General features: G+C 35.2%; 102 protein-coding genes, 1 tRNA gene and 1 pseudogene. 33 read left to right on the top strand and 71 right to left on the bottom strand.

Translation table 11 applies throughout. From position 1 onward, the window contains the following. Positions 1–12: 12 nt before the first annotated feature. From ftsI to J3U35_RS11165, 8 genes are all read right to left on the bottom strand, one after another. Positions 13–1,767, bottom strand: coding sequence for a peptidoglycan glycosyltransferase FtsI (gene ftsI, locus J3U35_RS11200; protein ID WP_267361433.1), 1,755 nt, complete (start codon positions 1,765–1,767; stop codon positions 13–15). Further along, a complete protein-coding gene (ftsL, locus tag J3U35_RS11195) occupies positions 1,767–2,150 on the bottom strand; it encodes a cell division protein FtsL (protein WP_267352346.1) in 384 nt (127 codons plus the stop codon). The genes ftsI and ftsL overlap by 1 nt, the downstream gene beginning before the upstream one ends. Then, a complete protein-coding gene (rsmH, locus tag J3U35_RS11190) occupies positions 2,140–3,078 on the bottom strand; it encodes a 16S rRNA (cytosine(1402)-N(4))-methyltransferase RsmH (RefSeq protein ID WP_267361431.1) in 939 nt (312 codons plus the stop codon). The genes ftsL and rsmH overlap by 11 nt, the downstream gene beginning before the upstream one ends. Positions 3,079–3,093: 15 nt before the next feature. After that, positions 3,094–3,540 (bottom strand): division/cell wall cluster transcriptional repressor MraZ, encoded by a 447-nt coding sequence (mraZ, locus tag J3U35_RS11185; protein WP_065558897.1) that lies wholly within the window; start codon positions 3,538–3,540, stop codon positions 3,094–3,096. Between the two features lie 478 nt (positions 3,541–4,018). After that, a complete protein-coding gene (pgl, locus tag J3U35_RS11180) occupies positions 4,019–4,717 on the bottom strand; it encodes a 6-phosphogluconolactonase (protein WP_267352348.1) in 699 nt (232 codons plus the stop codon). Positions 4,718–4,729: 12 nt separating this feature from the next. Continuing rightward, entirely contained in the window at positions 4,730–6,190 is a 1,461-nt protein-coding gene (gene zwf, locus J3U35_RS11175) for a glucose-6-phosphate dehydrogenase (RefSeq protein ID WP_267361429.1), read from the bottom strand. A 191-nt stretch (positions 6,191–6,381) separates the two neighbouring features. After that, entirely contained in the window at positions 6,382–6,666 is a 285-nt protein-coding gene (gene rplY, locus J3U35_RS11170; RefSeq protein WP_065558900.1) for a 50S ribosomal protein L25, read from the bottom strand. A 176-nt stretch (positions 6,667–6,842) separates the two neighbouring features. Further along, the gene (locus J3U35_RS11165; protein ID WP_267361427.1) at positions 6,843–7,715 is read right to left on the bottom strand and encodes a D-hexose-6-phosphate mutarotase; all 873 of its coding nucleotides are present in this window, start codon (positions 7,713–7,715) and stop codon (positions 6,843–6,845) included. A gap of 186 nt (positions 7,716–7,901) precedes the next feature. Between J3U35_RS11165 and hemW the strand changes: the two genes are divergently transcribed. Continuing rightward, positions 7,902–9,035, top strand: coding sequence for a radical SAM family heme chaperone HemW (hemW, locus tag J3U35_RS11160; RefSeq protein ID WP_267361425.1), 1,134 nt, complete (start codon positions 7,902–7,904; stop codon positions 9,033–9,035). Positions 9,036–9,267: 232 nt separating this feature from the next. On the opposite strand, the gene J3U35_RS11155 is transcribed toward hemW, so the two are convergent. After that, the gene (locus J3U35_RS11155) at positions 9,268–10,236 is read right to left on the bottom strand and encodes a sugar kinase (RefSeq protein ID WP_267361424.1); all 969 of its coding nucleotides are present in this window, start codon (positions 10,234–10,236) and stop codon (positions 9,268–9,270) included. Between the two features lies 1 nt (position 10,237). Beyond that, a complete protein-coding gene (locus J3U35_RS11150) occupies positions 10,238–11,053 on the bottom strand; it encodes a DeoR/GlpR family DNA-binding transcription regulator (protein WP_267361485.1) in 816 nt (271 codons plus the stop codon). 332 nt (positions 11,054–11,385) lie between these two features. Here J3U35_RS11150 and J3U35_RS11145 point away from each other — a divergent pair, with 332 nt between their 5' ends. The 4 genes from J3U35_RS11145 to J3U35_RS11130 all read left to right on the top strand — a co-directional run bounded on the left by J3U35_RS11145 (position 11,386) and on the right by J3U35_RS11130 (position 15,094). Continuing rightward, a complete protein-coding gene (locus J3U35_RS11145) occupies positions 11,386–12,240 on the top strand; it encodes a tagatose bisphosphate family class II aldolase (protein ID WP_267361422.1) in 855 nt (284 codons plus the stop codon). A gap of 12 nt (positions 12,241–12,252) precedes the next feature. After that, positions 12,253–13,173, top strand: a complete 921-nt coding sequence (locus J3U35_RS11140) for a 1-phosphofructokinase family hexose kinase (RefSeq protein ID WP_267361420.1) — start codon at positions 12,253–12,255, stop codon at positions 13,171–13,173. Positions 13,174–13,183: 10 nt separating this feature from the next. Next, positions 13,184–14,596 (top strand): PTS fructose transporter subunit IIC, encoded by a 1,413-nt coding sequence (locus J3U35_RS11135; protein WP_267361418.1) that lies wholly within the window; start codon positions 13,184–13,186, stop codon positions 14,594–14,596. A 63-nt stretch (positions 14,597–14,659) separates the two neighbouring features. Continuing rightward, positions 14,660–15,094 carry a PTS sugar transporter subunit IIA gene (locus tag J3U35_RS11130; protein WP_267361416.1) on the top strand — a complete coding sequence of 145 codons (435 nt, stop codon included), beginning with the start codon at positions 14,660–14,662 and terminating at the stop codon, positions 15,092–15,094. A gap of 173 nt (positions 15,095–15,267) precedes the next feature. On the opposite strand, the gene ribD is transcribed toward J3U35_RS11130, so the two are convergent. From ribD to rpsU, 13 genes are all read right to left on the bottom strand, one after another. Then, positions 15,268–16,383: a bifunctional diaminohydroxyphosphoribosylaminopyrimidine deaminase/5-amino-6-(5-phosphoribosylamino)uracil reductase RibD gene (ribD, locus tag J3U35_RS11125; protein WP_267361414.1), complete on the bottom strand. Its 1,116-nt coding sequence runs from the start codon at positions 16,381–16,383 to the stop codon at positions 15,268–15,270. 8 nt (positions 16,384–16,391) lie between these two features. Further along, positions 16,392–16,844: a transcriptional regulator NrdR gene (gene nrdR, locus J3U35_RS11120; RefSeq protein ID WP_065558910.1), complete on the bottom strand. Its 453-nt coding sequence runs from the start codon at positions 16,842–16,844 to the stop codon at positions 16,392–16,394. Between the two features lie 158 nt (positions 16,845–17,002). Continuing rightward, positions 17,003–18,292 (bottom strand): threonine synthase, encoded by a 1,290-nt coding sequence (gene thrC, locus J3U35_RS11115; protein WP_267361412.1) that lies wholly within the window; start codon positions 18,290–18,292, stop codon positions 17,003–17,005. A 121-nt stretch (positions 18,293–18,413) separates the two neighbouring features. Then, entirely contained in the window at positions 18,414–19,352 is a 939-nt protein-coding gene (gene thrB / locus J3U35_RS11110) for a homoserine kinase (protein WP_267361410.1), read from the bottom strand. After that, complete coding sequence (gene thrA, locus J3U35_RS11105; protein WP_267361408.1) at positions 19,353–21,809, bottom strand: bifunctional aspartate kinase/homoserine dehydrogenase I; 2,457 nt, start codon at positions 21,807–21,809, stop codon at positions 19,353–19,355. Positions 21,810–22,169: 360 nt separating this feature from the next. After that, on the bottom strand, positions 22,170–22,499 hold the full coding sequence (locus J3U35_RS11100; protein WP_065558914.1) for a hypothetical protein: 330 nt from the start codon (positions 22,497–22,499) through the stop codon (positions 22,170–22,172). Positions 22,500–22,624: 125 nt separating this feature from the next. Then, positions 22,625–23,374, bottom strand: a complete 750-nt coding sequence (locus J3U35_RS11095) for an SDR family oxidoreductase (protein WP_220216568.1) — start codon at positions 23,372–23,374, stop codon at positions 22,625–22,627. Positions 23,375–23,541: 167 nt separating this feature from the next. Continuing rightward, complete coding sequence (gene uspA / locus J3U35_RS11090) at positions 23,542–24,018, bottom strand: universal stress protein UspA (protein WP_267361406.1); 477 nt, start codon at positions 24,016–24,018, stop codon at positions 23,542–23,544. Between the two features lie 66 nt (positions 24,019–24,084). After that, the gene (pitA, locus tag J3U35_RS11085) at positions 24,085–25,599 is read right to left on the bottom strand and encodes an inorganic phosphate transporter PitA (protein ID WP_267361404.1); all 1,515 of its coding nucleotides are present in this window, start codon (positions 25,597–25,599) and stop codon (positions 24,085–24,087) included. Between the two features lie 68 nt (positions 25,600–25,667). Continuing rightward, positions 25,668–26,639, bottom strand: a complete 972-nt coding sequence (locus J3U35_RS11080; protein WP_267361402.1) for a bile acid:sodium symporter family protein — start codon at positions 26,637–26,639, stop codon at positions 25,668–25,670. Positions 26,640–26,706: 67 nt separating this feature from the next. Next, a complete protein-coding gene (gene rpoD / locus J3U35_RS11075; protein ID WP_267361400.1) occupies positions 26,707–28,548 on the bottom strand; it encodes an RNA polymerase sigma factor RpoD in 1,842 nt (613 codons plus the stop codon). An 84-nt stretch (positions 28,549–28,632) separates the two neighbouring features. Then, entirely contained in the window at positions 28,633–30,414 is a 1,782-nt protein-coding gene (gene dnaG / locus J3U35_RS11070) for a DNA primase (RefSeq protein WP_267361398.1), read from the bottom strand. A 144-nt stretch (positions 30,415–30,558) separates the two neighbouring features. Then, positions 30,559–30,774: a 30S ribosomal protein S21 gene (rpsU, locus tag J3U35_RS11065; RefSeq protein ID WP_034882800.1), complete on the bottom strand. Its 216-nt coding sequence runs from the start codon at positions 30,772–30,774 to the stop codon at positions 30,559–30,561. A gap of 189 nt (positions 30,775–30,963) precedes the next feature. Here rpsU and hemB point away from each other — a divergent pair, with 189 nt between their 5' ends. Together hemB and J3U35_RS11055 are read left to right on the top strand one after the other, a co-directional pair. Then, positions 30,964–31,974, top strand: a complete 1,011-nt coding sequence (gene hemB / locus J3U35_RS11060) for a porphobilinogen synthase (protein WP_267361396.1) — start codon at positions 30,964–30,966, stop codon at positions 31,972–31,974. 312 nt (positions 31,975–32,286) lie between these two features. Then, positions 32,287–33,057, top strand: a complete 771-nt coding sequence (locus J3U35_RS11055; RefSeq protein WP_267361394.1) for a hypothetical protein — start codon at positions 32,287–32,289, stop codon at positions 33,055–33,057. A 74-nt stretch (positions 33,058–33,131) separates the two neighbouring features. On the opposite strand, the gene nudC is transcribed toward J3U35_RS11055, so the two are convergent. The 6 genes from nudC to epmB form a co-directional block, all read right to left on the bottom strand. Next, entirely contained in the window at positions 33,132–33,938 is an 807-nt protein-coding gene (gene nudC / locus J3U35_RS11050) for an NAD(+) diphosphatase (RefSeq protein WP_267352368.1), read from the bottom strand. 63 nt (positions 33,939–34,001) lie between these two features. Further along, the gene (gene yidC, locus J3U35_RS11045; protein WP_267361392.1) at positions 34,002–35,630 is read right to left on the bottom strand and encodes a membrane protein insertase YidC; all 1,629 of its coding nucleotides are present in this window, start codon (positions 35,628–35,630) and stop codon (positions 34,002–34,004) included. Continuing rightward, complete coding sequence (gene yidD, locus J3U35_RS11040; protein ID WP_267352429.1) at positions 35,630–35,887, bottom strand: membrane protein insertion efficiency factor YidD; 258 nt, start codon at positions 35,885–35,887, stop codon at positions 35,630–35,632. Before yidD ends, yidC begins: the two co-directional genes overlap by 1 nt. 32 nt (positions 35,888–35,919) lie before the next feature. Beyond that, a complete protein-coding gene (gene rnpA, locus J3U35_RS11035) occupies positions 35,920–36,276 on the bottom strand; it encodes a ribonuclease P protein component (protein ID WP_267352369.1) in 357 nt (118 codons plus the stop codon). Between the two features lie 11 nt (positions 36,277–36,287). Continuing rightward, positions 36,288–36,428, bottom strand: coding sequence for a 50S ribosomal protein L34 (rpmH, locus tag J3U35_RS11030; protein WP_039105005.1), 141 nt, complete (start codon positions 36,426–36,428; stop codon positions 36,288–36,290). A 200-nt stretch (positions 36,429–36,628) separates the two neighbouring features. Beyond that, positions 36,629–37,654, bottom strand: coding sequence for an EF-P beta-lysylation protein EpmB (gene epmB / locus J3U35_RS11025; protein ID WP_267361390.1), 1,026 nt, complete (start codon positions 37,652–37,654; stop codon positions 36,629–36,631). Between the two features lie 32 nt (positions 37,655–37,686). On the opposite strand from epmB, the gene efp reads away from it, so the two are divergent. Beyond that, entirely contained in the window at positions 37,687–38,253 is a 567-nt protein-coding gene (gene efp / locus J3U35_RS11020; RefSeq protein ID WP_034882790.1) for an elongation factor P, read from the top strand. A gap of 158 nt (positions 38,254–38,411) precedes the next feature. Here efp and trmL read toward each other — a convergent pair whose 3' ends face one another. The 4 genes from trmL to thiI form a co-directional block, all read right to left on the bottom strand. Then, positions 38,412–38,897, bottom strand: a complete 486-nt coding sequence (trmL, locus tag J3U35_RS11015) for a tRNA (uridine(34)/cytosine(34)/5-carboxymethylaminomethyluridine(34)-2'-O)-methyltransferase TrmL (RefSeq protein WP_267352371.1) — start codon at positions 38,895–38,897, stop codon at positions 38,412–38,414. A gap of 12 nt (positions 38,898–38,909) precedes the next feature. Next, positions 38,910–40,292, bottom strand: a complete 1,383-nt coding sequence (cpxA, locus tag J3U35_RS11010; protein ID WP_411589936.1) for an envelope stress sensor histidine kinase CpxA — start codon at positions 40,290–40,292, stop codon at positions 38,910–38,912. Between the two features lie 28 nt (positions 40,293–40,320). After that, entirely contained in the window at positions 40,321–41,040 is a 720-nt protein-coding gene (locus tag J3U35_RS11005) for a response regulator (RefSeq protein ID WP_065558927.1), read from the bottom strand. A 140-nt stretch (positions 41,041–41,180) separates the two neighbouring features. Beyond that, positions 41,181–42,629 (bottom strand): tRNA uracil 4-sulfurtransferase ThiI, encoded by a 1,449-nt coding sequence (gene thiI / locus J3U35_RS11000; RefSeq protein ID WP_267361388.1) that lies wholly within the window; start codon positions 42,627–42,629, stop codon positions 41,181–41,183. A gap of 179 nt (positions 42,630–42,808) precedes the next feature. Between thiI and secG the strand changes: the two genes are divergently transcribed. The 5 genes from secG to J3U35_RS10980 all read left to right on the top strand — a co-directional run bounded on the left by secG (position 42,809) and on the right by J3U35_RS10980 (position 45,920). Further along, positions 42,809–43,156, top strand: coding sequence for a preprotein translocase subunit SecG (gene secG, locus J3U35_RS10995; RefSeq protein WP_267361386.1), 348 nt, complete (start codon positions 42,809–42,811; stop codon positions 43,154–43,156). A gap of 7 nt (positions 43,157–43,163) precedes the next feature. Beyond that, positions 43,164–43,249: transfer RNA gene (locus tag J3U35_RS10990), tRNA-Leu, on the top strand. A gap of 344 nt (positions 43,250–43,593) precedes the next feature. Further along, positions 43,594–44,628, top strand: coding sequence for a hypothetical protein (locus J3U35_RS10985; RefSeq protein WP_267361384.1), 1,035 nt, complete (start codon positions 43,594–43,596; stop codon positions 44,626–44,628). Between the two features lie 104 nt (positions 44,629–44,732). Further along, complete coding sequence (locus J3U35_RS11640) at positions 44,733–44,933, top strand: helix-turn-helix transcriptional regulator (protein ID WP_416380703.1); 201 nt, start codon at positions 44,733–44,735, stop codon at positions 44,931–44,933. A 216-nt stretch (positions 44,934–45,149) separates the two neighbouring features. Continuing rightward, entirely contained in the window at positions 45,150–45,920 is a 771-nt protein-coding gene (locus J3U35_RS10980; protein WP_267361382.1) for an antA/AntB antirepressor family protein, read from the top strand. Between the two features lie 342 nt (positions 45,921–46,262). Here J3U35_RS10980 and J3U35_RS10975 read toward each other — a convergent pair whose 3' ends face one another. Continuing rightward, entirely contained in the window at positions 46,263–46,442 is a 180-nt protein-coding gene (locus tag J3U35_RS10975; protein WP_065558933.1) for a YlcI/YnfO family protein, read from the bottom strand. A 136-nt stretch (positions 46,443–46,578) separates the two neighbouring features. On the opposite strand from J3U35_RS10975, the gene J3U35_RS10970 reads away from it, so the two are divergent. From J3U35_RS10970 to J3U35_RS10955, 4 genes are all read left to right on the top strand, one after another. Continuing rightward, positions 46,579–46,920, top strand: coding sequence for a hypothetical protein (locus J3U35_RS10970; protein WP_267361379.1), 342 nt, complete (start codon positions 46,579–46,581; stop codon positions 46,918–46,920). Positions 46,921–47,086: 166 nt separating this feature from the next. After that, positions 47,087–48,421 carry a Fic family protein gene (locus J3U35_RS10965; RefSeq protein WP_267361377.1) on the top strand — a complete coding sequence of 445 codons (1,335 nt, stop codon included), beginning with the start codon at positions 47,087–47,089 and terminating at the stop codon, positions 48,419–48,421. Positions 48,422–49,396: 975 nt separating this feature from the next. Further along, positions 49,397–49,885, top strand: a complete 489-nt coding sequence (locus J3U35_RS10960) for a hypothetical protein (RefSeq protein ID WP_267352374.1) — start codon at positions 49,397–49,399, stop codon at positions 49,883–49,885. A gap of 400 nt (positions 49,886–50,285) precedes the next feature. Continuing rightward, on the top strand, positions 50,286–50,936 hold the full coding sequence (locus J3U35_RS10955; RefSeq protein ID WP_267352375.1) for a LemA family protein: 651 nt from the start codon (positions 50,286–50,288) through the stop codon (positions 50,934–50,936). A gap of 288 nt (positions 50,937–51,224) precedes the next feature. Here the strand turns inward: J3U35_RS10955 and mukB are convergent, their stop codons facing one another. The 3 genes from mukB to mukF are packed head-to-tail and all read right to left on the bottom strand — an operon-like array spanning position 51,225 to position 57,743. After that, entirely contained in the window at positions 51,225–55,643 is a 4,419-nt protein-coding gene (gene mukB, locus J3U35_RS10950) for a chromosome partition protein MukB (RefSeq protein WP_267361375.1), read from the bottom strand. Between the two features lie 2 nt (positions 55,644–55,645). Then, a complete protein-coding gene (gene mukE / locus J3U35_RS10945) occupies positions 55,646–56,377 on the bottom strand; it encodes a chromosome partition protein MukE (protein ID WP_363317426.1) in 732 nt (243 codons plus the stop codon). Positions 56,378–56,420: 43 nt separating this feature from the next. Beyond that, positions 56,421–57,743 (bottom strand): chromosome partition protein MukF, encoded by a 1,323-nt coding sequence (mukF, locus tag J3U35_RS10940; protein WP_267361372.1) that lies wholly within the window; start codon positions 57,741–57,743, stop codon positions 56,421–56,423. 379 nt (positions 57,744–58,122) lie between these two features. On the opposite strand from mukF, the gene J3U35_RS10935 reads away from it, so the two are divergent. Next, positions 58,123–58,848, top strand: a complete 726-nt coding sequence (locus J3U35_RS10935; RefSeq protein ID WP_267361370.1) for a DUF4198 domain-containing protein — start codon at positions 58,123–58,125, stop codon at positions 58,846–58,848. A gap of 47 nt (positions 58,849–58,895) precedes the next feature. On the opposite strand, the gene J3U35_RS10930 is transcribed toward J3U35_RS10935, so the two are convergent. Next, the gene (locus J3U35_RS10930) at positions 58,896–60,284 is read right to left on the bottom strand and encodes an MFS transporter (RefSeq protein ID WP_267361368.1); all 1,389 of its coding nucleotides are present in this window, start codon (positions 60,282–60,284) and stop codon (positions 58,896–58,898) included. A 575-nt stretch (positions 60,285–60,859) separates the two neighbouring features. On the opposite strand from J3U35_RS10930, the gene pntA reads away from it, so the two are divergent. Then, positions 60,860–62,392 carry a Re/Si-specific NAD(P)(+) transhydrogenase subunit alpha gene (pntA, locus tag J3U35_RS10925; RefSeq protein WP_267361366.1) on the top strand — a complete coding sequence of 511 codons (1,533 nt, stop codon included), beginning with the start codon at positions 60,860–60,862 and terminating at the stop codon, positions 62,390–62,392. A gap of 15 nt (positions 62,393–62,407) precedes the next feature. Continuing rightward, entirely contained in the window at positions 62,408–63,808 is a 1,401-nt protein-coding gene (gene pntB, locus J3U35_RS10920) for a Re/Si-specific NAD(P)(+) transhydrogenase subunit beta (protein WP_267352382.1), read from the top strand. A gap of 92 nt (positions 63,809–63,900) precedes the next feature. On the opposite strand, the gene fabR is transcribed toward pntB, so the two are convergent. Together fabR and oxyR are read right to left on the bottom strand one after the other, a co-directional pair. Continuing rightward, on the bottom strand, positions 63,901–64,545 hold the full coding sequence (gene fabR, locus J3U35_RS10915; RefSeq protein ID WP_267352383.1) for an HTH-type transcriptional repressor FabR: 645 nt from the start codon (positions 64,543–64,545) through the stop codon (positions 63,901–63,903). 45 nt (positions 64,546–64,590) lie between these two features. Further along, entirely contained in the window at positions 64,591–65,517 is a 927-nt protein-coding gene (gene oxyR, locus J3U35_RS10910) for a DNA-binding transcriptional regulator OxyR (RefSeq protein WP_267361364.1), read from the bottom strand. A 462-nt stretch (positions 65,518–65,979) separates the two neighbouring features. Between oxyR and pcnB the strand changes: the two genes are divergently transcribed. From pcnB to sppA, 6 genes are all read left to right on the top strand, one after another. Then, positions 65,980–67,314 (top strand): polynucleotide adenylyltransferase PcnB, encoded by a 1,335-nt coding sequence (pcnB, locus tag J3U35_RS10905; protein WP_411589972.1) that lies wholly within the window; start codon positions 65,980–65,982, stop codon positions 67,312–67,314. A 74-nt stretch (positions 67,315–67,388) separates the two neighbouring features. Beyond that, positions 67,389–69,746, top strand: coding sequence for an LPS assembly protein LptD (lptD, locus tag J3U35_RS10900; protein WP_267361362.1), 2,358 nt, complete (start codon positions 67,389–67,391; stop codon positions 69,744–69,746). 74 nt (positions 69,747–69,820) lie between these two features. Further along, positions 69,821–71,134: a peptidylprolyl isomerase SurA gene (gene surA, locus J3U35_RS10895; RefSeq protein ID WP_267361360.1), complete on the top strand. Its 1,314-nt coding sequence runs from the start codon at positions 69,821–69,823 to the stop codon at positions 71,132–71,134. After that, positions 71,127–71,924 (top strand): 16S rRNA (adenine(1518)-N(6)/adenine(1519)-N(6))-dimethyltransferase RsmA, encoded by a 798-nt coding sequence (rsmA, locus tag J3U35_RS10890; protein WP_267361358.1) that lies wholly within the window; start codon positions 71,127–71,129, stop codon positions 71,922–71,924. The genes surA and rsmA overlap by 8 nt, the downstream gene beginning before the upstream one ends. Positions 71,925–71,928: 4 nt before the next feature. After that, entirely contained in the window at positions 71,929–72,762 is an 834-nt protein-coding gene (apaH, locus tag J3U35_RS10885; protein WP_267361356.1) for a bis(5'-nucleosyl)-tetraphosphatase (symmetrical) ApaH, read from the top strand. Positions 72,763–72,776: 14 nt separating this feature from the next. Beyond that, positions 72,777–74,624 (top strand): signal peptide peptidase SppA, encoded by a 1,848-nt coding sequence (gene sppA / locus J3U35_RS10880; protein ID WP_267361354.1) that lies wholly within the window; start codon positions 72,777–72,779, stop codon positions 74,622–74,624. 37 nt (positions 74,625–74,661) lie between these two features. On the opposite strand, the gene J3U35_RS10875 is transcribed toward sppA, so the two are convergent. From J3U35_RS10875 to moaC, 5 genes are all read right to left on the bottom strand, one after another. Further along, positions 74,662–76,494 (bottom strand): sulfatase-like hydrolase/transferase, encoded by a 1,833-nt coding sequence (locus tag J3U35_RS10875; RefSeq protein ID WP_267361352.1) that lies wholly within the window; start codon positions 76,492–76,494, stop codon positions 74,662–74,664. Between the two features lie 162 nt (positions 76,495–76,656). Further along, on the bottom strand, positions 76,657–77,355 hold the full coding sequence (locus J3U35_RS10870) for a Bax inhibitor-1/YccA family protein (RefSeq protein WP_267361350.1): 699 nt from the start codon (positions 77,353–77,355) through the stop codon (positions 76,657–76,659). A 59-nt stretch (positions 77,356–77,414) separates the two neighbouring features. Continuing rightward, positions 77,415–77,858 (bottom strand): molybdopterin synthase catalytic subunit MoaE, encoded by a 444-nt coding sequence (moaE, locus tag J3U35_RS10865; protein ID WP_267361348.1) that lies wholly within the window; start codon positions 77,856–77,858, stop codon positions 77,415–77,417. Position 77,859: 1 nt separating this feature from the next. Continuing rightward, on the bottom strand, positions 77,860–78,105 hold the full coding sequence (gene moaD, locus J3U35_RS10860; protein WP_267361346.1) for a molybdopterin synthase sulfur carrier subunit: 246 nt from the start codon (positions 78,103–78,105) through the stop codon (positions 77,860–77,862). Positions 78,106–78,117: 12 nt separating this feature from the next. Then, positions 78,118–78,600: a cyclic pyranopterin monophosphate synthase MoaC gene (moaC, locus tag J3U35_RS10855; RefSeq protein ID WP_267361344.1), complete on the bottom strand. Its 483-nt coding sequence runs from the start codon at positions 78,598–78,600 to the stop codon at positions 78,118–78,120. 169 nt (positions 78,601–78,769) lie between these two features. Here moaC and priA point away from each other — a divergent pair, with 169 nt between their 5' ends. Next, positions 78,770–80,938, top strand: a complete 2,169-nt coding sequence (gene priA, locus J3U35_RS10850; RefSeq protein WP_267361342.1) for a primosomal protein N' — start codon at positions 78,770–78,772, stop codon at positions 80,936–80,938. Positions 80,939–80,980: 42 nt separating this feature from the next. Here priA and J3U35_RS10845 read toward each other — a convergent pair whose 3' ends face one another. The 18 genes from J3U35_RS10845 to J3U35_RS10760 form a co-directional block, all read right to left on the bottom strand. Then, on the bottom strand, positions 80,981–81,286 hold the full coding sequence (locus tag J3U35_RS10845) for a ComEA family DNA-binding protein (protein ID WP_267361340.1): 306 nt from the start codon (positions 81,284–81,286) through the stop codon (positions 80,981–80,983). Positions 81,287–81,438: 152 nt separating this feature from the next. Then, entirely contained in the window at positions 81,439–83,283 is a 1,845-nt protein-coding gene (locus J3U35_RS10840; protein ID WP_267361338.1) for a SurA N-terminal domain-containing protein, read from the bottom strand. Between the two features lie 128 nt (positions 83,284–83,411). After that, positions 83,412–85,847, bottom strand: coding sequence for an endopeptidase La (gene lon / locus J3U35_RS10835; RefSeq protein WP_267361336.1), 2,436 nt, complete (start codon positions 85,845–85,847; stop codon positions 83,412–83,414). A 196-nt stretch (positions 85,848–86,043) separates the two neighbouring features. Next, positions 86,044–87,309, bottom strand: coding sequence for an ATP-dependent protease ATP-binding subunit ClpX (clpX, locus tag J3U35_RS10830; protein WP_267361334.1), 1,266 nt, complete (start codon positions 87,307–87,309; stop codon positions 86,044–86,046). 24 nt (positions 87,310–87,333) lie between these two features. Further along, the gene (gene clpP / locus J3U35_RS10825; protein ID WP_065558960.1) at positions 87,334–87,936 is read right to left on the bottom strand and encodes an ATP-dependent Clp endopeptidase proteolytic subunit ClpP; all 603 of its coding nucleotides are present in this window, start codon (positions 87,934–87,936) and stop codon (positions 87,334–87,336) included. An 89-nt stretch (positions 87,937–88,025) separates the two neighbouring features. After that, positions 88,026–89,327, bottom strand: coding sequence for a trigger factor (gene tig, locus J3U35_RS10820; RefSeq protein WP_267352401.1), 1,302 nt, complete (start codon positions 89,325–89,327; stop codon positions 88,026–88,028). Positions 89,328–89,436: 109 nt separating this feature from the next. Continuing rightward, positions 89,437–90,465 carry a UDP-3-O-(3-hydroxymyristoyl)glucosamine N-acyltransferase gene (gene lpxD, locus J3U35_RS10815; protein ID WP_267361332.1) on the bottom strand — a complete coding sequence of 343 codons (1,029 nt, stop codon included), beginning with the start codon at positions 90,463–90,465 and terminating at the stop codon, positions 89,437–89,439. Then, complete coding sequence (locus J3U35_RS10810; RefSeq protein ID WP_267352403.1) at positions 90,465–90,953, bottom strand: OmpH family outer membrane protein; 489 nt, start codon at positions 90,951–90,953, stop codon at positions 90,465–90,467. The genes lpxD and J3U35_RS10810 overlap by 1 nt, the downstream gene beginning before the upstream one ends. A 41-nt stretch (positions 90,954–90,994) precedes the next feature. Beyond that, positions 90,995–93,418, bottom strand: a complete 2,424-nt coding sequence (bamA, locus tag J3U35_RS10805) for an outer membrane protein assembly factor BamA (RefSeq protein ID WP_267361331.1) — start codon at positions 93,416–93,418, stop codon at positions 90,995–90,997. Between the two features lie 25 nt (positions 93,419–93,443). Further along, on the bottom strand, positions 93,444–94,763 hold the full coding sequence (rseP, locus tag J3U35_RS10800) for an RIP metalloprotease RseP (protein ID WP_267361329.1): 1,320 nt from the start codon (positions 94,761–94,763) through the stop codon (positions 93,444–93,446). 15 nt (positions 94,764–94,778) lie between these two features. Continuing rightward, the gene (locus J3U35_RS10795; RefSeq protein ID WP_267361327.1) at positions 94,779–95,621 is read right to left on the bottom strand and encodes a phosphatidate cytidylyltransferase; all 843 of its coding nucleotides are present in this window, start codon (positions 95,619–95,621) and stop codon (positions 94,779–94,781) included. Next, positions 95,615–96,346 carry an isoprenyl transferase gene (locus J3U35_RS10790; RefSeq protein ID WP_267352407.1) on the bottom strand — a complete coding sequence of 244 codons (732 nt, stop codon included), beginning with the start codon at positions 96,344–96,346 and terminating at the stop codon, positions 95,615–95,617. The genes J3U35_RS10795 and J3U35_RS10790 overlap by 7 nt, the downstream gene beginning before the upstream one ends. Positions 96,347–96,402: 56 nt before the next feature. Beyond that, the gene (gene crp / locus J3U35_RS10785) at positions 96,403–97,035 is read right to left on the bottom strand and encodes a cAMP-activated global transcriptional regulator CRP (protein WP_267352408.1); all 633 of its coding nucleotides are present in this window, start codon (positions 97,033–97,035) and stop codon (positions 96,403–96,405) included. 357 nt (positions 97,036–97,392) lie between these two features. Continuing rightward, positions 97,393–98,355, bottom strand: a complete 963-nt coding sequence (gene dusC, locus J3U35_RS10780; protein ID WP_267361325.1) for a tRNA dihydrouridine(16) synthase DusC — start codon at positions 98,353–98,355, stop codon at positions 97,393–97,395. A gap of 8 nt (positions 98,356–98,363) precedes the next feature. Then, positions 98,364–99,125 carry a molybdopterin-synthase adenylyltransferase MoeB gene (locus tag J3U35_RS10775; RefSeq protein WP_267361323.1) on the bottom strand — a complete coding sequence of 254 codons (762 nt, stop codon included), beginning with the start codon at positions 99,123–99,125 and terminating at the stop codon, positions 98,364–98,366. Positions 99,126–99,204: 79 nt separating this feature from the next. Beyond that, positions 99,205–100,524: an amidohydrolase gene (locus tag J3U35_RS10770; RefSeq protein WP_267361322.1), complete on the bottom strand. Its 1,320-nt coding sequence runs from the start codon at positions 100,522–100,524 to the stop codon at positions 99,205–99,207. Between the two features lie 20 nt (positions 100,525–100,544). After that, positions 100,545–100,994, bottom strand: a complete 450-nt coding sequence (locus tag J3U35_RS10765) for a hypothetical protein (protein ID WP_267352412.1) — start codon at positions 100,992–100,994, stop codon at positions 100,545–100,547. Further along, positions 100,991–101,782 carry a DUF3100 domain-containing protein gene (locus tag J3U35_RS10760; protein WP_267361320.1) on the bottom strand — a complete coding sequence of 264 codons (792 nt, stop codon included), beginning with the start codon at positions 101,780–101,782 and terminating at the stop codon, positions 100,991–100,993. The genes J3U35_RS10765 and J3U35_RS10760 overlap by 4 nt, the downstream gene beginning before the upstream one ends. Positions 101,783–102,054: 272 nt before the next feature. Here J3U35_RS10760 and aspS point away from each other — a divergent pair, with 272 nt between their 5' ends. The 5 genes from aspS to tmaR all read left to right on the top strand — a co-directional run bounded on the left by aspS (position 102,055) and on the right by tmaR (position 106,851). Then, positions 102,055–103,812, top strand: a complete 1,758-nt coding sequence (aspS, locus tag J3U35_RS10755) for an aspartate--tRNA ligase (RefSeq protein ID WP_267361318.1) — start codon at positions 102,055–102,057, stop codon at positions 103,810–103,812. 10 nt (positions 103,813–103,822) lie between these two features. Then, the gene (gene nudB / locus J3U35_RS10750) at positions 103,823–104,275 is read left to right on the top strand and encodes a dihydroneopterin triphosphate diphosphatase (RefSeq protein WP_267352415.1); all 453 of its coding nucleotides are present in this window, start codon (positions 103,823–103,825) and stop codon (positions 104,273–104,275) included. Positions 104,276–104,285: 10 nt separating this feature from the next. Next, positions 104,286–104,702 (top strand): hypothetical protein, encoded by a 417-nt coding sequence (locus J3U35_RS10745; RefSeq protein ID WP_267352416.1) that lies wholly within the window; start codon positions 104,286–104,288, stop codon positions 104,700–104,702. Between the two features lie 89 nt (positions 104,703–104,791). After that, positions 104,792–106,258: a 4-hydroxy-3-polyprenylbenzoate decarboxylase gene (gene ubiD, locus J3U35_RS10740; RefSeq protein WP_267352417.1), complete on the top strand. Its 1,467-nt coding sequence runs from the start codon at positions 104,792–104,794 to the stop codon at positions 106,256–106,258. A 272-nt stretch (positions 106,259–106,530) separates the two neighbouring features. Continuing rightward, positions 106,531–106,851 (top strand): PTS system regulator TmaR, encoded by a 321-nt coding sequence (gene tmaR, locus J3U35_RS10735; RefSeq protein WP_065558977.1) that lies wholly within the window; start codon positions 106,531–106,533, stop codon positions 106,849–106,851. Positions 106,852–106,905: 54 nt separating this feature from the next. Here the strand turns inward: tmaR and yciH are convergent, their stop codons facing one another. The 7 genes from yciH to tmk form a co-directional block, all read right to left on the bottom strand. Beyond that, positions 106,906–107,229, bottom strand: coding sequence for a stress response translation initiation inhibitor YciH (gene yciH, locus J3U35_RS10730; RefSeq protein ID WP_065558978.1), 324 nt, complete (start codon positions 107,227–107,229; stop codon positions 106,906–106,908). A gap of 4 nt (positions 107,230–107,233) precedes the next feature. After that, positions 107,234–107,938: an orotidine-5'-phosphate decarboxylase gene (gene pyrF / locus J3U35_RS10725; protein ID WP_267361316.1), complete on the bottom strand. Its 705-nt coding sequence runs from the start codon at positions 107,936–107,938 to the stop codon at positions 107,234–107,236. A 26-nt stretch (positions 107,939–107,964) separates the two neighbouring features. Next, a complete protein-coding gene (locus tag J3U35_RS10720) occupies positions 107,965–109,143 on the bottom strand; it encodes a GDSL-type esterase/lipase family protein (protein ID WP_267361314.1) in 1,179 nt (392 codons plus the stop codon). Further along, positions 109,127–110,350 carry a DUF459 domain-containing protein gene (locus tag J3U35_RS10715; RefSeq protein WP_267361312.1) on the bottom strand — a complete coding sequence of 408 codons (1,224 nt, stop codon included), beginning with the start codon at positions 110,348–110,350 and terminating at the stop codon, positions 109,127–109,129. Before J3U35_RS10715 ends, J3U35_RS10720 begins: the two co-directional genes overlap by 17 nt. Before the next feature lie 59 nt (positions 110,351–110,409). Continuing rightward, positions 110,410–111,810, bottom strand: a complete 1,401-nt coding sequence (locus J3U35_RS10710) for an MBOAT family O-acyltransferase (protein ID WP_267361310.1) — start codon at positions 111,808–111,810, stop codon at positions 110,410–110,412. A gap of 63 nt (positions 111,811–111,873) precedes the next feature. Then, on the bottom strand, positions 111,874–112,860 hold the full coding sequence (locus tag J3U35_RS10705; protein ID WP_267361308.1) for a DNA polymerase III subunit delta' C-terminal domain-containing protein: 987 nt from the start codon (positions 112,858–112,860) through the stop codon (positions 111,874–111,876). Then, on the bottom strand, positions 112,857–113,501 hold the full coding sequence (tmk, locus tag J3U35_RS10700; RefSeq protein ID WP_267352423.1) for a dTMP kinase: 645 nt from the start codon (positions 113,499–113,501) through the stop codon (positions 112,857–112,859). The genes J3U35_RS10705 and tmk overlap by 4 nt, the downstream gene beginning before the upstream one ends. Positions 113,502–113,962: 461 nt before the next feature. Between tmk and J3U35_RS10695 the strand changes: the two genes are divergently transcribed. Continuing rightward, positions 113,963–114,478, top strand: a complete 516-nt coding sequence (locus J3U35_RS10695) for a hypothetical protein (protein WP_267361306.1) — start codon at positions 113,963–113,965, stop codon at positions 114,476–114,478. Positions 114,479–114,999: 521 nt separating this feature from the next. On the opposite strand, the pseudogene J3U35_RS10690 reads toward J3U35_RS10695, so the two are convergent. After that, positions 115,000–115,343: pseudogene (locus J3U35_RS10690) on the bottom strand (hypothetical protein); the annotation flags it as partial.

Below are 115,343 nucleotides of genomic sequence, written 5' to 3'. Positions count from 1 at the left end.
TAATACCACCTATCAATAAATAATCATTTGGCCATCAACTTGGCGATCTGGTTTGACATTCATCGTTCTTAAAACTCCCCCCATAATTCGGCTGAAAACAGGTGCTGATACAGAGCCACCGTAATACTGACCCGCTTTAGGATTATCAATCACAACAACCAGAGAATATTTTGGTGCTGTTGCTGGCGCAATGCCTGCTGTATAGGCTAAATATTGATTAACATAGCGCCCACCAGATAATTTTTTTGCCGTACCAGTTTTAACAGCAACACTATAGCCTGGTACAGAAGCTTTTGTACCACCACCAGTGACAGCAACAGCTTCCATTAATTGGACAACCGTTTTAGCAATTTTTTCGGGTACAACTCGTTCACCTTGCACTGGTTCAGTGACTTTTAATATCGAAACAGGTCGATAAATCCCATAATTCCCGATAGTTGCATACGCTCTTGCTAATTGTAATGGCGTGACACTTAAACCATAACCAAAAGAAAAGGTAGCTCGTTCAATATCCGCCCATTTTCGTGCTCTATCTGCTGCAATTGAACCACTGACTTCACCGCCTAAACCCAGTGATGTGGGTTGTCCCAACCCGAAACGACTATAATATTCAACTAGTTCGGCGGGTTGCATTTGTAATGCGAGTTTACTGACACCAACATTACTTGATTTTTCTAAAATTCCTGCCAAATTCAGGGATTTTTGATATGACACATCTTTGATTTCATAGCGATTGACATAAAAAGGTCTGGTATCAACTATCGTATTAAGATCTGCAATCTTTTTTTCTAAAGCGGCCATTACAACCAGCGGTTTTACGGTCGAACCCGGTTCAAATGCATCAGTAACCGCACGATTTCGCAATGAATTATAATTAATTGATGATCGATTATTTGGGTTATACGATGGACTTGTTGCCATCGCTAAAATCTCCCCTGTATGAACATCAACTAAGACCGCAGTACCACTGTCAGCTTTGTTAAACTCAACAGCCTGACTAAGCTCGCTGTAAACCAAAGACTGTAAGCGTTCATCAATACTCAATACTAAATCCGATGCCTTTTCACTCTCAGTGCGCTCTAATTCCTCAATGACGCGTCCAAATCTATCTCGTCTTATTATTCGTTGACCCGATTCACCGGTTAACCATTTGTTATAACTTTTTTCAATCCCTTCTGAGCCTTTCTCATTACGGTTTTCATCGGTATCCGTTAAACCGATTAATTGGGCAATACTTTCAGCTGCCGGGTAAAAACGCTTCGAGGTCTTAGCAAATGCAACTCCCGGTAACTTTAACTTTTTCAAATAATCCGATATTGTTGGCGTAACTTGTCTGGATAAATAAACAAATCGCATCGATGGATTACTTAATTTTTGCTCCAGTATGGCTATTGGTATATTTAATGCTTTTGCTAATCCTTGCCATCTTGCATCATTCGTATTCACGCCACCTTTTTGAATAACTAATTTTGGATCAGCCCAAACATCATACATCGGTACACTCACGGCCAATGCTCGCCCGTTACGATCAGTTATCATAGCCCTTGGCGCATCCATATCCTGACGACGTAAAGAACGTTTATTACCTTCAGCAATCAGTTTATCAGGATGAATGATTTGTAAAATTGCCATTTGAATAATAAGCGCAATAATGGCAGCAATAATTAAACTGTAGACAACATAAAATCGCCCGGGTGCAAAAAACTGCTTTTTACTATTCAATTTATTAGTTTTAACCGCTTTCTTGTTTTTAGTGAGAATTTTCATTATTTACTCTTTATCACTATCACGGTTTCATTTTCAGGAGTCACGTAAGACATCCCTAGTTGATTTTTAGCTTTAGCTTCTACGCGTTTTGGATCGGCAAGTACATTTTCTTCGATAACTAAATTACGCCATTCACTTTCTAATACATCTTGCTCTAACAAAAGTTGCTCACGTTCAAATAACTGCTTGCGAACTTGTTGCGTTGTAATTAGTACTGCACCAGCTGATACGACAATCAGTAACAATAGAAATAAGGACATTTTTTGATGACCAAATAAATCACCAATAATTAAGCCAAACAAGCTTTTATTCGGTTTTCTTTGACTATCTACTTCAACGTAGATATTGTCTTGATAACTTTCACTGTTTGGGTTAGTGTTCATTTTTCTTTTCTGCTATCCTCAGTATTGCGCTTCGAGCACGTGGATTATGATCAATTTCATTAGGACTTGGTTTAACTTTTCCAAGTGACTTTAATTTAGCGCTGCCATATTGTTTTATTTGTTGCTCTGTTAGTGGCAATCCCGCTGGTAAAACAGGACCTTTACTTTGTTTATTTATAAACTGTTTCACAATTCTATCTTCTAAAGAATGAAAGCTAATCACAGCAAGTCTTCCTTCATTAGCAAGAATTGACAGACTATTATTTAACGCATGTTCTACTTCTTCTAATTCGCTATTAATATAGATACGAATTGCCTGAAAGCTACGTGTTGCAGGATGTTTATTTTTATCTTTTCTTGGTGTCGCTTTTTCAATGATATTCGCCAATTCCAATGTTCGGGTTATAGGCGAAACTTTATTCTGTTCAACAATTGCTTTTGCGATTCGTTTCGCAAATTTTTCTTCGCCAAAAGTTTTTAACACCCAAGCTATATCATCTTCATCACTTTTAAGTAACCATTCACTTGCGGTCAAACCCTGATGAATATTCATACGCATATCGAGAGGGCCATCACGCATAAAAGAAAAACCCCGTTCAGGGTCATCCAGTTGTGGCGAAGATACCCCCAAATCTAATAAAAAACCATCTATCTGACCTAATAGACCTAAATTATCAATGTATTGATATACATTGGAAAATTCTCCTCGAATAAAAGTAAATCTAGGGTCAACAATTTTTTTTGCTGCTAATTCAGCTCGTTCATCACGGTCAATAGCGATTAATCTACCTTGTTCGCCAAGTTGTTCAAGTATGAGACGTGAATGTCCACCTCGTCCAAAGGTTCCATCAACATAGATGCCATCTTTTTTAATATTTAATGCGTCTATCGCTTCGTTCAATAAAACTGTAGTATGTTGATAATCCATCAATTTTTACTCATGTTAAATTGTTAAACTTTTCAAATTACTGGATAAGTTTTCCATATCGGTTGGCAAAGCGGCAATGTCCTCACCAATTTGTTGATACCATATTCCTTCATCCCAGATTTCAAATTTATTGGATTGTCCAACAAACATTGTCAGTTTTTCTAGCTTAGCGTAGGTACGTAACGTTTGTGGTAATAATATTCGACCGGAATTATCCATTGAACACTCGGTTGCATAACCTAATAATAGGCGTTTGATCCTTCGTTCCGCTTCGACAATAGAGGATAAAGTCGAAAGTTGTTGTTCAATCATTTTCCACTCAGTCATCGAATAAAGGGCAAGACAAGGATGATATAAACCAATTGTGCATACCATGCCTTCAGACAATAATTCCCGATAGCGAGTGGGGATAGCCATTCGCCCTTTACTATCGATATTGACTGAAATTGCACCACTAAACATTCAAGCGACCTTATTCATGAAAATTTTGCTAATTTTTATTTGTTATAAATCAAAATATTAAATAATTTGTACTTTATTACCACTTTATCCCACTTTTTACCACAAAAATTTACAAAATAATAGATATTTAATTAATTAATTTTTTAATAATTGCAGTTGGATTTTTTCATTAGCGTGTTGCAAATTAACTATCAGTTTTATATGAAGTTAAATAAAAAAAGGACATCACTCTGTAAAATTTAAGATTATTTCAATGTTCAACTAAACTTATCTTTGCTAACCAAGATTATTAACATGTATAAAATGTAAACATTGCAGATATTAAGAAAGGTAAAACAGTATTGATGACAATAAACAGATAACAACTTTGATTAAAAAATTAAATTCACAGCAACTAGTTGTGTATTAATTTCATTAAAATCAAAGTAATATTAAAGATAGATATTTGCCAACCTGTTGGTTGGCAAACAAAAATTAATTAGCGAGGAGCCCAAAATCCTATCACATTAACGTTGTCTTGCTGTATAACTGCCCTTATTGGCATCTGGTTAAAATCGGTACCTTGTTCAGCTTGTTCTAACACATTAATTTTACTTTCACCGACTAAATGTAAATAAATATTTTTACTACTTAATATGATAGGCAGTGTTAGAGTGATACGGTCAAGTGGTGCCGTTAAGGGTGTCATACCAATCACTTTTCGATTTGAGTGCATATCCAAGCCCAATTTTAAATTATCAGCTCCCGGAAACAGCGAGGCAGTATGACCATCTTCACCCATTCCCAAAATCAAAACATCAAAAGGCATCGGTACTTTATCTAAAAGCTGTTCTGTAACTTCAGCACCATCAAACGGATTATCACAACTATTTTTTAAACCAACAAAATTTGCAAGTTTTGCTTTATTTTGTAATAAATAAGTCATGACTAATTTTTCATTACTGGCATCATCCGTATCATCGACCCATCTATCATCAACCAAAGTGATATAAACGCGATTCCATGCTAAGTCTTGTTGACTGAGCAAAGTAAATAAAGGAATTGGCGTTTTACCACCCGAAACCGCAATAGATGCATGGCCTTTTTGTTCAATAGCCTGCTTAAGATTATTCACTATACGAGCAGTAAGTTCTTCATTTAAAACCTGACTATTTGCATATCTATTAAGTGTAAACATATTGATGTTCCTTTATTCAAATTCGTGCCAAGAATGCCCATCTTTTGTAATTAAAGCAACAGAAGCAACCGGTCCCCAAGTACCAGCTTGGTAAGTTTTCGGCGGCTCTTTTTCCGAATTCCAAGCATTAATAATAGAGTCTACCCATTTCCAAGCCGCTTCTACTTCATCACGATGAACAAACAATGCTTGGCGACCTCGCATTACTTCAAGCAATAGTCGTTCATAAGCATCGGCACTATGCTGTTGAAAAGCCTCATTAAAGCTTAAATCAAGTTTAGTCGTTTGTAAATTATGTGTGCTATCTAAACCCGGTACTTTGTTCAGAATTTCAATGTCCAAGCCTTCATCAGGTTGCAAGCGAATGGTTAATTTATTTTGTGGTAATGCAGGATAGGATTCACTAAATATATTCAAAGGCAATGATTTAAAATAAACCACGACTTCCGCACATTTGCTCGCTAAGCGTTTTCCTGTACGTAAATAGAAAGGCACACCAGCCCAACGCCAATTGTCAATATCAACTCGAATAGCAACAAATGTTTCTGTGCTGCTTTCTTTATTAGCGCCATCTTCTTCTAGATAACCTGGTACGTTTATTCCATTAACAAATCCTGATGTATATTGACCACGAACAACTTTATCATGAAGGTTTGTCTTATCAATAGGTCTTAGCGCATTGAGCACCGCTATTTTTTCATTACGCAAACTTTCATCTTTCAAATTAGCCGGTGGAGACATCGCAATCATTGTCAAAATTTGTAACAAATGATTTTGAACCATATCACGCATTTGACCAGCTTTATCAAAGTAACCCCATCGACCTTCAATGCCAACTTGTTCAGCAACGGTAATTTCGACATGATCGATAGAATTACGGTTCCATAAAGAGGCAAAAACCGGATTAGCAAAACGTAAAGCTAAAAGGTTTAAAACCGATTCTTTTCCTAAATAATGGTCGATACGATAAACCTGCGATTCATCGAAAAATTGTGCAACAGAATCATTAATATCACGAGATGATTGCAAATCCGTACCAAGGGGTTTTTCCATTACAATTCGATTGTGTTTTTGGTTTAATCCAGCGTGCGCTAAACCTTTACAAATTGTACCGAAAGTCCCCGGATGCATTGCAAAATAAAAAATTGCTGTACGATTCTGCTCGAGTTTATTTTTTAAATCGTTGAAACCAGCGATATCATTAACATCTAACTTATGAAAATTAAGACGTTGGCTAAATCGTTGCCAAATATCTTCATCTAATGGTTCTGACATAAATGTTGTAAGTGCTTCTTTAGCCACTTCACTGTAAGCAGATTTATCCCAATCTGCACGACCAACCCCTAATATTTTGGTTTCTTCAGGCAGTTTTCCATACTTTTCTAATTGATATAAAGATGGTAATAATTTACGCCTTGTCAAATCCCCTTTAGCGCCAAAAATGACTAAATTGCAAACTGGGACATCAGACATGGTTTTCTCCTAACTAAAATGATATCAATATGTTTTATTCTATTATGTTGAGTTGTCAGTGTCACCCAGTTAATGCTATAAATCATAACAATAGGCATTTGCCTAATTTAATCTAACACAAAAACAAAAAGGTCACCGTCTGGGTGACCTTTTGTTAGAAGCATTATTGGATGATACACCAATGCGTGAATCTAAACGCGCACAAAGTCCATATGAACTAATTTAGGCTTGAATGGATGACGTTGTACAGCTTGTACTTTTGCTTTAACCGCTTTACCGTCAACTTCAATAGTGAGCACTTCAGAATAAAATTCTGGTTTTTCTTGCATATTGAAAATATGGTTGTGATCAAGCACAACAGATATTGCAGGTTCAGTTCCACCATAAATAATAGCTGGGAATTGACCAGCGTGACGCAGGCGGCGGCTCGCACCCTTACCATGCTCTTTTCTAACTTCTGCTTTTAATGTAAACATGTTTATTTCTCTATGTTATTTAAATAAAAAACCAATTACAGGCGACCCAGTAGTTGGTTATGAAATTGGCGCTTTAAAAAGCTTGAGGATTATAAAGCGTTATGCTTGTAAACGCAAACAATTAATCAATTGGTCAATAGAATTGATTGCGTTTAAACATAACTCGCTATGCAATATTAGACCAATTTAATTTTAAAGCCATATGACGTTTTTTGTGTTGGTGATAATTTAAGTGTTTGATTAATACACGCACTTTCAACACACACCATCTTTTTATATTCTTGGTCATCAAAATCAGCCATCGCTTTAGCTTTATCTGTCCATGGATTCCATGTAACAACATCACTAGCATTAATGTTTGTGAGCTCAATTGTTCGACTAGTATCATTTATGGTTAGGGTGTTTTCAGCATGGGTATAAATACGATCGACTTCTTGATTAAAGGTTAATTGTCCATTAATTGTTGGTTTATTTTCAACAGACAAACGATCTTGATAAGTATTACCTAACCCTTTAACAGTCACATCATCGATATCACTAATACCAAAATAAGTATGTAATGCACTTGTTGCCTCAAAATCACCTTGACAACTTAATGTAACTTCACAGCTCTTGCCGACATGAATCGTTAACCAAATTTTAAAAGGTTTGGCAAAATAGGATTCAGTTTGGGGATTATTCGTTAATGACAAGATGATATCGACACCATTAGCATCTTCCTTGCATGAGTCTAACGTCCATTCAATAATACGTGCAAAACCGTGTGAAGGATTACCTAATTGCCCAAACCAAGGCCAACAAATGGGTACACCGCCACGAATAGCCGTTCCTTTTTTAAAAAAGGTTTTTTCACTTAACCAAATAACTGGGGACGTTTCGGTTGAAGGTTGCCAAAATAATAAATGCGCACCTTGTAGTGATATCGCTGCCGTGCATGTTTTATGGTTAACCGTTAAAATGGGTAATTCACCAAAATGCGATTGTTTTACTGAAGGGCTTATTGACGCTGCTGACAAACCATTATCCAAGATATCGTTAACAATACTCATACTTTCTCCTACAAAAAATAGTCTAATCGATAATTAATATCGAAAATTAATCGTGATTGTACGCTCTTTACACGAAATTTAAAAATACCAAAATAGTAAAAAAAGCTTTTTTTCATGAATTGAAGTAAAATAGTGCAACATTTATATAACCATTCATCAACCGCTATTAAGTTTCAGGATAGGCAGATGTTTTCATATAAAATTCCACTTAGCTTATATATACATATGCCTTGGTGTGTACAAAAATGTCCTTATTGTGATTTCAATTCTCATACCATCAAAAAAACACCTGATTATCGTGCTTATATTGATCATTTGATTAAAGATTTACAGCAGGATATAGCACTTTGTCCTGAACACTCGATCCATTCGATTTTTATCGGCGGTGGTACGCCAAGTTTATTTTCAGCCGAATTGATTGATCATCTGTTAACCAAAATTAATGAACTGATTCCAATTGAAAAACAGGCCGAAATCACCATCGAAGCTAATCCAAATTCTGTTGATGCAGAAAGATTTACAGGCTATCAACAAGCAGGAATAAATCGTATTTCAATTGGAGTTCAAAGTTTTCAAACTGATAAACTCATCAGATTAGGACGCGTTCACAATCCCCAAGAAGCAATCAATGCCGGGAAATTAGCACATAAACTAAAATTGGACAGTTTTAATTTAGATCTAATGCATGGACTTCCCAATCAAAGTTTAGATGATGCCTTGTTTGATCTTAAACAAGCCATAGCCATTAATCCTCCCCATTTATCTTGGTATCAATTAACCATTGAGCCTAATACACTTTTTGGGTCTAAACCACCTGTCCTTCCTGATGATGATAAACTTTGGGAAATTTATCAAATTGGACACCAATTGTTAACTCAACATGGTTATCAGCAATATGAAACGTCGGCTTATGCAAAACCGGAATTGAAATGCCAGCATAATTTAAATTATTGGCGATTTGGTGACTATTTAGGGATTGGGTGTGGTGCACATGGTAAAATAACCCAACCTAATGGGGACATTATTCGTACCGTAAAAACACGTCATCCCAAAGGGTATCTTGAAGGGCGTTATATCGAAAAATCTTATACCGTACCAAAGGAAGATCTTGCATTCGAATTTTTTATGAATCGTTTTAGATTATTTGAAGCAACACCTAAAATTGAATTTGAGCAACGGACTTTTTTACCTTTACAAACAATTGACAGGCAAATTAATTTAGCAATTGAAAAAAATTACCTTACTGAGGATAAAGAATATTGGAAAATAACTGAACAAGGAAAATTATTTTTAAATTCTTTACTTGAGATTTTTTTATAATTATTTAGTTGATTTATAATAACTATTTTGAATTTTACGCAAATTTAACATTATAAATACAAACATTTTAGAAAAAAATTTACATCGAGTTACATACATTTACTAAAAAATAGTGCATAATATATCCGACAATGTATTTATTTCATTGTTTTCCTATTCCTTATGTTTTCCCAATAACCTAGTTATTGGGACTTTTTTTATCTGCCACCCACATTAAAAAAGTTTACGATATTTAATTAACTTTGGAATTGAAAATAAATCTTTCTAATTCTGTTAAGGTAGAGGTGCCTTCCATTGGACCTTTTTGTGAAACGGCTAATGCACCACTTGCATTTGCATATTGCAAAGCTTTTTCAACACTAAATCCCGCAAGCATTAAACTGACAAATGTTGCTGCAAAACAATCTCCTGCGCCTGTTGGATCGATTGATTGCGTTGTAAAACTATCGACATGAATCTTTTTAATCGTATTTTGTTCATCATAACCATAATAAGTTGACCCCTTCGCTCCACATTTTACAACAATATGTTTGATCCCTTTTTGAAGCAATTTTATTATGGTTTCTTGTTCGTTTTCATTATTATGGTCGGCAAAATAATTCACTTCACTTTCACTAGGTAAAAAGATATCAGTATATTCCATGATATAACCAAAAGATTGCTCCATCTCTTGAATATTAAACATTTCTTTGCGTAAATTTGGGTCGAAAGAGATAGTCCCTCCTTTTCGTTTGATGATATCTAATGCTTTGCGCACTGCATCAATTGCTCGAAACGAATACAACGATGAGCCCATAACATGTAAATGAGTACAATCTTTCAACAAGTTTTCGTTGATATGGTTGAATGAAAGAAGACCGCAGGCACTATTAGGAATATTGAAAATAAAATCTCTTTCATTAGAATTGCGGTACGATACGAAGGCGCTACCCGTATTAGCTTTATTATGAAAAGTGATGCCATCCGTAATGACACCATCTTGTTTAAGCCGATTAACACACATTTTGCCAAAGGTATCTTTACCAACACAGCTAAAAAACACGACCGGAAACCCTAACTTTGCCACTTGGTCAGCAAATATAGCTGGCGCACCACTCGGAAAAGGGCCTATAAATTCGCCTGTTTGATCGAAACGCTGATTTTGTTCCTTTGCTAAAAATTCAACTAGTAGCTCCCCGATAGAACAAATCTTAAAATTCACATTATGCTCCTAATTCATTTTGGTAAATGACACTAAATTTATTTGCGGCAAATTGTTTGAAACTAGAATCTAATAATTGCTGATGATATTCGGTTACAGCCGGTCGGGATAAGATCATCACATCCATATTTTTTAGCTTTCCAATGCTATGATCATCATTATAAATAACACGTTGAGGTAAAATACCAATGATGTGATGAGCTTTTTTGATTAATTGTTGGTATATACTGATTTGCTCAGTATCTTCAATTATTATTTGGTTATCATGATTAATGGCGGTTAATTCAACAATAAAATGTGAAATCGAATAATCATCTAAAATTGAATCGCAGATATCATTATGCAAAATATTATTTTTTAATAATACACCGCCAGTAAGCACAACATTAGCATCGGTGAACTCTTTCGCTAATTGTGCATTATTAATATCATTCATGATTAATTTTAATGATTTTTTAACATGCAAATAGGGAATAAGCTTTCTTGTAAGTCTGCCATGACTTAAAAAAATGGTATCGCCATCATTAATATAATTTAAGCAATTCTTCACTAAATCAATATCATAAATATCATCAACAAGTAATGAATTATTCGCCGCTACAATATGCGTTTTATTATTTGTACCTTCTGGTGACAAATAAATTGCCCCACCAAAAGAACGCTTTAAATATCCTTGTTGTTCTAAATAGGTTAAATCTTGACGAATAGTAACAGTTGAAACTTGAAGCATGTATGATAACTCTTCAACTTTGATTTCACCTTTTTTTCTTACTATTTCCGCAATATCCAATCTACGTTTCAAAAGGGCTGAAGACACTTTAGCCAATTTTAATGTCCTGTATTACATAAAACGAATTAAGATTAATGATAATAGAATTTATCATACAAGTGGTCAACAATAATTAATAAGTTATGTTTTATCGAAGATACCACATCTTAACATTATCAAAATCACAGGGTTACATGTTAACCATTTAAATTTATCTTTATCAATTTAAATTACTTTTACTGTTGAATAAATGTTCAGTTTTGTGATCCAACTCACGGTAATGACACTGGCATAACTTTCGTTTTGCAATCATAATTTAATAAAAATACTTTCATTTTAAAATTTAGTTCTGGTTGCAAATCAATTTAAGGGGTTGTCATATGTCGATCATTTCAAGTCATAATATGTTAAAAAAAGCACAGCATGAACATTATGCCGTTCCAGCTTTTAACATACATAATTTAGAAACCATGCAAGTTATTGTTGAAACGGTTGCCGAATTACAGTCTCCTGTAATATTAGCCGGTACGCCTGGGACATACTGTTATGCCGGTACTGAAAATATTATTGCCATTGCCGAAGCGCTATCTAAAAAACACAAAGTACCGTTAGCCGTCCATCTCGATCATCATGAAGAATATGATGATATCGTTGAAAAAATTAATTCAGGGATACGCTCAGTCATGATTGATGGCTCTCATTTCTCTTTTGAAGAAAATATTGCGTTAGTAAAACGCGTTGTTGATTATGCTCACCGCTATGATGTGAGTGTTGAAGCTGAATTAGGTAGGCTTGGTGGCGTTGAAGATGATCTTGTGGTGGATGCTAAAGATGCTTTATATACCAATCCTAAACAAGCAGTTGAATTTATTGAACGAACAGGAATTGATTCACTTGCCATTGCAATTGGGACTGCTCACGGTCTATATAAATCAGAACCTAAATTAGATTTTGATCGACTTTCTGAAATTCGTTCTATGGTTGATATCCCACTGGTATTACATGGCGCTTCAGGTGTTCCGGACAAAGATGTTCGTGAATGCATTCAACGTGGTATTTGCAAAGTCAATGTTGCAACGGAACTCAAAATCGCCTTTTCTGATGCGCTAAAAAACTATTTTATCGAAAATCCAAATGCCAATGATCCTCGACATTACATGAAACCAGCAAAAGCAGCAATGAAAGAAGTGGTTAAAAAAATCATTACAACATGTGGATGTGCCGGTAAACTCTAAGAGGTCAATCCTATGATCTATACTTTAACACTTAATACGGCAATTGATATGAATATCCGTTGCCAAGGTCTTAATCCCAATTCAGTGAATCGTACTTCACATACAGAATATAGTCCCAATGGTAAAGCTGTTAACGTTTCAATTGTTTTGAAAAAATTTAATAAATCGACATGTGCATTGGGCTTTTTTGGTGGATTTTCAGGAAAATATATTATTGATGAACTCACCAAAATGCAGATTGAAATCAAACCTTGTTTTATCGATGATATCACTCGCATTAACGTTTTTATTAATGATGGACAAAATGAATATAAGTTAGTGGGGAAAGGGCCTTTTGTGCCAGATAAAAAGAAAGCTGAAATGCTAAACATCATTGATTCTCTTGATCACAATAGCTATTTAGTCATTAGTGGTAGCCTACCTAAAAACATCGAGCCTGAATATTATCAATCTGTTTTAGATATATGCCAAACCAAAAATATTCAAGTTATTTTAGATATTAGTCATCCTAAACTCGCTCAATTACTTACTTATAAACCGCTATTAATCAAACCCAATAATGATGAACTGAAAGACATTTTTGGATTAGAAACCCAAACAACGGAACAAGTCATTGCATCGTTATCAACGGTACATTCACTTGGTGCTCAAAATATTTTATTAACTATGGGGGAAAAAGGTCTTTACTTTTCAGATGGTCAGCATGTTTGGTTTTGTAATGCCGTACCAATCAATTTGATCAGTTCTGCTTGTGCAGGCGATGCGTCACTTGCTGCATTTCTTAGTGAATGGCTACCAACACAAGAACACGTTGAAAAAGCAATGAAAAAAGCCTCTGCAACAGGGGCTAATGTTGCAGAATCAGATGGATTAGGTCTACTCGATAAAATCAGTACCTATATGGAGAAACTTGTAGTTACCCAAATTAAATAAAGGGGGCGTTATGAAGAAAATACTCGCTGTAACAGGCTGCCCAACCGGTATCGCACATACCTATATGGCAGAAGAAGCGCTAAAATCAGCTGCGCAAAAAGCAGGGATTGAAATTAAAGTAGAAACCAATGGTGCAAGTGGTGTTGATAATGCAATTACCGAAGCTGATATGGCAAATGCCATTGGGGTGATTATTGCGGCAGATAAAGATGTTAATCCTGATCGCTTTAATGGTTTACCTGTTATTGAAGTTCCCGTTAAAGAGGGTATACACAAAGCTGTAGCATTAATAGAGCAGATTACTTCAGGGACAGTTCCTATTCGTAAAGGCGTACAGAATAGTGTTAATAATGCGATCTTAAAGCAAGTGGAAGTCAAAGAATCGATTGGACGCCAGCTCTATAAACACTTAATGAGTGGTGTGTCAAACATGCTGCCTTTCGTTGTCGCTGGTGGTGTACTCATAGCTTTATCATTTTTATGGGGTATTTATTCCGCAGATCCTAATAATGAACAATATAATGAATTTGCAGCAATGCTTAAACAAATCGGTGGAAAAGCATTTGACATTATGGTGCCTATTTTCACCGCTTTTATAGCCAATTCCATTGCAGGTAAGCAAGGGATGGTTGCTGGTTTTGTAGGTGGATTAATGGCTACGGCTACTGGAGCAGGTTTTTTAGGCGGTATTCTCGCTGGATTTGCTGCTGGTTATCTGATGCTGTATCTCAAAAAATGGTTAGATCATCTACCTCGCTCTTTCGAAGGACTGAAATCAATTTTTATTATGCCATTAATCGGTGTATTTGTTATTGGTGCAGGGATGTATTATCTCGGTAAACCCATCGCCATAGCGAATAACACAATGGCTGTATGGCTTGGTTCATTACAACATACTAATCCAATTTTACTCGGTATTGTCATTGGCGCTATGTGTTCCTTTGATTTTGGTGGCCCTATTAATAAAGCAGCTTATGTAACAGGTACTATGTTATTGGGTGAAGGAAATTACTATTTTATGGCTGGGGTTTCAGCTGCTTGCATTGCACCGCCTTTTGTTATCGCCTTTTCGACGACCATTTTCCGTCAAAAAGCCTTTACAGAAGAAGAACGTGCTGCGGGTATTGTCAATTATGTTCTCGGTTCCACACATATTACCGAAGGCGCAATTCCATTTGCGGCAAAAGATCCTTTGCGCGTCATTCCAATCATGATGTTATCGTCTGCCATTGCATCCGTATTGACATTTCTATGCCAGATTCAAGTGCCTGCTCCACATGGCGGCTTTTTAGTACTGCCACTGGTAAATAAACCATTTTTATGGGTAGCTTGCATTTTTATTGGTGCGCTGGTTGGCGCTGTGTTACTGGGTTTACTGCGTATGCATGAGAAAAGAAAATCAAAATCGATAACAATGCGTTAATTAATTAACAATTAGTTAGACATTAAACAATTATTCAGGATAAATTTTAAACAGGAACACCATATGAATAATTTAACCTTATCAATCAATGATATCTCGATTTTAAATGGTAACTATTCCAAACAAGAAGCCATTAAGTTAGTCGCTGAAAGTATGATAGCATCCAATTTAGTCACCAATGACTATACTCAAGCAATGTATGATAGAGATGCGCAAATATCGACTTTTTTAGGTAATGGTATTGCCATTCCTCATGGTACCACCGATAAACGTGATAGCGTATTAAAAACAGGTTTGAAGATTATCTATTTTCCGAAAGGCATTCACTGGGATGAAGATGATAATATTGCTTATGTTGTCGTAGGCATTGCAGCAAAAGCTAATGAGCATCTAAATATACTGCGTCAACTTACTCGAGCGGTGATTGCTGAAAATACCTTAGCACGCATACATGCCGTTCAAACTCCCGAAGAGTTATTGGCTATTTTACAAGGGTAATTAATATTTATCCTCCTATGAGTGTGGATCACCTTAGCTCATAGGAGATAATCACAATCTAGTGGAATTGTGATAACTATTGAGTTCCATAAATTTGCATTTATCAGACTTGCAAATAGTCACTATAACTTGCATCTTTGTAAACATATTTAAATGAATATTGGAAATGAAGACTATTTTCGTTTAAGAATAACTCTCAAATCTTCGTCAATCATTTCAACTGACTCAAAGTGAAATTGTGGTGCGAATGCAAGTTTTTGCAGATTGGGCAATATACACATATTTAACGCATTATGTCCCAATAATTTAGGGGCATAATAGATAACAAGTTCATCCACTAAATCTTGTTCAATTAATGCACCTGCCAGATGAGCGCCAGCTTCAACCCAAACCGTATTCATCTGTTTTTCAGCCAATAGCGAAAATAATTTAGATAAATCTATTTGCTTGCAATGCGTTGGTTCAATAATTATTTTGATATTTGGCTTTTCTATGGGAGTATCGTTTTTTCGTATCACCCATGTTTCACCAGATTGATTAAAAATATTTTCAGTTCCTGTTAACTCATCTTGACTGTCGATAATGACTCGAATTGGTTGTCTAACATCTTCTAATGAATATATTTTTTGTACGTCATCCGGCAATTCATTATATCTAACCGTTAAACTTGCATTATCTGCTTGTACCGTCGCCCGAGTACTTAATATACAACTGGCTTGAGCACGAAACTGTTGTACATCTTCTCTGGCTTTATTTGAGGTTATCCACTTGCTTTCACCCGATGCCATGGCAATTTTTCCGTCTAACGAAGCCGCCAGTTTCAGTTGGACAAAAGGTAAGCCTGTGCGCATGCATTTTAAAAAACCTTTATTAATCGCTTCCGCTTGGTCAGCTAAAATCCCTAGGGTTACCTCAATACCTGCATCTTGTAAACGTTTAATGCCCTTACCTGCAACATTAGGGTTGGGATCTTGCATGGCGATAACGACACGTTTAACCCCTGATTGAATTAATGCATCTGCACAAGGTGGCGTTCGACCAAAATGACTACAAGGCTCTAAGGTAACATAAGCGGTTGCATCTTTTGCTTGTTGTCCCGCCATTTGTAAGGCATAAACTTCTGCATGGGGTTGACCCGCTTTTTGATGATAACCAGTACCAATAACTTGATTATCTTTAACGATGACACACCCAACATTAGGATTGGGCGTTGTCGTGAAACGACCAAGCTTAGCAAGCTCAATCGCTTGATGCATGTAAACGTGATCTTGATCAGAAATTGTTGTCATATTATTGATTATTTTTGTTGTAATTTAGCAATCTCATTACTAAATTGTTCAATATCATCAAAACTAAAATAGACAGAAGCAAAACGAATATAAGCGATTTTGTCTAAATTTTTAAGCTCCTCAATGACATAGTCACCAATTAATTTTGCAGGAACTTCTCGCTCACCCGTTGCTCTCAGTTTAGACTTAATACGTGTAATGGCATCTTCAATAGCATCAAAACTAACAGGACGCTTTTCAAGTGCACGCTTAATGCCATTACGGAGCTTTTCTTCGTTAAATGGTTCACGAACTTTATTGCTTTTGATGACATTAGGCATGATTAATTCAGCAACTTCAAATGTGGTGAAACGTTCATTACACTCCACACATTGACGACGGCGACGGACTTGGTAGCCTTCTCCAACCAAACGAGAATCAATGACTTTAGTATCTTCAGCATTACAAAACGGACAGTACATAAAACATCTCTATAATGACATAATGTACATTACAATATCTGAAAATGTTAATTTAAACAAGGTTTACCTTAATAAAGTCAATTTGTTTTTGAAAATTAGCCTGAACATTTAAATACCCAGCCAAACAGACCGTCGCCAATTCAGCGACGGAAAGCGAATTACCAATCTAACTGAATCAAAAAATCACGTAATTTGACAAAATCATCAGGCATATTATGTGAAAGTAACGGCATATCTGCACGCTCAGATAATGCTTTAGGTAATGGAATGGTTCGCCCCAAAATATCTTCAACCACTTCTTTGAATTTTGCAGGGTGTGCAGTACCTAAAAATAATCCATATTCACCGGTTTGCAGTTGGTCACGAAGCGCACGATAAGCAATAGCGCCATGCGGTTCAGATAAATAACCTTTTTTATCCAGTTCACGAACGGCTTGTTTAGAAACTTCATCGGAAATAGCGGCATGTCCAAGTGTTTTTAAAACCCAACCTTCACGGTGATAAATTTCTTCTATACGTGGCCAGTTATTAGGTTGGCTCACATCCATTGCATTAGATAGCGTGGCAATAGTAGGATGAGGCTCCCATTTACCCGTCTCTAAATAACGAGGAACGGTATCATTAGCATTAGTCGCGGCTATAAAGCGTTTGATCGGTAATCCCATCGTCTTAGCTAATAATCCGGCAGTTAAGTCACCAAAATTACCACTTGGCACCGAAATGACCAACTGTTCTCGTTGCTTTGGCGTGAGCTGGGCATAAGCTTCAAAATAGTAACAAATTTGGGCGAGTAACCGGCTAATATTAATTGAATTTGCTGAATTTAAACCAATTGCTGTCTTTAACTCTTCATCATCAAAGGCTTTTTTAACTAGAGCTTGGCAGGCATCAAAATCACTTTGAATAGCAATAGTATGAATATTATCGCCCAATGTACAAAAGAGTTTTTCTTGTAGCGGGCTGATTTTTCCTTGTGGATATAAAATTACCACCCGAATATTAGGTAGATGATAGAAAGCATGGGCAACCGCAGCACCAGTATCACCCGACGTCGCCGTTAAAATAGTGATTTTATCATCGGCAGCAACTTGAACTAATGCTTGCGCCATAAAGCGCCCACCAAAATCTTTAAAGGCAAGTGTTGGGCCGTGATATAACTCTAAAGTACCAATATCATTTTCAACTGCTTTGACAGGCGCAGGAAATTGAAAGGCATTATTAACTAAACGTTGCATATCTTGATGACTGATTTCATCGCCAATAAATGCGGATAAGATTTTGGCACTTCGCGTGACAAAATCGAGTTTTAATAGCGATTCAATTTCGTTTGCAGAAAATTTTGGCAATTTTTCTGGAAAAAAAAGCCCTTGGTTTCGTCCTAATCCTTGCTTAACAGCCTGAGCAAAGCTAACTTGCTGAGCGTGATCTTTTAAATTATACAATTTCATGATATTTTCCGATAATCTTTATGCTTTAATTGGTTACACTTTTTGACAACCTTTTTAGCGGTTAGTCAGTCATAATTTAGAATAGGTTTAAGTTTAACTCACGTTTCAAAAATGGATAAACTTAAATTACTCTTGCCCCTTGATGATCAATTTTACAAATATGCGTAAACCCATCACTATTTTGTAAATAGCGACTTTTAAGAAGTATTTCGATTTGCTGCGCAGTCTCTAATTTATCCGCAATAACAAACATGGTTGGTCCAGAACCTGAAATGCCTGAAGCTAACGCACCAAGTTGTTTTACACGTTGCTGTGTTTCATCAAAGTTTGGTAACAACTGTTTGCGATAAGGTTCAGCAATATTATCGATCAGCATGGCAGCGGCTAATTTAGATTGCTTGGTATAACAGGCATGCACAAAGCCGCCTACATAACGACCATGAGCGACACAATCTGATTTTTGATATTGTGCAGGTAAAATAGCCCGTGCTTCAGCCGTTGAGACTTTGATTCCCGGATAAGCCATAACCCAATACCAATCTTCAAAATGAGGAATAGATTCACTGATTATGCCCATTTCATCCAGAATCAGTTGCATGCCACCTAAATAACAAGGCGCAACGTTATCATAATGCACACTACCCGAAATTCGTCCTTCCAGTTCACCCATCATTTTAAGCATTTCAATTTGATTAAAAGGTTGACCAAAATACTCATTTAAGGCTACAAACGCCCCCACGACTGAACACGCACTTGACCCTAAACCAGAACCAATAGGCATATTTTTTTCAAGTGTGATACTCACCGGTAACGTTTTACCCATTGCTTTACAAAAACGCTGCCAACATTGATAAACAATGTTGTATTTAGGGTCTCGTGGCAATTTTTTAACAAACTGCCCTTTACTAACCAGTTTAAATTCAGTTGATGATTCAACAGTGATACAATCACCCAGCATCGTTCCACTTATTGGGCTAATTGCTGCACCTAAAATATCAAATCCCACGCTGATATTCGCCATTGATGCAGGAGCATATACTGTTATGGATTGATGTGTCATTTAACCTCCGATTTTTCCTGATGTTGTACGCAAAATATCGGCAAACACACCCGCTGCAGTGACATCATTACCTGCACCATAACCTCGTAAGACTAATGGGATTGGCTGATAGTAGCGAGTATAAAATGCTAAAGCATTTTCACCATTTTTAACTTTATAAAGTGGGTCTTCACTATCGACGGCTTCAATTTTAACACTACATTGTCCGCCCTCAATGCTGCCTACATAACGCAATACTTTCCCCTCTTGTATCGCTTTTTCGGATTTCGCTTTAAATTCAGCATCCAGTTGCGGTAATTTTGTCATAAACTCTTCGATACTTCCTTGCGCATATTCTTTAGGTAACACCGATTCCACTTTTATCTGATCTAACTCAAGTTGTAATCCTGCTTCACGAGCTAAGATTAATAGTTTGCGTGCAACATCTGTCCCTGATAAATCATCTCTTGGATCAGGTTCAGTAAAGCCTTTCTCTTTAGCTAGTTTTGTCGCCTCTGATAACGACATTCCTTCATCGAGTTTACCGAAAATAAAAGAAAGCGAACCCGACAAAATACCCGAAAATTTAATGAGTTCATCACCAGCATTGAGTAAATTTTGTAGATTTTCAATAACGGGTAACCCTGCACCCACATTGGTATCATATTGGAACTTACGTTTACTTTTTTCAGCCTCTTGTCGTAAACGTAAATAATAAGCCATTGAACTAGTATTCGCTTTCTTATTAGGGGTAACCACATGGAAACCATTGGCTAAAAAGTCTGCATATTTATCAGCCACTTCACTACTAGATGTACAATCAACCAAAATTGGATTGAGAAGACGATTATTTTTAGCAAATTCAATTATGCCTTCTAGAGTATAAGGGATGTCAGATTGTTTAATCTGTTCTCGCCAATTTTTTAGATCAATGCCATCACGATTTAATAAACTGTGTTTAGAATTAAACAGACCGCAGACCCGCAGATCAATCTGTTTATTTTTAAGCCATTTTTGTTGGCGTCCTATCTGATCAACCAGTGCTCCCCCTACACCACCTACACCAACGACAAAGACATCTAACATTTTGTCGGTGCCAAATAGCATTTGATGAGTAACACGCACACCCATTACGGCGACATCATTATCCACAACGACCGAAATTGAGCGTTCAGATGAACCTTGAGCAATAGCCACAATATTAATATTGGCTCGCGCCAAAGCAGTAAAGAAATTAGCTGATAGACCTCGTAGCGTGCGCATACCATCACCAACCACCGAGATAATAGCAAGCTTATCAATTACTTCAATCGGCTCCAGTAATCCATCTTTTAATTCTAAATAAAATTCATCATTTAATGCTTCTTGAGCTCGATATAATTCTGTTTGAGGAATGCAAAAGCTAATACTATATTCTGATGAAGATTGCGTAATGAGTACTACCGAAATACCGGCATAAGACATGGCAGCAAAGACCCGTGCCGACATGCCAACCATCCCTTTCAAACCAGGGCCAGATACATTAATCATAGCCATGTTATTGAGATTAGTTATGCCTTTTACTGGTGTCGTTGAGTCAACGACATTGGCACCGATCAATGTTCCCGGCGCATCAGGATTATTGGTATTTTTGATAAGACAAGGTATTTGGAACTGAGCAATAGGTAAAATAGTTCTTGGATGAAGCACTTTGGCACCAAAATAAGATAGCTCCATGGCTTCTTGATAAGACATAGTCTTGAGTAATTTCGCATCCGGTACAATACGAGGATCACAAGTATAAACGCCATCGACATCCGTCCAAATCTCGCAACAACTAGCTTGCAAACAAGCCGCTAATACGGAAGCGGAATAGTCAGAGCCATTACGCCCAAGCACAACGAGTTCCCCTTTATCATTTCCGGCGGTAAAACCAGGCATCAATATTATATGGTCTTCAGGGATTTGCATATCACTAATTCGATGTGTGGATTGAGCAATATCAACCGTTGATTCCAAGTAGTCACCTTCTGCAATTAACATTGCCACTGGATCAATAACCGTGACTAAATGCCCTTTTGCTTTAAGCAGTGCTTGCATAATGGCAATAGAGAGTTTTTCACCTCGACAAATGATAGAAGCATTGATGCTATCGGGGCATTGTCCTAATAAACGAATACCTTCAAGTAGCTGTTTGATATGATTTAACTCATTTAATGCAAAATGTTTCATGGCTTCGTAAGCAAAATTTGGTTGTGCTTTTGAAAGACCTTCTAACAAATCCGCAAAGATTTTTTCCGCTTCATAAAGGTTATTTTTAATATCTTTCCCATCAACCGTTTTCTCAACCATCGCTACTAAATGGTTAGTGATTTTTGCCGGCGCCGATAATACTGTCGCTGTTTGCTCTTGTTTAGCATTATTCTCAATAATTTCTGCTACTCGTAAAAAACGTTCTGCATTAGCGACAGATGTTCCTCCAAATTTTAATACTTTCATATCACACCCACCCTTACTATCCTAAGTTATGTCATTGACCATCCAAAATACCATTGAGCCAAAACGTCTGATAAAAACTCATTGCAGTTAAATAAGATTTTTTTCTTATCTTGCCTGAAGTCGTTTCATCTTATAAGAAATTTTGAACCTCATATCTTCAATACAAAATAAAAACCCGCCTTTTTTGGCGGGTTTTCTTATATTTTTTAGAAAAATATCAACCCGCCCTAGATCGCATAATGGTGCCTAAGGTGATAATAATGCCTGTGATTGTCATTATTATGTTCATGATATTCCCTACTCTGTTTTTATTGCTATTCAAAATAAAACAGCCCGACATTTTCATGTCGGGCTGCTATATCAAAATACTTTTTTGCTATTTTCGTATTCATTGACCACTTTGTTCAATGCTTGATATATGCTTTGTGCATCTTGTTTTTTCAATGCTTCATCAAGTATATTTAAATACGATAACATCAATTTTTGATTATCTTCGGCAAACTGGGGTGATACTTCCTGATCTTCATACAACATGACATAAGTTCGCGCAAACCCAAAAATCAAAAAATACACAGCAGCATTTTTTGGATCATCTTGAATTAATGAGCGCATAGCTTTACGCAGTTTGACATAACTATCTGTGCCCGGCAAACTTGTCGCAAATGTTTTTGTTACTTCAGAGAAAGTCATTGCCATAAACCTTAATCAAAATTATAGGATAAAAGAATAGCAATCCATTAGCTTAAGTGCAAGTCTATTTTGTTTACTAAACTTAATTTTTTACTATTCTAAAAAACAATTAATTTATTTTGTTTTTACTCTTTAAATACTGATAATCCTGCTTGAGCTTGAGCCACAGGCATAATTTCAATCGAAGTCACATTAAAATGTGGTGGTGTATTGACTAACCATGAAATGGTATTGGCAATATCGTCAGGTGTAATATAATCCACACCTTTATAAACAGCAGCGGCTTGTTCATTGTTACCATGAAATCGCACATTCGAAAATTCAGTTCCACCACATAATCCCGGTTCAATATTGGTCACTCTAATTTTTTTACCCAGTAGATCTGTTCGTAAATTGGCACTAAATTGTTTTACAAAGGCTTTAGATGCACCATACACATTGCCACCTTTATAGGCATAACTCCCCGCAACGGATCCAAGATTAATAATATAACCAAAATTACGCTCAACCATTCCCGGTAAGATTTGATGAGTTAAATGCACTAAGCCAATAATATTTGTTTCAATCATGGTTTCCCAATCGTCATAATTAGCTTGATAGGCAGGTTCGAGCCCTAACGCCAAGCCGGCATTATTAATGAGGATATCAATGGGTTGAAATTCTTTAGGAAGTTGTAACAATAGGGATTCTACCGCATCTTTTTTGGTCACATCTAAAACCAATGGTAAAAAATTGCACCCCAGTTCGCTGGCAAGACTTTTTAATTTATCTTCTCGCCTAGCAGTTCCGATAACTTTGTAACCATCAGCAATTAACTTACGACACGTTGCTTGACCAAAACCTGAAGATGCCCCTGTCACTAATGCAATATTCATCGTAAATCTCCTTATTGATTAATTTAGACCTTTGAGTATAGCCCTGAAAACGCCAACATGCCTTATCAAAAAATGGCAAAGTAGCCATCTTACACTCATCTAACTTATGAAATAAGAATCGGTAGCATTGTTTTACAGTAACGTGTAAAGAATAAAAAACCCGCTATTTAAGCGGGTTGATCGTTAAGTTTTTCTTTCGCGACTTGTTCAGCGGGCTCTTCATCTTTTAATGGAACAATCAAAGTATCAATATGTGTATTATTAATAAGTTGACGAGCGGAAGACATTAATTTACTCCAGAAATCTTGATGATGACCACATACAACAAGATCGACGTTGAATTCATGAATAGCTTCAATCAATACCTGACCAAACTCCCCATTGCCTGATAATGTATGAGCAATAGGATAACCGGCATCATCAGCTAATTTATTTAAAGCAATATGGGCATCCTCGGTAATTTTATCCTTCATATCATTCATATTAATATCAACTAAACCTGTGTAAAGATCAGAATAATTAATACCAACATGAATCAATGAGACTTGAGCATTATAAGGTCTTGCCATTGATACCGCTTTTTCAACAAGCACTTCACTTTCAGGTGATAAATCCACTGCGACTAATATATGTTTATAAGCCATTGTTCTTTACTCCTTTCTTTTTTGGCGCTCAGATTAAAAGTAAAATTAATATCTTCTTTTTTACTACTAAATTAATTTTTGAGCAAGCCAAAAAAGTGATCCAGATAGCAAAATTGAAATTGGCAATGTTAAAATCCAAGTTAATGCAATATTTTTTATCGTTTTGCTTTGTACCCCACCACCATCAACGATCATGGTACCGGCAACCGATGAAGAAAGAACTTGTGTTGTTGATACAGGCATTCCTGTATAACTGGCGATACCAATTGATAATGCGGTTGTAATTTGCGCTGACACACCTTGTGCATAAGTCATCCCTTTTTTACCAATCTTTTCACCAATGGTGATTGCAACACGTCGCCAACCAATCATGGTGCCTAATGCCAGTGCTGAAGCAACAGCAATAATAATCCAAACAGGTGCATACTCAACGGTTTTGAGTAAATCATTATTTAAAGATTTTAGATATTGTTTATCTTCAGTAGAAACATTAGGTTGTTTTGCAACATGCGATACAGTATCGGATAAACAAAGTAAAATACGTCTCGCTTGTGAACGTTGATCGACCGTTAATGCTTCATAATCATTAAGTTTATTAAATAATGAATTAGCAATACTTATCGTCATAAACGAACGAGAGTAGTCGCAGTGATATTGATTAATATCAGTTGTAGGAATTGTCGAATCGATAACGGGTTGATGACCAATTACGCTGGTTAAATCTTTTTGATGTGAAACAAAATACTCTTCAATATTGTGAATTGCATTACGCGTATTGGTAATGTCATAAGTAGATGCACTCATATTCACAATAAAGCCTGCTGGTGCAATTCCCATTAGAACTAACATTAACAAACCAATGCCTTTTTGCCCATCATTCGCACCATGTGAAAAGCTAACACCTGCTGCTGATATAATTAACATGATACGGATCCAAAAAGGGGGTTTCTTCTTACCATAGAGCTTTTCACGCTGTTCTGGCGTCATAAAAATACGTTCTCTTTTTTTACTGCTTTTTTTACTTTGACCTTTACGAGTCCAGTATTTACGCAATAAAAATATCATTAAACCGGCAATGATTAGCCCTACAAGTGGGGAAACAATCAATGACAGGAAGATTTGAATCATTTTAGGAATATTGAGTGCTTCAATAATTGAAGTATCCATGATAAATGCGTTAGCAAGTGCAACCCCAATAATGGAACCAATTAAGGTGTGCGAACTTGATGCAGGAATACCGACATACCATGTTCCTAAATTCCAAATAATGGCAGCAAATAAAATTGAAAAGACCATTGCCAGTCCATGCGCTGAACTAACATTGAGTAATAAATCGGTTGGTAAAAGGTGAACGATTGCGTAAGCAACACTTAACCCACCCAGAAGCACACCAAAAAAATTAAACACGCCAGCCATAAAAACAGCGAGTTGTTCTTTCAATGCTCTTGTATAAATGACAGTTGCCACAGCATTAGCGGTGTCATGAAATCCATTAATTGCTTCGTAAAAAAGAACAAAAAGCAATGCAAAGACTAATAATATAATTGTTGAAAATTCTAAATCAGCAAATAGATGAAACATAATATATCTTTCTGTAGTTAATGGCGGCTCTATTATCCTTGAGAATAAGGCAATGAGCAAAATAATTTTTATATTTTTCGCTTCGCATAACGAGCGGCTAAAAAGGCACAAATCATCAATTGAATTTGGTGAAAAATCATTAAAGGTAAAATCATCATTCCCATAATCGAGATAGGAAAAATCACACTTGCCATGGGAATACCACTTGCAAGACTCTTTTTTGACCCACAAAATACAATCGTGATTTCATCTTCTTTATTAAACCCTAATAATCTTGCACTATAGGTAGTAAACAATAATACAAGAATTAATAATAAAATAGAAAAAAAGATAACACTCAATAGTGATAACACGCCAACTTGTGACCAAATTCCATTTACAACCGCATCACTAAATGCCACATAAACCACTAAAAGAATAGATAAACGATCGGTTTTAGAAATAATATTTTTATATTTGTCGACCCATTTGCCAATATAGCGTCTGGATAAATGACCAATAATAAAAGGTAACATTAACTTGAGCATAATTGAGCTAATGGCATCCATGATATTCATTGATGCAACAGCCTGTGTATGCATCAATAAGCCAACTAATACAGGTGTGATAAAGACACCTAATAACGTCGAGGCTGAAGCACTACAAATAGCCGCTGCAACATTACCTTTTGCAATTGAAGTAAAAGCTATGGCGGACTGAACGGTGGCAGGTAGAACGCAAAGATAGACAAACCCTAAATATAGATTTTCAGAGAGAAACGTTGGCACCAATAATTGCATCATGACGCCCAAAATCGGAAAAACCACAAAAGTGGTGATAAAAATCAGCAAATGTAACCGCCAATTTTTAATGCCAATAACGATTGCTTGAAAAGAGAGCTTTGCGCCATGCATAAAAAACAGTAGACCAATAGCAAAGGTGGTGAGGTATTCGAAAGCAGTTTTAGTTTCACCTTTACAAGGAAACACGCTAGCAGTAAGTACAACGCAAATCAGAATTAATAAAAACGGATCTATTTTAAGACGTTGTAATATATTCATAGTTATCAAGTTAAAAAGTTAAAAAAAATCGCCACAATTGTGGCGATATAGTTACAAATAAAAAAGACTATTCTAAAAAGCTACGTAATACGTCTGAACGGCTAGGATGACGCAATTTACGCAGTGCTTTCGCTTCAATTTGACGAATACGTTCACGTGTTACATCAAACTGTTTACCAACTTCTTCAAGCGTATGATCGGTATTCATATCAATACCAAACCGCATACGTAATACTTTTGCTTCACGAGGGGTTAACCCAGAAAGAATATCACGTGTTGCGCTACGTAAACTTTCTGATGTTGCCGCATCTAATGGTTGCTCGAGAGCCGTATCCTCGATAAAGTCCCCTAAATGTGAATCTTCATCATCACCGACAGGGGTTTCCATTGAGATTGGTTCTTTGGCAATCTTCAGTACTTTACGTATTTTGTCTTCAGGCATTTGCATACGCTCTGACAACTCTTCTGGCGTTGGTTCACGACCGATTTCTTGTAACATTTGACGTGAAATACGATTCAATTTATTAATCGTTTCAATCATATGTACTGGAATACGGATAGTTCTTGCCTGATCCGCAATCGAACGAGTAATCGCTTGTCTGATCCACCAAGTTGCATAGGTTGAAAATTTATAACCACGACGATATTCAAACTTATCAACTGCTTTCATCAAACCAATATTACCTTCTTGGATAAGATCTAAGAACTGCAAACCACGGTTTGTATATTTTTTAGCAATCGAGATTACTAAACGTAAGTTTGCTTCAACCATCTCTTTCTTGGCACGACGAGCTTTCGCCTCACCGATAGACATACGACGGTTAATATCTTTAATCTGCTCGATAGAAAGATTGGTTTCAGCTTCGATTTTTTTCAATGCTTCAATTTGCTCTGCAACTTGATCCTCAAACGCATTTAAGTTGGCAGCAAAAGCACCTTTCGCATTTGACGCTTTCGTATACCAGCTCATATTGTTTTCATTACCAGTAAAATACGTCATAAATTGTTTTTTCGGCATTTTACATTGTTCAACGCAGATCTTCATAATGACACGTTCATGTGCTCTTACGCGATCCATCATGCTTCGCATATTGTTGACAAGAATATCAAACTGCTTACCAACTAAACGGAATTGTTTGAAAATTTCAGATAAATTTTCGATCTCTTTTTGCGCTTTTTTATGAGCTCGTCCGTATTTTTTGATCGCTTCTGATGTTTTATCGTGTTGCTCTTTTAATTCAGCAAATTTAGCACGTGCAACTTCAGGATCGATAGAGACATCATCATCTGCTGAAGAATCGCCATCTTCGTCTTCACTTTCTTCATCACTGTCATCAAGATCGATGTCTGTTTCAGTTTCTTCTAAATCTTCAGGAAGTGCATCACCTGATCCTTCAGCATTAGGATCAACAAAACCAGTGATTAGGTCGGATAATCGTACCTCACCACTTTCGGTTAAATTATATTGTTCTAAAAGATATGTAATTGCTTCTGGATATTCTGATACCGACGTTTGAACTTGGTTAATCCCATCTTCAATACGTTTGGCTATATCAATTTCGCCTTCACGAGTTAGTAGTTCAACTGCCCCCATTTCACGCATATACATACGGACGGGATCGGTTGTTCTACCAATTTCTGACTCAACATTTGATAATACCAATGCCGTTGCTGCTTCAACGGCTTCTTCATCAGGGACATTGTCTGAAAGTAATAAGTCATCAGAATCTGGGGCTTCTTCAAGCACTTGAATCCCCATGTCATTAATCATTTGGATTATATCTTCAATCTGATCTGAATCAATAATCTCTTCAGGCAAGTGATCGTTGACATCAGCATAGGTTAAATATCCTAACTCCTTACCTCGAATGATTAGGAGTTTAAGCTGTGATTGAGAATTTTGCTCCATAAAGGTATCCACATTAAAGTTGTTCGGTCATGTATATTATATATGTAAAACGCGGTAAAATTTGGTTCTACATATACCCAATATTTAGTCTTTTTTCGATAAAACAAGTATAAGTGTCGCTAATTCTTTTTTCTCTGCGGTACTTAAGCCGGAGACTCTCTCTTTTGCGATCAGTTCATCTTGCCGTTGGGCGAGTATATTATCATATAACTCTTTTAACGTATGCGAAAAAATTGACTCTATTTGATTGTCTTGATAATGGTGCTCCCATATTGCTAACCGATTTAGTTGCTTATAAAACGGTTTATCAATATATTCAGTTAAGATCTGTGCAGTAGTTATATTTGGGTAATGTTGGCATAATTCAAGTAGTTCAATAAAAATTTCAATCCCCGCCATTTTCACTTGACTGATAGCTTTAATATCGGTGACTAGCTTAGCAAGATAAGGGTACTGAATTAATAAGCCGATTAAAATACGCATAGTAGTAAGTTTTACCTGAGACACAGGCGTATTAACCACCGTGTTTGTATCGTTTTTAGTGCGACTTGCACGCAATAATTGCTCAAGCTGAGACACATCAAGTAAACCCAAATATTTACCTAATTGTTGCAACAAGTTTAAACGGAATGCTTTTGCTTTTACTTGATCAATTAAAGGTAAAGCGAGTGAACTTAATTTAGATTTTCCTTCAGGCGTTTTTAAATCAACTTGTTTCAAAAGTTCATCAAATAAAAACTTAGATAAATTTGGTGCCGTTTGTAAATAGGACTCAAATCCATCTTTACCTATTTTTCGAACCAGACTATCCGGATCTTCATCTTGTGGTAAAAAAGCAAAAGTTATCTCTTTACCGTCAATTAAGCAAGGTAATAAAACATTGAGTGCTCGCCATGCTGCACTACGCCCAGCATTATCGCCGTCATAACAAAATAGGACAGAATCTGTTGCTCTAAATAACAGCTTAATATGCTCTTCAGATGTCGCTGTACCAAGTGCCGCAACTGCATAATCTATCCCAAATTGGGCAAGCGAGACAACATCCATATATCCTTCAACCACCATCAGTTGTTTAGGATTACGATTCACTTCTTGTGCTTCATAAAGACCATACAACTGAAACCCCTTATGAAAAATAGGCGTTTCGGGTGAATTGATATATTTCGCATTATCATTGATAATCGTTCGCCCACCAAAGGCAATCACATTACCTTGTCTGTCACGAATCGGGAACATAATTCGACCACGAAAGCGGTCATATTGGTTACCATTATCATTCGTGACTAACATACCAGCTTGATTATAAAGCTCGGCTTCTGCTTTGCTTTTAACCACGTTTTGTAAGGTTAATCGCCACTCATTTGGCGCAAAACCAATTTTATACCGATTGATAATTTCGGCATTCAATCCGCGTTGTTCAAGATATTGATTGGCATCTGTTGATGTTGGTTGGGCTAATTGTTGCTGATAAAAATGGGTAATTTTAGCCATTAATGTATATAAATCTCGGCGAATATTTCGAGATTCAATATGTTTGGATTGGTCGATTTGCTTGTTTTCACTATCGACATAAGGGACACGAATCCCTTGCATATTGGCTAGCTCTTCAATAGCTTCTGGAAATGATAAACGTTCATATTGCATCAAGAAAGTGACGACAGAACCCGTCGCGCCACAGCCAAAGCAATAATAGATCTGTTTTTTTTCGTTAAGCGAAAAAGAAGCCGTTTTTTCATCATGAAAAGGACAACAACCAAAATAGTTATTTCCCTGTTTTTTCATTTTAACACGTTTACTGATCACATCTAGAATGCTAGATCGAGCTATCAGTTCTAAAATAAAATCGCGAGGAATTTGACCTTTCATAATGAACGTTCAACCAATATTGGCATTTTAGAAAGACAACAAGCCGTACCTTGTGTACGGCTTGTAAGAATTCTTTATATTAAAAATATAACAAATTGATTTTTATATCAATTTAAATTTTAAGTATAAATAATCGCAAAAATATTAATATAAACGAGTGCGACGAGCGTTTTCTCTTTCTAATTTCTTAGCATGACGTTTAACAGCCGCTGCTTTAGCGCGTTTACGAATTGTCGTTGGTTTTTCGTAAAATTCACGGTTACGAACTTCAGCTAAAACTCCTGCTTTTTCGCAAGAACGTTTAAAACGACGTAATGCTACATCGAAAGGTTCATTTTCACGTACTTTAATTACTGGCATGTGCCTCTCACCTCAAAATTGGTTAATATCACAAAGGACTAAAAATTAGTGCGCAATTTTACCTCTAATCAACGTATGTTGTAAAGTAAAAATTTGATTTATTCTAATACAGCAAATTAATTTGCTAAACATCTTTTGGCATCAGATAATTACTCTAATTTTAATAAGAAAAAATAAGCAGGAGCTTTTATGTCACCATTTATTACAGGTCAATATCCTAAGCGCCGACTCAGACGTAATCGGGCACAAGATTTTAGCCGACGTCTAATTGCAGAAAATAATTTAAGTGTTAATGACCTGATTTATCCGGTTTTTATTGTTGAAGGAAATCAGATTACTCAACCGGTTGCATCTATGCCAGGTGTAAACAGAATGAGCATTGATGTGTTATTGAAAGAAGCCGAACAAATTGTTCGATTAGGCATTCCGGTTTTATCTTTATTTCCCGCTATTGAACCTGAAAAAAAATCGCTTCTTGCAGAAGAAGCTTATAATGAAAATGGTTTAGTCCCAAAAGCCGTACGTGCATTAAAAAGAGAATTTCCTGAGCTTGGCATATTAACCGATGTAGCACTTGATCCTTATACTACTCATGGACAAGACGGTATAATTAATGAACATGGTTATGTTCTAAATGATGTTTCTGTCGAAACACTTGTTAAACAAGCCTTGATGCAAGCTCATGCTGGTGTTGATATTATCGCACCAAGCGATATGATGGATGGACGCATTGGCGCAATTCGTGACGAACTCGAAGCCCAAGGTTTTCATAATACGCAAATAATGGCTTATTCCGCCAAATATGCCTCGAGTTTTTATGGCCCTTTCCGAGATGCAGTCGGCTCAGCTAAAAATATAAAAGGTGGAAATAAAAAAACTTATCAACTTGACCCATCGAATAGCAATGAAGCCTTGCAAGAAATTTATCAAGATTTAAGTGAAGGTGCTGATATGGTCATGGTAAAACCCGGCATGCCTTATCTTGATATTATTCGCCGAGTGAAAGACACCTTTGCCGTTCCGACTTTTGCCTATCAAGTATCTGGGGAATATGCGATGTTAAAAGCAGCAATTGAAAATAATTGGTTAGAAGAAAAATCAGCAATTATGGAATCATTACTCTGCTTTAAACGCGCTGGTGCAGATGGCATATTAAGCTATTTCTCTAAACAAGTCGCCGAATGGTTAAATAACACTTAACAAAATTAATTTTAGCCATTTATAAAATTGACATGCATAGATTTGCATGTCGATTTTTACCCGCCTCTTTATTTAAGATTTTGATAAACATAAAATTAGTTAACCTATTATAAAATATCTAGATTTTAAAATCATCTTAATTGTTAATCGTCCATTAATTTAGTTTTCTTAAAATTTCAATATCGAGAAAAAATTTCTTAAAAAAACTTCAAAATTTACAAATCAGAATAATGTAAAAAAGTGTTAGCTCACCTACTTGTTAAGCTAAATATCTGATAATATTTGTGATAGCAAGTGATTAGGGAGTAATAAATGATTTATGAATTAGTTCCATCTGAATTACACAATGATCTTAATAATTTTCTTCATAACTTAAGAAGAATAACTCTGCAACGTTTTGAAGCATGTCCATTTTGTGGTAAAAGCGATTTTTATTTGATTCGGACAAACCCGACCAACACTTATCGTTGTAAAGCATGCAATAAGTATTCTACCGCGGCGACGAATACTCCTTTCAATCGTTTGACACCATTTAATTGGTTAGAAATAATATTCACTTACCGTATAAAAAATAAAAGCTATCAATATATTGCCAAAAAATTAGCATGTTCACTTGAAAAAGTTATACGACGCGATCATGCAATCATTCAATATTTAAAAATAAATTATACTTGTTTATACAGGTGGTATACCGATAATAAACAAGCCAAAATCACCACAACCTTAGAAGAACAACATCAAGTCATGAACTCCAAAATAATGGCATTACTCAATGAAAAAACGCCTACTTGTCTCCATTGTGGATCATCAGAAACAACCAAAGTCGGAACACGAACATGCTATAGATGTAAACGTTGCCGACAAAGTTTTAATATTTTAGGTGATACCCAATTAAATAAATTACCTAGAGCAGACTTATGGTTACAATTTATCGATTTATTAGTATCAGGTGAAAATAATTTACAAATCGAAAAAAAGATGAATTTTAGCAGTAACACTGTCAGACGTTGGCGTTCTGCATGGTGTGACATGATGAAAAACTGGGATTGTAATGCATTAGCGGTATGGTGTAGCCGTCACTAAAATATGAATATTTTTAAGAAAACAAAATGAAAACGTTTAAACTTAAAAATATTCATTAAACCGATAAAACAACTTTAATCTTCACCAAATTTATCGTAATCACGACATAGCGCAATAGTATCTTCGATTAACCGTCTTGCTATTGTGCCATATTCTGGGATTTTAGGAAGATTGGAATAATGATACCAACCAGCATCAACTAATTCGTTTTTATCTATTTGTATCTCTCCGCTGTCATAATCAGCTAAATACGCCATCATTAGCGAATTAGGGAATGGCCACGGTTGTGATGCCACATAACGGATATTTTTTATTTGTATCTTGGATTCTTCGAAAACTTCTCGCTTAACGGCCATTTCCATTGTTTCGCCAATTTCAGTAAATCCCGCCAAGACAGTATATAAATCATCCTGATTATGACGAACATGCTTTGCAAGTAAAATTTTATTTTTGTCTCGAATAGCAACAATGATAGAAGGTGAGATTTGTGGATAATAACGCTCTTTACAGTTATCACACATACAACACCATTCCGTCTTACTGATATACATCTTGCTTCCACAATAGCCACAATACTTGTGAGAACGATAAAATTCAGATAATTGAACTGCTCGCCCTGCCATATGGAATAATGATTGATCGGCTTCATAGGTAAGCAAAGATCGAATAGAACTCATAGAGTTTTTCATTTGCTTGCAAATAAGCCAAGCCGTTTGTCCATTCCATTCCCCGATTGGTTGTGCAAGCTCTTGAGTAAAACCCAGTTCGTTTGCTTGTCCAAACGGCACTTTACCATTCGGTAACCATAGACGCCCATTTTGACTAACAAACCAATATCCCTTTTCATCTCCGGTTAAATGTAATTGTTGCTGTATATTCATAATTAATTAATACTCAAAAACAGATACGAAAAAGGAGGATTTTACTCCTCCTTCAAATTCTCATTATTTCTTTTTCTTTTCGTGAAGACCTTTTTTCTCTAATTCCCAATAGATAATACGTTGCTGCGCAATCGTAAATAAATTACTGACAATATAGTATAAAACTAAGCCAGATGGGAACCATAAGAAGAATACTGTAAAGATTAATGGCATATAGGTCATCAATTTTTGTTGTAATGGGTCTGTGACAGGTGTTGGTGACATCTTCTGAATTAAGAACATTGTCCCACCCATTAATAACGGTAAAATATAATATGGATCTTGTGCTGATAAGTCATGAATCCAAAGGGCAAATGGCGCATGACGGAGTTCGACACTATTACCTAACATATAGAATAATGACAAGAAAATTGGCATTTGAATCAATAGTGGTAAACAACCCCCTAACGGATTCACTTTTTCTTGCTTATAAAGCGCCATGGTTTCCATGCCCATTTTTTGTCGGTCATCACCATAACGCTCTTTTAACGCTTGTAAACGAGGTTGTAATAACTTCATTCTAGCCATTGAGCGATATTGCGCGCGTGTTAATGGGAATAAAATACCACGAACGATAAACGTGATAGCAATAATTGCAATTCCCCAATTACCAACAAAACTTTGGATAAATTTCAATAAATAAAATAGAGGTTGAGATAAGAACCATAACCAACCATAATCCACAATCAAATCAAGATGTTTTGCTGTTTGCTTTAATTCACTTTGAATTTCAGGCCCTAACCACAATTTTGCACTAATCGTTTGCGTACTGCCTGCTTGCACTGTCGTGGATTCACCTTTAAAACCAATGGTTGCTTGCGAATTCTTCGCCGCAGCTCGAGAATAGAATAAATTCTTCTGTTCCTGTGTTGGAACCCAAGCCGATGCAAAATAGTGTTGCAACATCGCAACCCAGCCTGTTGTTGTTTCGATAGATAATGCTTTATTTTTAATATCGTCAAAACTGTATTTGCTATAATTTGTATCAGCGCTAGAGTAAGCCGTACCACGGAAAGCACTTAGCCCTAATCCACCACCACCTTCAGTCACGGCATCATGTGGTAACTCAATAGTCTGTTTTAACTGCCCATACATCGCAACTTCAACAGGCGTTGAACTTTGGTTATCAATTGCGTACTCAACATCAATTGCATAACTGCCACGATGTAACACATAATATTTAGTGTATTTCACGCCATTGATTTGATAACTGAGCGGTACGCGCAGTTCATCTTGCCCGTCAGCTAACGTATATTCGGTCTGCGCTGTTTGATAAACAGGACGTTGAGAGTTTTGCGTCGCGTTATCAGGGCCATCTTTACCGGTTAAACCACTTTCAGCAATATAAACATAATCAGGACGTGAGGTTAACAATTGGAAAGGTGTACCTGAATGGAGAGTCTGCTCATATTTTAATAATTGAGCCGCTTGCACATCACCGCCGTAAGTATTAATGGTAAGTGAAAGAACATCAGATTTAACAATAATGCTCTTACCAAGCAGTGAAGCATCATTCGAATCATTATCACTAACATGTTGTGTCATTTGATTGGTAATAGGTGGTTTAGGGGCATGATCCTCTTCCCAAGCCTTCCAAATAAAAAACGATACAAAAAGTAAAGCAATAACTAAAATATTACGTTGAGATCCCATTAGTGTTTTTCTCTATTGTTTTTAATATTAGGAGGAACAAGATCTTCTCCTCCCTCATGTAAAGGGTGACATTTTAATACACGTTTTACTGTTAGCCAACCTCCTTTTAATAATCCAAAGCGTCTTAGCGCAATTATTGCATACTGAGAACACGTTGGGGTAAAGCGACATTTTGGACCAAATAAAGGGCTAATGACTTTTTGATAAACACGAATCATTAAAACAAAAATATTTATTATCAATAATTTACAAGCCATTACATGCTGTTTGATAATCAATAAAATTTTGTTCACATCTGGTGTTTGCCGACAATTTTTTGGCATAGTTTATCTAATGTAGCGAAAAGTTGTTGATTATCTAATTCTATAACAGGTTGCTTCGCCATTAAAATAAAATCAATGTTAGGTAATTGATGTTGATGATGACGGAAATACTCTTTAGCAAGTCGTTTGATCCGATTACGCTCATGTGCTCGCTTAACCTGCTTTTTAGCTATAGCAAATCCCAAACGTGGATGCGATAACTGGTTTTTACGAGTAATTAGCGTAAGAAAAGGCGATCCCGCTCGTGTGGATTCTTGAAAAACATAATTGAAATCAAAGGGAGTTAACAAGCGCAACTCCCGAGGAAAAGTGAGTTTAGTCACTCAACTTTAAATTAGCTAGAAACAGTTAAACGAGCACGGCCTTTAGCACGACGGCGAGCAAGAACTTGACGACCGTTTTTAGTAGCCATACGTGCACGGAAACCGTGAGTTCTGTTGCGTTTTAATACTGATGGTTGAAATGTGCGTTTCATGACGATTTATATCCAAATCTAATTTATCAACAAGTTGTAGAGTAAAAACTCCACAGCATTAATTAAAGAGGTCGGAATTATAGAGGCTATTTTATTTTTCGTCAATGAGATTTTAAAAGATAAATGATATAAAAATAACCTAAAATAGCCATCACTGCCGTAAGTATCAGATATCATGTCACCCTTTAATATCGAATAAATTATTCATTAAAAGTTAGAACTCGCTTACTTTTTTCACCGCCGACTTCACGTGCTAATTTAGGAACTAAATAGCCCGATACCTGTTCAGATAACTGCTTCATTAATTGTTTAGCGTGCTTGTCTTCTACTAAAAAATGAGCAGCTCCTTGTACTTTATCTAATAAATGTATGTAATAAGGCAAAATACCATTATCAAACAGCTTATTACTCAATTGTGCTAACGTCGTCACATTATCATTAATATTTTTCAATAACACACTTTGATTAAGAACGGTCACATTATGTTGCTTTAATTGATTAACCGCTTGTGACACATCATCATCAATTTCATTAGAGTGATTAATATGCGTGACAACAACAATTTGTAAACGACTTTTAGCAAAAAGTCGACAAAGTGTAGCGGTAATACGAGAAGGAATCACTACCGCTAAACGGGTATGAATGCGTAGCCGCTTAACATGCTTAATTTTTTCTAATTCACTGATTAAATAATCCAACTCATGATCTTTAGCCATTAATGGATCACCACCAGATAATATGATTTCATCAAGTTCTGGATGATTCGCAATATAATCTAATGCAACAGTAAGATTTTTTTTATTACCCTGATTTTCATGATACGGAAAATGTCGCCTAAAACAGTAACGACAATTAATTGCACACGCCGTTTTAGTCATCAACAAGGCTCGATTGTGATATTTATGCAATAATCCCGGAATGGCGTTATCTTGTTCTAGCAACGGATCGGCACTAAAACCACTAACTTCAATCATTTCATTATCATTACAAAGCACTTGTAACAATAGCGGATCCGCATAGTCACCCTTCTTCATTCGATGAATAAAAGCCATAGGAACTCGAAGCGGAAACTGTTTTTTCGCTTGTTTCATTGACATAGAAATCGTATCTGGATCCAAATCTAAATAACAATAAAGTTGCTTGATATCGGTCACAACATTAGCAAGATCAAAAATCCAGTCATCTTTATTTGGTAGTTCAACTTTTTGCTGTATAATATGGCTCATTTTTGTAATTCAGAATGATAGTTGGAGCTTTTATGGCATCTTATAGTACTAATGAGTTTAAAGCCGGTCTTAAAATAATGCAAGATGGTGAGCCGTGCGTAATTGTTGAAAACGAATTTTATAAACCTGGAAAAGGGCAAGCAATTAACCGCGTTAAAATTAAAAAATTACTTTCTGGTAAAACCGTTGATAAAACGTTTAAATCTGGTGAATCTGTTGAAGCAGCCGATGTTGTCGATATGAACTTAACCTATTTATATACCGACGGTGAATTTTGGCACTTCATGAATAACGACACATTTGAACAATTATCTGCTGATGCGAAAGCGGTTGGAGACAACGCTAAATGGTTAGTTGATCAAGCAGAATGTATCTTAACATTATGGAACGGACAACCTATCGCCGTTACCCCACCTAATTTTGTTGAACTTGAAGTTATCGAAACAGATCCAGGTTTAAAAGGTGATACAGCAGGAACTGGCGGTAAACCGGCAACATTATCAACTGGTGCTGTTGTCCGTGTACCACTGTTTGTACAAATTGGTGAAGTACTTAAAGTTGATACACGTTCAGGCGAATACGTTTCACGTGTTAAATAAAATCGGTTAAGTACCTTAACGATTGAAAGAATATAGCGAGGCTTAAACAGTCTGGCTATATTCAAAACAACGCTCACAAAGTTACTTGTCAACATTGATAAAATAACTAAACTCTTTTTTATCCTTCATTTCCAGTTTTTCAAACAGCGACTAAATAGTTATTTAGCACCGATATAACCTAATTGTCGCCATGATTCATAAACTACCACCGCAACGGAGTTAGATAAATTCATGCTACGGCTATTGGCTAACATAGGAATGCGAATTTTATGATCTTGTGGAAGCACATCAAGTATAGAAGCTGGTAATCCCCGTGTTTCTGGGCCAAACATTAAAAAGTCATTGTGTTTATAACTAACTTCACTATGTGACTTTTGCCCTTTTGTGGTTAATGCATAAACTTGGGTGGCTAAATCAAGTTGGTTTGATTCTAAAAAATGATGAATATTTTTATAACGTTTTACATCGACAAACTCTTGATAATCCAATCCTGCACGCCTAAGTTTTTTATCATCCCAAAAGAATCCCATTGGTTCAATAATATGTAAATTAAAGCCCGTATTTGCACAAAGACGGATAATATTACCTGTATTAGCAGGAATTTCGGGTTCGAACAAAACAATATTTAATGGCGCTTTAGACACAACAATTCTCTTCTATTTTTTATTTTGGATAGGCAATACTATCACAACTCTTAGTCCCCCTAACGGACTTTTCTCTGCTTTAACAGTTCCGTGGTCTCGTGTAATCGCATTACAAACAATAGCTAAACCTAAACCTGTCCCACCTGATTCACGATCTCGTGCTTCGCTGGTACGATAAAAGGGTCTAAAGATCTGTTCTAATTCATTATCTGCCACCCCTAACCCATCATCGTCAATAGTAATAGTTAGGTGTTTATGATGCGCGACAAAATCCACCACAATTTTATGATTTGAATAACGAAAAGCATTGCGTATTACATTTTCAAGCGCACTACATAACGCCGCAGGATAACACAAAATAGTCTGATTGCTGGGTGGATTCATAATTAAGAAATCTTTTCCAATTTGTTCTGCTTCAAATGTGGCATTATCAAGCACTTGCTTAAATAACACATTAATACTATTTAATTCCCGAATCTCATTATTATCATATTGATGTCTGGCTAATGATAATAGATCACCAATCATGGCATCGAGTTTTAAGGCTTCATTATTAATACGAGTGACTTCTGTACCTTCGCCTTGCTTACGACGCAATAATGATGCGGCAAGCTGTAAACGTGTTAATGGTGTTCGTAATTCATGAGAGATATCGGAAAACAAACGTTGCTGAGATTCTTGCATTCGTTTCAGTTCCCGTAACATATGGTTAAAACTTGCACCTGTTGCTTTATACTCAGAAGAACCAATTGTTTCGAGATCTGGCCACTCTTGTAAATTACCTTTAGCAACCTGATCAGCTGCACTTTTTAAACGTCTTGCTGGTTTTGCGATACTCCAAGATAACCAAAGTAAAAATGGCGAGCTAATTAACATTGTTAATGCTAACAACAAAAAGGGATGATCGAAGATAAGGCTAACAAACTGTGATTGAATATCCGATGCTGGTTGTAAAACATACAATTTATATTGCTCTTTAGCGTAATTAACCAGAAATGGACCGATGATTTCTTGCGAACCATAAATCTTTTTAGCAGGATCATCAACATTATGAGATTTTTCACTAAAGTTTTTTACTAAATCTATGTTTTTAGTATCTGCGGTTATGATTTGCTCATTGGGTGTTAAGATAAATAAGAATTGTTCGGATTTTTGATGATTATCCATAACAACAATAAAACGCATCCACCAACGAAAACTATTTTTAGGAACATTGATTAGCTCTTTTTCGAGCTGATTAGCGAGTATATTGCCAGTTTCTTTTTCTTTATTCGCCAAATAAGTTAAATTTCGGGAATCCAGAGTCGGCAAAACGATAATCAGCATCAAAAAAAAAGCTATTGTCAGTAAGAATATAGTGAATATTCGGATAGTCAGACGATCAAAAATCCACATATCTTCTTACCTTTTTAATAAACAACATCTAACTTTGTAACAGATCATCATTCTGATCTACGACAAATAGATAGCCCTTAGATCGCAATGTTTTAATCCACGGTAAGCCATCACTACGGGGTGGAAGCTTCTTACGTAAATTAGAAACATGAACATCAATTGAACGCGCAAGAGGAATAAACTCTTTACCAAGCACTGTTTCACTCAAGGTATCACGAGAAATTATTTTTCCTGCATTTTCAAGAAGTTTTAATAATATTTGAAATTCGGTGCCTGTTAATTCAATATATTTGTCATCAAAAGAAACAGATTGTTGCTTTCGATTAACGGTTAATTTATCAATCGTATATTGAAGAGACTTCTCACCAAAGCCACCAACTAAATTATCCCAACGTTTACGACGTAATAGTGCGTTAATCCGCGCAACTAACTCCCTATCATTAAATGGTTTCAAGATATAATCATCTGCACCAAGTTCAAGTCCAATAATTTTGTCAAACTCGTTGTCTTTAGCTGTTAAAAAAATAACTGGAACCGTGTATTTATTTCTAAGTTGAGATAAAACACTTAATCCATTCATTTCAGGCATCATAATATCAAGTAATATAAGATCAATGGTATTATCAAACTTATCTAAAGCCTGTACTCCATTATTAGCTGTTACAACTTCAAATCCTTCTAATTCTAATAATTCACACAACAACGAGGCTATCTCTGGATCATCATCAACTACAAGTAATTTGTTCATTACAACCCTCTTAATCCTATTGATTCATAATATTTATATTTTAATTAAAATTAATCCTATTATTGATATAGCTTTTATTTTTTCCTTACCGTTATTATATATGCAAAAAGTGCTAACAATATACAAAATTCTTAGCAATTTTATTCTTTAAATATTTTAACGTTACAAAAACCCTGTTCAATAAGGTATAAAGCCTGTAATTTACTCATTACACCTCGAGCACAATAAAGTAAATATTGCTTAGATTGATCTAAATCGCCGAATTGAGTGGCCAACTTATAAAATGGAATAAGCTTAACTTCAACATCGCTTAATTCAAGAGGCTGATCTTCTTGTTCATCTGGGGAACGAATATCAATAACCACATGTTCATCATTAAGTTTACTAACAGTTTCTACTTGCGTGATAGTTGTATCGGCTTGTTTAGCAATTTCGCGGATATCGATATTTTCAGCTTCGTCAACCGCCTTATCTAAAATAGAAAAATCAAAATTCAACTCTTCGGCTTCAATTTTTTCTTTTACTGCTTTCACGGTTGGACTTTTCGAAATCACACCACAAAATTCTGGCATCGTTTTAGCAATATCTTCCGTTCCAATCTGACGAGCAAGATTAATAATAGTTTCTTTATCATGCGTAATAAGAGGACGTAACACTAAAGTATCACTGACATTATCGATTAAGCGTAAATTGGTTAAAGTTTGACTTGAGACTTGCCCTAAAGCCTCACCAGTCACTAACGCTTCGACCTTATAGCGCTGAGCAATTTTTGAGGCAGCTCGAATCATCATTCGTTTAAGAATAACGCCCATTTGACCGTCATCCACCTTTTCAAGAATCTCACCTACCACGTCGGCAAAATCGATAGCAATAAAACGGACTTTATGCGAACTCCCAAAACGCTCCCATAAATAATGCGCCATCTGTTTAACACCAATTTCATGTGTCTTACCGCCAAGATTAAAAAAGCAATAATGAACACGACAGCCACGTCTAATAAGCATATAGCTTGACACACCAGAATCAAAACCGCCTGAAATTAACGAAATCACATCTTCTTGTGTGCCTGTTGGAAACCCACCAATACCATCATATCGACCTTTAACAAGCAACAACTTATCTTTATCAATTTCTAAATTAACGGTAATGTCAGGGCGAGTTAATTTCACTTTAGATGAAGCAACATATTGATTAAGCCCCCCACCGACATAACGCTCAACATCAATCGAGGTAAAATCATGTTTTCCTCGACGTTTAACCCGTACACAAAATGATTTGTTTTCGATTAACGGCGCATAGTAATTCAATGCTTTTTCGAATATGTCGTGAATATCCACATAAGGCAGCTCATCGACCGCTAAAATATGATGAATACCGGGAATCCGGATTAATAAATTAAGAATTTGCGCTTCACTGTTGGCAACTTTTGGACGGACTTCAATAAAATCCCAATGACGAATAACCGCAACGTCTTCAATATGACGTTTCAAAATGTTACGAATATTACTGGTCAATATTTTTATAAAACGTAAACGAACAGATTCACTTTTAATGGTAATTTCAGGAAACAGCTTAACAATAAATTTCATAAAACAACGATACTATAATAAAAATGGCGACATTATACTGATTTTTACCCCGGAAACATACAATTGATTACGATAAATACAGAAAATAAGAAAATATACTTGCTTGTTTGTCACACTTTCGCTAATATTCCGCATCTATAAATTTTTGTTGTATAACACTTAAAAAGTGACAGGTTAAAATGTACGGAATTTTAATAGCAGGTTATTTGGTTATTGCTTTAGCAATAATTGTACTAGTATTAATACAGCGTGGTAAAGGTGCTGAAATGGGCTCTTCATTTGGGGCAGGTGCATCTGCAACCTTATTTGGTTCATCAGGCAGTGGTAACTTTTTAACACGTACAACTACCGTTTTAGGTGTGCTATTCTTTGCATTAAGCATTGTGTTATCTAACATGGTCGGTACCAGTAAATTCAGTCACATTGATGTGAATGAAAGTACGCCTGTGACAACACAACAAAATACAAGCGAACAAGCAACACAACAAACAACAAATGATAATCCGACATCGGATATTCCAAATTAATTACGGCGCCGTGGTGGTGAAATTGGTAGACACGCTATCTTGAGGGGGTAGTGCTCTAAGGGCATGCGGGTTCAAGTCCCGCCCACGGCACCAATTCAATAATCAGCAACATTCTTCAAAATTCTTTAAAGCACATCAAAATCAGCATAAATAAGGGCTTAAAACCTATTTTTACTTTTAAATATAATCTTAATCTTTTTGTTATAAAATTGATTTATTTGTCATTTATAAAGTAAAACAATTTTATTTAAAACACTGCAAATAAAATCCCCTCTTTTCATTAGTATTCACTACCTCAAATTTGACTTTATGAATATAAACACAGTGCTATAATGTAGCTAACTGAATATTATAATATTATTTGCATCTAGGCTGATCCCCGAACATTCGCAACTATAGCGAACTGGCGCAAATTTCTATTAGGGGCATGAGGGCGTATGGCATTACCAGAAAGGTTATTTTATCCATTAGATAAAGCTGTTATTAAAATAAATCAAAAGTTATCACTTGAAAATCATATAGATATTGAAGATTTATTATATTTTTGCTTCTGTAAAAAAGTAGAATTATGCGTATTTTATACCGAAAAAATGACTAGCAAATATATTCTCCCAACAAATTACCGAAGTGACTGGTACCATAATGAAAAAATGCTTACTTTAGGACAAATATCAATAAATACTGTTCAAGATAGTGGTTTTAAATTTTTGGAAGAATTATTCGTTCATGATGATTTTTATGGAAGGAGTATAAAAACAAAATATGGATTTATAGCTGCTGATTTATTTGCTCGTGATGAGGTTTTCAAATTAGAAAACGATAAAGATTCATTCAATTATAAATACCCATTTATCAATCATTTTATTGATATTAATAATATAAATACATTGCTCGCAATACAATTCTCTATATGTCAAATGTATCCTGTACAAGAAATAGTTATTTCACAGTTTAAGCTCCCAAGGAATAGTTTTTTTATTGCTGATCGTATTTATAATCAAATTTCAGAGAAAAACCCAAATTCTTTTTTGGATTCCCTATTTAAGGATTTAGATAATATTATTGAAGTGGATATAAACTCGTCCTACCCAGTAAAACTAGATATAAAAGATTTACTTATTACTCAAGAGGAGATAAACCTATTCTTAGAAGGAGGAAATACTAATAATAAAATTGCTCTTAATACAGAATATGAATCTGCTGGACGACCAGAAAACTACTATAAAAGATTTTGTATTGATGTAGGTATCGCTACACGTGAAAAATATCCTTTCAGTAAAGTATCAACTATTTCTGAGAAGCTAATAAACTACATTAAATTATTAAGTAAGGAACAATCAAATAATATTATCCCAACAAAAGCAACAATAGATAATTATTTAAGGCAAGTAGGATTAAAATTGCCTTCAATTAAAAGTAGTGAAACATTTGAATTAGTCATTCCAGAAAGATATAAATTATTTTTTAAATAATCAATTAAATTGTTTAATTGTACATTTTAATATTTAATGTAATGCATGTCTGTTTATACAGTTATATTCTATATTTATCTTTTAGATACAGGAGAATATAACTAATGCACATCCAAATCCTACCCAAAAAAGAAGTAAAAACCTTACTTCACTTCATAAGTGACACTAGCCTTTATAAGCTAGAACAGAAAGACGAAACATTTCCCCAAAGAATCAGAATAGGCTTGCGCCGTGTTGGCTATCGAGCAGATGAAATTTATTCTTGGCTTGAATCTCGCAAAGTAGAATATCGCGAGGTGGCATAATGAAGATAAAGCAAAACCCTTTATATGACGAAATAGTAAAGGGCTTCGATTGGAACTTAGACGCCTCCAATCATAGCCAATCTTGCTATAAGTGTCTACATAAAAAGATAACCATTTAGTTAATTATTTAAAAACAAAGCGCATTTTTGCGCTGACGGTATCCCCTTGCCTAAATTTAGCTAAATGGGGAATAAACAGATAGAATTGGAGAAAAAAATGGCAAATATAACTAATTTAGTACCAGTAACCGAAACGCAATTAAACGGCAAATTACAGCAAACATTTAGCGCAAAGGATTTGCATAATTACTTAAACGTAGGAAATGATTTTTTAACCTGGATAAAGGGAAGAATAAAAGAATATGGGCTTATTAACAATGATGATTTTCTAATCATTGATTCATCAGAATTTAGGAATCAAAGCACAAATAACGAGCAACAAATAAAATGGACAAGTGAGCGAGGTGGAGATCGTAAAAGTACAGATTACATCCTGACAATCGGAACCGCTAAAGTATTAGCAATGATTGAAAACAACGAAAAAAGTAGAGCAATAAGAAAGTACTTTATTCGTTGTGAACAACATTTTAAGGAAATTGAGCCTGTAATCCAAAAGAAAGAGCTTAAGCGGTTAAAAGCACGCATTGAGGTGGCAAATTATACCCGTCCTATGCGTGATGCATTAACTTTACAAAGGTTATCACAGGGTAAAAAGACTAAAACATATCACTACACTAATGAATTTAATATGATTAATGGTATTGTGCTTGGTATGTCTGCGAAGGATTTTAGAAAAGCACATAATATCACTGGTGATATTCGCGACTATCTTAATGAACAGCAGCTTAATCACCTAGCCTACCTAGAAAAATCAAATATTACATTAATTGATATGGGGTGGGATTACGAAAAACGAAAACCAGAGCTTATCAAGCTATCAAAAAGCTATATGATTCGGTTATTGGGCGATGAAGCATTATGTCCTTAAATGCTAATTTAAACTATTTAAAAGCCCTAGCAATAGGGCAATCTATCCACTCCCTAAATAATCACTTAGTAGATCGCAACGGCACGATTAACGCTATCCAAAAGGTGAAATCTTTCTTCTTGGTTAGCAATGAAGATTTTCTACTAGCAATAGCCAATCAAATAGCTACTTTTTAGGAATAATTTAATTTTTCGACATACTGGCAAGATTTAATATTGAATTTAAAAAGTAGGTTTTGCACGTCCATAAAAAAAGAAAATAAGGAATTTAAGGGAATAATAATAAAGAACCCATAGCGAGAATAAAACCAATACCACTAATCAGTGGTATTAAGTTAAAAGACTATTTCTTTTTTGATTTAGCTAGCTTTTCACGACAAGCATCCTTGACCCATGCGCTAAAGTTACTATTTTCTTGTAATATTTGTCTTTCGATTAGTTCAAGTAAATCGTCTTCGAAACGGATTATTTTAGATGTACTTTTGGAACGATCAAAACTTCTTTTTTTATTTTCTTCTTGCATTGGTTTATACCATTATGTTAGATTATTAGTTAATGGTTTATACCACACTAAAGGTAAGACCATTAAAAAGCAATGCCTCGAAGTGCTACCAACACTATCGAAGCATCTAACCACAAACATTATACGGAGTAATGCTATGGCTAATAGTAATGATACCCTATACCCTGAAAACGGGCAACTTGACCTGTCTAATTTACTTTCTGTCTTAAATCTTTATAGGGCGGATTTTCCTGTCGAACATTTATCACGAGTAGAGAGCCATTTTGAAGAACTGCAACAATCGATTTTAGGTGGAATCGGTGCGATTGGTAATTTAATGTTCTGGGCTTGTGAAAATGAAGATTATACCGAGCAAAGCCTTAAAAATGATATGCGTGATATGGGTTATTTGTTCATACAATTAAGGGATTTGGCTTGTTTCGCTACCAATCAAAGAAATCTACTCATTACCAAACTTAGCAATAAGGAAAGTAAATAATATGTTGAACTCAAATCATAAAATATCAATCATAATATTAAATGGTTTAAATTTTATAAAATAACCTTCATTTTTTGATAAAGATAAATTCTTTATTAAATGTAACCTTTACTTTATGATGATTAAATAATATCATTTAACTCAATTTTTTTAAATTGAGTTAAATATGAGAATATCACACGCCAAATCATTAAATAAAATCATGGAAACTATTGATCCTATTAGTTTAATTAATGCTATGGGTAAATTTAAAGAAACTGATGCAAAAGGTCGGTATCTTCATTGGAGTGACTTTAAATATAAAAAAAACGATGAAAATATTGATATTGATTTAGCATGGGCTGCAACTAAAATGTCTAGATTACAGTCAAATAAACTAATTAATATAGGAGAATATCAATTTAGATTTTGTGTTCCTGATTCTTTACAAAGAGATCTCCATACAATAGATAAAAAATCCAGTGGTTATATAGGGATGAATAATCCTGAATCGATGGATGGAATTAATAATAAATATTTAGTTCATTCTTTAATTATGGAAGAAGCTATTTCATCGGCTCAGCTTGAAGGAGCTTCAACAACAAGAAGAATAGCCAAAAAAATGCTTGAATTAGATAGGAAACCAAAAAATAAATCTGAAATTATGATTTTAAATAATTATTTATTGATGAAGAAAGCATTAGAAATGAAAAATGAAAGTTTATCTATTGAGCTAATTCTCAGTTTTCATGAAATAGCAACAACTGGTGCAATAGAAAATAATGCTGTCTGTGGCGAGTTTAGACAAACAGATGATATTTATGTCAGAAACCATCTACAAGAAGTCATTTACACGCCACCTAAAGCAGAAGAACTTTATGATTTGATGAGTGATTTATGTAATTTTGTTAATACTCGTCATGATTGTGAAGAAGGAGAGTTTTTTATACATCCAGTAATTAAAGCAATATTGTTACATTTTTTTATTGGCTTTATTCATCCTTTCGGAGATGGAAATGGAAGAACTGCAAGAGCCTTATTTTATTGGTTTATGATGAAGTCTGGTTATTGGTTATTTGAATATACATCAATAAGTAAATTAATTAAAAACGCACCAATACAGTATGCAAAAGCTTATTTATATGTAGAAGATGATGAATTAGATACTACTTATTTTCTATACCACCAAATTGATATTATCATGCGTTCTATTGACGAATTAAATTGTTATCTACAGAGAAAGCAACGAGAATTAGCGGATTTCTTAACTAGAATTAAAAATTCTAAAATAGCATCAAAGTTAAATTTTAGACAAATTGATATTCTTAAAAAAGCAGCTAAAGAACCAGGTAGGCAATTTATTGCAAAATCGATAAGTATTGAATATAGTGTATCTGAAAATACAGCAAGATCTGATTTAAAAGGACTGGAAGATAAAGAACTATTATTACTTATTGGAAACAGCAAAGTTAGAACATATATTTCACCATCTGACTTGTTGGATAACTTATCAGATAATTAATATCATTATTATAATAATGAGCCGCTATTATTTAGCGGTTTTTTTATTTAGTGAATACCTAAAGTGAACACCAATAAATAGTTAATCCTAAAGTATTTACCGTCTAAATCCTTTTATAATAAGGCTTAAAAGAAATAGTGAACACCGTGAACACTTTTTTTACAAAATTTAATTTTTATGGGGGATAAGGTAATAGTCTGCAACTTTTAAAATGGACACCGCTCACCAATCAAATCTTTAAGCCGTCAAAATTTCAAAATTAATTTTTTAACCTTTCAATTTAGCAAGATAAAAATGCTTAATTTATAGGGTCATTTTTTATTTTGGGGGTACATTAAACTAACAAAACAAAAAATAATCTTTATAAAAAGGATTTATAAGGCATATTTCAAGTCCCTCCCACGGCACCAATTCAATAATCAACAACATTCTTCAAGATCCTTTAAAGTACATCAAAACTAGTAAAAAAAGCCTTAAAGCCTAGTTTTCTATTCTTCAAGCGTCCATAAGATATATTTAGAACCACATTATTTAGGTATACGTATCTCATAAAACTAAAAATCGTATAACGATGGCTTGTATAACTGTCCTATTAACAGTTACTCAAATCAAAACAATTAAATTATAAGATAAAGATTATTCGTTATCAGACAGCAACAATTTAGTTTTGAGTTTAATTTGGTTTGATTATTTTTATTCTTTTGCTTTTGAATAAGGTTAAGGTATTGGTTGATATAAGGCTTAATCACTTAAATTATTCTCTTTTTTTAAATTGCGATTAATATTTATTAATACTGGTTAATTTTTCTTATGTTATCACTACACTAACAAGAAATGACTACATATTATTTTCTTTTTAAGCTATTCTATTAAGTACGCTATAACTAATTTTTTTGTTATAGCTTTTCTATTAGCCTTTAATCATTTGGCTATATTACTTAATCCAATTTACTAAACCAAACAATGGAATATATCATGAAAAAATTCATTCCTATATTATTCTTATGTAGTTTGTATGGTAGTAATAGTTATGCAGATGAAAGTCAAAATAGTTTCCAAAAACAACCTCAATCACAAACAAATACCGATTATACTGAATATAAAGCTCATTTAGCCGATAATCTTTCTTTGTCATTTTTTGTTGATAGCCAAGAACAAAAAGCCATACCCGTGTTATTGAAAGATGGCAAAAAATATCAGCCAATTAGTATCAAATACTGTATTAAAAATTCTGATGCTTGCTGGCGACAAATTATTTATCATAATTCACTTTCTCATATTAGTTACAACCTTGATAAACCCGAAAGCAGAAAGAATTTATTGATATGGAAAATAGAGTATCTCGATAATGGTCAATTAGCTGAAACCGATTTTACACAGGCACCAAAAACAGGAGCTTTACCTGATGGGGATGATGATTATGATCCGTATATCCTTTGGCAATCAGACTTGAGCAATTATTAGTTCAAAATAATGTCAGCCAATAAGTTAATATAATAAGAATTAGCAAATCGATAATTTGCTTTTTGATTATATTAACTTATGTTTTCTCTAAAAAATGAAATTTAATCGGTCACCACAAATTAGAATTTTATTCTTCTAACTCAATTTGTATTGAAAACTCACGTTAATTTACTAAAAAAGTATTTCTAAAATTATCTTTTCAAATCAATAAAAATGGCGATAACTAAAATAAGAAATATCCTATGCGAATATCTAAATTTTCCTTAAAACTTAATCAGTTTTAAAAATTTTATAATTAACAACTAGTTGTTAAAATTGTATTTTTATGTTAATTTGCATCATCAATTTAACAATCTTATAGTTAGACATAAGAGTTATTGGATATTTAATAAGGATATGTATGCTATCAACTATTATTATTATTCTAATTTTTATCACCGGTTGGTTATTCTTTGCCTATAATAAACTACGTGGTTTAGCCGAAAATGTTAAGCAGACACAGGCTAATATTTATGCTACGGTCAAAAAGAGACAAGATATAGCACAACGACTTTCTGATATTGCTTCGAGCTATGGGAATCACGAAAAGCTTACACACTTTACCATTACTGAAAGTGACAGCATTAGCAACGCAGCTACCCGCACGTCACAAACTTCTCAGATATTAGGTAATGTTCAAATGTTAGCTAATCGATATCCTGATTTAAAAGCCAATACAACTTACCAACAATTAATGGTTCAATTAGATGAAATTGAAAACTCCGTTCTGATACGAAGAGAAGCTTATAATGCCGCAGTACAAGTATATAATTCCACTCGCGGTAGTGTTCCTCATCTATTCTATGCTAGTAAACTAGGATTTGGTGAAGCGGCCTATTTTGAAATGGATCAAAATGGTACTGAACAACAAGCATCGTTTAAAACCGACGATGGTAAAATATTAAGAGACACAATTGGTAGAATGGCCTCAGTAGCTTCAGGAAGGGTAAAAAAAATTAAAGAAAAAACAAATAATAACTCAGAAGATAATCAGTCCAATCAACAAAATTAGTTAATCCTATTTTTACACCTACAGCCTTGTTGTTTTATCAGAATAACAAGGTAATCTTCATTTATAATAATTTTTTGTTTTTCATCACAATTAATTAAATTTTCAGCATTCTATAGTTGTAGGTTTCAAAAATGAAGGTAAAGCACTCTTCTGGATATTGTTAACCCGTACCTAGTCAATTTAGATATTCTTTTTATTAAAAGCTAATTGATGAATTTAATATCAGACAATAACCTCTTTATCGACTTTCATCAATAAAGAGGTGGTATAAATCAATCCAGTATTCCGTTATGCAAAGCCTTTTAATCCAACCACATGAACATGTTCTTGATTGTTGATTACTTTACGTACCAGTTTGTAAGTTGTACCTTTTTCTGGACTAATGTTTTCAGGTGCAGCAATAATAAGCTGCATTTCTAACCGTTCACAAAGTTCAAAGAGTGTAGCAATAGATTTGGCATCAAGTCGAGCGGCTTCATCCAAGAATAATAAACGACATGGCGAGATATCTTTATTACGTAAGCGTTTGGATTCTTCTTCCCAACTTTGAATAACCATTAATAGTATTGACATACCGGTACCGATTGCTTCACCGGTTGATAATGCACCACTTTCAGCACGTAACCAACCATCTGCCCCCCGATTAACTTCAACATCCATTTCTAGATAGTTGCGGTAATCAAGTAATTCTTCACCAATATTTTGTGCGGTTCGTTGTCCCATATCGATATGAGGATTTAAACGTTGATAAAGTTTTGCTAACGCTTCAGAGAAGGTTATGCGGTTATTGCTGAAGAGATCTTGATGCTCGTTCTGGTCATCTGCTAATGCCGCTAACAGTGATGAGTGAGCTTCACGAATCGTGACATTTAATCGTACGCCATTCACCTGTCCAAATGCCACCGCTTGTAAACCTTGGTTAAGCATACGAATACGGTTTTGTTCACGCTGAATAGTTTTACGGATAATATTTGCTACACTTTTTGAGCTGATCGCTAACTGTTGCTCACGTGAAGTTAATTCTTCGGTCAAGCGTGATAATTCAATTTCCATTTGTTCAATGGCTTCAATTGGGTCATCCGTTTTGACGATATCTTGGCGAATTCGCTCGCGAAGATGTTTATAAACGGCAATATAAAATTGAATTTTGCGTTCTGGTCGTTTTGGATCTTCGGATAGTCTTAATACATCACGTAAGTGCTCGTTGTCATTGACCGCTAAACGTAATGAACCTAACGCTTTATCCGACATTGAACGTAGTTCATCTGCACTTAAATAAGCCAGCTCACGTCGATGTAATCGTCGTTCAACACTGTTTTCTTTAACTAAACGTAATACTAAGCACCACCCTGCTTTGGCTTCAACAACTTGTTCTCTAAGCTGTTTATAATCCCGCAGTGTTTGTGCTAGTCGTTTTTGCATTTGCGTCATTTCGCTTTCACACATAATGAGCTGCTTTTCAAGCGAAGTACAATGTTGACGATTACTATTTAGTTTTTGATGAATTTCATCACGACGAGCTCGAGCACGCTCTTCAGTGATCGCATCCGCTTTCACACCAATTTGATCTATTTCTTTATGCAGTTCATTAAGCATATCTCGTTTAGTTTCAAAGGCGCTTTTTAGTGAAGCTAACGTTTGATTATATTGATTATACTTATCTTGATATTGCTGCATTTGACTGCGTGCTTCAGTTCTTTGTGCTTCAACAATTTCTAATCGAGCTCGCAATTTTTCGTTCAAATCAGTATTTTCATTCAACATTCCAGCTGAATCTTCATAACTAAAGTGAGCCCGGCGTTGCATTACTTCCGTTAGTGCAAAGACTTGCTGGCGAATAGTGTGTTGCTGTGCTTTAACGATGTTGTATTGTTCACGCAATGCTTCGTTTTGTTCAGGATCACTTTGTAATACAGCAACTAACGGTTCAAGCTCAGAAACGGTATGGCGATGACGGCTGACGTATTGCGCCGCATCTTGTGCTTCAGCAACCTGTTCACGCAATTCATCTACTCTATCCGCTAAATCATCATCAGCCAGTAAATGCATTTGAGCAACTAATCGGTTTACTGTCACTAATTGCTCTTTACAATTGGCAACTTGCTGTTGATTTTGTTTATCAATCGATTCTTGTGATGTTAATTGACGTTCAATTTCATTGCGTCTTGTCGCTAATTTTTGCGCCTCAGCTTCGGGATCGATATCAAAGGCAACCGATAAATATTCACCAATAAATTGACCAACATTTTGCTCAATACGTTGTAATTTTTGTAAATCAAATGAGAGATTAGCATAACGTTCATGCAGCTCATCTCGCTCTAATGATAGTTTTTCAAGATGAATTTCACGTGCTGCTCGCCCAAATAACGGAACTTTTGGAAAACTGGAGAAGCGCCATTGGCGTTCACCTGTTTTAACCAATACGGCCTTATTCATCTCTTCACAATCAAAAACACTATCATCAAATGAGGATGGATCACCTTCAATAAAATAGATATCTTCTGGATAATCTTCTTCACTGGTGGTCAGATTTTCAAGTTGTGCTTTAACTTGCGACAAATCCGGTACCACAATTGCTTGACGTGATGGGCCATATAACGCTGAGAAATAAGGTGCATCATCAATGGTGACATCTTCGTAAATTTCAGAAAGTAATACACCATTAAATCGCTCAGCTAATGCCGATAAACGACCATCATCAACCCCACTTGGTTGATTAAGTTGTTCAATTTGAGTATCTAATTGATTTCGTTTGAACGTTATCTGATCGCGTTCTGTAACTAATGCGCGTTCTTGTTCAAGTAGCTGTTGCATATGTTGCGTAACAGCTTGACTGTGGGTAAAGCTTTGTCCAGTTTGCTCTTGTAGGGCAATTAAGGCATCTTGTGCTTTTATCCACATTGGTGCTTTTTGTCGATAATCCGCTATTTTGGATTGAATTTGTTCAAGTTCTTGTCTGAATTCGATTCGTTTTTCACTTGATTCATTGGCCAATATTGCGTTTTCATCAAGTTGTATTTCAAGTTCTTGTTTTAAGTCATCAAGTTGATCGTATTCAATTTGGCGACCAATGCGTTTACAGAATTGGGTTAATAGTGATTCGGCTTCTTTTTGTTCAAAAAAGCGTTGTTCTAATTCATCAAGTTGGAGTTGTAAATGTTCAGCTTGTTCAGCTTGATAACATTGTGACGGCCATTGTCTTAATGCTTCTTTCGCTGCACGCCAAGCATCACTACGAACAACATCGCCAACTAATTTCACCACTAATTGATATGCTCGATCAAATTGATTTATCGCCGCATCAGAAACACTGAGTCTTTGCTCCATTTCAAGCACTTGATCAGTTATTTCTTTTTGTTTTTCTTCAAAAACTTCAAAATGATTTTCGATATTACTTATGCCTAATTTGGGTAATTGACATAAAGATTGAGCATTTTTTAGTACTTGCAGCGCTTGTTGATATTGAATTGCACGAGTTTGTTGTACATCAAGTGCTTGTTGATAATCCGCTAATTGCGTTTTGATTTCATCCACTTCGTGTTCGGTGTGTTCCACTTGATCTCGATAGGTTTGATACTGTTCATTCGCTTCAAGTACAACTTCATTTTGCTCTTCAAGTTTTAAATTGAGATCATCTAAATCAGCTTGATAACGGTCAATTTTTTCTTGTTGGCGTAGCGCTGTTTGCGCTAAATTAAGGTGATCATTGGCTGCTTGTAAGTCGGTTTCTAAGTCACTTTGTGCATCTTGGAACTCTTTAAGTTCTTTTGCCATTTCAACTTGGCGGAACTGGTTACTAATGAGCAAATCTTGTGTTTTGAACATATCACGACGTAAACCCAGCACCGATTCAATATGTACACGACGCTCGTTAGCATGACGCATATAATCCGCAGCCACGTAATCGGTTGATTCAGTGATAAGATGTTTAAATAGGTCTCGGTCAGATTGAGTCACCCGAATAGCTTCTAGTGTCATTCGGTTTTCACGAAGTGCCGCTTCCATATCCTGAAACGCTTTACGTACACCACTATTTTCAGGAAGTAAGTAATCACGAAGTGAGCGAGTAATCGCACTTGAAATACCACCATATAGTGACGCTTCAATCAACCGGTAATATTTACTACGATCGGATGAGGAACGTAAGCGCTTAGGTAATACACCAAAGTCAAACATAACCGAATGATAATCGGTAATTGAATTAAATTGCTTAAAGATAACGCCTTCTATTGTTTCGACTTTATCTTTTAATTCGGGCAAGGATAAAATTCTAGCTTGTTTATCATTTAAACGTTCGGTTACCAGTTCAGTTGGGCTAATGCCAACAGGCAAACCTTGTAATAGAAAAGGTTTGATGTCGACTTTTTTATCACGCCCAGCCACCTGCTGTAATCGAACACCACATATAATTCGCTGATTACGTGAATTAATGACATCAAGCATGGAATAACAAACGCCAGGTTTTAATTTACCATGTAAACCTTTATCACGTGATCCTGATGTTGCACCGGCTTCAGTAGTATTTCGAAAGTGTAATAGTGTTAAATCAGGAATTAATGCGGTCACAAATGCCGCCATGGTTGTGGATTTACCTGCCCCATTCCCCCCTGAAAGCGTAGTGACAAGTTGATCTAATTCAAATGTTCTGGCAAAAAAACCATTCCAGTTTATTAGGGTTAATGAGTGAAACTTACCGTGTCCAATCATAATTATTCAATCTCCTCATTAACATCTTCTTCTTGTTCTTCGTTATTATCATCGTCTAGGATAAGCGATGATTCGATTTTGATTGCTTCACCGTCTCGAATTAAACGTAATTGCGCTTCTTGTGCATCATCACTACTGCGTACATCTGCACCAAAACGGAAGATAGATTCGTTGATACGAAAACGGCTACTGTCATTTCCTACAATAAAAAATATCATGCCTAAACGACGTAATCGATTAAGTGCCGTTTTGACTTTATCAAATAGCTTTTGCCGATCCAAATCTGATCCAGTCGACCGTTGATTAACTAATTTAAGTAATTTACTTTCATCCGCTAACGAAACAAGTTCATCAAAGAGTTCTTGTAAGGTAAAAATACCTTCATGCGCTAGCCGTTCAGGACTTAGATATAAGTAACAAAGGACTTTACCGACTAACATATCAAGTTCGGATAATACCGAACGGGGGATTAATGTTGTTGAACGAGGACGAAGGTAGAAAAAGCCTTCTGGTGCACGAATTAATTCGACATTATAACGTTGATAAAATTGTTCTAGTTCGAGTTGAAAATCCATTAAAAAGGCGTGATTATCCAGTTCATCTATACCGATATGACGTCCGGAACGCAATAAACTATCAAGCTCAGGAAAAAGAGGATTGGCAATTGCCTGTGCTAATTTAACGGGCATATATTTATCGATAGATGCTTGGGAACTTGCCGCAATGCGCCCCATGACTTCATCAAGATGATGAGCTGTTTGTTCTAATTCTAAATCTTTAGTATCTGTTGATGACATGTGCTTGTACCTTAGCTCCATAATCGTTAATAGGTTTCCATTCGGCTGGGATACCGAGTAAATCATTTTCGGCAATCCCTAAACGAATAGCCTGATCGATAAATAATCTTGCAATATCAAAATGTTGTTCTCGAGGGAACTGTGCTAGATAACTATGAATAGCAATACTCATATCCAGTGGTTTATTTTCCTGTTTGAAGATCAATAAATTTTGTTCGATATGGGCAATAATGTGTTCTTGAATCTCTTCAATCATCTCAAATTCAAGTTCTGAAGGTAATTCACCTGTTACTTCTGCTTCATGTAGTGCAAGTTCTTCATCACGCATATCAAGTAGGCGATCAGCATTGGCAAAAATAAGTGACCATGGTAAATCGAAATAGCCTTGTATTGATTTACGTAATCGCTGTGAAAAGACTCTATTTTTATCTAAATCAATAGCAGTACGGATAAATTTATGAACATGGCGATCATAACCAATCCAAAGATCAATCGCCTTTTGTCCCCAGCCAATAATACGATCAAGTTTGCCTTGTAAATCCATAACCACATTATTGATTTTATCAAGTTCAGGATTATCCATGGTTGCATCTTGAATCAAGAGCAGACTTGCTTGGAGTTTATCGCCCGCAGCGGCTAGCGTATCTTGCAATTCTCTTAATGTTTGTGACGTTTCAGTGAGTAGACCTTCACAACTACTAATTGCTGCTTGCCAATCTTGGCTTAATAATGCCGAAATATTTTGTTTTACATCCGCTTGTTGCTCATCCATTACCCGTTGGGTAATATCAATACTATCAAAAATCTCTGCAACGGAGTATTTCAAGGGTGCAAAAACGTTACGATGCCAGTGAAGATCATCACCACCTTCTAGTGCTGCATCAGCCGCACGTTTTAGCTCTTGAGCAACAATAGAAAGCTGAATTGATAAACGTAACGTAGAAAATTCTCGTTGACGAATATAGTAATCCGAAATGCCAATTCCCAAAGGCGTCAAACGATAAATTGAATAACCATCAGTCATTTCGCTAGCAAAACGCGTAATTAATCGCTGGCGTACTAAATCATTAATGGCATTATTTGCTCGAACAGCAATGGTATCTTCACTCTGTTCAAAAATTTGTGATACATGCCTGAAAGCATCAATTAATTCAGATTCAGTCATTTCACCATCAAAGCGTTCGCTATTTAAGACGGCTATCGCCAATAAAAAAGCAAGCCGTTCAACTGGCAAATTAATTGAAAAATCATTTTTTTTTGCCCAAGAGACCAGTTCTGGCACTGATTGGGAAAAATCCATCATAGTGGTTCCTTAATAATAGATGCTCAATTGTTGAATGCGCCCTAAATATAAATGAGTAAGACAATATATTGCGTTAAGGACAAAATACTTTTGATTATATAACAAATTGTAATAGTTAAAAATAGCAAGTTTAAGATTTGTTATTCATAATATGTTTTTATATATCAAAAAAATAAAAACACAATTTGGTTATTTATATTCAAGAATTGTAATGCAATTATTTTATTACTAAAGCGATCAAAAACGAACAAAACATATTTTATATTTAATTATCATATTAAACATTTTTTGATGATCAATAATTACACAAATAGCATTGACTTTTTTTATATCGATATGATAATGATTATCATTTTCATAAAATATAAGGATTTTTATCGTGCGTAAATTATTTGTACTCATCTTATCAGGAAGTGTTACTTGTATGATATCACAATCGCTTTCTGCTCATGGTATTTGGATCGCTAATCGGGTTGATCAAAAGCAAATCGTTTTAGGTGAAGGCCCGTTAGATAATGGTTATCAAACGGAATATGTAAAAAAGATTCATGCTTATAATGGTAATTGGACTTCTTTACCGATTAATCAAAAAAAACATCAAAATTATGTGACCGTTGAACCGACAGAAAATACCGCTGTTGTAACGGTTAGTTTTGATTATGGTTATTGGACTAAAAATGCACAGGGTAAATATGTTAATCTTCCGATGAATAAAGTAGAAGGAGCGAGTAAAGGAACCCATGCCATTAAATACAGTGTCAATTATTTATCATCCGTCAACGCACCTAAACGGGTTGAAGATATTCCGTTACAAATAGTACCAGCAGTTGATCCAACCCAATTAAAACGCGGTGATAATTTACTTGTAACTGTCTATAAAGATAATCAGCCATTAACAAATACTGCTGTTATTATCGATGTCGTTAATAATTTAGATAAAACGATTACAACTGATGATAAAGGTCAAGCGACCATTACTATTCCTAATCAAGGCTTAAACGTAGTAGGTGTCGAAATAGGTTTTCCCCTAAAAGATAGCCAACTTGCGACTCAAGAAAAATTTTTTACAACATTAGTTTTTACACTCATGCCAGAAGAAGATTAATTTAAACAATAAAAACGGGATTAAAAAATCCCGTTTTTATCTTGATTTTATACTTCAGCTTCGACAGGTCGAGGAATAAAGAAACTACAAACTAAGGCTAAAATTGTAATGATTAATCCTAATAACATTCCATTAAAATAACCCTTAACGGTATAACCACTTATCATTTGTACAGCAGGCAATAAAGCAAAACTTAATCCTGCACCTAAATTAAAAGCCCCTGCATTCATGCCTGGCAGAAAACCTAAGTTTTCTTTAGGCGATAAGACTATACCAAGACCATTTAAAATGATATTCGCCATTCCTGCATAAAAAATACCTAATGCAATAACACCAATAATTAATATCGGTAGTGAATCAATCCCGTAGAACATGATCATTAATTGACTAATGACACATCCTATTAAACCTAATTTAAGTACCTTATTGTAACCTAAACTTGGCGCCAAACGTCCAGAAAATGGCCCTATCAACCACCCAATTAAGGCATAAGGTGTTAATAAAATAAGTGAAGCCCAATCAGCTTCTAAACCAAATCCGATTTCAGTATTTTGCGCTAATGACATCACTAACCCATTAACGACGGCAAAAATCCCTGTCATAGTTAATAGTGTGGTTAACAATATTGCCCAAGTTGCTCTGGTTTTTAAATGTACTATCGTTACTAATGGTTGTTTACTGGTTTTTTCTGTTTTCCAAAATAGAATAAAACAGATACCAGCAAAAATAGTTAATCCTATGACTTTAAACCAGTTGGCAAGGGCTAAATTCCCTGCTTCATTTAGCGCTAGTAACAATGCAGCAACAGTAAGCACAATGAACAGCACACCTAACCAATCCATTTTGGTTCCTTCAGAAGGTTTAGACTCAGGTGCATGACGATGAACAAAATAGGTGGATAGCGCTGCGGCAATCGCAATGACCCAAAACACCGAACGAAAACCGCAATAAGTTGCAAGCAGACCGCCGGCAATTGCATCTATGCCAGCAATACCGCCATTTACAGCGGTCACTATGCCCATTAACATGCCATATTTTTTGACATCTTTAACTTCATGACTGAGCATCAGTAAACAAAGTGGAACGACTGGCCCTGATACACCTTGAATAATTCGCGCAATATATAATACAACGATATTCGGTGCAACCGCTGCAAGCACCGTACCTAATGTCATAATAAACAACATAATCGTTAAGACTTTTTTACGACCTTTTATATCACTTAAACGGGGTAAAAATAATGAAAACAGTGCAGCAGAGGTAAAAAAAGCGGTTTGGGATAATCCGACTTGAGCGTCGTTAGAACCTAATTCTTTAGCAATAGTGACTAATACTGGGCTTAACATACTCGCATTGAGTTGAAATGCTACACAAGCAGCAAGCAATGCAAACATTAATGTTAGCATACTATTTTTTTTCTGGCTTAATTCGGCCATATTTTACCTCGTTAATACTTATTATTGGACAATACTTGGTTTTACCATAACCTCAACAGCAAATTACAGGGCTATTAATTGTTACGTATAAATCAAAACAACACTGTTTTGTGTTTATAAGACTGACACTAAAAATCCCAACGATTTAATATCAATTGGGATAGGTTAACGTTTTATCTCGCCAGCATTATTTACTGATTTTTCCATAAATCTTTTTAATTGAACTATTTTGATTGAATGTTCTGATAAATTCCAAGTTTTATACGATGAATCACAAGCCAACTAAACCTGTTTTCTTTCTAATAAATGCAAAGCTATCAGTAGAAGGAATGATCAATTTTAGGTAAACTAACACATCTATTTCTTCCTTAATTAGTTCACTATCAAAAAGATTTAATCACATTGGTTGCAGGGTAAATATTTTAATTTTAATTCACAGATTTAAAATCCAATTATTATTAAATTTAATATTAATATTTCGATAATAAAAAATAAATTCCCTACTCGCACCGTCGCTAATTTATGCTAAAATCGAGAAACATTTACAAGCTCACTTAACATAAGGACGTAACGCAATGCATATCGGTATACCTAAAGAACGGTTAGCCAATGAAGCAAGAGTTGCTGCTACACCACAAACTGTTGGACAACTGTTAAAACTTGGTTTTACAGTTTCAGTTGAACAAGGTGCTGGACATGCTGCTCATTTCGAAGACCAAGCTTTCATTGATGCTGGAGCCACCATTCAAAATACTCAAGATATTTGGCAAAATGACTTAATTCTTAAATTTCACGCACCAACTGATGAAGAAATCGCGTTGATGAAAGAAGGATCAACTCTCATTAGCTATATTTATCCTGCTCAGCATAAAGAGTTATTGGAAAAACTTGCTGCCAAAAACATAACAGTCATGGCAATGGATTGTGTGCCACGTATTTCACGAGCACAATCACTTGATGCATTAAGTTCAATGTCTAACATCGCTGGTTATCGTTCAGTTATTGAAGCGGCAAATCAATTTGGTCGTTTTTTTACTGGTCAAGTTACCGCTGCAGGTAAAGTCCCACCAGCAAAAGTTTTAGTCATTGGTGCCGGTGTTGCCGGTCTTGCTGCAATCGGTGCAGCGGTGAGTTTAGGTGCAATTGTTCGGGCATTTGATACTCGCCCTGAAGTTGCCGAACAAATTAATAGTATGGGCGCTGATTTTTTAGAATTAGATTTTGAAGAAGAAGCCGGTTCAGGCGACGGCTATGCAAAACAAATGTCAGCAGCTTTTATTGAAGCTGAAATGGCTTTATTTGCTGAACAAGCCAAAGAGGTGGATATCATCATCACAACCGCTCTTATCCCCGGTAAACCTGCGCCGAAGTTGATTTCTAAAGAAATGGTAGAATCAATGAAACCAGGTAGTGTGATTGTAGATTTAGCGGCACTAACAGGTGGTAACTGCGAATTAACCAAACCAGGTAAAGTTTTTGAAACCAATAATAACGTTAAAATCGTTGGTTATACTGATTTAGCTAATCGTATGCCTGCACAAGCCTCACAGCTTTATGGTACGAATATTGTTAATTTACTAAAACTGCTTGCTAAAGAGAAAGACGGCAATATTGATATCAACTTTGATGATGTTGTTATTCGTGGTGTGACAGTGGTTAAAGATAAAGAAATCACTTGGCCTGCACCACCAATACAAGTGTCGGCTCAACCGCAGCAAAAAGCGACAACGCCTGTTGTAAAACCCGAACCGAAACAAATAACACCACAAAAGAAATTTGGAATTCTGGCTCTGTTAATCATCGCCTATTTTTGGATTGCTAATTCAGTTCCGGAAAGCTTTTTAGGGCATTTTACTGTTTTTGCCTTATCCTGTGTTGTGGGTTATTACGTTGTTTGGAATGTCACCCACTCTTTACATACACCGCTTATGTCTGTAACAAATGCGATTTCAGGCATTATTTTAGTCGGTGCCATATTGCAAATTGGTGATGATAATGGTTTAACGACTGCCATTGCCTTTGTAGCTATTTTGATTGCTAGTATCAATATTTTTGGTGGATTCTTTGTTACTCAAAGAATGCTAAAAATGTTCCAACGTGGCAAATAGAGGGGAGTATCAATAATGTTCAGTAATGGAATTATTCAAGCAGCCTATGTGATTGCTGCATTACTTTTTATATTTAGTCTACGTGGACTTTCAAATCAAGAGACAGCTAAATCTGGTAATATTTACGGTATGATCGGCATGGCTATTGCACTTATTGCTGCCGTTGCAAGTATTAAAGGTGGATTGCATTGGATCATTATTGCCATGATTCTGGGTGCTGCTATTGGTTTATACCTAGCCAAAAAAGTCGAAATGACGCAAATGCCTGAACTGGTGGCATTACTTCATAGCTTTGTTGGGATGGCAGCAGTACTTGTTGGTTTAAATAGCTTTTTAGATTTAAATAGTGCAATACTGATATACCATAGTAGTGAAATGACCGTCCATTTAGTCGAGATTTTTGTCGGTGTCTTTATTGGTGCAGTAACATTCTCAGGTTCTATTGTCGCATTTGGCAAACTTAATGGACGCATTAGCTCAAAACCGTTATCTATTCCAAATAAACATTATTGGAATTTAGCTGCAATTGTTGTCTCAATCATTTTAATGTTTACGTTCATTGAGCTAAAAACAGGCGCTGGCGCACTGGTCTGCTTACTTGCCATGACCATTATTGCATTCGTATTTGGCTTCCACCTTGTTGCATCTATCGGTGGTGCAGATATGCCTGTGGTTATTTCGATGTTAAACTCCTATTCAGGTTGGGCTGCCGCCGCTGCCGGATTTATGCTAAGTAATGATTTATTAATTGTTACCGGCGCATTAGTTGGTTCTTCAGGCGCCATTCTTTCTTATATTATGTGTAAAGCAATGAATCGCTCTTTCATTAGCGTTATTGCAGGCGGTTTTGGTACTGACGGTAGCTCAGCTAACACTACTGATGAAGAACAAGGTGAATATCGTGAAATGCAACCTGCTGAAGTTGCACAAACGTTAAAAGAAGCGCGTTCTGTCATTATTGTACCAGGTTATGGTATGGCGGTTGCGCAAGCACAAGGCGCTGTCAGCAATATTACAGAAAAACTACGTGGTATGGGAATTGAAGTAAGATTCGGGATTCACCCCGTTGCAGGACGTTTACCAGGTCACATGAATGTATTATTAGCAGAAGCTAAAGTCCCTTATGATATCGTACTAGAAATGGACGAAATCAATGATGATTTTCCTGATACAGATGTTGTTTGGGTCATTGGTGCAAATGATACGGTTAACCCTGCGGCAGAAGAAGATCCAAATAGCCCTATCGCAGGCATGCCTGTACTTGAAGTTTGGAAAGCGAAAACGGTGATTATTTCTAAACGTTCAATGAATACGGGTTATGCAGGCGTACAAAACCCACTATTTTTTAAAGAAAATAGCTATATGTTATTTGGCGATGCGAAAGATAGTGTTGAAAAAGTATTACAGAATCTGTAATGATTATTGATTAAATCATTTTATTTAACTGCGGTTTAAACCGCAGTTTTTTTATAACCAAATTATAGGTTTTATTAAATAAAAAAATTAAATTAGCGATTTTCGAGTTTAATTTGTTCTTTATGATAAAGATAATAGGCGCCACGTGAAACCATACGAAGTTGAAATATCAGATCTTCGATGAGTTCCTGACGTTGAACGATATCAAAATCAATTGCTTCCGCACCCGCATTAAATGCAATGGTTACCATTGCCTCTGCTTGAGCTTCATTATAGTAATGGGGCATGTTATTGGCATTATCAAGATAATCAACCAGTTCAACAATAAAATGTTGTATTTCGCGAGCGATAGCGGAGCGAAAAGCTGATGAGGTTCCGGCTTTTTCACGTAGTAATAATAAAAAAACTTTCGGATTTTTATCAATAAACTCAATAAAAGTTGTGACAGAGGTGCGTAAGACACTGCCTCCTTTCTCAATACGTTTTCGAGCTTGACGTAATAATTGACGAAGCGTTAGACCACTTTCGTCAACCATTGCTAAACCTAACTCATCCATATCTCGAAAATGACGGTAAAAAGAGGTCGCTGCAATACCTGCTTCACGTGCAACTTCACGCAAACTTAAACTTGCAAAACCTTGCTCTGCGTTAAGTTGATTAAATGCTGCATCGATTAAGCTACGGCGTGTTTTTTCTTTTTGTTTTGCACGCACGCCACCAGATTTGCTATTTTTCATTTTTATTTTTAATAACTTTAAATAAATTGATTTGTTCTAAAATAATTATTTCGCCACGTTAAGTAATTTTTCTTTTTCAGCAAATACTTTTGGCATATGATCACGAATTGTTTTAGCAATGGTTTCATAACGAGACCGTAATGGTGAACCTGGTCGATAAATCAGCTCAATACTTCGTGAAGGAACAGGATCAGTACAAGGGATATAACAAATATTATCACGAGTTCGCTCGTTTGGCGCGGCTAACTCAGGAAATAAAGTAATTCCACGACCGGCTGAAATCATACTGCGTAAAGTCTCAAGACTTGTTGCTTTAAATTGCTTGTCTTCGTCGATTCCAACTTGGAAACAATAACCCATAGCGTGTTCACGTAGACAGTGTCCGTCTTCTAACATGAGGAATTTTTGCCCTTTCAAATCTGAAAGTTTGATGGTTTTTTGATTAGCTAAATCGCTATTTGTAGGTACAGCTAAGAACATTGGTTCATCAAATAAAGGTAACTCAATAAATTGCGCTGTCTCTTTAACTTGAGCAACAATCGCACAATCAAGTTTACCACTTTCAAGTTGTGCAACAATATTGGCCGTTTGAGCTTCGTGCAAATAAAGTTCTAATTGAGGAAAAGATTCATGTAAAACCGTGATGACATGAGGCAATAAATAAGGTGCAATGGTGGGAATTAATCCAATATGCATTGGCCCTGACATCTCTTCACCTTGGCGGCTTGCCATCTCTTTCAAAATTTGGATATTACGTAATATCTCTTTGGCTTGTTCTACAAGCATCATGCCAGTTTGAGTAAATAAAACCTTGCGACTAGTGCGTTCTAACAACATTACGCCAAGTTCATCTTCCAATTTTCTGATCTGTCCACTTAAGGTTGGTTGACTTACATTACAAGCATCAGCTGCTTTACGAAAATGCCGGAATTCAGCTAAAGAAACAAAATATTCTAAATCACGAATATTCATAATGCCCCCGATAAGTTATCAGTTAATAGTATATACTCAAGTGATTTTGGGAACTTAATTGCAGTATAAAAATTAACGGTAAAAATGTCTTGTAATCATGTTTTAACGTTGTGTCTGTTGCTGGAAATTATTGTTTCCCTACAATTAACTCAAAAAAATTCAAGTATAAGTTTAAATAATTATAATCAGTTCCATGATATTACATAGATACAAACGAAATTAAATAAGTCGTTTTGATTGAACGATATTACTATATTGTACTATATAAATAAATGTTATTTTTGATAATTGTATTTAAAAAAATCAGATAGAAAAATCATTGACTGTTTTACGACGACTTATTCAAGGAGTTTAATGATTACTTAATAGTTATTGGTTTGAGCCGTGGAAAGTTAAATTCAATTAGGCTATAATTCGGCATTATATTTGGTTTACAATTTATAACAAATTTTGAGGTGCGCTATTTTTAAACAAGTTTCCCGCTTTTATCGTAAAATGTTTTGCCATGATAAACACCCTGAATCACATTATGTGTCCATTCCTCGTAATGAACATAATATCTCTCGCAAAGAGATAAGTGAAAATGCGCTTAAAGTACTTCATCGATTAAATAAACAAGGGTATGAGGCTTATTTAGTTGGAGGGTGTATTCGGGATCTTCTTTTAGGCAAAAAGCCAAAAGACTTTGATATTACAACCAATGCGACACCAGAACAAATACAAAAGATTTTCCGTAATTGCCGTTTAGTTGGCAGACGTTTTAGACTTGCCCATATTATGTTTGGTAAAGAAATTATTGAAGTGGCAACTTTCCGTGGTGAACATGATAATCAATTGGATCAAACCAATATGTCTAGACGTTCGCAATCCGGAATGTTATTACGCGATAATGTGTACGGAACCATAGAGCAAGATGCTATCCGTCGGGATTTCACCATAAATGCACTGTATTACAGTTTAAAAGACTTTAGCTTACGTGATTATTGTGGCGGTATTGCAGATTTACAAAAAGGTCTAATTCGCTTAATCGGCGATCCTCAAGTACGCTACCGAGAAGATCCGGTCAGGATGTTAAGAACGGTACGCTTTGCCGCTAAATTGGATATGGAAATTGAAGCACAAACAGCAAAACCCATTAAGCACCTAGCACCATTATTGAAAAATATTCCAGCTGCTCGACTTTTTGATGAGTCGCTCAAACTTTTACAAACGGGAAATGGTTACGCAACTTATAAATTATTAAAAGAATATCATCTTTTTGAACAACTTTTTCCAGCTATTAACCGATTGTTCACAAATAATCAAAATAGCTTTTTAGAAAAAATCATTGAGCAAGTTCTTAAAAATACCGATTATCGCATTGCTAATAATAAAAGGGTTAATCCGGCATTTTTGTTTGCTGCATTTTTTTGGTACCCAATTATTGAGCAAACACAATTAACTTGTATTGAAGGTGGTTTGCAATTTCACGACGCTTTTTCTGTTGCTATCAACGATGTTCTTGCTGAACAATGTAAAGTGCTTGCCATCCCTCGACGGTTAACCTCTATTATGGGCGATATATGGCGTTTACAGCTACGCATGAAGAAAAGAGAAGGCAAACGAGCATTTGCAATTTTAGAAAATCCTAAGTTTCGTGCTGCTTATGATCTTCTTGAAATGCGAGCATCAATTGAAAAAGGCGAATTACTTGAACTGGCTAAATGGTGGGATGAATTTCAATTTACATCGCCTGAAAAACGAGTAATCATGGTCAAACAACTCAATAAAACATTTAAACGCAAAGGAAAACGTTAATTTTTCATTCGCACTTTTATAAATAACCGTTATAATGTGTTAATTATAAAAAACATAATTAATTTTAATCATTGATGAAAAAATTAACGCCATCACTAATCACATTAACCATAGTTTTTTCCTTATATAACAATGTTTGTTATGCTATTGCTTTGCCAAAATCTGATAGCAATAACGCTCAATGTCTAAATAATGTGCCTAGATTTGATCGACCATTAGTCAATGGTAATATCAATACATTACCGGTTAATGCTGAATCAAACGAATTTGAAGCTAATTACCCAAATACAGCCACTTATAAGGGTAATGTATCAATTGAACAAGGCAATCGGGTTATAAAAGCCGATAAAGTGACAATAAACTCACAAAATAATACCCAAACAGTCACCCTCGATGGCAGTATCAATTATCAAGATAATTTAATTCAAATGAAAGGCGATCATGCATCGATGAATCTTAATAATAACGATACTGCAATAACATCAAGTAAATACCATTTGGTAAATCGCCTTGGTCGTGGTCAAGCCGATGAAATCAAACTTGAGAATAATCGTTATGTGATCTTGAAAAATGGTAGTTTTACGTCTTGTCCTATTGATAACAATACTTGGAGTATCAAGGGTACAACCGTAATTCATGACAACAAAGAAGAATTGCTTGAAGTTTGGAATGCGGTTTTTCGAGTGGGAAAAGTACCTGTTTTATATTCACCTTATTTACAATTACCTACCGGAAATAAACGACGTTCAGGGTTATTAATGCCGAATCTTAGCTTTAATAACAAAGATGGCGTTGATTTTTCGCTACCTATTTATTGGAATATTGCACCTAACTATGATGCAACTTTTCAACCAAGAATCCTAGTAAAAAGAGGATTTCAATTAAAAACTGAGTTCCGTTATCTTAACGAACTTGGTGCGGGTACGCTTGCCTTTGATTGGCTACAACATGACAGTCAATATAATAAAGACCGTGATAATAAAGCCAATGGTATTAATTATGATGATAATCGTCAACGCTGGTTATTTTATTGGAAAAACGATGAACTGATTAATTACAATTGGCGACTAAAAATTAATGCTACACGTGTCAGTGATAACCAATATCTTTCGGATTTAGATTCCGATTATGTTTCATCAACTGCGGGTTACCTTTCTCAGCTTTATCAGTTGGGTTATAACGACGAAAATTGGGACATTACATTAAGCCAATTAAACTTTCAGACTTTCCGTACTAATTTAAAAGATAATCTTTATCAAACTCAACCTCAGTTAGATATTACCTATTACAATTATGATTTCGGGCCATTTAAATTTAAAAACTATGCGCAAATCAGTCATTTTGTAAGTAAAGGAAAAAATGAACCTAAAACTTGGCGTACTCACATCGAACCAACATTAAACTATACGTTAACTAATTCTTGGTCTTCGATATCAACTGAAGCTGGTTTTATGGCCACTTATTACAATCAAGATTTACCAAGTAATAGTAACCGTTTCAAAAATCTTGATAAAAATGTCAGTCGATTTATACCCAAAATATCGGTTGATGGTAAAATTATTTTTGAACGAGATACAACCCTTATTGAGGGTTATACCCAAACATTAGAGCCACGTGTAAAATACATTTATATACCTTATAAGAAACAATCAAATATATTAAATTATGATTCGACCTTACTCCAATCAGACTATATTGGATTATTTAGGGATCAACCTTATAGCGGTCTAGACCGAATTCCATCTACTAATAAAATTTCAACCGGTATAACAACACGTTTCTATGATATAAATAAAGTTGAACGATTCAATTTTTCGATTGGGCAAACCACGTATTTTACTAAATCAAGAACCAGTGAAAACAATACCAAATTGGATAGAAACTCTGATACGGGTAGTATAACTTGGGCAGCAGACAACTTTTGGCAAATTTCAGATGAAATTGTATTTAGAGGTGGGGTGCAATATGATACTCGCCTTGATGCAATATCATTAGCCAACAGTATTTTTGAATATCGTCCTTCGAGTAATAAATTAATTCAATTATCATACCGTTATGCAAATCATAAATACATCGATACGGTTGATTTAAACTCGATTTATAATAACTATAAGCAAAATATTTCTCAAACTGGTATTATGACTACTTGGCCACTCTCTGAAACAGTTTCAGCAGTTGGATCGTATTATCATGATGTCAAAAAAGGACAAATGGTCGATGGGTTTGTTGGATTACATTACAGCGACTGTTGTTGGGGGATGACAGTGCAATATGGACGAAAACTAACTGATTGGAATATCGATACGCATAAAAGTAAATATGAAAATAAATTGTCTTTAAACTTTGAATTACAAGGATTTGGACGCCGAAGTGACGCAAAAGCAAAAATGTTAAATTACGGCAAACTTCCTTATGTCTCAGCGTTTGAATAAATTGTTCAAAAAAACATAATCAATTAATTTATTACTATAGCAATGACACTATAGCAAAAAAATGAGTTAAAAATATGAAATTATTAAAACTAATTATTGCGTTAAATTTAAGTTTAAGTATTGGTTTGCTTAATCCTTTAACAGCAAATGCTGCGCCACGCGTTATTGAGCAGGTTGCTGCTGTTGTCAATAATAACGTCATTTTAGAAAGTGATGTTCAAGAAATGCTTAAAACCATTAAAGCAAGCACAAATCCTAACAATTTACCGAATGATAAAATACTTCGTCAACAAATCATTGATCGTTTAATTGTTGAAAACTTAATATTACAAAAAGCAGCTAAAGCTAAAATTACAGTCAATGATGATGAAGTAACTAAAGCAATAGCTCAGATTGCAAGTGAAAATGGCATGACCGTCAATCAATTACGCAGTAAGTTATCAACGATGGGAATTAGTTATTCAGCTTATCGTGAACGTATTCATAACGATATGCTAATTGATCAAACCCGTATGAATGAAGTTAGACATCGTATCAATATTTCTGACAAAGAAGTGGAAAATCTATCAAAAAGTTTGACCAAACAACTCACGAATAATTTAAGCGTAAAGATTAGTCACATTTTAATTGCTATTCCTGAGAAAGCGTCTAAACAACAAGTTGATGTTGCAACCGAAAAAGCACGGGATGTAATCAATCGAGCTAAAAAAGGCGAAAATTTTGCTAAACTGGCTGCCTCATATTCAAACGATGATCTTGCCTTAAAAGGCGGTAACATGGGGTGGCGTAAACTCAACGAGCTACCAACGATATTTGAAGAACGTTTAGTTCGTGCACCTAAGGATAGCATCATAGGACCAATTCGTTCTGGGGTAGGATTACATATTTTAAAAGTTGATGATACTCGCACTGAAAAACCAAAAGCAATTACTGTTCAAGAAGTGGATGCTCGTCATATTTTGATTAAAACAAATGTCCTTGTTACAGACCAAATAGCTAAACAGAAATTAACAGACATTCGAAAAGCAATCGTGAGTGGTGCTACCACTTTTGAAGCAGCAGCGAAAGCGTATTCTGAAGATCCCGGTTCAGCCGATAACGGCGGTAATTTAGGTTGGAGTATGCCAGAACGTTATGATACCGGCTTTAAAAATGGATTACTTAAACTTAAAAAAGGTGAAATCAGTCAGCCTGTTCAATCTGCTTATGGTTGGCATTTAATTCAGCTACTCGATACCAGAAAGGCAGACAAAACCGAATCAGCAAAACAAGATCATGCTTATCGACTTATATTTAATCGTAAATTTGCTGAAGAATCTCAAATCTGGATTCAAGAGTTAAAAGGTGACGCATATATCAAAATCAAAGGTGTAGATGATAATGAATAATCGAGTTCACCAAGGACATTTTGCCCGTAAACGTTTTGGGCAAAACTTTTTACATGATGATTATATTATTGAAAGTATTGTTGCCGCAATTCAACCTAATAAAGATCAGGCACTTGTTGAAATTGGGCCTGGTCTTGCAGCACTAACTATACCCGTGAGTAAACTTGTCGATCACCTTACTGTCATAGAAATTGACCGTGATTTGGCGGAAAGACTAAAACAAAATCCTTTATTAACTGACAAGTTGACCGTAATCGAACAAGATGCACTTAATTATGACTTTAATATACTTGCAACTGAATTAGGTAAACCATTACGCGTGTTTGGTAATTTACCTTATAATATTTCCACACCTTTAATGTTTCACCTTTTTGAATTTGCAAATATCATCACTGATATGCATTTTATGCTACAAAAAGAGGTGGTTACACGCTTGGTCGCAGCGCCGAATAGCAAAGATTATGGTAGATTGAGTGTTATGGCACAATACTATTGCCAAATCATTCCCGTTTTAGAAGTTCCTCCGAGTGCTTTTAAACCTGCGCCTAAAGTTGATTCGGCGGTAGTTAAATTAATCCCTTATAAGCAAAAACCTTACTTAGTTAATGATGTTAAGATACTTTCTCGATTAACTACTGAAGCCTTTAACCAAAGGCGTAAAACGATTCGTAATAGCTTATCCAATATGTTCTCTGTAGAACAACTCATTGAATTAGATATTGATCCAACGCTACGAGCTGAAAATTTAACTGTGCAGCAATATTGCCAGCTTGCCAACGCATGGAAATGATGTCATGGCAAACTTACTTATCGGTGATATTCATGGTTGTTATGATGAGTTTATGCGATTGCTTGAAAAAGCTGGATTTTCCTCAACCGATACGTTATGGCTAACAGGTGATCTTGTAGCACGAGGCCCTAAATCATTAGAAGTTTTAAGATTTGTCAAAACGAATACCAGCCAAATTCGGCTGGTATTAGGTAATCATGATCTTCATTTGTTATCAGTTTATGCTAATGTTACGCCGCCTAAAAAGAAAGATAATCTTGAAGAGGTGATCAATGCACCAGACTATGATGAATTGATGAATTGGTTACGTAAACAGCCTTTAGTTCAAATTGATGAAAAGTTAAAAATCATTATGACCCATGCAGGTGTCTCACCGCAGTGGGATATGGAAACATTAAAAAAATGTGCTGATGATCTCAATAAAATATTATCTAGCGATTCTTATCCCCTCTTTCTTGACAAAATGTATGGAAACTTTCCGGATGAATGGTCATCGGATTTACAAGGTTTTGATCGTCTACGTTATGCCACCAATGCGTTAACACGTATGCGATTTTGTTATGATGATGGTCGACTTGATTTTTATTATAAAAAACCACCTGAGCAAGCGCCAACAAAACTTAAACCTTGGTTTTTAATTCCTAGTCAAATACCGCCTGAATATAGTATCGTTTTTGGACATTGGGCGGCACTGAATGGTAAAGGTACGCCAGAAAATATTTTTGCACTTGATACGGGATGTTGTTGGGGTGGAAAATTAACTTGTTTAAGATTTGAAGATAAGAAGTATTTTAAAAAAAGAAATATTGAAGCTAAAAAATTAGATAAATCATTATGAAAGGGTCATTTACTATGTCTGTTTTATCCGTCATTAAATCCATATGGAAAGTTATCAATTTCCTAAGAGAGCTTTTTTTTAACATTATATTCTTGATTGCCATATTACTCATTTCAAGTTTTATTGCATTATTTAAAGAATCACAAAGTTTAGACGACGTTCCACAAAATGGCACATTAGTTTTAGATCTTGAAGGTGTTATTGTTGATAGCACACTTTATAATGATGATATTTATCATTTACAAAACAAGATATATGGAAAACGAGTAAATCTTGCTCGAGAAAACAGTTTATTTGAATTAACACAAAAGATAGATCAAGCTGCCGCAGATCCAAATATTGAAAATATGGTATTAAGATTAGATAATTTTGTTGGGGCAGATTTGAGTTCACTACAATATATAGGTAAATATCTCACTAAATTTAAAAAGGCGAATAAACCCATTTATGCCTCAGGCACAAACTTTAATCAAAGCCAATATTATTTAGCAAGTTATGCTGATAAAATTTCTCTTACCCCGCAAGGTGCCATTAATGTCTATGGGCTTGCTGCTAATAACCTATACTACAAGACTTTACTGGATAATTTAAAAGTGAACACGCATGTTTTCCGTGTTGGTACTTACAAATCAGCTATCGAGCCTTTTATCCGTAATGATATGTCTGCTGAAGCAAAAGCGAATACCACAAGATGGTTAACATTGATGTGGAATAATTATTTAAATGATATTGCTTCCCAACGAAAACAAGCACCATCACAACTGGTTCCTAGTCCGGAAACCATGCTAACTAGATTGCACGAGGCTAATGGCAGCATGAGTCAGTATGCGTTATCAAATGGTTTAGTGGATTTCGTAAAATCGGATTACCTTTTTGAACAAGATTTTTATGAATTTGTTCTAAAAGGTAAAGATTTACCTGAAGTCAGTATTTATGACTACAAATTAAAAGATGATAAAAAACAGGATACTAATTCAGTTTCTAAACCGCTTATTTCTATAGTTTTTGTGAATGGTACGATTTCAGATGGTGAAAATGATAGCAATATCGCCGGCAGTCAAGAAATTGTTGATCAACTCAGAACAATTCGTGAAAATTTAACCGACAATAACATTCAAGCTGTTGTGTTAAGAGTCAATAGTCCTGGTGGCGGTGTAGAAGCATCAGAAGCCATTCGTAGCGAACTTGAAGCATTACATGAATATCAAATTCCTATTGTGGTTTCAATGGGTGGTATGGCTGCGTCAGGAGGATACTGGATTTCAACGGCATCGGATTATATTGTTGCTAGCCCTAATACGATAACTGGATCTATTGGTATTTTTGGTATGATTCCAACTTTTGAAAACTCGCTTTCTCATATAGGGGTTTATAGTGATGGCGTGTCAACTTCTCCATTGGCAAATAATAACTTTGCTAAAAACTTGCCTGAAGAGATGAATCAACTCATACAGATGAATATTGATAATGGTTATAGTACATTCATTTCTTTAGTGGCAAAATCACGTAAAATGACCACAGAAGCAGTGGATAAAATTGGTCAAGGCCAAGTTTGGCTAGGTGAAGAAGCCTTTAAAAATGGGTTAGTAGATAAACTAGGTGATTTTGATGATGCCATTGAAATCGCCGCAACGTTAGCTAATTTAACTGACTATCGAATTGATTGGCAAAAACCGGAAGTCAACTGGTTTAGCGCCTTTTATTCAGATATGATTGCTATGTTACCAAAATCAACGGCGGAAGTTTTATTTGAAAAACTTCCTGAAGTAAAACAAATTCGTGAACAAGTCTCTTTATGGGATAAATTTACCGATAAACAAAATCGCTATATTTATTGTCTGAATTGTGCTGATGTTAAATAACATCATCTTATGCCACCAAAATTTTGGTGGCATAATTTTATTTATTACCTTCCTGATAAAAGTATCGCATTTTATTCATCGCATCTTGAATGTATTGATAGTTTGGCGTTTGATCAACTTCATGATTTCGTGAATCCATATAATGGCTAATACCCATTCGATTAACAAAATAGATATTATCCAACGTTCGTACCGCATAAGAACTGTAATTTGACATTAACAACCAATTTCTATCTGTGATTGGACTAAATAGATCATACCCTGTTGAATAATCAGATATGTCATTTTGAACATGTAAATAATGTTTCATTAACGAAGGTACAACATCTTCATGACTTGTCAAACGTTGACTATTTTCCTGAAGAATTTTTAGATCTTTCGCTCCAATGATAATAAAAGGCACCTTAGTTTGTGCATCGGTATAATTCCCATTATGCCCCCAGAACCCTAGTCCATTATCATTAATTTCTTGAGAATGATCACCCGTAATAATTATTAATGTATTATTGAGTGTTCCCGATTTTTTTAGTTCATCATAAATATTTTGCATCAAATAATCATCATAATAGACACTCTGTTTATAACGATTAAGAATTGGCAGTGGGTTAGTATTATTATTCAAGGTGATATAATTTATATCGCCTACGGGTTTATACTTTACTTCAAAGTCATTCGGAAAATCATAACCATGAGGAGCATCATAAAATAAAAACGAAAAAGTCGGTTTAGAGGTATCCCGATTTTGATACCAAGCTAGCCAATCATTGGTCATCTGTTTATCACGATATGAAGGCGTACCATTTGGACTGCTAATTCTCAAATTTTTAATGGTTACAAATGCTGTGCGGTCAAATTCAGGAGACGAAACTTTAGCAGAGGTAAAAATACCAATATTATAATTTTGTTGCTGTAAAGTAGTAATAAAAAGTGAAGGAATACTATTACGCAAAAATGCATCCCAATAAGTACCAGGGATACCATAAAATAATCCGAAAATTCCAGTACGGGTTGCATTACCTGTTGAATAATGATTATCAAAAATGACACCATTATTTTGTTTAACAAATCGATAGGTATTGGGTGAATTATCTTCATTGAAAGTATCGTAACGCCATGAATCTAAGACAATAAACATAATATTCATTTTTTCTTTATTTTCAGGATCAATCACTAAACTATTTTTAGGATAATAGATATTTGCACTTGATTTGGTGTACTGATTAATCACTTTACGCTCCCCTGCTTTATCAAAAAAACCCATGATTTTTTTTGAAGTAAAGGGACGATAAAGAGGAAGATACTCTTTAACTACCATAATGGGTGAATAAGCATAATAGAAAGCCACCATATGGATTACATGACTAATTAACGCAGAACCCAATAACATGATTGTGGCTATAACAATCATTCGTGTCTTCTTTCGATGATCTTTTGATTTAGTCATCTTTTTATCTAAAAAACACAGAATAAGTAATTCGATACAAAATACTAAAGTGGCAAGTGCTAACATTACAATATAAGTAATAGTTGAAAAGTCTACCACTTGTCCAGAAAAGACTAATGAAAGAACCGATTGATTAATATGAAAGCGATATTGTTGAAAAACAATCGTATCACAAAATAATACTATCTGCGCTAAACTAACCAACAAAGCAGCAATAGTATTAAAATAACATTTTTTTAACCAAATTAAAGAAACGAGAATCAAAAAAATCAGAAGATATAATGAAAAAAAATGCCCTAGCACGGCAAAAAATGAAAAAAAACCACTTTGCCATGAAAACGTGATTCCTGGTATCAAAAAGTATCTGATTGCAATTATGGATGAGATAAAGGTATTGATTAAAATAAATGTATATAATTTTTTCATAATAATTGATTACTTTTAAAAATATTCAGCCATATATCAATTAGATAATACAGTAAGATATAATTAAAATTCCATTTACAGAAAAGTTGATGCTTAAAAGTTGGATTACAACGAGAGCAATAAGGGCTCAAAAGAGCCCTTACTATATGAATAAATTTGAAACTATCGACGATCAGCAAAAATTCTTAACAACAAAATAAACAAGTTGATAAAATCAAGATAAAGCGTTAATGCTCCAAGAATAACATAACGTCTAAACATATTTGGGTCATCTTGTGATATGTTTTCGCCTAATTCTTTTAATTTTTGAGTGTCATACGCTGTTAACCCTGCAAAAACAAAAACACCAATATAGGTTACTGCCCACATTAATGGTTCACTTTGTAAAAATATATTTACGATCGAAGCGATAATAATACCAACTAATCCCATAAATAGGAAACGCCCAAAACCGGATAAATCACGTTTTGTCGTATACCCATAAAATGCAAGTGCACCAAACATACCCGCAGTGATAAAGAAGACGCTTGCTATTGAAGATGAGGTATAAACAAGGAAATAAATAGAAAAAGTACAACCATTTAAGACTGAATATAACATAAATAATGTTGTCGCCGCTGCACCTGATAATCGGTTAATTAAACCAGAGATAACAAATACTAATCCAAGCTCAGCAATCAATAGAATCCACATTATGTTATATAATACTCGCATAAGTTGCACATTCGTTGATGCAAACCACGCGATCATTGCCGTTAAAAGCAAACCTACCGTCATCCAACCATAAACATGACTCATATATGTTTGCACACGGCTACCGGATTGTTCAATAATTGAACCATTAGGAGTATATCCTGCCATTCCTTACCTCTCATTAAAAATAAATTGACATAACATAGCTATTATATAGTAAATAGTAATTAATACCATTTTTTCAATGCATCAACATCAGATTTTTTTGCTTCAACCCAATTATTACCATCAATAGTATTTTCTTTTTTCCAAAATGGCGCTTCATTTTTTAATATATCCATAATAAACTCAGCTGCCGCAAATGCATCTGAACGATGTGCACTACTCACGCCCACAAATACAATTTTTTCATTGGTTTTAATATTACCCACTCGATGAATGACAGCGATTCGACTCAATTGCCAACGTTGTCGAGCTTGTACAATAATATTGCTCAATACCTTTTCTGTCATTCCCGCATAATGCTCCAAATAAAGTCCAATGGTTTTTTTTTCTGTACAACGAACTTTACCAATAAATGTTACCACCGCACCATCTTGTGGTAATTCAGAAAGCCAGCTAATAATGTCATTAGTATTAATCGATTCATCGTCAATTTTAATTATATCCATTTTATCCTCCCGTTACGGGCGGGAAAAATGCAATTTCATCGCCTGATTGAATAATATAGTTAACATCCGCAAATGTTTGATTCACTGCACATAATACTGTTTGTTCTTTTAATGCCAATGCCCACTTATCACCGCGTTGACTAAGATGCTCAATAAGTTCGGAAATAGACCAGTGTTCGGCATTCAATTCAATAGTATCTATTCCAACTAACTCTCTGGTTTGAGCAAAAAAAATAATTTTATTCATGATGTTCTTTTTCTATGTTTGTGCAACAAAATCACCAGATTTTCCACCTGTTTTTGATAGCAACCTTACTTGTGTTATTACCATATCTTTTTGTACTGCTTTACACATATCATAAATAGTTAATGCGGCAACCGAGGCAGCAACCAGCGCTTCCATTTCAACGCCGGTTTGCCCATTTAATCGGCAAAAAGATTCAATTCTTATACAACTTCTATCAATATCTGCTTGAATATTGATTTCAATTTTAGTTAATAATAATGGATGACATAAAGGAATCAGTTCCCAAGTTTTTTTTGCTGCTTGAATTCCAGCAATTCGTGCTGTTGCAAACACATCCCCTTTTTGATGCTTTTCTTCTAGAATCATATTTAATGTTTTTTCACTCATTAAAATTATTGACTCTGCTTTCGCTTCTCGCGTTGTTATTTTTTTTTCTGAGACATCAACCATGTGCGCATCACCACGCTGATTAATATGTGAAAATAACTCTGACATCTTTTATCCCTTTCATAGTCATCAAAAATCCGATAAGATCAAGATAGCAAATTTTACAACTTGAAACCACTTTTCACATCTTAAAATTAGATTTCATGGTGTAGCTTTTGCGAGTTCATTTAATTTTACGTACAATACGAGTTTAATTTAACCATTGATGTGATTTTTCATGCTTATCGCTCATGTAGCTTTACCTGTACCATTACACCAACTTTATGATTATCAATTAACTATGCCTGCTCAAATTGGTATGCGGGTGAAGGTTCCTTTTGGTCATCGTGATGCAATAGGCATAATTGTTAATATCGATAAACATACCGATGTTGATATTAGTCATTTGAAATCCATAAAATCAATTGTTGATGAATCACCCATATTTAATGATTCAATATGGCAATTATTAAATTGGGCAGCAAGTTATTATCATTATCCAATAGGTGAGGTGTTATTTCATGCTTTACCCATTTTATTAAGACAAGGACGAGCAGCAAGTAAGGATGAAATTAAAAAATGGCAATTAACTGAGCTTGGTAAGCAGTTCAATATAGACTCAATGCCTCGTGCGACCAAACAAAAACAACTATTATTAGCATTAAAAAATGATACGCTACAAGAAACCGACTTTAATTCAGCTGTCTATCTTGCATTACAGAAAAAACAGTTAATAGAACAAGTCCGTTGTTTACCAGACAGTACTGAATGGCAAACTTGCTATTCAACAAATACAACTGCAATTGAACTCAATGCACAACAATCAAATGCCATTCAAAGCGTCAATAAACAGATTGATAATTTTAATGTGTTTCTTTTAGAGGGAGTGACCGGTTCAGGCAAAACTGAAGTCTATTTAAATATTTTATCTCACGTGTTATCAATGGGAAAACAAGCATTGGTATTAGTACCTGAAATCAGTCTTACACCACAAACCATTACCCGATTTAGACAACGTTTTAATGCACCGATTGACATTTTACACTCAGGATTAACGGTCAAAGAAAGACTGGGGGTATGGTTAAGAAGTCGTAATGGCGAAACAGCTATTGTCGTTGGAACACGCTCTTCACTTTTTACACCATTTAAAGAGTTAGGTATCATTATTATCGATGAAGAACATGATAGCTCTTATAAACAACAAGAAGGTTGGCGCTATCATGCTCGAGATTTAGCAATAATCCGAGCCAAAATTGAAAATGTTCCGATTTTGTTGGGTTCTGCAACGCCTTCACTTGAAACACTCAAAAATGCTATCTATCATAAATATCAGTTGCTCCAGCTTACTGAAAGAGCGGGTAATGCAACGCTGGCTAAACAGTCTATTTTAGATATTCGAGGTTTAACCCTCGATGCAGGATTATCACAGCCATTAATTGAGCAAATCCAGAAACACTTATCTGATAATAATCAAGTCATGCTCTTTTTAAACCGACGGGGTTTTTCACCATTACTGATCTGCCATGACTGTGGTTGGATTGCAGAATGTCCTCGTTGTGACAGACCCTATACTTATCATCACAAACAGCACAAATTGAGTTGTCACCATTGTGATACACCACGAGCTGTTCCTCAACAATGCCCTAAATGTGGATCGACTCACCTCGTGCCAATTGGATTTGGAACTGAACAGCTTGAAAAAAGACTCGAAGTTTTATTCCCCGATATTAAAATTAGTCGCATTGATCGCGATACAGTCAGTAAAAAAGGCGCATTGAATAATTATTTACATGATATTCAACAAGGCGGAGCTCATATCTTAGTTGGCACTCAAATTTTAGCGAAAGGCCATCATTTTCCAGATGTTACTTTAGTTGGAATTATCGATGTAGACGGAGCGCTATTTTCAAGTGATTTTAGAGCAACAGAACGATTTGCACAAATTTATACTCAAGTTTCTGGTCGGGCAGGTCGGGCAACTAAAGCTGGCGAAGTTATTTTGCAAACCTATCATCCAGATCACCCACTTCTTAATATTTTATTAAATGAGGGATATCAAAAATTTGCAAGCGTAACACTACACGAACGTCAATTAACACAGTTACCCCCTTTTAGCTATCAAGTATTGATCCGTGCAGCAGATCGTAATAATCATTATGCTCCCATTTTTTTACAAAAAATTCATGACTGGTTAAGAGCAAACTGTGATTTAGGTTTATGGCAACTTGGCCCGATGCCAGCAAATCAAGCCAAAAAAGCGGACTACCATCGGTGGCAATTACTTTTACAACATACTAATCGCAAATTGTTACAAGAAATATTGGATAAACTTATCCTTAACATTGAAAAGTGGGGAGAAAGTTCACGAGTACGTTGGAATATAGATGTCGATCCGGTAGATTATTAGGGTTAGGCATTTTCCACCAATATGAATTGGTGGAAAATAATATCACAATGCTATTTTCCCGATGTTTTTATCAAGAGTGGCTTGCCCGATACCAGAGACTTCTTTAAGTTGTTCAACCGATACAAATGGTCCAAATTTTTCACGATATTCAATAATTTTTTGAGCTTTACTTAATCCAATTCCTGTTAATATTTTTGTCAGTTCTTGCGCTGACGCAGTATTAATATTAACTTGAATGGTCTGCTTTTGTTCTTGCTTAACGGGTGATATTGGCGTTGGTTCCGCTAAACTGATTGATGAAAAGATAAAAGACGATAGTAAAATACCAAATAATGAAATTCGTTTCATATAATTAACCTCTAAAATAGTTACGCAATTAAATTTGCGTTAGCACTATCTCATTTAATTTAATGAAACGATTTAACTTGTTATAAAAATGAGAAAAGCCACACAAGTGGCTTTTAGTTTTAACAGTGTCTATATCAAATTTTCGATGTATATCACAAATTTGAGTTTGGCATAATTTCAATTTTTGCTTTAGAACGCATATCCGTAGCTAAAGAATTATAGGTATTTTGCAAATAATAACGCAGTAAATAAGATGAAACATCTTGCCACTCACCATCTTTAACTTGTGTTAATACCGTGATATAAGCATCATGTTTATTGATGTGTTCAACCCCATAGACACGTTTATCGGTTGCAGAAGGAACTAAATTAAACACCATATCAACCACTTTCCTATCAGGTTCATTAGAATCTCTTTTCAAGGTATAATTGGTAGAAAATTGTACTTGTTTTGATGTGCCTTTTACATTTAACTCTTTCACAATATCATCCACTGTTGATTTAAAACGACTATCAACAATATCATCATAAAGTTTTTGATGTATTTCGTTTTTTACCTCTTCAAATGAAGCAATTCCTTCAGGTTTATAATCGACAACTTGAATGATAAAATCTGACATGTCTAAATCTCGTCCTACAGGTATTATTTCTGAAATTTTACCCGTCACTTTATCATCAGCAATCATGTCGCTACTAAATATGACATCTCGTACTTCTGGATAACGAGCAATTGAACTTGCATCATTATAATAAGTCCAATCTGTTTCTTTAACGTCTAAACCAGCCTCTTTAGCTATCGCATCGAAATCGTTAGAATGGTTAACTAGCGCTGACTTCATTTTATCTTCAGCATTTTCAAAATGTTGTTGAATTTTATTTTCTTGAAGCTTGGTCTTAATTTGGTATTTTGCATAATCATAATCCATAGATTTAGCTTTTTGTAAATCATCTAGTTTGACAATGACATAACCACCTTCGACTTGTATTGGTTTAGAAACTTCACCAATATTATGTAAATTTGCCTCTTTAAAAGGTTGTGGTAAGTCATCATTATCAGCAAACCAACCTAGTGAACCATTTTTGCCATAAGGAGAAACATCTTCATTCTGATTAATATTCTTCAATACTGTTGAAAATTCGGTTCCCGATGATAGGTCTTTGACGATATCTTCAGCTTGATTATAGTCTTTTACAAAAATCACACTAAACGATTTTTTGGCAGGATAGGTATATTCCTTTAGGTTATCATTAAATTCTTTTTTAATGTCTTTATCATCAATACTGATAGTGTTTAGATAATCTTGCTTAGAATTTGCTATGTATTTAAATTTAACTCTTTCCTTTCTAAAAAAAGAATTTTTATGCTCATCATAGTATTTTTGCTCATCTTCAGTCGTAATATTGACATCATCCATTTTGACAATAGAAGAACTGATTGGCGCGGCATAAATAGTTCTTGTTTGATCAAGTAATTGTGAAAAATCAGAATCATTTGGTACAACAAAATCACTATAGATTAATGAACTGATAAGCTGTTGTCGCTGTGCAGCTGCTCTAATAGACTCCGCATAAGCCTCTGGTGTAAAGTTATTTGCCGCAAGAAGATTTAAATATTTTTGATTACTAAACTTTCCGTTTTCAAAAAATTCCTTTTGCTTGCTAATCATTTCTTTTAAACGATCGTCACTAATATTAAGGTTGAGCTCTTTAGATAATTGGTAAGCGAGATAGTTATTAATTTGATCAGCAAGAACATCTCGACGAATTTGTTTAATAAAAGTGCTATCACCCATCGCTCTTGATGATTCTGCACTAGCCTGAGCCTCAAATTGCGCTCGACTAATCCCTTCACCATCCACTTTCGCTATATATATTTGTTCATCACGTGCACTATTACCGCCACTGAACACGCCGGTAAAAATAAAACTTATAATAATTATAGCGAATATAATTTTAACAGCTACATGGTTTGCAGCTGCTCGGATTGTTTCCATCATTTCTAAAGATTCTCCATAAAACCAATAATTAATTTGGCAAGTATAGCATATTTACTAAAATAGGCTATTGTCAGAATGTTAAGCAAAAAAAAGATCAACATGCGTTGATCTTTTTAAAATTTAGATAATTAATTTAATCGAGCTGGCACTTCAACATTCCCTTTTACTTTTTTAATGGCCTTTTTAGTCGGTTGTTTTAAAGTAACTTTATTGGTAACAGGTTCCATTCCAAATGGGTTATTTTGAAGTGCAACGGTTATAACATCATCAATCCATTTTACAGGTATAATTTCAACTTCAGATTTAACATTGTCTGGGATGTCTTCCAGATCTTTGACATTATCCATTGGAATTAACACAGTTTTAATGCCACCACGATGTGCTGCAAGAAGCTTTTCTTTCAAACCACCAATTGGTAACACTTCTCCACGCAATGTGATCTCGCCTGTCATTGCAACATCAGAACGAACAGGATTACCCGTTAATGTTGATATTAATGAAGTACACATAGCAATGCCTGCACTTGGACCATCTTTTGGTGTCGCACCATCTGGCACGTGCACATGAATATCACGTTTTTCATAAAAATCACTATTGATACCCAATTTCTCCGCTCGAGAACGAACAACTGTTAATGCAGTTTGAATGGACTCTTGCATAACATCACCTAATGATCCAGTATAGGTAAGTTTTCCTTTACCTGGAACACTGACAGATTCAATAGTTAACAAATCACCACCGACCTCTGTCCAGGCAAGTCCAATAACTTGTCCTATTCGGTTTTCATTATCCGTTTTTCCATAATCGAAACGTTGCACGCCTAAGAACTCTGCTAAATTAGCTTGCGTGACTTTCACTTTTTTCAATTTACTATCTAGCGCTAATTGTTTAACAACTTTGCGACAAATTTTGGCTATTTCACGCTCTAAACTTCGCACACCTGCTTCACGAGTATAATAACGAATAATACCGATAATGGCAGAATCTTCAATGTCAATTTCTTTTGATTTTAAGCCATTATTTTCAATCTGTTTAGCAATTAGATGTTGTTTAGCAATATTCAATTTTTCGTCTTCTGTGTAACCAGAAAGTCGAATCACTTCCATTCTATCAAGTAATGGAGCAGGAATATTCATTGAATTTGCCGTTGCAACAAACATCACATCGGATAAATCATAGTCAACTTCCAAATAGTGATCACTAAATGCATTATTTTGCTCTGGGTCAAGAACTTCTAATAAGGCAGAAGCAGGATCTCCACGCATATCAGATGCCATTTTATCAATCTCATCTAATAAGAATAATGGATTTTTCACCCCAACTTTAACCATACGTTGAATTAATTTACCCGGCATAGAACCGATATAAGTACGTCGATGTCCACGTATTTCTGCTTCATCACGTACACCACCTAAAGCCATTCGGACATACTCTCGCCCTGTTGCTTTAGCTATTGACTGACCAAGCGAAGTTTTACCAACACCTGGTGGTCCAACTAAACATAAAATAGGACCTTTTACTTTATTGACTCGTCCTTGCACAGCTAAATACTCTAAAATTCGGTCTTTGACTCTCTCAAGTCCATAATGATCCTTATCTAGAATCTTTTGAGCGGCTTCAATATCTTTTTTCACTTTACTTCGTTTATGCCAAGGAACTTGTAACATCCAATCAATATAACCACGTACCACGGTCGCCTCCGCTGACATTGCTGGCATCATCTTAAGTTTATTAAGTTCAGCAATAGCTTTTTCTGTGGCTTCTTTTGGCATTTTTGCTTTAGTGATTTTGGTTTTTAACTCTTCAAACTCATCAGGTTTATTATCAATATCACCTAATTCTTTATGAATAGCTTTGATTTGTTCATTTAAGTAATATTCTTTCTGCGCTTTTTCCATTTGTTGTTTAACACGCTGACGAATATTTTTTTCAACTTGCAACAAATCGATTTCAGCTTCCATCATTGCAATAAGCAATTCGAAACGTTTTTCTAAATCAGCTGTGACTAGAATTTGTTGTTTCTGATCCACTTTCAAAAATAGCGTTGCCGCAATAGAATCTGATAATTGTGAAGGTTCTTTTATTAAACGAATTGAATCAACCACTTCTTGTGTGATTTTTTTGTTGAGTTTTGAATATTCTTCAAAATTAGATAATACAACGCGGACAAGCGCTTCATTGAGATCTTGAGCGCGTTTTTTCTCACTAAGTGGTTTAATATTAGCAATTAAAAAGTCATCATCATTTTGATCAACAATATCAACTATTTTAGCTCGCTCTACGCCTTCGACTAAAACTTTCACTGTGCCATCTGGCAATTGGAGTAATTGTAGAATATTTGCTATCGTGCCAATTTCATATAAATCTTCAATATCTGGATCATCTTGCGATGGATTTTTTTGGGTAACAAGAAAAACTTGCTTATCCATTTCCATTGCACTTTCAAGGCAACGTATAGATTTATTTCGTCCTACAAAGAGAGGGATCACCATGTGTGGGAACACAACAACATCACGTAATGGTAAAATAGGCATAATCATTGATTTAGTTTGTTTTGTTTTCATATTGTTCTCTCTGGTAATACAAACTTATTAGGTAGATATTGGGATTGTTTTGAGATATTCAAGCCTATTTTATTATTGTTTAAAACATATTATTCCTTAAAAGCCTTGACGAATTCAATCACTCATAATGTTTAGTTTTACTTATACAATTTTTTCATCAGTATACTGCCACTTTCATGGCAGTTTATTTCTATCATTAAGCTAAAAGTTTCGTGTTATCTCGATACACTAGCTTAGGTGGTTGAGATTTTTCAACCGTGTCTTGTTCAACAATCACTTGTTTAATATTTTTTTCTGATGGTAAATCATACATCGTATCTAATAAAATATTTTCAACAATCGAGCGTAAACCACGCGCCCCTGTTTTACGTTGCATCGCTTTGACGGCTATGGCGTCTAAAGCTTCTTTAGAAAACTCAAGATCTACACCATCTAAATCAAACAATGCTTGATATTGTTTAGTTAATGCATTTTTAGGTTCAGTCAATATACTGATTAGCGCATCTTTATCCAGTTCAGATAGTGTACCAATCACAGGTAACCGTCCAATAAATTCTGGAATTAAGCCAAATTTCACTAAATCTTCAGCTTCGATTTGGGCTAACAGTTCAGATTCAGAAGCTTTTTGCTTGGTACTTTTAACATCAGCGCCAAAACCGATTCCTGTATTAGTTGAAACACGATTTTCAATGACTTTATCCAAGCCACTAAATGCGCCACCACAAATAAATAGGATTTTTGATGTATCAACTTGTAAAAATTCTTGTTGAGGATGTTTACGTCCCCCTTTAGGTGGAACGGATGCAACCGTACCTTCAATAATTTTTAACAATGCTTGTTGAACACCTTCGCCCGACACATCCCGTGTGATTGATGGATTATCTGATTTTCGTGAAATTTTATCAATTTCATCTACATAAATAATACCACGTTGCGCTTTTTCAACGTCGTAATCGCAATTTTGTAGTAATTTTTGAATAATATTCTCAACATCTTCGCCCACATAACCCGCTTCCGTTAGCGTTGTGGCATCGGTCATTGCAAAAGGAACATCCAGATATCGAGCCAATGTTTCAGCTAATAATGTCTTTCCACTACCTGTTGGTCCAATTAATAAAATATTACTTTTACCTAATTCAACATCTCTCGGATTAGAATAGTTGCGTAACCTTTTATAATGATTGTAAACCGCTACAGATAATACTTTTTTGGCGCGATCTTGACCAATAACGTACTCATCAAGATGTGCACGAATTTCATGAGGAGTTGGTAAAGGTTTACTGATAAACTCTTCATGGGAAAGAAAGTTTTTAGTTTCCTCTTTCAAGATATCATTACACAAACCAATACATTCGTTGCAAATATAAATAGATGATGGCCCTGCAATGAGTTTACGAACTTCATGCTGACTCTTACCACAAAAAGTACAATAAAGTAATTTTTCGGAATTTGTTTTATTCACTTTAACCACCTACCTAGTCTGTTATTAAGATCGTTTACTGTATATGGCATCCACTAAACCATATTCAACCGCTTTTTCAGCAGACATAAAGTTATCACGATCTGTATCTCTTTCAATCACGCTAATATCTTGACCTGTATGCATCGCCATAATTTTATTTAATCGACTTTTAACCTGTAAAATTTCTTGAGCATGAATTTGTATATCAGAAGCTTGACCTTGAAAACCACCTAATGGTTGATGGATCATCACTCGAGCATTAGGCAAGCAGTAACGTTTTCCTTTTGTACCGGCAGTTAGAAGTAAAGACCCCATTGAACAAGCTTGGCCTAAACAAATAGTGCTAACATCAGGTTTGATAAATTGCATCGTATCATAGATTGCCATTCCTGCTGTTACTACACCACCAGGTGAATTGATATAGAGATGAATATCTTTTTCAGGATTTTCGGCTTCTAAAAATAGCATTTGAGCAATAATTAAATTAGCCATGTTATCTTCAACTTGACCTGTTAAAAATATAATCCGCTCTTTCAATAAACGTGAATATATATCATAAGCCCTCTCTCCACGAGAACTTTGCTCAACCACCATTGGTATAACACTCATAAATGGTTCTAACGGCATTTTTATCTCCTAATTAAACAAAATAGCCCAAACAGATAATCCTTATTTGGGCTTTAAAGTAATTTTTTTAAACTGAATAAAACTGCTAATTAAGCCATTTGCTGATTCATTAATTCAGAAAATGAAGAATTTTTATCAGTTACTTTTGCACTAGCTAATAACAGATCAACAACTTGATCTTCTAGCGCTACAGAACGGATATTGTCCATCGCTTTTTTATCTTTGCGGTAATATTCTATCACTTCTTTAGGATCTTCATAAGCCGTTGCTATTTCATCAATCAATGTTTGCACACGAGCCTCATCAGCTTTGAGTTTATTACTTTCAATAATTTCACTGAATAATAATCCAATACTGACACGTCGTTTTGCTTCAGCTTCAAATAACTCTTTTGGTAGTTCCATTGGTTGTTTCATGTTGCCACCAAAACGTGATAAAGCCTGTTGGCGTAATACATCAACTTCACGATCGATTAACGCAGTTGGAACGTCAATTTCATTATTTTTAACCAATCCATCGATAACTTGTGATTTGATTTTGTTACGAATTGTCGCATTAAGTTCACGTGTCATATTTTTACGAACTTCAGCGCGTAAACTTTCGATTGTTCCATCAGCAATACCAAAACGTTTAATAACATCTTCAGTCAGCTCAGGAAGTTCAAGCTCTTCAACTTTTGTCAATGTTGCAGCAAATACAGCTGGTTTACCTTTCAAGTTTTCAGCGTGATAATCTTCCGGGAAGGTTACATTAATATCAAACGAATCACCTGCTTTATGCCCAATAATCGCATCTTCAAAACCTGGGATCATTCGACCTTGTCCTAAAACTAATGCAAAATCATTAGCTTTTCCACCTTCAAACTCTTCTCCATCTACTTTACCCACAAAATCTAAAGTCACTCGATTTTGTTCGCCTGCAGCTTGTTCTGTTACTTTCCAAGTACCTTGTTGTTTACGTAGTGTTTCAATCATAGTTTCAACATCTGCATCGACAACTTCTGCAACAGGTTTTTCAACTTCAATTTTATCTAAATCTTTAACTTTAACGTCAGGATAAACTTCGAATTCAACGTTAAATGTGTAATCTTCTCCATTTTTATATTCTTTAGGAGTATAAGTTGGAGCACCAGCTGGATTTAATTTTTCTTGAATAATCGCATCAATAAAACTTTTTTGCATTAAATCACTTAATGCTTCTTGTAAAATTGAAGCACCGTAACGCTGTTCAACAAGTTTTAAAGGCACTTTTCCTTTACGGAAACCATCAATACGAACTTTTTTAGCCGTATTAACTAATTCTTTATCAATAGCTTTTTTAATATTTTCAGCTTTAATAGTAATTGACAAACGTCGACCTAAACCTTGTGTTGTTTCTACCGAAACTTGCATCTTTATACCTCGGAATTATTGAATATATTCAGCCCATAAATAAATCATCAATGATATTTGGGCTTAAAAAAATTATAAAATAGGTTGGCATTATACCGACCGAAACTGGCTACGTCGAGCTATTTAATAGTTTCTTCTCAAGTGATTTCAAGCGTTTATTCATTTCATCAATATGTAAAACTAATGAAGCGGTTTTTCGCCATATTTTATTCTCTTGCAATGGAATACCTGATGAATAAACGCCTGGCTTAGTGATCGGGCGCATAACCATGCCCATTCCAGTCACTGTGACTTGATCACAAATTTCCATATGTCCATTGATTACACTTGCGCCACCAATTAAACAATGACGTCCTATAGTCAGACTTCCTGCCATTATTACACCACCAGCAACGGCAGTATGGTCACCTATAATATCATTATGGGCAATTTGGCATTGATTATCAATAATCACCCCATTACCAATCACGGTATCATCAAGTGCACCACGATCTATCGTAGTTGATGCCCCAATTTCGACATTATCACCGATAATAACACGTCCAAGTTGAGGGATTTTAATCCATTTACCTTTGTCGTTCGCATAACCAAATCCATCAGAGCCAATAACGGTTCCAGATTGAATCAGGCAGTTTTTACCAATAACACAATTATGATAAACAGTTACATTAGCCCACAATTTAGTGTCGGCACCAATAGTCGTATTTTTTCCTACAAAACAACCCACTCCGATAATACAGCCATCCCCTAAATGTACACCGCTTTCGATAACGGCATTAGCACCGACCGAAACATTAGCGCCTAATTGAGCGGTAGGGTCGATCACAGCAGAAGGCGCGATATCTTTGGCAGGATCGGGGGTTGTATCAAGATATTGTGCTAATTTTGCATAGGCAAGATAAGGATTTTTAACAATCAATGCAGCACCGTGCCAATACTTAAGGCTATCTTCAGTCATCACAATAGCAGAAGCTTTACATTCTGCTAATTTGCTTTGCAATTTTTGATCCGCCAAAAAAGTGATTTGCCCAGATACAGCGCTTTTCATTGAAGCTATACCGGTAATGAGTATATCTGCATTACCGTGTAATTGTGCGTCAAGATAGTTTGCTAGTTGCTCTAAACGACAAGCCAACATTATTTTTTGACCTTTTCCAATACTTTTTCAGTGATATCAACGGCATCAGAGGCAGAAAGTGCTGCTTCGGCTTTCAAAATAAGATCATATTTTTCAGTAGCAACAATCTCTTTAACTGCACTTTGAATTTGTTTCAATAATTTTTCTGCTTCTTCATTTTCACGTTTACGATATTTTATTGAAAAATCTTTTGCTTTACTTTCAAAATCAGCAATTGTTTTATTTAATTTGCTTTTTTCCGATGCAGATAGTGTTGGACCATCTTTTTTCAAACGAGCACTTGCATTCTTCGCTTTTTCTTCTTGATCTTGTAACGATTTGATTTGTGATTCAAATTCCTTATCTAATGCTTTACCAACGGCTTCCCGTTGAGGCATTTGTTGTAATACAGACATCACATCTATAACACCAATTTTTATTTCTGCATTAGCTATACCTGTATAAAGAAGCGCTGCACTAAGACTAATAATAGATATAATTTTTTTCACTTTTTTCACCTATGTGTATTTCATTTAATTACAACATGGTTTTACCATGTTGAACCTATGTTAAACTGGAATTGTTGAGACGAATCGCCGTCATATTTCTTAAGCGGTATTGCGTAAGAAAATACTAATGGTCCAAGTGGTGACATCCACTGTACTGCAACACCTAGCGAAACTCGTATATTTGAAGGAGAACTGTAATCATGCAAATGATTACCTTTTAAGTTCCATTCGGTATCCCAAACCGTACCTGCATCAACAAAGAATGATGTTCGAATACTATCGGAATACTTTTCACTAATAAAAGGCGTTGGAACAATTAATTCAGCACTTGCAAACGCTAATGCATTACCACCTACCGCATCTTTAGACTCTACACATCCTGAAGTATTATTTAAATTACTACAGTTTGCTCTATTAAAATAGACTGCTTTAGGCCCAACAGTATTGGATTTAAATCCTCGAAGCACGGTCGAACCACCTGCATAAAAGTTTTCATAAAATGGTAGCTGTTTTCCACCAAAACCATTTCCATAACCTAATCGACCACGCGTTAAGAATACCCAATTATGATCGTTATCAAGAGGATAATAATAAGATGCATCTGCAACCACTTTATAGAAGCGGTTATCAAATATTGGAGCCGTAATTTTTGCGTTAGCCGATACTTTTAAACCTTCTGTCGGGAAATAACCACGATTTAATGAATTATATGTCCAATTCGCATTTAATAATAAATCATTAGTATCATAGGTCATGGAGTGTTTATTTTTAGTGTTTTCACCCATTGAATGGAAGTAACGCCACATACCATATTGTGGTTTCATATCGGATAATTTCCGATTAGCATACTCGCTACCAAAACGGATAAAATTATTTTCACTAATTGGGAAACCTAAATTAGCTGATGCACCCCATAACTTACTTGAATAAACAGATTCATCATCATCATCATCTGCTTTATAAGTATTGTAATAAATGCTTCCGCCTAAGCTCACCCCATCAATAGTAAAGTAAGGGTTTACAACTGATATCGATGCAGTTTTATCGGTATTTGTCGTATTTACATCGAATGAAACACTATTACCCGTACCTAACCAGTTATCTTGCGAAATACCAGCATTAAAACTAATACCACTATCAGAACCAATACCGACACCAAGTTTGATGCTACCTGTGTTACGCTCCGCGACTTTGTAAGTAATATCAACTTGATCTTCGGCCCCCGGAACACGCTCAGTTTCAACATCTACTGATTCAAAAAATCCTAGTCGACTTAAGCGATCTTTACCTAATTCTACAAGTCCATTACTCAGCCAAGAACCTTCCATTTGACGAAGTTCACGACGGATAACACCTTCACTTGTTATGGTATTACCTTCAATGTTGATATTACGAACATAATAACGCGGCCCTACATCAACAAACATAATTAATTTTACGGTATGCGTTGAATCATCCATTTCAGGTTGAATACTGACTTTTGGATAAGCATAACCAAAATTTGCAAGTAGCTGTTTTACATTATCTTCAATATCAGTAATTTTTTTACCATTATACAGATCACCCGTTGAAACACGCTCTTTTGCTATTTTAGTAATCGCATCCTTATGTCCGGCAAAATCCCCTTTGAAGTCAAAATCAGATAATTTATATTGTTCACCTTCATGAATATTGATAGTGACATAAATACCTTTCTTATCTGGCGTTAAACTGACTTGCGTGGATTCAATATTAAAACGTGCATAACCTCGATTTAAGTAGAAGCTTTGTAATTCATCTAAATCAGAAGCTAATTTTTGTTTTTGATATTTGCGATCGCCAAGCATGTTCCACCACGGCACTTCATCACGCAGTGAAAAGCGTGAAATTAGCTCTTCGGACGAAAATGCCTTAGCCCCAACAATGTTGATTTGATCGATTAACGCTGATTTACCTTCCGCTACAACTAGCTTTAAATCAACGCGGTTACGAGATAATGGTGTGACAACAGCTTTAATTCGAGCATTATATTTACCGACGCTATAATAAAAATCTTCTAGCCCTTTTTCCATGGCAGAAAGCATGGTTCTATCAAGTGCGTCGCCTTCCCGAATACCTGAGCTATCTAAATTCTTTTTCAGCATATCATCTTTAATTGATTTATTACCTGAAAAAGTAATACTCGCAATGGTTGGACGCTCTTCAACATGAATGATTAAGCTATTACCATCTCTAGAAATAGTAATATTATCGAAGTTTCCACTCGAGTAAAGTGATTTAACAATATGCCCCAAATCAGACTCACTAACATAATCACCAACTTGGATTGGCATATCAAGCAATGCTGCCCCTTGAGTTACCCGTTGTAATCCTTCAAATTTGATTTCTTTTACTACAAAATCATCAACACAAAATGCATTGGAACTATATACTGCTGTTGTGCTAAACAGCAAAGATGCTATAAGTAATTTATTTATTTTTTTCATTGTAAATGTTTATAACCTCATTCCATCACAATCGTAAAACATCATTAAATAGTGCAATCCCCATTATTACCAGTAAAAAAGCAAATCCGAAACGATAAAAACGTTCTTTTGCTTTAATTGATAAGCTTTTACCTTTTATTTTTTCAAATAATAAAAAAATTAGGTGCCCACCATCTAGCATTGGTAATGGAACAAGATTGATTACCCCCAAACTTATACTAATAAATGCCAGAAAATATAAGTAAGGTGTGAAACCATAACTTGCTGTTTGCCCTGCGCTTTTTGCTATTGTTATTGGTCCTGATAAATGATTAAGTCCAATAACACCTGTTACTAACTGATAAAAAGAACGAATTGTTAACTGAGTAGTTAACACTGTTTGTTCTAATCCTTTGCCAAACCCTTCTAAACATCCATACTGCTTAATGACTGCTTCCGAGGTAGGATATAGCCCCGCAATACCTTCACCATTTGCCTGTATTGACGGCGTTAAATCAAGGTAAAGATTTTTATTTTCACGCTCAATTTTTAATCTTATTTGATTGCCTTTCTTTATTATAGCTGAAAAATCATTCCAATCTACATAAGGGTGTTCATCATAACTTAGAATCTTATCACCAATTTGTAAACCCGCTTTTTCGGCAGCTGAATTTGGTATAATTTTACTCACAATTGGATAAATTTCCAATGTTTTAGGTACCAACCCAAAGGTCTTTATTGCTGATTCTTTTTCAATATCAAAATGCCAATGACGAATATCAACACGTTGACTAACTTCTTTTTGATGATTATTACCAGCATTAATCAAATAGGTAATCGTCACATCATCTTGTCCTAAAATAGACATTAATGCAAAATTTACATCATTCCAACTTTCAATCTGTATATTATTAATCTTTTTTAACTCTGCCCCTGAAGGGATATTCACAGTAGCAACAGGTGTATCGGGTATTGTACTGCCTATTTTAACCGGATAGGTAACAACACCAAGCATAAAAATTATCCAATAAAGAATGAAAGCTAAAATAAAGTTAGCAAATGGACCTGCAAATATAATTGCTGCTCGTTGCCATATCTTTTTTTTATCAAAAACCAGTTTTTCTTCGTCGGTTGATAAGTTTTTCGCATTTCCGTCCAGCATTCTAACATAACCACCTAGTGGAATCATAGCAATGACAAATTCTGTTCCACCTGAAAACTTATGTGACCATATTTTTTTCCCAAATCCTATGGAAAAACACTCAACCCGAACGCCACATAGCCTTGCCACGAAAAAATGCCCAAATTCGTGTACTGTAACTAATATACTAATGGTAATAATAAATAACAACAGAGACCAAAGCAAAGTTAATTACCTTATTTAAAATAAATTGAAAGATAATGCTGCAAAAATCGGCACTGCAGCAGTCAAACTATCAATACGATCTAAAATACCGCCATGTCCAGGGATTAAATTTCCACTATCTTTGATGCCTGCTTCACGTTTGAACATGCTTTCAGTTAAATCACCTAATGCTGATGCAAAAATAGCGAATAAAGAACTCATAATATAACTAGTCAAATTAATTGAAATAAATCCGGTAAAGTAGGCAATAAAACTAATAACAACGGCAACAATCACACCGCCAATAAAGCCCTCTAAAGTTTTACCGGGTGAAACTTTTGGTGCTAATTTACGTTTCCCCATACTGCGCCCAACAAAATAAGCGCCAGTATCTGTTGCCCAGACTAAAATAAAGACATATAACAGACAATAAGCGCCGGTATAAGTATTCGCACTATAATTAATCATTCTAAGTTCGATCATCCCGATAAAAAAAGGAACGAGAGTAAAAAAAGCAAATATTAATTTAGCAGTGATAGAACCACGCCAATATTTAGCCGTATTTGGATAGGTAAGAACTAAAAATAGTGCAACCAACCACCAACATAACGAAAGTAACAATAACCCTGAATATAGCTTCAATTTTACCACAACCGGAATGGGTAATAGACAGAGTAAACTTAATAAAATAATAACGACTAAAGCAAATATAACTCTTTGCGGTTTTTGGGTTATTGCTAAAAACTGCGACCACTCAAACGCTGCAAGACCACAAATAAAAATCATAATACAGGTGAAGAGTGATAATGGCGCGAAAAAAAGCGTTAGTATAACAACAGGTATTAGAATAATAGCAGCTAAAATACGGTGAATTAACATGATTGCTCCTCCACTAGAATACCGCCAAAACGACGATCCCGGGTATTAAAATCACTGATTGCTTGATCAAATAACGCCTGATCGAAATCTGGCCATAAGGTATCAGTAAAATAAAGTTCAGCATAAGCAATTTGCCATAATAAAAAATTACTTATTCTGTATTCACCACCAGTACGAATAACTAAATCAACATCTGGAAAATCACCCATTGACATTTCTAACCCTAAACGTTCCTCAGTAATATCATCTATCATCAACTCACCATGTTTTACTTGTATTGCTATATTGCGGGCTGATTGTAATATATCCCAGCGTCCGCCATAGTTAGCGGCAATATTTAACACCAGTCCCGAATTATTTTTAGTTAATGCCTCTGCATTAACTATCATAGTTTGAAGTTGCTCATTAAAACGCGAAATATCCCCAATGATATTCAAACGAATATTATTTTTATGTAAACTTTTTGTTTCTCGGTTTAATGCATAAATAAATAGCGAAAGTAAAGATGACACTTCATTGGATGAGCGTTTCCAATTTTCACTACTAAACGCATATAAAGTTAGTACTTTGATACCAATGGTTGCAGCATAACTCACAATTTTACGCACAGCTTTCAAACCGGCACGATGACCAAATGCTCGTAATTGATTTTGTTTTTTTGCCCAGCGACCATTTCCATCCATAATTATAGCCACATGACTTGGAATACATCTTTCTTGTGTCATGTAATATCTCGCGTTATATCAATCATGTTATGACTAAATTTCGTAATATTTTTCAATTATCGTGTACCATAAACGACAATCGTTTTACCGTGTGCAGAGATGAGATGCTGATCTTCAAGCATTTTTAAAATTCGCCCTACTGTTTCTCGTGAACAACCAACTATCTGACCTATTTCTTGACGAGTAATTTTGATTTGCATGCCATCCGGATGCGTCATCGCATCGGGCTGTTTTGCTAAATTTAACAAAGTTTGTGCAATACGACCGGCAACATCAAGAAAAGCTAAATTACTGACTTTTTCTGAAGTCACTTGTAAACGACTTGCCATTTGGCTTGCCAATCGCATCAAAATATCAGGATTAACTTGTACAAGTTGTTTAAATTTTTTGTACGATATTTCAGCCACTTCGCAACTTGTTTTCGCTTTAACCCAAGCACTTCGTTCTGTGCCTTCTTCAAAAAGTCCTAATTCGCCCAAAAACTGACCTTGATTTAAGTAAGACAAAATCATTTCATTGCCTTCATCATCCTTGATTAAAACAGCAACAGAACCTTTAACGATGTAATAGAGAGTTTCGGCTTTTTCTCCTTGGTGAATCAGGGTACTTTTAGCTGGATATTTATGAATATGGCAATGAGACAAAAACCATTCCAACGTTGTATCCGATTGTTGCTTACCGATAATCATTCAGTCCTCTCTATACTATTTTACAATTTACAACTTATACACTATAACAAAATTACATAATAAATTATATACTCACAATTAAGATAATCCGTTTTTTATTATAGATAAATCGTTGTTATATCACTTATTATAGCTATAATATCAGGACTAAATATTTAAGTTTGATTTTTACACAATTTCTGGAAGATAACGATGAAAAATGAATTCGTTAATCTAATTTATATAACAATTAAATATTTATAAAGAATTCAATTAGGCAAAAAGTATATTGATTTAATTCTAATTATACTTTAACAAACGTGATGACCAAGTACGTCATCGTAAGCAATATCAATGACCAATGGAACAACTTCACCGTCAAAAATGCTGTGATTGATCTGTGATTCGCTTTAAATGTTCTGAAATCTCTTTTTGGGTTTTTAGTGTCCTAATCTGACTAAGTAAGTCTGATGCAGGTGCATAGTATTGCCGAAAATAAGCAAGCCACTGTTTAATGCGAGCTGAGTGATATAACGGTTTTACATCTTCTATCGTTGTGGTTGCGTAACGCATTAATATATTTAATACGTTTTGCCAGCTTAAAGGCGCTTCATTAAAACGTATTATATTCGCTAAATTTGGTACAGTTAATATTCCGCGTCCTAGCATAATATCGCTTGTTTGGCTTTGCCTTACACAATCTTGCGCATTTTGTGTAGAAAAAATTTCGCCATTGGCTATGATCGGAATATCGACCCGTTGCTTTATATTTCCAATTGTTTGCCAATCAATTTTATCGGCTTGATAACCATCCGCTTTTGTTCGACCATGAATAACCAACTCATTTGCACCAGCAAGTGCAATGGCGTCAGCAATTTCATAACAATAAGATTTATCTGCCCAACCTAAACGAATCTTAACGGATAATATTTCGGATGTTCCCATTGCCTGTCTGACTTGCTTAACAATATTGAAGATTTGATCTGGATATTGCAATAGATATGCGCCACCATGACTACCAACGACGGTTTTAGCAGGACAGCCAAAATTAATATCTACCCCATGCGAGCCTAATTCAATTGCTTTAACGGCATTTTCAGCCATCCATTCGGGTGATTGTCCAAGAATCTGCACACGGACTGGAGTACCGGATGCCGTATTGCCGCCATGATGCAGCTCGGGACAAAGTCGATAAAAAGTTCGATTGGATAATTTATGATGAGTAATGCGCACAAACTCGGTCACACAGTAATCCAATGCGTTTATTTCAGTCAAAATTTGCCGGACATGATAATCAAGTACCCCTTCCATTGGCGCTAAAATAATACGATCGATGTTCATTGTGTTACCTATATTTTATGACTGTTACCACAAACCTGACAATCTGGCTGTTTCGACAAAGATACGTGGTTAAAATGCATACTTTTTGCATCAATCAGCAGTACACGACCAACCAAAGGTTGACCATAATCAGTCAAAACTTTAATTGCCTCTAATGCCTGCATGGAACCAAACATACCTACTAAAGGCGCCATTACCCCCGCTTCAACACAAGTCAGTTGATCTTGCCCAAACAATCGACTTAAACAGTGATAACAAGGCTCATTTGCTTGATAAGTAAAAGTCGTTAATATGCCTTCCATTCGAATTGCAGCACCAGACACTAACGGTTTTTTTACTTGGAAACAGCAGCGGTTAATCTGCTCTCTGGAGGATAAATTATCGGTACAATCAATGACAAGACTATGTTGTTTTATAAGAGAAGTTAACGAAACATCATCAAGTTTCTGATTAATAGTATCGATTTCAATATCAGAATTCATTTTAATTAATGTTTGTTTCGCCACATCTACTTTCAGTTGGTTAATCTCTTGATTAGTATATAAAATTTGACGATTTAAATTGGATTCTGATACGGTATCAAAATCAACTAGCGTCAATTTACCTATACCTGCACGACTCAAATAAAGCGAAGCTGCGCACCCTAAACCGCCTAGCCCGATGATCAATACCGCACTATTTTTTAACATTTGCTGTTTATCGATATCAAAGCCTAGTAAGGAAATTTGCCTGTCATAACGAAGTAATTCTTGATCGGTTAGTGCTAGCATAGGGAATCATCATCGTGATTAATCATAAAGAATCTATTATAGCAGAAACTTGGCACAGCATTGTGCCAAGTCATAAACATTATTTATCAAAACTCGCTAAGAAGCTTAAATACTCGTCTTTGGTCATCAGTGGTTTATAGTTTGATAATAATGTTTGAGCTGGTTTTGCGTCATCATACAGCAAATCGATAATGGTACATGCCATCATTTGAGCAGGACGAATATAAGCCATCTCTTCATCGAATACCGTATAATCTTTCCCATGTAACACACCTCTAACGGATCCTATCCACGGATGACTAACAGGCATGATATGCGATAAATCGCCCGTATCTGTGCTACCAGTCATATGCGGTGCAACCGACACATTTTCCTCGCCAATTAACGCTTCAGCATTTGACTTCAAAAAAGCATTTAAGGTTGGATTATTTTGCAATGGAAGATAACCCGGTAAATCTTTAATTTCACAAGTTGCCCCTACAGCCATTGCCCCAGCTTTTAATGCCTGATTAATTCGTTCATTAGCATCAATCATTGCCGGAACATTACCCGCTCGAACATAGCTTTCCATTCTGACATCACTTGGCACAACATTTACCAAATCCCCTCCTTGGGTAATGATTGGATGAAAACGAATATAATCTTTTTCCTGAAACGTTTCACGTATAGCATGAACGCCCATCATCCCCATCATTGCTGCATTTAACGCATTAACACCAGCATGAGGAGCCGCCGCCGCATGTGCAGCTTCACCTTTATACTTGATTAATTTACCGATAAATCCATTACTTGTGGTTGAAATCTCAATAAATCCGTCTTGGCGATCGTTTGGTATGCTGGTTAAATGAATTTGAAGTGCCATATCCACATCATCAAATTCACCCCGTGAAATAAGTTCGGGTTTACCGCCAATATACTTAATTTTACCTTCTTCAATCAGACGATTACGATAAGTAATTTCAACGTATTCTTCGGCCGGTACTGCAAAAGGAACGACATCACCGGCTAAAAATTGCATCGCTCCAGAATCGATTAATCCCATGGTGACAGCCATCATATTCGCTATTTGAGCATTATGACCACAGCAATGGGCAGCGCCAGAGGTTTCATCGGCTGCAGGATGGTCAGCACAGATAATGGCATCAAGCTCACCAATAATTGCGACACTGCATTGGCTTCCTTTTCCACCTTTTAAGCGCCCTTTGACCCCTGTTAACGCCAATTTATTTTTATAGGGTACACCAAGTTTTTCAAAAGCTTCTTCAACTTTTTTTGCGGTTTTGTGTTCTTTATAGCCCAGTTCAGGTTCAGCCCAAATTGCCTCAGCAATCGCTTTTATATCTGCTTTACGATTAGCAATGGCACTGCAAACTTGTCGTTTTAGTTCTTCTTTTGTCATACATTAAATCCTACCTAATATTAAATCACACCTTCCCACTTTAAGGTAATTTGGGCAATGATGGCGGCAAAAAGGAAAGTACCGGAAAACACCGCTAATGAAACGGGGATAATTCGCCAAGAGATACTTTTGAATAAAGCAAGATCTTTACCAATGGCTAATCCAGCGTAAGCAAGCACTGGTGTACAAACAGCAAGTAAAGAGACATGTTCAGTTATCGCAACAACTTGCTCATGAAATGGAAATATCGGTGAAGAAGCCACAGCCGCCACAACTGACACCCACAAAATAACAGGAAGTTTATTGAATAATGGCACTTTGCTTATAAAAAAACCAACAACCGATATTGCGACAAGCACAGCTAAAGCTTGTAATGACAGCATAAAATCAACATGATAACCGACTGTATTGCCAGCAGCCATGATAATTGCGACTAAAATCAATAAAAAAACTGTTTCGAAAATCTTCATGATAGTGAGCTCCTTTTACTGCTTTGGAAACGAGCAAAAACATTATAGAGAAAAGAAGCAAACGGTAGTGAGAATAATGTATAAATATAAATACCAACTATACTAGACATTAAATTAGCCGTTGTTGCATAAGCTTTGATGTCACTCGCCATATTCGGATAAAGGTCACTTATCGGCGCAAGTGATGCCGCCATCATACTACCACTACCAACCCCTGCCCCCATGGCTAATGCATAAGGATGAAGAACGTCTAATTTTGCCATTACACTAGCAAGGATACTCATCCAAATCGCCCCATAGAGCGTACCACAAACATACATTGCCATGACACCACGACCTTCGGGCGAATCCAATCCATATTTATCTGCCACAATGGCAATATTGGGTTCACGTGCAACAGAATAGGTTGCCCCGACCGCTTCACGCTTCATACCTAACATCATTGCCAACGGTAAACCGAGTAAAATAGTACCCGCAAAATGCCCTAATTCTTGGAAAATCAAAGCCAACTTGGCATCATGCAAAATCATATCAATTTTAGGCCCTACCGCAACGCCTAATTTGGCAATCAGTAACATTAACGTCACAATCATCACCGAACTAGCATGAAGCATATTTTTATGTTTTAAGATTTTTAATTTAGGAAGACTGATAAGACCACCAATAATCATGGCAAATAGCATAGGATACAACATGATAATCCAGATAGACTGCCTACCAACAAACTCACATACTAAAACAACTATCAGCGCAAGCAAGTGCACTCTATAGTCTTTTAAAATTTCCATCCTTTCACGCCTCTTTACATAAATTTCCGGTCAATAAAACTATCCATGACAGCTATTATCATAATAATTATTATTTTGCACAGCTAATATACATAACCCAGATTACTTGCGTCAACACGCATCTACCATTAAATACACATAACCAAACAATATATTTCAATGACGCAAAAATAATTAAAGAATAAATCTCAACAAATGCCTTTATAAGGACACTATTTGATTTATAATACCTCATATTTTTTTATAAGATTGGTATTTAAACAGGATATTTTATGCGTTCAATTTATTGTGGTCATTTAACAGCATCTCATATTAATCAAGAAATCACATTATGCGGTTGGGTCAATAAGCGTCGAGATTTTGGCGGTATGATATTTATTGATATGCGTGATCGCGAAGGGATTGTACAAGTGTTTTTTGATCCTGAATATCAACAAGCTTATCAACTTGCCAGTGAACTACGTAATGAATTTTGCATTCAAATTAAAGGAAAAGTAAGAGCAAGACCAGAAGGACAAGCAAATAAAGACATGGCTACGGGTGAAGTTGAAATCTTAGCCACTGAGCTAACAATTTTCAATCGCAGTGATGTGCTGCCACTTGATTTTAACCAAAACAACAGTGAAGAACAGCGTTTAAAATATCGCTATATTGATTTACGTCGTCCTGAAATGACAAACATCTTCAAAACTCGTGCTCAAATTACTGCATTTGTACGTAACTTTATGAATGAGCATGGTTTTCTTGATATTGAAACCCCTATGTTAACCAAAGCAACGCCAGAAGGTGCGCGTGATTACCTTGTACCAAGTCGAATTCACAATGGTGAGTTTTATGCACTGCCACAATCACCGCAATTATTTAAACAACTATTAATGATGTCTGGCTTTGACCGCTATTATCAAATTGTAAAATGTTTTCGTGATGAAGATTTACGTGCAGATCGCCAACCAGAATTTACTCAAATTGATGTTGAAACTTCGTTTATGACCGCAGAGCAAGTCCGTGAAGTTATGGAGCAAATGATCCGTGAACTTTGGTTACATGTTAAAAATGTGGATTTAGGTCAATTCCCTATCATGACCTTTGCCGAAGCGATGCGCCGTTATGGTAGCGATAAACCTGATTTACGAAATCCGTTAGAAATAATAGATGTTGCCGATTTAGTAAAAGATGTCAATTTTAACGTATTCTCAACCCCAGCAAATGATCCAAAAGGTCGAGTTGCATTACTTTGCGTACCAAACGGAGCCCAGTTAACCCGTAAACAGTTAGATGATTACACACAATTTATTTCGGTCTATGGCGCTAAAGGTATGGCATGGATTAAAGTCAACGACCGTAATAAAGGTCTTGAAGGGGTACAAAGTCCGGTTGCTAAATTCTTTAATGAAACGCAAATGGAAGCACTGTTGAATCGTGCTAATGCCAAAGATGGTGATATTTTATTATTTGGGGCAGATAGTTATAAAGTTGTCAGTGATGCATTAGGTGCACTACGATTAAAAGTAGGTAAAGATTTAAATCTGACTGATGAAAATAGGTGGGCTGTGCTTTGGGTAGTAGATTTCCCAATGTTTGAAGAAACGGATGAAGGACTTAGTGCGATGCACCATCCATTTACATCACCAAAAGACTTGACGCCAGAACAGCTTAAACAAAATCCTGAAAACGCGATAGCTAACGCTTATGACATGGTTATCAATGGATATGAAGTAGGTGGAGGATCAGTACGTATTCACCGTAGTGAAATGCAACAAGCTGTGTTTTCTATTTTAGGTATAAATGAACACGATCAACGCGAAAAATTTGGCTTTTTACTTGATGCGCTAAAATATGGTACACCGCCACATGCAGGACTTGCATTTGGTTTAGATAGATTAAGTATGCTATTAACAGGTACCGATAATATCCGGGATGTTATCGCATTTCCTAAAACAACAGCGGCAACTTGTTTAATGACAGATGCACCAAGCCCGGCAAATCCTAATGCATTAGCTGAACTTGGTATTGAAGTTAGCAAAAAATAGTGATGTCTTAATGCAAAAGTTCAAAAAGCCTGAATCTGTTTTAGTTGTTATTTACTGTCAAAAAACTTTGCGTTGTCTTATGCTACAACGCAAAGATGATCCCAATTTTTGGCAGTCAGTAACAGGTAGCATGGAAGATAACGAATTGCCGGTTGAAACTGCCATTCGTGAGGTTTTTGAAGAAACAGGCATTGATATTCTGGGTAAAAATCTTAATTTAATCGATACTAACCATACGGTTGAATTCAAGATTTTTCCACAATTTAGGCATCGATATGCACCTGAAGTTGAAATAAATAAAGAACATTGGTTTTATTTACCGCTCGAAAATGAAATAACACCAACGCTTACTGAACATTTAGCCTATCAATGGTTGACAATTAGCGATGCAGCTAAAATAACAGCATCGCCAAATAATCAAGAAGCAATTAATGAAATTATTCAATTAAACGAGATTAACTAAGGAGTAGGAAATGAAATTAAGTCAGTATGCCATTGTGTTATCAAGCTTATTGTATTTTATACCTAATAGTTATGCTGAAATTAACATTAAAACATGCCAAACCAACAAAACTGATTATATCATTTTTGATGAAATCGATTCGCAAATCGCTGAAAATATTATCGAACACAAATTACATAATCAACCTGAAATACGAGAAAATACCATCATCAAAGTGTTTGCTAATGAAAACAATGATGATAGAAACTATTGGATTGCTTCTTTTGAGTTTGAAGATCAAACGACCCAATATCTTTTTTATCAAGTAGATGAAAATAAATTTATTGATATCGACCAACAGCAATTTAAAACATTATTACCTAAAATTGTGAAGTGCAATCTAAATCAACAAGTGCCTATTTATAGTGAAAATTTTGACGCTGACTAGTTGATGACAAAATAACGTTAACATTTAGGATGTTAGACTACCTTAAATTAGTGTAAACAAAGGCAGATTAATAGGGAGTAATTATTTTTATGAACTTGACCAATTTTCGTGATTTTTTAAATTATCTTGAAGAACAAGGTGAATTAAAACGAATTCCCTATCCTGTTAATCCTTATTTGGAAATGACCGAAATTGCAGATCGTGTTTTACGTTCTAAAGGCCCAGCCTTATTGTTCGAAAATCCTATTGGTTATGACATGCCCGTACTTTGTAACCTATTTGGAACACCCAAACGTGTTGCGATGGGAATGGGGTTAGAAGATACATCACAATTACGTGAAATTGGTGAATTATTAGCTTTTTTACGTGAGCCTGAACCACCAAAAGGCATTAAACAATTTTTTAATGTGTTACCCAAATATAAGCAAATATTAAATATGCCTGTTAAGCGACGATCGTCTGCGCCGTGTCAGGAATTGATTTTTAAAAATGAAGAAGTTGATTTAACTCGTCTGCCAATCATGCATTGTTGGCCCGATGATGTAGCACCACTTTTAACTTGGGGACTAACGATAACGAAAGGACCTTATAAAGAAAGGCAAAATGTCGGCGTTTATCGCTTACAATTATTGGGTAAAAATAAGTTAATCATGCGCTGGCTATCTCATCGAGGAGGAGCGCTTGATTTTGCAGAATGGCAACAAGCCCATCCTAATGAAAAGTTTCCTGTTAGCGTTGCCATTGGTGCCGATCCTGCAACCATTTTAAGTGCAGTCACTCCCGTACCCGATACCTTACCAGAATACGCCTTTGCAGGTCTGTTACGCAATAGTCGAACTGAAGTAGTAAAATCGCTATCCAATGATTTAGATGTCCCCGCTACCGCCGAAATTATCTTAGAAGGCTATATTGATCCGAATGAATTAGCGCCTGAAGGCCCATATGGTGATCATACTGGTTACTACAACGAAGTTGAAAAATTTGCTGTTTTTACGGTAACGCATCTAACTCGTCGAAAAGATGCGATTTATCACTCTACCTATACGGGTCGTCCACCCGATGAACCAGCCGTAATGGGACTCGCTTTAAATGAAGTCTTTATCCCTATTTTACAAAAACAATTTCCTGAAATTGTCGATTTTTATTTACCACCCGAAGGATGTTCCTACCGGATTGCAATTGTGACCATCAAAAAACAGTATCCAGGCCATGCTAAACGTGTCATGATGGGCGTTTGGTCTTACTTACGCCAATTTATGTATACCAAATTTGTTATTGTATGTGATGATGATATCAATGCCCGAGATTGGAAAGATGTCATGTGGGCTATTTCAACGCGCATGGATCCTCATCGTGATACCACATTTATTGACAATACGCCGATTGATTATTTAGATTTTGCTTCGCCTGTTTCTGGGTTAGGCTCAAAAATGGGATTAGATGCGACCAATAAATGGCAAGGCGAAACTCAGCGAGAATGGGGAAAAATCATCAAAAAAGATCCAAAAGTTGTGGCTTATATCGATGAAATTTGGGATAAACTTGGCTTAGAGTAAACAGACTTAATAAGTTCAATTAAACACTCTAAATTGGGTCAATAGCATCGATATTTATCGTTGATGACAAATAGGAATAAATAAATAGCCTTTAAAATCATAAGCAAGCTCACATTGAACGGTAGTAACTTATTGTAATATCAATGATTTTGCATTGAACATAACTTAAAATTGATAAACACTCAAAACAGATTTAATTATCATCTATAAATTTATTAGTATATAATTAGTCATAATTTATTTTTTCCAATTTTAGAAATAAGGGGTTATAGATGGACAAGGAAAAAAACGCCGCACCATCATTTCAAGATGTATTAGAATATATTCGTTTATCACGTCGTTTAAACAAATTAAAACGTGAAATATCCGATAATGAGAAAAAAATCCGAGATAACCAAAAACGAGTATTATTACTTGAAAATTTGAGTGATTATATAAAACCAGATATGACTTATGACGAACTTCAAGCGATTATTGCTAACATGAAAAGTGATTATGATGATCGTGTAGATGATTATATTATCAAAAATGCTGAAATTTCAAAAGAACGCCGTGAAATCAGCAACAAAATGCGTAGCTATCGTTCTCACTAACATATAGCAGATTTACTCCCATTCAATAATGGGAGTAAAGACAATTACCACAACTCAACCACCGGCTAGCTTTACTTTAAAGCCTTTTTCTTCCAGCAAAGATTTGAGTAAATCACGTTTATCGCCTTGAATTTCAATGCTACCATTTTTAACTGCGCCACCACAACCACAACGTTTTTTGAGTTCCGCAGCTATTTTTTGAAGTTGGGCATCATCAAAATCAAATCCTGAAATGACGCACACACCTTTACCTTTACGTCCGGATGTTTGGCGTTGAATTCGAATAATCCCATCCCCTTTAGGTCGAGATTCTTTTACTTCAACCGATTTAATACGACCTTGATCGGTAGAATAAACAAGTGGATTATCAGACATCATGAAATTAACTCTTGCTCAAATCAAGGGTTGATAAAATAGTTTGTAATGCTAATGAAGGATCTTCTGCTTGCGTAATCGGACGACCAATAACCAGATAATCCGATCCTGCAGCTTGCGCACGTTGTGGCGTCATAATTCGACGCTGATCATCAGCATTGGAACCGGCGGGTCTGATACCTGGCGTCACTAACTTAAAATCACTCCCTAAGCGAGTTCTAAAACTTTGCACTTCTTTAGCGGAGCATACAACGCCATCAAGCCCACAATTTTTGGCTAACAAAGCTAATATAGTGGCTTGTTCCAAAGGCGAAACAGGGATACCGATTTCTTGAAGATCTACCGACTCCATGCTGGTTAAAACAGTTACCGCAATTAAAAGAGGCGCATCTTTACCATATGGATAGAGTGCGTCTTTCGCCGCCTGCATCATCCGAGCCCCACCACTAGCATGAACATTTGTCATCCAAACACCTAAATCAGCTGCAGCAATTATCGCTTTCGCAACAGTATTTGGAATATCATGAAATTTCAGATCCAAAAAAACATCAAAACCTTTATTCATAATCTGTTTAATAAAATCGGGCCCCGCATGCGTAAAAAGCTCTTTGCCAATTTTTAAACGACAATCTTTTGGCTCAACACGATCAATAAAATTCCAAGCTGATTTAACATCAGCAAAATCAACAGCAACGATAATAGGTGAAGACATAACAGATTTATTCCTTTTATTAATAACTAATCGCTATTTTTTTTAACAAATTCATTTAAATCATTATAAAAGATTTTGGCACTTTCTTTATAGCCTTGCAAGGTTTGATGTACTAAATCTGATCGAGCCAATCCATACTTAGACCAAAGCTTAACCGAATGACTTCCCCCCATAGCGGCCTGCCAATCCCAAAACAGTGTTTTTTCTGATTTAGCCACTTGTTTTTGAATCCTTTTTACTAAATTATAAGACTTTGGAATTTCAGTTTGATTAATCATTGTATCAGGAGGTGAAATCAATAAAATTGCAGCATTCGGCAATAATTTTCGAATTTTACGAATGTTGTAGACTAAATTTTTCCGATATTCATCTGCATCTAAAGTCTCATCGAAACTCTCGTTTGTTCCATACTCCAAAATAACCAAATCGCTTTTGGATAATAATAATTCCTGAAACCATTGAGGACGCCATTTTTGCCAAATTGTTTGCTTAGCCCCATTCGAACCAATCGCAGATACAATAACACCCGACTTGTTGGCTCGAGTTAACCAAAATCCACCAATTTCAGTGCTATCTTTACTTTTAATGGTAATAGGAAGCGTTGAAGTAAACGTTGTCGTTTGCCAACCGCCAAATTTATTCTTGAAACTAAAGGTAATTTTATCTTTATTATAGATACCTAATGGATTTTTAGTTATTTTCTTAGTTTTAAAAATAAGGCTAACTTTCCATATATCTCTATCGTCTGCTTTAAGTGCCAACTCAACAGAAGCTTGAGAATTAATAGGTTTAGCGATAAAACCGCCCATAGGAAAATCGAGATTACTTAATACTCGGCTACTTAACAATTCCCAATTAGAATCTTTCAAACTAACTCGAGTATGGTTTTGCCCTTTAACCCAAATAGGAGGAACCCAACCTATACCTGCATCACCATATTTATCTTGCATTAACGCTCTAAATTCGCCTGTAAAAAAATCTGCAGCGGTATGAGAATCACCAAATTGGGTGATATTGACAACTTTTTGGGTATGGTCTTGATTATTGACTAATGAATTTAAGCGTGAAACGAATTGTTTAGCATTTGGATCGCCAAAATTAACAATCACAGACTTAGACGTTGGAATACTTTCAGCCATAGTACTAAAACTGACAGTAAACACCACCGAAAAAACAGCAACTAAGGTTTTAATGCATTGATTCAATGTGGGAATCCTCTGATAAAGTGGATGTGATTTGGTTCAAAATTGCTTGAGCTAAAAGCTTTTGTCCAGTTATTGTAAAATGAATACCATCGTCTATTCTCACTTTAATTTTTTGCTTATTAGTCTCAATATAGCTGTTAAATTGATCGTAAGAACAACCTAATAATGTATTGGTTTCCATAAAATGTTGATGCGCTTTTTCAACTTCGGATTCATATAAATGGCTTAAATAATTCATTCCGTCATTCAACTTTGGTTTACGCATACAAGGTGGTGAAAGCCAAAGTACTTTTACATTATGTTGATTCGCGATATCTAATATTGATGCAACACGTAAACGGTACTGTTCTTCCCATAATTGCGATTTAAACTTAGCATATTTAGCATATCCCTTAACAGGAAAATCCCACGGATCATTAGGGCCTAAAAAAATGACGATTAATTTAATGGAGGCATCAGCACTGATTGCATCATTAATTGTTTTTGGCCAATCAAAAGCTTTTGGATAAGCAAGCCCGGTACTTTGTTTACTCAAGTTAATGCTTTCTATCTTATATTGTTTAAATAACATTTTTTTAACATATGGTGCAACCCCTTGCATTAATGAATCCCCCGCAAAAAGGACTTTGTCATTTTTAGTTAAAACAATCGGTGAAAGTTCAGTAAAATCGGTATCATTGCTAAGTCTTGGGTTACTTGATTCATTTAATGTTACCGTATTACCTAACGCTGTATTAGTCTGAGTACTGTTTAGTTGACTATCAGAATGAGTTTGACGTTTATTAGTAGCTTGCAGGCTATCACCCTTAATTAACGGTAATTTTTGTTTATTATTTTCAGTTGTGTGATTGGATTTTATTGTTTTGTTTTGCCGGTTATTTTGTTGTAACTGTTTATCCGCAATTGCGTTTGCAGTCACGACATTAGGATGTTTTTGATTATCCTTTTCAATATTCGTGTTTTCTAACTCCTCTGATTCATACGATTCATTAGTCCATTTTGTCTGATCATCCTCAGTGACATTAGCATCATCCACCATTAATGCCATATCAAAAAACTCAAAATGGTAAGATTGCTGGCAATAAATCAATATTGATTTATGAAACAAAACCATTAAAGCAATAGCTGTAACAACTAACACTACAACAATATAAAATGCAGATAAGGTTTTGTTAGTTGGCATTGTTAGCATATTACTTAACTTCATAAAATCCTTCAAATTACTGTTCCTTGTCAAAACTGATCTTAAAAAATTTTAAAACACAATTAAAAACTGGCATAAATAAAATCGGGCATACCTGACGGCGCAAAATAAATGACACACCACAAAATTAATATCGTTATCACAGGTAAACATAATTTATTAACTTTAGATAACAGTACCGTTGCCAAATTTGGCAGATTTTTACACATTGGATAAACTAAATAAGCAACCATGATAATTAAAAAAGCCTGCCAATATTGTGGTTTTATCATCACATTATGCGTTAATGCCATTAAATAATCCAAAGCATCGGATAAATTTTCACAATAAAAAAACAACCAAGTAAAACAGACATAATGCCAAGTTAATAAACGCGCAATAAAAGGTGAGCGTTGACTAATCACATCACGACCAAAAAAGCGATCACCAATATTCAGAGCCACAATACCAATACCATGGCAAATACCCCAAATAATAAAATTGATACCTGCACCATGCCATAATCCCGATAAAAACATTGCCAACAAAACATTGATTTGTGTTCGGGTAAATCCCTTACGATTACCGCCAAGCGGAATATAAATATAATCCCGAATCCATTGAGATAAACTTATGTGCCAACGCGCCCAAAAATGCCTTAAATTTAAAGATAAATAAGGTTGGTTAAAATTAATTGGTAGACGAAACCCTAACAACAAAGCAATACCAGTCACCAAATCCGTATAGCCTGAAAAATTGAGATAAATTTGTATTGCATAAGCATATACACCCACTAATAAATCAATCACACTAAATTCTAATGGATTGGCAAAAATGGGGTTAACCCATGCATCATTTATCCAACCACCTAAACAATAAACTTTAATGATTGACATCATGATTAATATAAAAGCTCGATATGGCTCTAAAATTTGGCGGGGTTGGCAAACTGAAATTTGCGGCAAAAAATCTTTAGCTCGATTGATTGGCCCTGCGACAATACTGGGGAAAAAAGATAAAAAAAGTGCAAAATCCCAAAATTTAGCTACTTCAATCTCTTTTCTTTTAACTGAAACTAAATAACTGACAGAATGGAAAGTATAAAAGGAAATCCCAATAGGGATTAGCACAGAAAATAATGGTAATAAAATAGGAATATGAAAGACGTTAAGTAAAGCTTGTAGTTCTTGTCGAAAAAAATCAAAATATTTGAATAATGCTAAATTACTAATCGATATTATTAAGCCAAAAATCAACCAACTTTTAGCATGATCTTTTGAAACCGATATCATAATGGAAATAAGATAAGTTACACTGGTATAAACACCAAGAATCAACGCAAATTGCCAACTATAACTGCTTACAATTAAATAACTTGAAACGAGTAACAAGGCATTTTGGAATTTAGGTAATAAGTTAAATGCCCAATATATAGCAAAAAAAACGATAAACAACAGACCAAATTCAATAGATAAATAACTCACTATAATCCTTCGTTAAAACATTTACATATAAAATAATATCCCTCAACACTTCCATGAAAATATTTAATCGCAAATCAACTCTGATTGAGAAAGAACATAATAAACCAATAATTCTTTATTCAACCCAGTTATTGACAATAACTGACGTCTGGCATTCAACCAGAGTTCATAAAGAGCAGTAATTTTTTCATAACTTAATGTTGCCAATAATCTTACCAATGGCACTTGATCACGATTAATAATATACCGTCCAGCTTTTTGTTTTGCTTTTAAAGCATCACTTAATAAAGCACAAAACCAACTAATGCGATCAATAAAATGGTCATGCTCAAATGTTACGCCAAGCGTCCAAAAATCATTATTAGGAATAACACTCAATAAATTTTCACAAAATACTTTACGTTGTTGCCATTTTGTAGGATCCAACAAAGTTTTTGCTGTTAATGGCGCATTTTCGCTTAATAACAAAGCTGACGCAAGTTCATTATCACTATAATGTAAACCCTGTATATTTTTCAACCAATACATAGACTGTTCAAGCTTAGGTATCGGTAAAAAATAAGAAAAACAACGACTATAAATAGTTGGTAATAAATGACCATTATGATCGTCACTTAAAATAAAATAAGTATTTGCAGGTGGCTCTTCTAACGTTTTCAATAATGCATTTGCGGCGGCTTCGGTCATTAAGGCAGCATGTTTAATCCAAATCACTTTATTACCGCCTTGCTGTGATTTTTCGTAAATTTTAGCGGTAATACTTCGAATCTGATCGATACCGATCGATTGCTTACCCTGTTCGTTAGTTATCTGATAATAATCAGGATGATGATGAGACAAAAATAACTGGCAGCTATGACATTTTAAACAAGGGGCTAGATCGCTTGATGCTTGGCATAATAAACGATTTGCTAATTGCTCAATAAGCTCATTTTCACCACTACCTTGAATATAATTAATTAATAAAGCATGATGGGCTCGATCATGTAAAATACTTGTCGCTAATTGCTGATATGGCTGCGTGAGCCAACTATATCCATTTTTGATCATGCATTATTAACCTGTATTAATGATAACCATGCAGTTAACACGTCTTCAATTTGCTGTGTTACCACATTCATTGATTGACTGGCATCAATAGTCACAATAGTATCATCTTGCATAGCAAGCTCTAAATAGCGTTGACGAGTACGTTCAAAAAATAGGATAGATTGCTGCTCAATCCTATCTAGCTGACCACGAGATTTTGCTCGCATTAATCCTATTTTTGGATCAACATCCAAATACAAAGTTAAATCGGGTTTAAAATCACCTAACACTTGCTTTTGTAACGTTTCAATCAATACGCTATCAAGTTGGCGTCCCCCTCCTTGATATGCCTGCGTGGATAAATCATGACGATCACCTATTACCCATTTTCCTATTTTAAGAGCGGGTTTTATAACATTATCAATAAGTTGAATTCGAGCCGCATATAACATCAATAATTCAGCTTTATCCGTTAATGGCTCATGTTCTAAACCATTTTTAATAATATTACGTAACGCTTCAGCAATCGGTGTTCCACCCGGCTCACGAGTAAATTGTAAATCTTCAATATTAGATTGCTTTAAAATACGCGCAACAGTATTAATTGCTGTGGTTTTTCCTGCACCTTCAAGTCCTTCAATGACAATAAATTTGCCGGTCATACTTATTTCCTAAATTAATTAAGCTGATGTACAAGTAAACATTGCGCTATTGTACGCTATTTTTACCGATTATTTTAGTTCGTATCGTAAATACCATGTTAATACTTATCAAATATGAGAACTTTTTAATAGACCGACAGAGTAGAACATCCTGTTTACTTAGCCGCAATTCGTTTATAACATCCAAATAAATCCGAATAAAAATAATTAGATATTATTCATTTATGTAAAAGTCATTGTATATGTGAACTTTATATCTATTGTCTTGTCAATATAAGATATCGATTGTTTTTTCGCTCGCTTATCATCAGTTTAGTAAGTAATTTATCGTAGTATTAATGAGTAATCAAAGCAGTGTTGAAAAAGAAAATAAAGTTTTTAGATAAGATAGAATCATTAAGCGGACTTTCAATCAAATCTAAACAAGAATATAAAACAAAATTAATCTGGAATAACAAGGAATGAAAAAAATACTTCTACTATTAGTCACATTTATGTCACTAGTAACATTAACCAGTTGCAACAAAACACCTTTAGAAAAGGTTTTAAAAGATGTAAAAAACAATCATCCTAAAACCATAACCTTATCTGATTATACTAATTTTAAATGGGATGAAGTTTGGTTAATCAGTGGCAGTATTAGTGGACGTTATATTACATTAATGCGAGAACAAAATATTGATGTTAAGAAAGTAGAATCTTTTCCAAATTCTAGATATGGAATAGCTCAAGAATTCTCTAATACAGTTGTGTATGTATATAATAACAAAGTAGTTTATTACGAGTTCCCTCCAGATGCCAGAGATTATGTGGCTTTGGCTTCAGAGGGAGCATTAGCTCTTTTAGATTTTAAACTAGAAAGAGGACAGATTATGGTTGTTTCAAGTAATAATTCCGAATGTAAAGTAAAAGATGGAGATCTAGTTCCCATTAAGCCGATTAAGATCTACGAAAACATGGATAAAAAATTGAAATGATCCCTAATGCATTAATCAATGAATTAGCCATACCAAGTATTGGATTATGATCATGAAAAAAGTTCATATAATCAAGCAACCTATTCTCTCACTATTAGAATACATTTCAGCAACAGTTTATCCCTATGTGTATAGGGAACACTCTAATTATAACTAATTGTTTATTAATTAAGATAGAGAGGTGTAAAATTCTACCGATTTATTGATGTTTTTTTAGGCGATTGGTTTTAATGCACATTATCAATGTAATTTTATATTTATCATAATGTTAACTATGTTTAAAAAGATTTTTAAGTAGAGCCTGCTTTTGCAACTCCTCGGCGCACCGACCGATTTTGATAGCAATGGTATATTTTACTTTTCGGTAATTGATTTTGACGAATGGTTAAATGCTGATCTTGCCTTTAATTTAGGCAAGTATTTAACATCAATTTATGTTTAATCCTATAACTATCAAAACTAACAATCTGTACGCATTATTATTTATAGATAAATCATTTTATTAAAAATATTTTTGCACATTAACCATTGCCATAATCAACCAGTTTGCCTGTCTTTTCGTCACGTACGCCCCACTCTAAACGGCTGTCAAGTATGGCTTGTTGTACTGTTTCTGGATAGTCCGATAAGGTGGTTTCTTTCGGGACTGGTTTGCCTGTTTTGCCTGCTTGGCGAATCACCTTCGGCCAACGGGGTTGCCAGCATAAACATTCCGAAATAAAGTAGCCCACGGTGTAAAACGGTAATAAAATTAAAAATACTGGGATTAATAAAATATACATCCAAAATGTAGGCGCATTTTTTGCTGCATGAATCATCGGGCTTACATGACCACTAAAACCGTGGAAAGGCATGGGTAAATGGG

The organism is Gilliamella sp. B2717 (assembly GCF_026536675.1).
GTDB classification, from domain to species: Bacteria; Pseudomonadota; Gammaproteobacteria; order Enterobacterales; family Orbaceae; genus Gilliamella; species Gilliamella apicola_I.
The sequence above is the reverse complement of the archived record's forward strand: the minus strand, read 5'-3'. Positions and strand labels throughout refer to the sequence as shown.

Coding starts and splice junctions, on each gene's coding strand:
- mukE (WP_363317426.1), bottom strand. CDS start 56,377: ATGGGGCGCATTGCGGCAAGTTCCCAAGCATCTATCGATAAATATATG.
- J3U35_RS11080 (WP_267361402.1), bottom strand. CDS start 26,639: ATGAATATATTACAACGTCTTAAAATAGATCCGTTTTTATTAATTCTG.
- J3U35_RS10975 (WP_065558933.1), bottom strand. CDS start 46,442: ATGCAAGAAGAAAATAAAAAAAGAAGTTTTGATCGTTCCAAAAGTACA.
- rplY (WP_065558900.1), bottom strand. CDS start 6,666: ATGTTTACATTAAAAGCAGAAGTTAGAAAAGAGCATGGTAAGGGTGCG.
- pitA (WP_267361404.1), bottom strand. CDS start 25,599: ATGTTTCATCTATTTGCTGATTTAGAATTTTCAACAATTATATTATTA.
- J3U35_RS11140 (WP_267361420.1), top strand. CDS start 12,253: ATGATCTATACTTTAACACTTAATACGGCAATTGATATGAATATCCGT.
- efp (WP_034882790.1), top strand. CDS start 37,687: ATGGCATCTTATAGTACTAATGAGTTTAAAGCCGGTCTTAAAATAATG.
- J3U35_RS11100 (WP_065558914.1), bottom strand. CDS start 22,499: ATGACTTTCTCTGAAGTAACAAAAACATTTGCGACAAGTTTGCCGGGC.
- zwf (WP_267361429.1), bottom strand. CDS start 6,190: ATGTCTGATGTCCCAGTTTGCAATTTAGTCATTTTTGGCGCTAAAGGG.
- ftsI (WP_267361433.1), bottom strand. CDS start 1,767: ATGAAAATTCTCACTAAAAACAAGAAAGCGGTTAAAACTAATAAATTG.
- mraZ (WP_065558897.1), bottom strand. CDS start 3,540: ATGTTTAGTGGTGCAATTTCAGTCAATATCGATAGTAAAGGGCGAATG.
- J3U35_RS10765 (WP_267352412.1), bottom strand. CDS start 100,994: ATGAAGATTTTCGAAACAGTTTTTTTATTGATTTTAGTCGCAATTATC.
- crp (WP_267352408.1), bottom strand. CDS start 97,035: ATGATTATCGGTAAGCAACAATCGGATACAACGTTGGAATGGTTTTTG.
- aspS (WP_267361318.1), top strand. CDS start 102,055: ATGCGTTCAATTTATTGTGGTCATTTAACAGCATCTCATATTAATCAA.
- clpP (WP_065558960.1), bottom strand. CDS start 87,936: ATGCCGTTAGAACCATTTATGAGTGTTATACCAATGGTGGTTGAGCAA.
- mukF (WP_267361372.1), bottom strand. CDS start 57,743: ATGATGGATTTTTCCCAATCAGTGCCAGAACTGGTCTCTTGGGCAAAA.
- rsmH (WP_267361431.1), bottom strand. CDS start 3,078: ATGGATTATCAACATACTACAGTTTTATTGAACGAAGCGATAGACGCA.
- dusC (WP_267361325.1), bottom strand. CDS start 98,355: ATGAACATCGATCGTATTATTTTAGCGCCAATGGAAGGGGTACTTGAT.
- tig (WP_267352401.1), bottom strand. CDS start 89,327: ATGCAAGTTTCGGTAGAAACAACACAAGGTTTAGGTCGACGTTTGTCA.
- thiI (WP_267361388.1), bottom strand. CDS start 42,629: ATGAAATTTATTGTTAAGCTGTTTCCTGAAATTACCATTAAAAGTGAA.
- mukB (WP_267361375.1), bottom strand. CDS start 55,643: ATGATTGGACACGGTAAGTTTCACTCATTAACCCTAATAAACTGGAAT.
- J3U35_RS11165 (WP_267361427.1), bottom strand. CDS start 7,715: ATGAGTATTGTTAACGATATCTTGGATAATGGTTTGTCAGCAGCGTCA.
- lpxD (WP_267361332.1), bottom strand. CDS start 90,465: ATGTTGGCTTGTCGTTTAGAGCAACTAGCAAACTATCTTGACGCACAA.
- J3U35_RS10960 (WP_267352374.1), top strand. CDS start 49,397: ATGAAAAAATTCATTCCTATATTATTCTTATGTAGTTTGTATGGTAGT.
- bamA (WP_267361331.1), bottom strand. CDS start 93,418: ATGAAAAAAATAAATAAATTACTTATAGCATCTTTGCTGTTTAGCACA.
- rpmH (WP_039105005.1), bottom strand. CDS start 36,428: ATGAAACGCACATTTCAACCATCAGTATTAAAACGCAACAGAACTCAC.
- rpsU (WP_034882800.1), bottom strand. CDS start 30,774: ATGCCAGTAATTAAAGTACGTGAAAATGAACCTTTCGATGTAGCATTA.
- cpxA (WP_411589936.1), bottom strand. CDS start 40,292: ATGTGGATTTTTGATCGTCTGACTATCCGAATATTCACTATATTCTTA.
- J3U35_RS10745 (WP_267352416.1), top strand. CDS start 104,286: ATGAAATTAAGTCAGTATGCCATTGTGTTATCAAGCTTATTGTATTTT.
- rsmA (WP_267361358.1), top strand. CDS start 71,127: ATGAATAATCGAGTTCACCAAGGACATTTTGCCCGTAAACGTTTTGGG.
- rpoD (WP_267361400.1), bottom strand. CDS start 28,548: ATGGAGCAAAATTCTCAATCACAGCTTAAACTCCTAATCATTCGAGGT.
- J3U35_RS10760 (WP_267361320.1), bottom strand. CDS start 101,782: ATGGAAATTTTAAAAGACTATAGAGTGCACTTGCTTGCGCTGATAGTT.
- J3U35_RS11130 (WP_267361416.1), top strand. CDS start 14,660: ATGAATAATTTAACCTTATCAATCAATGATATCTCGATTTTAAATGGT.
- J3U35_RS10695 (WP_267361306.1), top strand. CDS start 113,963: ATGAAAAAAATACTTCTACTATTAGTCACATTTATGTCACTAGTAACA.
- dnaG (WP_267361398.1), bottom strand. CDS start 30,414: ATGAAAGGTCAAATTCCTCGCGATTTTATTTTAGAACTGATAGCTCGA.
- nudC (WP_267352368.1), bottom strand. CDS start 33,938: ATGAATATACAGCAACAATTACATTTAACCGGAGATGAAAAGGGATAT.
- pntA (WP_267361366.1), top strand. CDS start 60,860: ATGCATATCGGTATACCTAAAGAACGGTTAGCCAATGAAGCAAGAGTT.
- surA (WP_267361360.1), top strand. CDS start 69,821: ATGAAATTATTAAAACTAATTATTGCGTTAAATTTAAGTTTAAGTATT.
- J3U35_RS11135 (WP_267361418.1), top strand. CDS start 13,184: ATGAAGAAAATACTCGCTGTAACAGGCTGCCCAACCGGTATCGCACAT.
- lptD (WP_267361362.1), top strand. CDS start 67,389: ATGAAAAAATTAACGCCATCACTAATCACATTAACCATAGTTTTTTCC.
- J3U35_RS10775 (WP_267361323.1), bottom strand. CDS start 99,125: ATGCTAGCACTAACCGATCAAGAATTACTTCGTTATGACAGGCAAATT.
- pgl (WP_267352348.1), bottom strand. CDS start 4,717: ATGTTTACACTTAATAGATATGCAAATAGTCAGGTTTTAAATGAAGAA.
- moaC (WP_267361344.1), bottom strand. CDS start 78,600: ATGTCAGAGTTATTTTCACATATTAATCAGCGTGGTGATGCGCACATG.
- J3U35_RS10705 (WP_267361308.1), bottom strand. CDS start 112,860: ATGATCAAAAATGGATATAGTTGGCTCACGCAGCCATATCAGCAATTA.
- epmB (WP_267361390.1), bottom strand. CDS start 37,654: ATGAGCCATATTATACAGCAAAAAGTTGAACTACCAAATAAAGATGAC.
- nrdR (WP_065558910.1), bottom strand. CDS start 16,844: ATGTACTGTCCGTTTTGTAATGCTGAAGATACTAAAGTCATTGATTCT.
- J3U35_RS10980 (WP_267361382.1), top strand. CDS start 45,150: ATGGCAAATATAACTAATTTAGTACCAGTAACCGAAACGCAATTAAAC.
- yciH (WP_065558978.1), bottom strand. CDS start 107,229: ATGATGTCTGATAATCCACTTGTTTATTCTACCGATCAAGGTCGTATT.
- J3U35_RS10930 (WP_267361368.1), bottom strand. CDS start 60,284: ATGGCCGAATTAAGCCAGAAAAAAAATAGTATGCTAACATTAATGTTT.
- apaH (WP_267361356.1), top strand. CDS start 71,929: ATGGCAAACTTACTTATCGGTGATATTCATGGTTGTTATGATGAGTTT.
- J3U35_RS11095 (WP_220216568.1), bottom strand. CDS start 23,374: ATGAATATTGCATTAGTGACAGGGGCATCTTCAGGTTTTGGTCAAGCA.
- J3U35_RS11055 (WP_267361394.1), top strand. CDS start 32,287: ATGATTTATGAATTAGTTCCATCTGAATTACACAATGATCTTAATAAT.
- thrA (WP_267361408.1), bottom strand. CDS start 21,809: ATGAAAGTATTAAAATTTGGAGGAACATCTGTCGCTAATGCAGAACGT.
- thrB (WP_267361410.1), bottom strand. CDS start 19,352: ATGACACATCAATCCATAACAGTATATGCTCCTGCATCAATGGCGAAT.
- J3U35_RS10985 (WP_267361384.1), top strand. CDS start 43,594: ATGGCATTACCAGAAAGGTTATTTTATCCATTAGATAAAGCTGTTATT.
- tmk (WP_267352423.1), bottom strand. CDS start 113,501: ATGACCGGCAAATTTATTGTCATTGAAGGACTTGAAGGTGCAGGAAAA.
- pntB (WP_267352382.1), top strand. CDS start 62,408: ATGTTCAGTAATGGAATTATTCAAGCAGCCTATGTGATTGCTGCATTA.
- lon (WP_267361336.1), bottom strand. CDS start 85,847: ATGAAAACAAAACAAACTAAATCAATGATTATGCCTATTTTACCATTA.
- priA (WP_267361342.1), top strand. CDS start 78,770: ATGCTTATCGCTCATGTAGCTTTACCTGTACCATTACACCAACTTTAT.
- pyrF (WP_267361316.1), bottom strand. CDS start 107,938: ATGTCTTCACCTATTATCGTTGCTGTTGATTTTGCTGATGTTAAATCA.
- fabR (WP_267352383.1), bottom strand. CDS start 64,545: ATGAAAAATAGCAAATCTGGTGGCGTGCGTGCAAAACAAAAAGAAAAA.
- moaD (WP_267361346.1), bottom strand. CDS start 78,105: ATGAATAAAATTATTTTTTTTGCTCAAACCAGAGAGTTAGTTGGAATA.
- J3U35_RS10795 (WP_267361327.1), bottom strand. CDS start 95,621: ATGTTAATTCACCGTATTTTAGCTGCTATTATTCTAATACCTGTTGTT.
- nudB (WP_267352415.1), top strand. CDS start 103,823: ATGCAAAAGTTCAAAAAGCCTGAATCTGTTTTAGTTGTTATTTACTGT.
- J3U35_RS10970 (WP_267361379.1), top strand. CDS start 46,579: ATGGCTAATAGTAATGATACCCTATACCCTGAAAACGGGCAACTTGAC.
- J3U35_RS10770 (WP_267361322.1), bottom strand. CDS start 100,524: ATGACAAAAGAAGAACTAAAACGACAAGTTTGCAGTGCCATTGCTAAT.
- thrC (WP_267361412.1), bottom strand. CDS start 18,292: ATGAAATTGTATAATTTAAAAGATCACGCTCAGCAAGTTAGCTTTGCT.
- J3U35_RS11005 (WP_065558927.1), bottom strand. CDS start 41,040: ATGAACAAATTACTTGTAGTTGATGATGATCCAGAGATAGCCTCGTTG.
- J3U35_RS10875 (WP_267361352.1), bottom strand. CDS start 76,494: ATGAAAAAATTATATACATTTATTTTAATCAATACCTTTATCTCATCC.
- J3U35_RS11145 (WP_267361422.1), top strand. CDS start 11,386: ATGTCGATCATTTCAAGTCATAATATGTTAAAAAAAGCACAGCATGAA.
- yidC (WP_267361392.1), bottom strand. CDS start 35,630: ATGGGATCTCAACGTAATATTTTAGTTATTGCTTTACTTTTTGTATCG.
- hemW (WP_267361425.1), top strand. CDS start 7,902: ATGTTTTCATATAAAATTCCACTTAGCTTATATATACATATGCCTTGG.
- uspA (WP_267361406.1), bottom strand. CDS start 24,018: ATGGCTTATAAACATATATTAGTCGCAGTGGATTTATCACCTGAAAGT.
- J3U35_RS10840 (WP_267361338.1), bottom strand. CDS start 83,283: ATGATGGAAACAATCCGAGCAGCTGCAAACCATGTAGCTGTTAAAATT.
- hemB (WP_267361396.1), top strand. CDS start 30,964: ATGTCACCATTTATTACAGGTCAATATCCTAAGCGCCGACTCAGACGT.
- J3U35_RS10715 (WP_267361312.1), bottom strand. CDS start 110,350: ATGAAGTTAAGTAATATGCTAACAATGCCAACTAACAAAACCTTATCT.
- oxyR (WP_267361364.1), bottom strand. CDS start 65,517: ATGAATATTCGTGATTTAGAATATTTTGTTTCTTTAGCTGAATTCCGG.
- J3U35_RS10845 (WP_267361340.1), bottom strand. CDS start 81,286: ATGAAACGAATTTCATTATTTGGTATTTTACTATCGTCTTTTATCTTT.
- ribD (WP_267361414.1), bottom strand. CDS start 16,383: ATGACAACAATTTCTGATCAAGATCACGTTTACATGCATCAAGCGATT.
- secG (WP_267361386.1), top strand. CDS start 42,809: ATGTACGGAATTTTAATAGCAGGTTATTTGGTTATTGCTTTAGCAATA.
- ftsL (WP_267352346.1), bottom strand. CDS start 2,150: ATGAACACTAACCCAAACAGTGAAAGTTATCAAGACAATATCTACGTT.
- yidD (WP_267352429.1), bottom strand. CDS start 35,887: ATGGCTTGTAAATTATTGATAATAAATATTTTTGTTTTAATGATTCGT.
- moaE (WP_267361348.1), bottom strand. CDS start 77,858: ATGGATATAATTAAAATTGACGATGAATCGATTAATACTAATGACATT.
- sppA (WP_267361354.1), top strand. CDS start 72,777: ATGTCTGTTTTATCCGTCATTAAATCCATATGGAAAGTTATCAATTTC.
- J3U35_RS10955 (WP_267352375.1), top strand. CDS start 50,286: ATGCTATCAACTATTATTATTATTCTAATTTTTATCACCGGTTGGTTA.
- J3U35_RS10870 (WP_267361350.1), bottom strand. CDS start 77,355: ATGGCAGGATATACTCCTAATGGTTCAATTATTGAACAATCCGGTAGC.
- J3U35_RS10965 (WP_267361377.1), top strand. CDS start 47,087: ATGAGAATATCACACGCCAAATCATTAAATAAAATCATGGAAACTATT.
- J3U35_RS11640 (WP_416380703.1), top strand. CDS start 44,733: ATGCACATCCAAATCCTACCCAAAAAAGAAGTAAAAACCTTACTTCAC.
- ubiD (WP_267352417.1), top strand. CDS start 104,792: ATGAACTTGACCAATTTTCGTGATTTTTTAAATTATCTTGAAGAACAA.
- J3U35_RS10790 (WP_267352407.1), bottom strand. CDS start 96,346: ATGACACAAGAAAGATGTATTCCAAGTCATGTGGCTATAATTATGGAT.
- tmaR (WP_065558977.1), top strand. CDS start 106,531: ATGGACAAGGAAAAAAACGCCGCACCATCATTTCAAGATGTATTAGAA.